Annotated in this window: 100 protein-coding genes and 2 tRNA genes (2 of these 102 only partly in view); 44 read left to right on the plus strand and 58 right to left on the minus strand. The window is 40.2% G+C overall.

Features of this window, described 5'->3' with window-relative positions; all coding sequences use genetic code 11:
- The 7 genes from lpdA to sdhC form a co-directional block, all read right to left on the minus strand.
- Positions 1-427, minus strand: the 5' portion of a protein-coding gene (gene lpdA, locus G0029_RS11465; RefSeq protein WP_180107575.1) for a dihydrolipoyl dehydrogenase. Its footprint begins 1,004 nt before the window's first position; the window shows 427 of its 1,431 coding nt (coding positions 1-427); the start codon lies at positions 425-427; the stop codon falls past the left edge of the window.
- Between the two features lie 60 nt (positions 428-487).
- Entirely contained in the window at positions 488-1,705 is a 1,218-nt protein-coding gene (gene odhB, locus G0029_RS11470) for a 2-oxoglutarate dehydrogenase complex dihydrolipoyllysine-residue succinyltransferase (RefSeq protein ID WP_111884404.1), read from the minus strand.
- 16 nt (positions 1,706-1,721) lie between these two features.
- Entirely contained in the window at positions 1,722-4,544 is a 2,823-nt protein-coding gene (locus G0029_RS11475; protein ID WP_111884450.1) for a 2-oxoglutarate dehydrogenase E1 component, read from the minus strand.
- 794 nt (positions 4,545-5,338) lie between these two features.
- On the minus strand, positions 5,339-6,046 hold the full coding sequence (locus G0029_RS11480; protein ID WP_078189905.1) for a succinate dehydrogenase iron-sulfur subunit: 708 nt from the start codon (positions 6,044-6,046) through the stop codon (positions 5,339-5,341).
- A 14-nt stretch (positions 6,047-6,060) separates the two neighbouring features.
- Positions 6,061-7,959 carry a succinate dehydrogenase flavoprotein subunit gene (gene sdhA, locus G0029_RS11485; RefSeq protein ID WP_180107574.1) on the minus strand — a complete coding sequence of 633 codons (1,899 nt, stop codon included), beginning with the start codon at positions 7,957-7,959 and terminating at the stop codon, positions 6,061-6,063.
- A gap of 12 nt (positions 7,960-7,971) precedes the next feature.
- The gene (sdhD, locus tag G0029_RS11490; protein WP_078189907.1) at positions 7,972-8,337 is read right to left on the minus strand and encodes a succinate dehydrogenase, hydrophobic membrane anchor protein; all 366 of its coding nucleotides are present in this window, start codon (positions 8,335-8,337) and stop codon (positions 7,972-7,974) included.
- The gene (gene sdhC / locus G0029_RS11495) at positions 8,337-8,735 is read right to left on the minus strand and encodes a succinate dehydrogenase, cytochrome b556 subunit (RefSeq protein WP_078192993.1); all 399 of its coding nucleotides are present in this window, start codon (positions 8,733-8,735) and stop codon (positions 8,337-8,339) included. The genes sdhD and sdhC overlap by 1 nt, the downstream gene beginning before the upstream one ends.
- Before the next feature lie 1,027 nt (positions 8,736-9,762).
- Between sdhC and gltA the strand changes: the two genes are divergently transcribed.
- The gene (gene gltA / locus G0029_RS11500; RefSeq protein WP_078189909.1) at positions 9,763-11,040 is read left to right on the plus strand and encodes a citrate synthase; all 1,278 of its coding nucleotides are present in this window, start codon (positions 9,763-9,765) and stop codon (positions 11,038-11,040) included.
- A gap of 320 nt (positions 11,041-11,360) precedes the next feature.
- Here gltA and G0029_RS11505 read toward each other — a convergent pair whose 3' ends face one another.
- The 5 genes from G0029_RS11505 to G0029_RS11525 form a co-directional block, all read right to left on the minus strand.
- On the minus strand, positions 11,361-13,001 hold the full coding sequence (locus G0029_RS11505) for a flavin-containing monooxygenase (protein WP_180107573.1): 1,641 nt from the start codon (positions 12,999-13,001) through the stop codon (positions 11,361-11,363).
- Positions 12,998-13,864 carry an SDR family NAD(P)-dependent oxidoreductase gene (locus G0029_RS11510; RefSeq protein WP_180107572.1) on the minus strand — a complete coding sequence of 289 codons (867 nt, stop codon included), beginning with the start codon at positions 13,862-13,864 and terminating at the stop codon, positions 12,998-13,000. The genes G0029_RS11505 and G0029_RS11510 overlap by 4 nt, the downstream gene beginning before the upstream one ends.
- A 12-nt stretch (positions 13,865-13,876) precedes the next feature.
- Positions 13,877-14,833 carry a metal-dependent hydrolase gene (locus tag G0029_RS11515; protein WP_078192996.1) on the minus strand — a complete coding sequence of 319 codons (957 nt, stop codon included), beginning with the start codon at positions 14,831-14,833 and terminating at the stop codon, positions 13,877-13,879.
- A gap of 236 nt (positions 14,834-15,069) precedes the next feature.
- Entirely contained in the window at positions 15,070-16,509 is a 1,440-nt protein-coding gene (locus G0029_RS11520; protein ID WP_180107571.1) for a VWA domain-containing protein, read from the minus strand.
- Complete coding sequence (locus G0029_RS11525; protein ID WP_180107627.1) at positions 16,497-17,999, minus strand: AAA family ATPase; 1,503 nt, start codon at positions 17,997-17,999, stop codon at positions 16,497-16,499. Before G0029_RS11525 ends, G0029_RS11520 begins: the two co-directional genes overlap by 13 nt.
- 165 nt (positions 18,000-18,164) lie before the next feature.
- Here G0029_RS11525 and G0029_RS11530 point away from each other — a divergent pair, with 165 nt between their 5' ends.
- Positions 18,165-18,677, plus strand: coding sequence for a hypothetical protein (locus G0029_RS11530; protein ID WP_180063458.1), 513 nt, complete (start codon positions 18,165-18,167; stop codon positions 18,675-18,677).
- Positions 18,678-19,051: 374 nt separating this feature from the next.
- Positions 19,052-20,677 (plus strand): NAD+ synthase, encoded by a 1,626-nt coding sequence (locus G0029_RS11535; RefSeq protein ID WP_180024107.1) that lies wholly within the window; start codon positions 19,052-19,054, stop codon positions 20,675-20,677.
- 267 nt (positions 20,678-20,944) lie between these two features.
- Here G0029_RS11535 and G0029_RS11540 read toward each other — a convergent pair.
- Positions 20,945-21,021: transfer RNA gene (locus G0029_RS11540), tRNA-Met, on the minus strand.
- Between the two features lie 167 nt (positions 21,022-21,188).
- On the opposite strand from G0029_RS11540, the gene G0029_RS11545 reads away from it, so the two are divergent.
- Together G0029_RS11545 and G0029_RS11550 are read left to right on the plus strand one after the other, a co-directional pair.
- Entirely contained in the window at positions 21,189-21,605 is a 417-nt protein-coding gene (locus G0029_RS11545) for a hypothetical protein (protein WP_180107570.1), read from the plus strand.
- Between the two features lie 294 nt (positions 21,606-21,899).
- The gene (locus G0029_RS11550) at positions 21,900-22,340 is read left to right on the plus strand and encodes a universal stress protein (protein ID WP_078189919.1); all 441 of its coding nucleotides are present in this window, start codon (positions 21,900-21,902) and stop codon (positions 22,338-22,340) included.
- Between the two features lie 105 nt (positions 22,341-22,445).
- Here the strand turns inward: G0029_RS11550 and G0029_RS11555 are convergent, their stop codons facing one another.
- The 6 genes from G0029_RS11555 to G0029_RS11580 form a co-directional block, all read right to left on the minus strand.
- Entirely contained in the window at positions 22,446-22,763 is a 318-nt protein-coding gene (locus G0029_RS11555) for an MGMT family protein (protein ID WP_078193003.1), read from the minus strand.
- 71 nt (positions 22,764-22,834) lie between these two features.
- Positions 22,835-23,194, minus strand: a complete 360-nt coding sequence (locus tag G0029_RS11560) for a type I secretion C-terminal target domain-containing protein (RefSeq protein WP_227591821.1) — start codon at positions 23,192-23,194, stop codon at positions 22,835-22,837.
- 30 nt (positions 23,195-23,224) lie between these two features.
- Positions 23,225-23,446, minus strand: a complete 222-nt coding sequence (locus tag G0029_RS11565) for an Ig-like domain-containing protein (protein WP_180107569.1) — start codon at positions 23,444-23,446, stop codon at positions 23,225-23,227.
- 27 nt (positions 23,447-23,473) lie between these two features.
- Complete coding sequence (locus G0029_RS11570; RefSeq protein ID WP_180107568.1) at positions 23,474-23,623, minus strand: hypothetical protein; 150 nt, start codon at positions 23,621-23,623, stop codon at positions 23,474-23,476.
- A gap of 22 nt (positions 23,624-23,645) precedes the next feature.
- The gene (locus tag G0029_RS18575) at positions 23,646-23,804 is read right to left on the minus strand and encodes a BapA/Bap/LapF family prefix-like domain-containing protein (RefSeq protein ID WP_180107567.1); all 159 of its coding nucleotides are present in this window, start codon (positions 23,802-23,804) and stop codon (positions 23,646-23,648) included.
- 420 nt (positions 23,805-24,224) lie between these two features.
- Positions 24,225-25,724: a cation:proton antiporter gene (locus G0029_RS11580; protein ID WP_111884425.1), complete on the minus strand. Its 1,500-nt coding sequence runs from the start codon at positions 25,722-25,724 to the stop codon at positions 24,225-24,227.
- Between the two features lie 219 nt (positions 25,725-25,943).
- On the opposite strand from G0029_RS11580, the gene G0029_RS11585 reads away from it, so the two are divergent.
- Entirely contained in the window at positions 25,944-26,501 is a 558-nt protein-coding gene (locus tag G0029_RS11585; RefSeq protein ID WP_180107566.1) for a hypothetical protein, read from the plus strand.
- A gap of 57 nt (positions 26,502-26,558) precedes the next feature.
- On the opposite strand, the gene G0029_RS11590 is transcribed toward G0029_RS11585, so the two are convergent.
- Positions 26,559-27,464: a neutral zinc metallopeptidase gene (locus tag G0029_RS11590; protein WP_078193008.1), complete on the minus strand. Its 906-nt coding sequence runs from the start codon at positions 27,462-27,464 to the stop codon at positions 26,559-26,561.
- A 46-nt stretch (positions 27,465-27,510) separates the two neighbouring features.
- Complete coding sequence (locus tag G0029_RS11595; protein WP_180007458.1) at positions 27,511-28,437, minus strand: DUF808 domain-containing protein; 927 nt, start codon at positions 28,435-28,437, stop codon at positions 27,511-27,513.
- 202 nt (positions 28,438-28,639) lie between these two features.
- On the opposite strand from G0029_RS11595, the gene trpS reads away from it, so the two are divergent.
- Positions 28,640-29,653 carry a tryptophan--tRNA ligase gene (trpS, locus tag G0029_RS11600; RefSeq protein WP_180035350.1) on the plus strand — a complete coding sequence of 338 codons (1,014 nt, stop codon included), beginning with the start codon at positions 28,640-28,642 and terminating at the stop codon, positions 29,651-29,653.
- 313 nt (positions 29,654-29,966) lie between these two features.
- Here the strand turns inward: trpS and G0029_RS11605 are convergent, their stop codons facing one another.
- Together G0029_RS11605 and lysS are read right to left on the minus strand one after the other, a co-directional pair.
- Positions 29,967-30,728 carry an IS5 family transposase gene (locus G0029_RS11605; protein ID WP_180107625.1) on the minus strand — a complete coding sequence of 254 codons (762 nt, stop codon included), beginning with the start codon at positions 30,726-30,728 and terminating at the stop codon, positions 29,967-29,969.
- Between the two features lie 155 nt (positions 30,729-30,883).
- The gene (gene lysS / locus G0029_RS11610; RefSeq protein ID WP_078193012.1) at positions 30,884-32,410 is read right to left on the minus strand and encodes a lysine--tRNA ligase; all 1,527 of its coding nucleotides are present in this window, start codon (positions 32,408-32,410) and stop codon (positions 30,884-30,886) included.
- A gap of 461 nt (positions 32,411-32,871) precedes the next feature.
- Here lysS and G0029_RS11615 point away from each other — a divergent pair, with 461 nt between their 5' ends.
- Complete coding sequence (locus tag G0029_RS11615) at positions 32,872-33,378, plus strand: YqiA/YcfP family alpha/beta fold hydrolase (RefSeq protein ID WP_078193013.1); 507 nt, start codon at positions 32,872-32,874, stop codon at positions 33,376-33,378.
- 99 nt (positions 33,379-33,477) lie between these two features.
- Here G0029_RS11615 and G0029_RS11620 read toward each other — a convergent pair whose 3' ends face one another.
- Complete coding sequence (locus G0029_RS11620; RefSeq protein ID WP_078189930.1) at positions 33,478-34,023, minus strand: adenine phosphoribosyltransferase; 546 nt, start codon at positions 34,021-34,023, stop codon at positions 33,478-33,480.
- Between the two features lie 527 nt (positions 34,024-34,550).
- On the opposite strand from G0029_RS11620, the gene rubA reads away from it, so the two are divergent.
- The 5 genes from rubA to G0029_RS11645 all read left to right on the plus strand — a co-directional run bounded on the left by rubA (position 34,551) and on the right by G0029_RS11645 (position 39,255).
- Complete coding sequence (rubA, locus tag G0029_RS11625) at positions 34,551-34,715, plus strand: rubredoxin RubA (RefSeq protein WP_180109782.1); 165 nt, start codon at positions 34,551-34,553, stop codon at positions 34,713-34,715.
- Between the two features lie 77 nt (positions 34,716-34,792).
- Positions 34,793-35,971: an NAD(P)/FAD-dependent oxidoreductase gene (locus G0029_RS11630; RefSeq protein WP_180107565.1), complete on the plus strand. Its 1,179-nt coding sequence runs from the start codon at positions 34,793-34,795 to the stop codon at positions 35,969-35,971.
- A gap of 58 nt (positions 35,972-36,029) precedes the next feature.
- Positions 36,030-36,968 carry an esterase EstB gene (gene estB / locus G0029_RS11635; protein ID WP_078189932.1) on the plus strand — a complete coding sequence of 313 codons (939 nt, stop codon included), beginning with the start codon at positions 36,030-36,032 and terminating at the stop codon, positions 36,966-36,968.
- An 11-nt stretch (positions 36,969-36,979) separates the two neighbouring features.
- Complete coding sequence (oxyR, locus tag G0029_RS11640) at positions 36,980-37,885, plus strand: LysR family transcriptional regulator OxyR (protein ID WP_180107564.1); 906 nt, start codon at positions 36,980-36,982, stop codon at positions 37,883-37,885.
- Positions 37,886-38,643: 758 nt separating this feature from the next.
- Positions 38,644-39,255 (plus strand): response regulator transcription factor, encoded by a 612-nt coding sequence (locus tag G0029_RS11645; protein ID WP_180107563.1) that lies wholly within the window; start codon positions 38,644-38,646, stop codon positions 39,253-39,255.
- Positions 39,256-39,339: 84 nt separating this feature from the next.
- On the opposite strand, the gene ppk1 is transcribed toward G0029_RS11645, so the two are convergent.
- Together ppk1 and mtgA are read right to left on the minus strand one after the other, a co-directional pair.
- The gene (gene ppk1 / locus G0029_RS11650) at positions 39,340-41,421 is read right to left on the minus strand and encodes a polyphosphate kinase 1 (RefSeq protein ID WP_111884435.1); all 2,082 of its coding nucleotides are present in this window, start codon (positions 41,419-41,421) and stop codon (positions 39,340-39,342) included.
- 145 nt (positions 41,422-41,566) lie between these two features.
- The gene (gene mtgA / locus G0029_RS11655; RefSeq protein WP_078193019.1) at positions 41,567-42,244 is read right to left on the minus strand and encodes a monofunctional biosynthetic peptidoglycan transglycosylase; all 678 of its coding nucleotides are present in this window, start codon (positions 42,242-42,244) and stop codon (positions 41,567-41,569) included.
- A 78-nt stretch (positions 42,245-42,322) separates the two neighbouring features.
- On the opposite strand from mtgA, the gene G0029_RS11660 reads away from it, so the two are divergent.
- Positions 42,323-43,147, plus strand: a complete 825-nt coding sequence (locus G0029_RS11660; RefSeq protein ID WP_180107562.1) for a rhomboid family intramembrane serine protease — start codon at positions 42,323-42,325, stop codon at positions 43,145-43,147.
- A gap of 127 nt (positions 43,148-43,274) precedes the next feature.
- Here G0029_RS11660 and G0029_RS11665 read toward each other — a convergent pair whose 3' ends face one another.
- Both G0029_RS11665 and G0029_RS11670 read right to left on the minus strand, forming a co-directional pair.
- Positions 43,275-45,776, minus strand: coding sequence for an ABC transporter permease (locus G0029_RS11665; protein ID WP_180107561.1), 2,502 nt, complete (start codon positions 45,774-45,776; stop codon positions 43,275-43,277).
- Positions 45,773-46,504 carry an ABC transporter ATP-binding protein gene (locus tag G0029_RS11670; RefSeq protein ID WP_180107560.1) on the minus strand — a complete coding sequence of 244 codons (732 nt, stop codon included), beginning with the start codon at positions 46,502-46,504 and terminating at the stop codon, positions 45,773-45,775. Before G0029_RS11670 ends, G0029_RS11665 begins: the two co-directional genes overlap by 4 nt.
- A gap of 11 nt (positions 46,505-46,515) precedes the next feature.
- Between G0029_RS11670 and G0029_RS11675 the strand changes: the two genes are divergently transcribed.
- Entirely contained in the window at positions 46,516-47,145 is a 630-nt protein-coding gene (locus G0029_RS11675; protein WP_078189940.1) for an arylesterase, read from the plus strand.
- An 83-nt stretch (positions 47,146-47,228) separates the two neighbouring features.
- Here G0029_RS11675 and G0029_RS11680 read toward each other — a convergent pair whose 3' ends face one another.
- Entirely contained in the window at positions 47,229-47,843 is a 615-nt protein-coding gene (locus G0029_RS11680) for a carbonic anhydrase (RefSeq protein WP_111884438.1), read from the minus strand.
- A gap of 335 nt (positions 47,844-48,178) precedes the next feature.
- Here G0029_RS11680 and G0029_RS11685 point away from each other — a divergent pair, with 335 nt between their 5' ends.
- Both G0029_RS11685 and G0029_RS11690 read left to right on the plus strand, forming a co-directional pair.
- Positions 48,179-49,219 (plus strand): alpha/beta fold hydrolase, encoded by a 1,041-nt coding sequence (locus tag G0029_RS11685; RefSeq protein WP_373685029.1) that lies wholly within the window; start codon positions 48,179-48,181, stop codon positions 49,217-49,219.
- Between the two features lie 46 nt (positions 49,220-49,265).
- Positions 49,266-50,273: a hypothetical protein gene (locus G0029_RS11690; RefSeq protein WP_180059517.1), complete on the plus strand. Its 1,008-nt coding sequence runs from the start codon at positions 49,266-49,268 to the stop codon at positions 50,271-50,273.
- A gap of 37 nt (positions 50,274-50,310) precedes the next feature.
- Here the strand turns inward: G0029_RS11690 and G0029_RS11695 are convergent, their stop codons facing one another.
- Both G0029_RS11695 and nfuA read right to left on the minus strand, forming a co-directional pair.
- Positions 50,311-52,506: a TonB-dependent siderophore receptor gene (locus G0029_RS11695; RefSeq protein ID WP_180109781.1), complete on the minus strand. Its 2,196-nt coding sequence runs from the start codon at positions 52,504-52,506 to the stop codon at positions 50,311-50,313.
- A 230-nt stretch (positions 52,507-52,736) separates the two neighbouring features.
- Entirely contained in the window at positions 52,737-53,375 is a 639-nt protein-coding gene (gene nfuA, locus G0029_RS11700; protein WP_078189947.1) for a Fe-S biogenesis protein NfuA, read from the minus strand.
- Positions 53,376-53,533: 158 nt separating this feature from the next.
- Here nfuA and G0029_RS11705 point away from each other — a divergent pair, with 158 nt between their 5' ends.
- The 3 genes from G0029_RS11705 (at position 53,534) to G0029_RS11715 (ending at position 56,344) form a co-directional block, all read left to right on the plus strand.
- The gene (locus G0029_RS11705; RefSeq protein WP_111884441.1) at positions 53,534-54,151 is read left to right on the plus strand and encodes a rhomboid family intramembrane serine protease; all 618 of its coding nucleotides are present in this window, start codon (positions 53,534-53,536) and stop codon (positions 54,149-54,151) included.
- A 243-nt stretch (positions 54,152-54,394) separates the two neighbouring features.
- Complete coding sequence (locus tag G0029_RS11710; protein WP_180005268.1) at positions 54,395-54,574, plus strand: hypothetical protein; 180 nt, start codon at positions 54,395-54,397, stop codon at positions 54,572-54,574.
- Between the two features lie 219 nt (positions 54,575-54,793).
- On the plus strand, positions 54,794-56,344 hold the full coding sequence (locus G0029_RS11715; RefSeq protein ID WP_180109780.1) for a hypothetical protein: 1,551 nt from the start codon (positions 54,794-54,796) through the stop codon (positions 56,342-56,344).
- 165 nt (positions 56,345-56,509) lie between these two features.
- On the opposite strand, the gene G0029_RS11720 is transcribed toward G0029_RS11715, so the two are convergent.
- Positions 56,510-58,129 carry an inorganic phosphate transporter gene (locus tag G0029_RS11720; RefSeq protein ID WP_180035527.1) on the minus strand — a complete coding sequence of 540 codons (1,620 nt, stop codon included), beginning with the start codon at positions 58,127-58,129 and terminating at the stop codon, positions 56,510-56,512.
- A 479-nt stretch (positions 58,130-58,608) separates the two neighbouring features.
- Here G0029_RS11720 and metH point away from each other — a divergent pair, with 479 nt between their 5' ends.
- From metH to G0029_RS11740, 4 genes are all read left to right on the plus strand, one after another.
- The gene (gene metH, locus G0029_RS11725) at positions 58,609-62,298 is read left to right on the plus strand and encodes a methionine synthase (RefSeq protein WP_180107555.1); all 3,690 of its coding nucleotides are present in this window, start codon (positions 58,609-58,611) and stop codon (positions 62,296-62,298) included.
- 913 nt (positions 62,299-63,211) lie between these two features.
- Entirely contained in the window at positions 63,212-64,942 is a 1,731-nt protein-coding gene (gene dhaK / locus G0029_RS11730; protein ID WP_180107554.1) for a dihydroxyacetone kinase subunit DhaK, read from the plus strand.
- A gap of 225 nt (positions 64,943-65,167) precedes the next feature.
- A complete protein-coding gene (locus G0029_RS11735) occupies positions 65,168-65,845 on the plus strand; it encodes a DUF421 domain-containing protein (protein ID WP_078189957.1) in 678 nt (225 codons plus the stop codon).
- A 600-nt stretch (positions 65,846-66,445) separates the two neighbouring features.
- Positions 66,446-67,633, plus strand: coding sequence for an ammonium transporter (locus tag G0029_RS11740; protein WP_180107553.1), 1,188 nt, complete (start codon positions 66,446-66,448; stop codon positions 67,631-67,633).
- A 75-nt stretch (positions 67,634-67,708) separates the two neighbouring features.
- Here the strand turns inward: G0029_RS11740 and G0029_RS11745 are convergent, their stop codons facing one another.
- A complete protein-coding gene (locus G0029_RS11745; RefSeq protein ID WP_180022306.1) occupies positions 67,709-68,407 on the minus strand; it encodes an HAD family hydrolase in 699 nt (232 codons plus the stop codon).
- 172 nt (positions 68,408-68,579) lie between these two features.
- Between G0029_RS11745 and G0029_RS11750 the strand changes: the two genes are divergently transcribed.
- Positions 68,580-69,287: a phosphatase PAP2 family protein gene (locus tag G0029_RS11750; RefSeq protein WP_180107552.1), complete on the plus strand. Its 708-nt coding sequence runs from the start codon at positions 68,580-68,582 to the stop codon at positions 69,285-69,287.
- Between the two features lie 43 nt (positions 69,288-69,330).
- Here G0029_RS11750 and G0029_RS11755 read toward each other — a convergent pair whose 3' ends face one another.
- From G0029_RS11755 to G0029_RS11775, 5 genes are all read right to left on the minus strand, one after another.
- Entirely contained in the window at positions 69,331-70,650 is a 1,320-nt protein-coding gene (locus tag G0029_RS11755; RefSeq protein WP_180107551.1) for an ATP-binding protein, read from the minus strand.
- A 19-nt stretch (positions 70,651-70,669) separates the two neighbouring features.
- Positions 70,670-71,338, minus strand: a complete 669-nt coding sequence (locus G0029_RS11760; RefSeq protein WP_180107550.1) for a response regulator transcription factor — start codon at positions 71,336-71,338, stop codon at positions 70,670-70,672.
- Positions 71,339-71,342: 4 nt separating this feature from the next.
- Complete coding sequence (locus G0029_RS11765; protein WP_180107549.1) at positions 71,343-73,013, minus strand: phosphoethanolamine transferase; 1,671 nt, start codon at positions 73,011-73,013, stop codon at positions 71,343-71,345.
- Positions 73,014-73,153: 140 nt separating this feature from the next.
- A complete protein-coding gene (locus G0029_RS11770) occupies positions 73,154-74,290 on the minus strand; it encodes a porin (protein ID WP_180107548.1) in 1,137 nt (378 codons plus the stop codon).
- A gap of 127 nt (positions 74,291-74,417) precedes the next feature.
- The gene (locus G0029_RS11775) at positions 74,418-75,704 is read right to left on the minus strand and encodes an MFS transporter (RefSeq protein ID WP_180107547.1); all 1,287 of its coding nucleotides are present in this window, start codon (positions 75,702-75,704) and stop codon (positions 74,418-74,420) included.
- Positions 75,705-75,872: 168 nt separating this feature from the next.
- Here G0029_RS11775 and G0029_RS11780 point away from each other — a divergent pair, with 168 nt between their 5' ends.
- The 5 genes from G0029_RS11780 to putP all read left to right on the plus strand — a co-directional run bounded on the left by G0029_RS11780 (position 75,873) and on the right by putP (position 80,645).
- The gene (locus G0029_RS11780; RefSeq protein WP_180092254.1) at positions 75,873-76,508 is read left to right on the plus strand and encodes a 1-acyl-sn-glycerol-3-phosphate acyltransferase; all 636 of its coding nucleotides are present in this window, start codon (positions 75,873-75,875) and stop codon (positions 76,506-76,508) included.
- Between the two features lie 61 nt (positions 76,509-76,569).
- Entirely contained in the window at positions 76,570-77,493 is a 924-nt protein-coding gene (locus G0029_RS11785; protein ID WP_180024072.1) for a patatin-like phospholipase family protein, read from the plus strand.
- Between the two features lie 99 nt (positions 77,494-77,592).
- Complete coding sequence (locus G0029_RS11790) at positions 77,593-78,072, plus strand: NfeD family protein (RefSeq protein ID WP_078189968.1); 480 nt, start codon at positions 77,593-77,595, stop codon at positions 78,070-78,072.
- 16 nt (positions 78,073-78,088) lie between these two features.
- On the plus strand, positions 78,089-78,943 hold the full coding sequence (locus G0029_RS11795; RefSeq protein WP_180109779.1) for an SPFH domain-containing protein: 855 nt from the start codon (positions 78,089-78,091) through the stop codon (positions 78,941-78,943).
- A gap of 211 nt (positions 78,944-79,154) precedes the next feature.
- On the plus strand, positions 79,155-80,645 hold the full coding sequence (putP, locus tag G0029_RS11800) for a sodium/proline symporter PutP (protein ID WP_078193047.1): 1,491 nt from the start codon (positions 79,155-79,157) through the stop codon (positions 80,643-80,645).
- Between the two features lie 198 nt (positions 80,646-80,843).
- Here putP and G0029_RS11805 read toward each other — a convergent pair whose 3' ends face one another.
- The 4 genes from G0029_RS11805 to prpF form a co-directional block, all read right to left on the minus strand.
- On the minus strand, positions 80,844-81,752 hold the full coding sequence (locus G0029_RS11805; RefSeq protein WP_180107545.1) for a polyprenyl synthetase family protein: 909 nt from the start codon (positions 81,750-81,752) through the stop codon (positions 80,844-80,846).
- A 130-nt stretch (positions 81,753-81,882) separates the two neighbouring features.
- Positions 81,883-82,338 (minus strand): GGDEF domain-containing protein, encoded by a 456-nt coding sequence (locus G0029_RS11810; RefSeq protein ID WP_180107544.1) that lies wholly within the window; start codon positions 82,336-82,338, stop codon positions 81,883-81,885.
- Positions 82,338-82,859 (minus strand): GGDEF domain-containing protein, encoded by a 522-nt coding sequence (locus tag G0029_RS11815; RefSeq protein WP_180107543.1) that lies wholly within the window; start codon positions 82,857-82,859, stop codon positions 82,338-82,340. Before G0029_RS11815 ends, G0029_RS11810 begins: the two co-directional genes overlap by 1 nt.
- 206 nt (positions 82,860-83,065) lie before the next feature.
- The gene (gene prpF / locus G0029_RS11820) at positions 83,066-84,256 is read right to left on the minus strand and encodes a 2-methylaconitate cis-trans isomerase PrpF (protein WP_180107542.1); all 1,191 of its coding nucleotides are present in this window, start codon (positions 84,254-84,256) and stop codon (positions 83,066-83,068) included.
- A 330-nt stretch (positions 84,257-84,586) separates the two neighbouring features.
- Between prpF and G0029_RS11825 the strand changes: the two genes are divergently transcribed.
- The 6 genes from G0029_RS11825 (at position 84,587) to G0029_RS11850 (ending at position 91,991) form a co-directional block, all read left to right on the plus strand.
- A complete protein-coding gene (locus G0029_RS11825; protein WP_078189974.1) occupies positions 84,587-85,975 on the plus strand; it encodes an amino acid permease in 1,389 nt (462 codons plus the stop codon).
- A gap of 73 nt (positions 85,976-86,048) precedes the next feature.
- Positions 86,049-86,121: transfer RNA gene (locus G0029_RS11830), tRNA-Arg, on the plus strand.
- Positions 86,122-86,664: 543 nt separating this feature from the next.
- The gene (locus G0029_RS11835) at positions 86,665-87,918 is read left to right on the plus strand and encodes an OmpP1/FadL family transporter (protein WP_180108053.1); all 1,254 of its coding nucleotides are present in this window, start codon (positions 86,665-86,667) and stop codon (positions 87,916-87,918) included.
- Between the two features lie 304 nt (positions 87,919-88,222).
- The gene (locus G0029_RS11840) at positions 88,223-89,395 is read left to right on the plus strand and encodes an OmpP1/FadL family transporter (RefSeq protein ID WP_180035514.1); all 1,173 of its coding nucleotides are present in this window, start codon (positions 88,223-88,225) and stop codon (positions 89,393-89,395) included.
- A gap of 207 nt (positions 89,396-89,602) precedes the next feature.
- Positions 89,603-90,349, plus strand: coding sequence for an IS5 family transposase (locus G0029_RS11845; protein ID WP_180168141.1), 747 nt, complete (start codon positions 89,603-89,605; stop codon positions 90,347-90,349).
- 265 nt (positions 90,350-90,614) lie between these two features.
- Entirely contained in the window at positions 90,615-91,991 is a 1,377-nt protein-coding gene (locus G0029_RS11850; protein ID WP_180110003.1) for an OmpP1/FadL family transporter, read from the plus strand.
- A 73-nt stretch (positions 91,992-92,064) separates the two neighbouring features.
- Here the strand turns inward: G0029_RS11850 and thrH are convergent, their stop codons facing one another.
- Positions 92,065-92,682 carry a bifunctional phosphoserine phosphatase/homoserine phosphotransferase ThrH gene (gene thrH, locus G0029_RS11855; RefSeq protein ID WP_180085216.1) on the minus strand — a complete coding sequence of 206 codons (618 nt, stop codon included), beginning with the start codon at positions 92,680-92,682 and terminating at the stop codon, positions 92,065-92,067.
- A 199-nt stretch (positions 92,683-92,881) separates the two neighbouring features.
- On the opposite strand from thrH, the gene G0029_RS11860 reads away from it, so the two are divergent.
- Both G0029_RS11860 and G0029_RS11865 read left to right on the plus strand, forming a co-directional pair.
- Complete coding sequence (locus G0029_RS11860; RefSeq protein WP_180108050.1) at positions 92,882-93,616, plus strand: phosphoadenylyl-sulfate reductase; 735 nt, start codon at positions 92,882-92,884, stop codon at positions 93,614-93,616.
- A 166-nt stretch (positions 93,617-93,782) separates the two neighbouring features.
- Positions 93,783-95,162, plus strand: coding sequence for a WS/DGAT/MGAT family O-acyltransferase (locus G0029_RS11865; RefSeq protein WP_180108049.1), 1,380 nt, complete (start codon positions 93,783-93,785; stop codon positions 95,160-95,162).
- 312 nt (positions 95,163-95,474) lie between these two features.
- On the opposite strand, the gene G0029_RS11870 is transcribed toward G0029_RS11865, so the two are convergent.
- From G0029_RS11870 to G0029_RS11895, 6 genes are all read right to left on the minus strand, one after another.
- Entirely contained in the window at positions 95,475-95,648 is a 174-nt protein-coding gene (locus G0029_RS11870) for a PA1571 family protein (protein ID WP_168379036.1), read from the minus strand.
- Between the two features lie 142 nt (positions 95,649-95,790).
- Entirely contained in the window at positions 95,791-97,245 is a 1,455-nt protein-coding gene (gene rng, locus G0029_RS11875; protein ID WP_180108048.1) for a ribonuclease G, read from the minus strand.
- Positions 97,246-97,287: 42 nt separating this feature from the next.
- Complete coding sequence (locus G0029_RS11880; RefSeq protein WP_180024201.1) at positions 97,288-97,854, minus strand: Maf family nucleotide pyrophosphatase; 567 nt, start codon at positions 97,852-97,854, stop codon at positions 97,288-97,290.
- Positions 97,842-98,333: a rod shape-determining protein MreD gene (gene mreD, locus G0029_RS11885; protein WP_168379038.1), complete on the minus strand. Its 492-nt coding sequence runs from the start codon at positions 98,331-98,333 to the stop codon at positions 97,842-97,844. The genes G0029_RS11880 and mreD overlap by 13 nt, the downstream gene beginning before the upstream one ends.
- Positions 98,320-99,177, minus strand: a complete 858-nt coding sequence (gene mreC / locus G0029_RS11890; RefSeq protein ID WP_180108047.1) for a rod shape-determining protein MreC — start codon at positions 99,175-99,177, stop codon at positions 98,320-98,322. The genes mreD and mreC overlap by 14 nt, the downstream gene beginning before the upstream one ends.
- A gap of 16 nt (positions 99,178-99,193) precedes the next feature.
- Entirely contained in the window at positions 99,194-100,240 is a 1,047-nt protein-coding gene (locus G0029_RS11895) for a rod shape-determining protein (protein WP_078193300.1), read from the minus strand.
- Between the two features lie 133 nt (positions 100,241-100,373).
- Between G0029_RS11895 and gatC the strand changes: the two genes are divergently transcribed.
- Genes gatC through gatB form a run of 3 tightly spaced genes read left to right on the plus strand, consistent with a single transcriptional unit; the run spans position 100,374 to position 103,693 of the window.
- Entirely contained in the window at positions 100,374-100,688 is a 315-nt protein-coding gene (gatC, locus tag G0029_RS11900; protein ID WP_078189985.1) for an Asp-tRNA(Asn)/Glu-tRNA(Gln) amidotransferase subunit GatC, read from the plus strand.
- Between the two features lie 51 nt (positions 100,689-100,739).
- The gene (gatA, locus tag G0029_RS11905) at positions 100,740-102,218 is read left to right on the plus strand and encodes an Asp-tRNA(Asn)/Glu-tRNA(Gln) amidotransferase subunit GatA (protein WP_180108046.1); all 1,479 of its coding nucleotides are present in this window, start codon (positions 100,740-100,742) and stop codon (positions 102,216-102,218) included.
- Positions 102,218-103,693, plus strand: a complete 1,476-nt coding sequence (gene gatB / locus G0029_RS11910) for an Asp-tRNA(Asn)/Glu-tRNA(Gln) amidotransferase subunit GatB (RefSeq protein WP_180077314.1) — start codon at positions 102,218-102,220, stop codon at positions 103,691-103,693. Before gatA ends, gatB begins: the two co-directional genes overlap by 1 nt.
- Positions 103,694-103,734: 41 nt before the next feature.
- Here the strand turns inward: gatB and G0029_RS11915 are convergent, their stop codons facing one another.
- The gene (locus G0029_RS11915; RefSeq protein ID WP_180108045.1) at positions 103,735-104,994 is read right to left on the minus strand and encodes a hypothetical protein; all 1,260 of its coding nucleotides are present in this window, start codon (positions 104,992-104,994) and stop codon (positions 103,735-103,737) included.
- An 84-nt stretch (positions 104,995-105,078) separates the two neighbouring features.
- On the opposite strand from G0029_RS11915, the gene G0029_RS11920 reads away from it, so the two are divergent.
- Complete coding sequence (locus G0029_RS11920) at positions 105,079-105,696, plus strand: hypothetical protein (protein WP_180110004.1); 618 nt, start codon at positions 105,079-105,081, stop codon at positions 105,694-105,696.
- A gap of 347 nt (positions 105,697-106,043) precedes the next feature.
- Positions 106,044-106,622: a DJ-1/PfpI family protein gene (locus tag G0029_RS11925; protein WP_180108043.1), complete on the plus strand. Its 579-nt coding sequence runs from the start codon at positions 106,044-106,046 to the stop codon at positions 106,620-106,622.
- A 108-nt stretch (positions 106,623-106,730) separates the two neighbouring features.
- Here the strand turns inward: G0029_RS11925 and G0029_RS11930 are convergent, their stop codons facing one another.
- From G0029_RS11930 to sbmA, 4 genes are all read right to left on the minus strand, one after another.
- On the minus strand, positions 106,731-107,177 hold the full coding sequence (locus G0029_RS11930) for a hypothetical protein (RefSeq protein WP_227591924.1): 447 nt from the start codon (positions 107,175-107,177) through the stop codon (positions 106,731-106,733).
- 147 nt (positions 107,178-107,324) lie between these two features.
- Positions 107,325-108,170, minus strand: a complete 846-nt coding sequence (locus G0029_RS11935; RefSeq protein ID WP_180110006.1) for a hypothetical protein — start codon at positions 108,168-108,170, stop codon at positions 107,325-107,327.
- Between the two features lie 94 nt (positions 108,171-108,264).
- The gene (locus G0029_RS11940; protein WP_180110007.1) at positions 108,265-109,242 is read right to left on the minus strand and encodes a hypothetical protein; all 978 of its coding nucleotides are present in this window, start codon (positions 109,240-109,242) and stop codon (positions 108,265-108,267) included.
- A gap of 465 nt (positions 109,243-109,707) precedes the next feature.
- Positions 109,708-110,904, minus strand: a complete 1,197-nt coding sequence (gene sbmA / locus G0029_RS11945; protein ID WP_180110008.1) for a peptide antibiotic transporter SbmA — start codon at positions 110,902-110,904, stop codon at positions 109,708-109,710.
- 459 nt (positions 110,905-111,363) lie between these two features.
- Here sbmA and G0029_RS11950 point away from each other — a divergent pair, with 459 nt between their 5' ends.
- Positions 111,364-111,558: a hypothetical protein gene (locus G0029_RS11950; protein WP_078189992.1), complete on the plus strand. Its 195-nt coding sequence runs from the start codon at positions 111,364-111,366 to the stop codon at positions 111,556-111,558.
- Between the two features lie 285 nt (positions 111,559-111,843).
- On the opposite strand, the gene G0029_RS11955 is transcribed toward G0029_RS11950, so the two are convergent.
- The 4 genes in view from G0029_RS11955 to G0029_RS11970 are tightly spaced (at most 54 nt apart) and all read right to left on the minus strand, a layout consistent with a single transcriptional unit that may run on beyond the window.
- Positions 111,844-112,896 (minus strand): AbrB family transcriptional regulator, encoded by a 1,053-nt coding sequence (locus tag G0029_RS11955; RefSeq protein ID WP_180092305.1) that lies wholly within the window; start codon positions 112,894-112,896, stop codon positions 111,844-111,846.
- A 46-nt stretch (positions 112,897-112,942) separates the two neighbouring features.
- Positions 112,943-114,442, minus strand: coding sequence for a tripartite tricarboxylate transporter permease (locus G0029_RS11960; RefSeq protein ID WP_180077338.1), 1,500 nt, complete (start codon positions 114,440-114,442; stop codon positions 112,943-112,945).
- 13 nt (positions 114,443-114,455) lie between these two features.
- Positions 114,456-114,902 (minus strand): tripartite tricarboxylate transporter TctB family protein, encoded by a 447-nt coding sequence (locus tag G0029_RS11965; RefSeq protein ID WP_180024036.1) that lies wholly within the window; start codon positions 114,900-114,902, stop codon positions 114,456-114,458.
- Between the two features lie 54 nt (positions 114,903-114,956).
- Positions 114,957-115,343, minus strand: partial view of a Bug family tripartite tricarboxylate transporter substrate binding protein gene (locus tag G0029_RS11970; protein WP_180108054.1) — the 3' portion only. Its footprint extends 669 nt past the window's final position; 387 of the gene's 1,056 nt are visible here — the last part of the coding sequence; its start codon lies off the right edge, out of view; the stop codon is at positions 114,957-114,959.

Genomic DNA, 115,343 nt, shown 5'->3' on the forward strand with positions numbered 1-115,343 from the left:
TAGGTTCTAAAATTTGAGTTTCACCTTCGTGAGATACAAACTCAACTTTCTTACCTGCAAGTAATTTACCTGTACCTTTTAACCATTCGATACCATTGCCTTTAAGTAGGCCATCAATACCCATCGTTAATTGGTTAACAATTTTGTCTTTACGATCAAGCAGTTTTGCAAGATCAAATTTCACTTCACCAGTCGTAATACCGTGGTCATCTAAGTGATGAACGGTATCTTCATAGCGGTGAGATGAATCAAGTAATGCTTTAGATGGGATACAACCCACGTTTAAGCAAGTACCACCTAAAGATGGTTTACCTTTATGAATACGTTTTTCAATACAAGCTACTTTAAAGCCTAATTGAGCAGCGCGGATAGCAGCTTCATAACCACCAGGACCGCCACCAATAACAACTAAATCAAATTGAGACATGTGTATCTCCAAAAATGGGCTTAGAGGATCGCTCTAAGCCCATTGCATTATTCTGAAGTATTAAAGATCAAGGATTAGCTTAGCTGGTTCTTCTAACAATTCTTTGATTGTTACAAGGAAGCCTACTGCTTCTTTACCATCGATTAGACGGTGGTCATAAGAAAGCGCTAAGTACATCATTGGCAAGATTTCAACTTGACCATTTACAGCCATAGGACGTTCTTGGATTTTATGCATACCCAAAATCGCAGTTTGTGGCGTATTTAAGATAGGTGTAGAAAGCAAAGAACCGAAAGTACCACCATTAGTAATAGTGAATGTACCGCCAGTCATATCTTCGATACCCAATTTACCATCACGCGCTTTACCAGCGTATGCACGGATACCGTTTTCAACTTCAGCATAGTTCATGCGGTCAGTATCACGAAGAACTGGAACTACTAGACCACGGTCACTTGATACAGCAACACCGATGTCGTAGAAACCGTGGTAAACGATGTCATTGCCATCAATCGAAGCGTTTACAGCTGGGTAGCGTTTAAGTGCTTCAGTTGCCGCTTTAACGAAGAATGACATGAAGCCAAGACGTGCACCATGACGCTTTTCAAAAGCATCTTTGTATTGCGCACGCATTTCCATGATTGGTTTCATGTTTACTTCGTTGAACGTAGTCAACATTGCAGTTTCTTGAGTTGCAGCAAGTAAACGTTCAGCAACACGCTTACGAAGACGAGTCATAGGAACACGTTTTTCGATACGTTCACCAACAGCAACGCTTAATGGCGCAGCAGCAGGAGCAGCTGGTTTAGCTTGATGGTTTGCAACATCTTCTTTAGTGATGCGACCGCCACGGCCAGTGCCAGCAACGTCAGCAGCAGCAATGCCAGACTCAGTCAATGCTTTACGCACTGCAGGAGCTTGATCAGCAACAGGTTGAGCACGTTCAACAACAGGAGCAGCGCCCGCTTGAGTTTGCGCAGCAGCTTGTTCTACTTTCTCTTCTGATTGAACAGCTTGAGTTTGAGCAGCGCCAGAAGCAGCACCTTCTTCAAAAGTCGCAATCACCTCAGCAGAAAGAACTGTATCGCCTTCGTTTTTAACGATTGCAGAAATCGTACCGTCAGCAGGAGCTACAACTTCTAAAACAACTTTATCTGTTTCAATATCACAAATCACTTCGTCACGTGATACTGCTTCACCTGGTTGTTTGTGCCAAGTTGCAACTGTACCGTCAGCAACTGACTCTGGGAATACCGGTGCTTTAATTTCGGTTGCCATTATTAAGAATCTCCTGTTATTCAGCTACGATAGCTAAAGCATCATTTACGAGCTGAGCTTGTTGTTTTGCGTGCAAATATGGTGAACCACAAGCCGGTGCAGCAGAAGCTTCACGACCTGCATAACTAATACGAACTTGTTTGCCCGCTTTCATCACGTCGTCATAAAGACGCGGAGCGATGAATAACCATGCACCTTGGTTCTTCGGTTCTTCTTGAGCCCAAACCAATTCTTTAACGTTTGGATATTGTGCCAGAACTTCAGCAAGACGTGCTTCTGGATACGGATACAATTGTTCAATACGAACGATTGCTGTGTTGTTCAATTCTTTTTCACGACGTTTTTCAAGTAAGTCGTAGTAAACCTTACCACCACAAAGCACTAGACGAGTTACGTCTGACTTGTTGATATTGTCAATTTCATCGATCACAGTTTGGAATGAACCATTTGCAAGTTCTTCTAAAGTAGACGTTGCAAGTTTGTGACGAAGAAGAGACTTCGGTGAAGTCACGATCATTGGTTTACGGATTGGACGAAGTGCTTGACGACGCATCGCATGGTAAATCTGCGCTGGTGTAGTCGGTGTGATCACTTGCATGTTTTCTTCAGCACATAGCTGTAAGAAACGCTCTAAACGAGCTGATGAATGCTCAGGACCTTGACCTTCAAAGCCGTGTGGAAGAAGCATAGTCAGACCGCATACACGTTCCCACTTAGTTTCGCCAGACGCGATGAACTGATCGATTACAACCTGTGCACAGTTTGCGAAGTCACCAAATTGCGCTTCCCAAATGACAAGGCTCTTCGGAAGAGTCGTTGCATAACCGTATTCGAATGCAAGAACCGCCATTTCTGACAATAATGAGTCATAAATAGCTGTACGTGGTTGGTTTTCTTTCAAGTTACATAATGGAATGTAAGTTGAACCATCTACTTGGTTATGAAGTTTTGCATGACGGTGTGAGAATGTACCACGACCTACGTCTTCACCTGTTAAACGAACAAGGAAACCTTCATCTAGAAGAGACGCGTAAGCTAATGTTTCAGCAGCACCCCAGTTCAATGGCATTTCACCAGTCTGCATTTTCAGACGGTCATCAATCACTTTAGCAACCTGACGTTGCATCACGAAGCCTTCTGGAAGCTCGCGCATTTTCGCACCAAGCTCTTTTAGACGTTCGATTGGGAAAGTGGTATCCCATTTGTCTGTGTATTCGTGGCCTAGGTAAGGTTTCCAGTCCACAAACATTTTTGTATTTGGCTCAAGTACCAACGCATTTGCAACGTGTTTACCTGCTTCAAGGTCAGAACGATACTGTTCAACCATTGCATCAGCAGAAGCACGATCAAGAACACCTTCTTGTACAAGCTTGTCAGCATAAAGCGTACGTGTAGTCGCTTTTTTATTGATGATTTGATACATCATTGGCTGAGTTGCAGCTGGCTCGTCGGCTTCGTTATGACCACGACGACGGTAGCAGAACATATCGATTACAACGTCTTTACGGAATGTATGACGAAAATCGTGTGCCAATTGAGAAACAAATAATACAGATTCAGGATCATCACCGTTCACATGGAAGATCGGTGCTTGGATCATTTTCGCGATGTCAGTACAATATTCTGTAGAACGCGCATCACGTGGGTCAGACGTTGTGAAACCAACTTGGTTGTTTACAACGATATGAACTGTACCACCCACGGTATAACCGCGAGTTTGTGACATTTGGAAGGTTTCTTGGTTTACACCTTGACCTGCAAATGCAGCATCACCGTGAACGATGATTGGTAATACATCATCACCACCGATATCTTTACGACGTACTTGACGTGCGCGTACAGAACCTTCAACTACAGGTCCAACGATTTCTAAGTGTGATGGGTTAAACGCTAATGCCAAGTGAACTTCGCCACCCGGAGTCATGACGTTTGAAGAGAAACCTTGGTGGTATTTAACGTCACCAGAGCCTTTTTTATGCAGAGATTTACCTTCGAACTCACCAAATAGATCAGCTGGGTTTTTACCCATGATGTTTACAAGAAGGTTTAAACGGCCACGGTGAGGCATACCGATAACCACTTCTTTACAGCCTACTGAACCTGCGCGTTGAATAAGTTCATTCACCATAGGAATGAAAGATTCACCACCCTCAACACCGAAACGTTTCGCACCAACGAATTTGTTACCAAGATATTTTTCTAGGCCTTCAGCTGCAGTTAGACGTTCAAGAATGTGTTTTTTCTGGTCTGCAGTGTAGCCAAATTGACCACGAGTACCTTCAAGGCGTTGTTGAATCCAACGTTTTTCTTTTGTATCAACAATGTGCATGTATTCAACACCAATCGAAGCAGTATAAGTTGCTTCCATTGCTTGAACCATTTCACCAAGTGTTGCTTCAGACTTACCGATTGCAAGGTTACCTGTATTAAATACAGTATCTAAGTCAGACTGAGTTAGACCGTGCGCAGCAAGATCTAGATCAGGCACGATTTCACGTTTTGCAAGACCAAGTGGATCTAATTTTGCGTTTTGATGACCACGGTTACGGTATGCAGCGATCAACTGTAATACACCGATTTGACGGCGTTCATGCTCAGAACTTACTGCACTTTGCACTACTGGCTGAACACGGCTTGAATTACGGCCTAATAATAGGAATTGCTCACGTACATTGCTGTGTGGTTGATCACCTTTCGGGAATTTATCGAAGTATTCACGCCAATCAGCCTCTACTGAGTCTGGAGCCGTTAAATACTGCTCATAAAGTTCTTCAATATACGCTGCACTGTCAGCGCTAAGTTCAGTGTCAAGACGCAGTGCGTCAGCAACTTCTTGCATTTGTGGACCCATTTCCTATTGCAAAACATTTCAGGATGCTTTTTAAGCGAACCCATGATTAGTAATGTCAAATTGGTAATATGACATTAGTCCCCATTAGGCTTAAGCCTTGAGGCGTTATCACTACATTAGGATTACCCAATGTGATTAATGAACAATAACGCCCTCAGCGGCATCATTACTCATTGAGAAATACCCGACATAAATCGGGCAATTTTTGCAAATCATCTTAGAAAAAATAAATTTTTCGCAATTATCTTTTCTAAAGCGACTTTATTAACATTTATATACCGTCTACAGCGCTTAAATTGTAGAAAAAATGTACCCAATTCAAAGTCATTTTTTACATATAGTGATACCTTAAATGCTAACACGTTCGAGCATTTCAATTGATTTTTTTGACACATACCTCTCATAAATTAGCGAAATACACTGTTTGTATTTTCATCTATGATATGGTGCTACATATAAAATGATCTTTCAATTAAGACAAAAGTCTACGTTCGATTTTTACCTCATCTCATATACAAAAACAAAAGAGAGCTGACATTCCTATCCTCTCTCTTTTTACTACGTTACATAATAACATCTTCTAATCCTTTTGACAGACTTGAACGAGCGTTTCATCAATAAATAACCATTTATCTATCACTTTATACTTTTAATTCACTACGTTTCTATGAAATCCATTTATAGCACTCTGCAATGACAGCGAATAACTTTCACTATCATCACTTTTATATATGACAAAAAAAGCGCACCCAATGGTGCGCTTCTTTTTACTGCCAAATCTATTAACCTAGATCTAAAAGCATATTACGGATGTGACCGATTGCTTTAGTTGGGTTAAGACCCTTAGGACATACAGATACACAGTTCATGATACCTTTACAACGGAACAATGAGAATGGGTCGTCAAGACGAGCCAAACGCTCTTGAGTTGCTGTATCACGAGAGTCAATGATGAAGCGATATGCGTTCAACAATGCTGAAGGACCCAAGAACTTGTCTGGGTTCCACCAGAATGATGGACATGAAGTTGAACAACATGCACAAAGAATACATTCGTACAAACCATCTAAATGTTCACGCTCTTCAGGAGACTGCAAACGCTCTTTAGGAGGCGCAGGCTGATTGTTGATTAGGAACGGATGGATTTTATTGTACTGATCGTAGAACTGATTCATATCTACAACCAAATCTTTAATTACTGGAAGACCTGGAAGTGGACGAATTGTGATCACTTCTGGTAAGTCGTTTAGGTTCCAAAGACACGCCAAACCATTTTTACCATTAATGTTTACACCATCAGAACCACAAATACCTTCACGACATGAACGACGGAATGTTAATGATTCGTCTTGAACTTTTAATGCTAGAAGTGCATCAAGCAACATACGATGCTTATCAGTCAACTCTAGTTTAAAAGTTTGCATGTACGGAGCTGCATCCTTATCAGGATCGTAGCGGTAGATATTAAATGTACGAGTACCTCTACTCATCTTACTTCTCCCAATTAGAATGTACGTGGTTTAGGCGGAATAGCATCTACAGATAAAGGCTTGTAACGTACTGGTTTGTACTCAAGACGGTTATCTACAGAGAACCATAAAGTGTGTTTCATCCACTCATCATCACGACGACCGTATGGGTAGTCAGCATGATCAGGTGGTAATTCAAAATCTACCACTGTATGCGCACCACGACATTCTTTACGTGCAGCCGCAGAAATCAGTGTCGCTTTCGCAACTTCATACAGGTTTTCAACTTCTAGAGCTTCAACACGCGCTGTGTTAAATACTTTAGATTTGTCTTTCAAGTGAATGTTACGTACACGTGGTTCGAGCGCAAGAATCTGTTTCACACCCTCTTCAAGAAGTGCAGATGTACGGAATACACCAGCGTGATCTTGAACGATGTCACGGATTGCATCTGCAACTTCTTGAGCATTTTCACCAGAAGTTGATTCATCAAGATGACGAACACGATTCAAAGTTTTTTCAAGAACAGTTGTAGGAAGCGGTGCATATTCATCACCGTGGTGTTTAGTTACATAGTCAACAATATGTTCACCAGCAGCTTTACCAAATACAACCAAGTCAAGCAATGAGTTTGTACCTAGACGGTTAGCACCGTGTACAGATACACATGAACATTCACCAATTGCATAGAAACCTTTCACTGGTTTAGTGAAATCACGGTCACCCGCATTGTGTGAGTACACACCAGTTTCTTTATTGTAGTTCGCAACCAAAGTTTCAGTTTCACGAGATACAGGAACAACCACTTGACCATGAATATTTGTAGGAATACCCCCCATTTGGTAATGGATTGTAGGTACTACAGGAATTGGCTCTTTAGTGATGTCAACGTTCGCGAATTTCTTACCAATCTCAAATACAGATGGAAGACGTTTCATGATTGTTTCAGCACCAAGATGCGTCATATCAAGCAAGATGTAGTCTTTCTTAGGACCACAGCCACGACCTTCTTTAATTTCTTGGTCCATTGAACGTGATACGAAGTCACGAGGTGCCAAGTCTTTCAATGTCGGAGCATAACGTTCCATGAACGGCTCACCAGCATCGTTACGAAGGATCGCACCTTCACCACGACAACCTTCTGTCAACAATACGCCTGCGCCCGCAACACCTGTTGGGTGGAATTGCCAGAATTCCATATCTTGTAATGGAATACCTGCACGAGCTGCCATACCAAGACCGTCACCAGTGTTGATATAAGCGTTAGTAGATGCACGGTAAACACGACCAGCACCACCAGTAGCGAACAATGTTGCTTTACCTTGGAATACTGCAATTTTACCTGTTTCTTGGTCAATTGCTGTCACACCAAGCACATCACCCTCTTCATTACGGATCAAATCAAGTGCGATCCATTCAACGAAGAATTGAGTACCCATTTTCACGTTGCTTTGATAAAGCGTATGAAGAAGAGCATGACCTGTACGGTCGGCAGCAGCACATGCACGTGGAACTGGTTTTTCACCATAGTTCGCAGCATGACCACCAAACGGACGTTGGTAAATTGTACCGTCAGCGTTACGGTCAAATGGCATACCTAGGTGTTCAAGCTCATATACAACTTGAGGCGCTTCACGAGTCATAAACTCAATTGCGTCTTGGTCACCTAACCAGTCAGAACCTTTAACTGTATCGTAGAAGTGGTAGTGCCAGTTATCTTCTTGCATGTTACCAAGAGATGCACCAATACCACCCTGCGCTGCAACAGTGTGTGAACGAGTTGGAAATACTTTAGTCAGTACAGCAACTTTCAAACCAGCTTGAGCAAGTTGGTAAGAAGCACGCATACCTGAACCACCACCACCAACGATGACTGCATCGAAAGTTAGGTGTGGAATATTTGTGTAATCTTCTTTAGGGGTTATAGCGCCCATGATATTTTCCTATCAATTTGCCCAAAAAATCTGGATCGCCCAGATCGCGTATGCAAATACTGCAACAATCACTGCAGAAGTCAGCACTAAACGCAGACCGTTTGCTGAAGGACCCATTTGACGAGTAGTCACATAGTCAGTGAATACTTGCCACATACCAATCCAAGCATGCGCAACAAGAGATAAGACAGACAATAAAGATAAAATCTTCATTGGTGTTGTCATCATAAAGCCATACCATTGCTCAAAAGTGAATCCGCTATTGCAAAGGATCCAGCCCAGTACAACAATAGTATAAACAGCCAATACAACGGCACTTACACGCTGGATAAACCAATCGCGAGAACCTGATCCTGTTAAACCTGTAGCACTTTTCATTAGAGAACAATCCATACAAATGCTGCAACAATACCGATTGCAGACAAGATCAATGAAATAGTAGCTGCGATACGACCACTTTGAAGTTCTTCAGCAACGCCAAGATCTGCAAATAGATGCTTGATACCACCGATAAGGTGATAAATTAAGCCGGCTACAAATACCCATACGACAAAACGCACAATAAAGCTATCAAACACAGCTTGAACTTGCGCAAAACCTTCAGGTGAAGATAAAGATTTGTCTAAAATCCAAAGAAGGACCGGTACGAGTAAAAATACGATAACACCTGATAGACGGTGTAAAATTGATGCAATAGCCACAGGGGATTTTAAGTTTACGTCTAAAACTTGACCCATGGACAAATTGACAGGTCTGTTGCTTTTCACAGCGGGCATCCTGTAAGTAAAAACTCCATCCGGAGTTTGTTGGAATTAATTCGTAGGAAAGCTAGCATAGTCAGACATTACAATATAATAAACTCTGCAGCTGTCTGATCTTATAAACGACAGGGAATTATAAAACGTGAACTTTCAAAACACAAACGAAGACAATTAGGAATTTCGCAAAATATCCTTAAATAAGAATCATTAACAATAAATTTTCTAAAAACAAATACCTTATTTATCTAAGAAAATCATACTATGTTGTTGGTTTTAATCAGTTAAATGTAAATTTCACTTATTGTTTTTGTGTGTATATGGCGATTTAAACTTTTAGACTAAAGATGAACAAATCTAAATCTTTCTTTTCCCACTACATTTTAAAATCTTCCAGCACATTCGCCAAGCCATAATCATAAAAATAAATGTGCAGCATTTTCTCAAATAATAAAACTCAAAGATCATGAAACGAAATAAGTACTTAGTCTGTGCATAAAAATCTTAGCAACAGCAAATCTGTTTAATAAAACGCCATTTTTTACCTTTCCAATGACAAAAATGCTCATTTATTGATCTTTTAAAGGCGTTTAATTAACTATTTTTTAACCAAACGAACTTTTTTTTAAGTACGATTAAGTCGTTTTAATTATGAATAAGAAAAAAGCAATTTAGAGCCAAAGATGTGTGTAAGTTACGAAAATTATAATAATTTAATGAAATAGCGGTCTTGTAATTCATAATTGTTTCAGAGTTTTTAAGAATTAAAAATTGCTTACAATTAAGGCAATAGGCTTTTTTTAATCTGCACCTCCCCTGCAAATTGACTTATTATACTGCGTCGGCACTGTGATTTTACTCATTTTTTAAGCGGATGAATTGTGTTTCATTTCAAGGAATGATCCTCAATTTATATCCATAAGTATAATTGACAAAATTTCAGTTCCCTCTAATCTTAGAGCAAATTTTTGATCTGTCTGATTCTCGCATTAAAAGATTAGTACTGAGTCAGATAAAACATTCACCAGGACAGGAGATCTATTGAATGTCTGAAGCAACTGGCAAAAAAGCCGTTTTACAGCTTGATGGCAAAGAAATTGACTTACCAATTTACAGTGGCACTCTAGGCCCAGATGTAATTGACGTTAAAGATGTGTTGGCCGCAGGTCACTTTACTTTTGATCCTGGTTTTGTCTCAACGGCTGCTTGTGAATCTAAAATCACTTTCATTGACGGCGGTAAAGGTGTTCTTCTACACCGTGGCTACCCAATCGACCAGCTTGCTACTAAAGCAGACTACTTAGAAACTTGCTACCTTCTTTTGAACGGCGAGCTTCCTACTGCTGAACAAAAACAAGAATTCGATGCTAAAGTTCGTAACCACACTATGGTTCACGATCAAGTTGGCCGTTTCTTCAATGGTTTCCGTCGTGACGCTCACCCTATGGCGATCATGTGTGGTGTTGTTGGTGCGCTTTCTGCGTTCTATCACAACGGTTTCGATGTTGAAAACATTGACCACCGCGAAATCACTGCTATTCGCTTAATCGCTAAAGTTCCTACTTTAGCTGCTTGGACTTACAAATATACTGTAGGCCAACCATTCGTTTACCCACGTAACGACTTAAGCTACGCAGAAAACTTCTTGTACATGATGTTTGCTACTCCTGCAGACCGTGATTACAAAGTTGACCCTATTCTTGCTAAAGCAATGGACCGTATCTTCACGCTTCATGCTGACCACGAACAAAACGCGTCTACTTCTACAGTACGTCTTGCTGGTTCTACTGGCGCTAACCCATACGCATGTATCGCTGCGGGTATCGCGGCTCTATGGGGACCTGCTCACGGCGGCGCGAACGAAGCTGTTCTTAAGATGCTTGACGAAATCGGCACTGTAGAAAACGTTGCTCCGTTCATGGAAAAAGTGAAAACTAAAGAAGTTAAACTTATGGGCTTCGGTCACCGAGTTTACAAAAACTTCGATCCACGTGCGAAAGTAATGAAAGAAACTTGTGACGAAGTGTTAACTGCACTTGGTATCAACGATCCACAACTTGCTTTGGCTATGGAACTTGAACGTATTGCGCTTTCTGACGAATACTTCATCAAACGTAACCTATACCCTAACGTAGACTTCTACTCAGGTATCATCCTTAAAGCGATTGGTATCCCAACAGAAATGTTTACCGTAATCTTCGCTCTTGCACGTACTGTTGGTTGGATCAGCCACTGGTTAGAAATGCACAGCGCACCTTACAAGATCGGTCGTCCTCGTCAGCTTTACACTGGCGAAACTCAACGCGATATCCAAGGTCGTTAATTCGAAAGAATTGTGCGAATCTAAAAACCGTCCCTTTGGGGCGGTTTTTTTATGCGGCTAGATTTATTTTGCACTTTAAAACAGACCCATCTGACTGAATTTTCCTGCTCAATCATTAGATAAAACGATGCATCACAAACTATAAAGTATGCTGTTTATTGCTGAGTGTATTTTAAATCGCCATTTTCTAGAAAGTCTCACACTGTTTCATCAGATAGCGTCATAAAAAAAGCCTAATTCCACGTAGAAATTAGGCTGTAAACAAAAGGCTTAAATATTGATGATGCTTTATTTTAGCTTATTAAGTTAAGTAACTTTTATTAAGCAACCGTCTCATAGTCTGTCAAGTCCACCTGTTTTAGACGCTGCTTTAACTGTTTCAGTGACCACGGCCAAGCTGCAAAATTACGTCCATTGGCATCTAAGTAATAGCTCTTACAGCCGCCACTATTAAAGACTGTGGTCTGTAAATGCGTCTGTACTTTTGCATTGTGATAGGCCAATACATTTGACTTAATTTCAAGCCGTTGTATCTTCTCTTGTTTCATTTTTACCAAAGCATCAACGATATATCCAACCTGTGCTTCTGCAATCCCAATAAATGAGTCATAAACCAAAATATTTGGCCCAAGCACCAAGAAGGCATTAGGTACTTGCGCGATACTGGTACCCAAAAATGCTTCAGGAGAACTGTTTTTCCAAAGTTCTGACAATAACTCCCCTTTGGCATTTTTTACACGCTGCCCAATCGGCGGATGAGAAACTTCAAAACCTGTACCCCAAATAATGACATCGACTTCATGACGTTCACCATTCGCAGCAATAACAGTATTATCTTCTATTTCAACTAAACCATGTGGTACAAGTTCGACATTGGCTTGCTGCAAAGCAGGATAATAGTTATTGGCAAATAAAAGACGCTTACAACCAATAGAAAAGTTTGGTGTAACTTTTTCACGTAATTCAGCATCTTGAATTTGTGTTTTCAACAACTGACGACCCAAATAATTCACAGGCTCTAGTAGTGAAGGATTACGCAGCCCTAAATTAATACCATTTAATATACCGGCCACACTTTTGCGCCAAGTTTCTTGTACAGTTGGAAAGCGGGTAATGATGCCTTTCGCACGGTCATTCAGTGGCAAATCTGCTTTTGGCAATACCCATGGTGCGGTACGTTGAAACACCACCACATTTTTGGCAATAGGTTGAATCTGAGGAATAAACTGAATCGCAGATGCCCCCGTACCAATCACCGCAATACGTTTATCTTTTAAGTCATAGGCATGGTTCCATCGCGCAGAATGGAACATTTCACCTTCAAAGCTTTCAATACCTTTAATTTTTGGAATTTGAGGTTCAGTAATCGGCCCAGTGGAAAAAATTACCGTTCTCGCCGCATACTTACCTTTGCTCGTCTCCAATTGCCATTGCTTTAATTCCTCATTCCATTCCGCTGCAATCAATTCACAATTGAACTGAATGTTACGATAAAGCCCATGCTGCTCTGCCACATCCTCTAAGTAGTTCAGAATCTCAGGTTGCTTGGCAAATAAATGACTCCATTTATGACTCGGCGCAAATGAAAAAGAATACAACGCCGAAGGAACATCACATCCACAACCTGGATAGGTGTTGTCGCGCCATGTACCTCCCACGCGATTGGCTTTTTCTAAAACCACATAATCTGTATAACCCCGTTCATTCATTTGATGAGCAGCAGCTAAACCTGATATCCCCGCACCAATCACGATGGTATCGTAGACACGCACTTGATTTTCTACACTTGGTTTTTCTAGGCTAGGCTCTGACTCTGATTGGTCTTGTACTGCTTTTTTTGCTTTGGCAGAAGACGTTACAGTAAGACGTGCATTAGTTTGCGTTGTTGCCTTTTTAGTTTGAGTTTCCTCTTGATCTAATGCTTTTACATCTTCGTCATGTAATTGTGTCGGCATGTTCATGCTTTTGCTCCCGACTTTTTAATATAGTTGTTAAATAAGGGATAACCCACCCCCAATAAGCGGGTATAGGTTTGCGGGGATAGACGCTTTAACCACCAAAATAATTTGGCATCAGGTTGCGGAATGGTATACAACTTCCCTGCATCTAAATTATTCAATGTCAATTTGACCACATCGTGGCTCGTCGTAAATGCATGATTCATCAGCAGTTGATCAGCCAAGCCTGAATATCGATTGGGCAAGCGTCCATTCTTCATGATATTGGTCGGCACCAAGGTTGGGCATAGTACATTCACACGGATATTTGCCGATCTGAGCTCTGCCGATAAAGTTTCAGACAATGCCAACACACTCGACTTCGTCACGTTATATGCTGTCATTTCTGGTGCAGCGGTATATGCCGCAGCAGAAGCAACATTAATAATCGCGCCCCCCTGCTTATTTTGTTTCAACTTGGGTACAAAATAATGGCAGCCATGCACCACACCCCACAAATTGACATGCATGCACCACTGCCAGTCGTCTAAACTCAGTTCATCAAATTTACCACCCAGCCCGACGCCTGCATTGTTGATCACCAAGGTCACAGCATGCCCCATCAACTGCTCAGCTTGCTGTGACAGTGCTTTAACTTCTTCAGCCTTACCTACATCACACTGCACTGCATAAGCATTTGATGAGGTCATAGAATGAATTTGATCAACCGTTTCTTGCGCTGCTTCTAGATGAATATCGGCACAGACCACTGTCCCACCACGACGTGCCAACTCCAAAGCAAAGCTTCTTCCTATACCACTGCCTGCACCAGTAACCACCGCGTAGGCGTTTTCACTTGGCTTATTCTTTTTTCCAAATAGACCCATGGTTTTGTCCTTTTATCGTTTTAATGCTGGTGTAAATTCTTTGACAAAATAAGGTGTTAACACGCCATCAACAGGGTTCAGCAAACGCTTTTTGTAATATTCAAGAAATGCAGAAGTGTCATGATCATTCGGGTGAAAACTTGGTCGTAGATAGTCAAAAATATGCCCGAGGCTGCTGCCATAAACACCATCTTTTAACCCAAAAATCAGTTGGAAACTGCGCGGAACATCTTTCCAGTAGCTTAGGCTAATCAAATTTGATGGCTTTCTGTAGAAAGGGACAATCGATGCACCAATTGAAATCAAACCCAAAATGGTAATTAATGCAGGGAAAAAGCCAGCAATACGTAAAGCATAATTACCTGATAATTCTTGATAAACATCATAGGCAATGTCTTTGTGTTCAGACTCTTCCAACATATGCCACATCCAAATGGCGCGCTGCTTTTCATCTATTGAATTAAAAAAGATTTCTTCATGATTCATCATGTATTCCGCAAGCACTGCGGTGAAATGCTCAATTGCTGCCATTAAGGATAACTTCATTGGCTGTGGCATACGTTCAAAACCATAGGCAAAGACGTAGTGTTCTAACTTTCTAAAAAATTGCACAGGCAGATTTCTTGCGCGATACGCTTCATTCATTTCTTCATGCATACGTGAATGAATAGCCTCTTGCCCAATCAACGACGTGACACGTTGTCTTAATACAGGATCTTGAATAAAGTCGCGATGATATCGAGCAGTATCAATCACCAAATCTTCGCCACGGGTTAAGAAAATAGATAAAGATGCAAAATAGGCACTGGCCAATTCTGCATTCATATAAAATTTTGGATCAATTTTTTCTGGTTCGAAATCAAATTTCATATGACGAATAGGAACAACGGCAGACTGTTTTGTTGGGTCAAAGACAGGGCCTGCAAATACGCGTGCTAACGTTTTTTTTATCGGTTGAAAAGCGCTCATGGTTTTGCTCTCAATTTGGGTGTTTACCGTTCATTGACTTCATGTCGATTAAAGTAAAAACACATAGATTGAGATCAAATTAAGTGAGATAGATCACTAGGCCATTAGCAAAACCGACCTCTAGATTTGCAAAAATGCTCAAATATTTCCTTTGTCAGACAATCTTTAAAACATCAATGCTGCATGGCTCAAAAGCTTGTCATTAAAGGTCATGGCGTATTTTGAGTGAGTGATGATTATTGGATTTTTTGCACTTCACCGGTCGCAGATTGATAGACCCATTGATGATCAAACAGGCTGTCATCTAAATGATCCAGTTTAAAATTACCGATAGCCACAGCATAGAATCCATTGCCCTGCTGCTTAAAATGTGTGATCTCTTGCATGAGTTCTTCAGTCAGTTGACCCATTATAAAGTCGGAAATCACCACCACATCGGCATGTACAAAATTCGGTTGTTTCAGCATGTCCACGGCATGATTCATCGCAGGGATAATATCGGTTCCCCCATGAAATGACTGCCCTAAAAAGTGAATGACATCATCCAAAGCGCTGTTACGCTGTAAATTCAGCGCGGTTAAATTGGTCGAGAAATTCACCAAATACATCGCTCGCTTTTCTTTTAACGCTCGAATAGATAAATACAAACAAATCGCTTTGGAAATCAGTTCAGGTTGCCCATTCATTGAGCCACTGGTATCTAAGCAGACAATCATCGGGCCTTTTTGTCCGACTCGATGCTGCGTATGGCGTTGGTCTTCGATCACCCGTCCCTGTTGCTGACCTTGTCGATTAAAACTCATCAGGTTAGATTCTAAATATTTTAAATCAAATAAAACCTGTAAGTCAGGATCGGCTAACAGCGCCAACTCGCTAGGTAAAGCCATACTGATTTCTTGTGCCAATTTAATTCCAGTAATTTCCTCTTGCGCCATCGGGGTGTGAATAAGCTGCTGTGGTTCTTGTTCTAACTGAGCAGAAATCCGCTTACGTGGCATATTCGGCTGTGCGCTTCCGATCATTTGACATAGACGTTTAAGCGCCCGATCTTGCTCGAGATAATTCGCCCATTGCTCAAAGTTCTGTACATCGTGCTCTGTTAATTGCCCTTTGGAATAGTCCAGAAAAATCCCTGTTTCAAACCCGACACTGTCATGGTGCTTGACCATTTTCGACAATGTCGCGAGAAAATCTTTGATTTCATCTAAAAAGGCATCTCGTTGTAGACGGAGTTGCTCAAACTCCCAATGTGCAATAGCTTCGGTCAATTTGCGCTGCCATTTGCCTTTGAATAGCTCAATGTGTAATTGACGCTGCTGCTCGGTCAGCAACGACTGTTGGCTCTGTTGCCACATTTCAGTGAATTCTGGAATCCCCAAGGTTTGCATGAAGGCGGCATATTCAGTGTGGAATTGAACAAAATCACCCTGCTCCCAATGCTTTAACGCAAGCCAATATTCCAATTGCTGCTGGGCCGTTGCATAAGGATGCTGCTGATCTAAACTCGACTTTGCCTGAAAGGCCCATTCCTGAATTTTTTGATCGAGCTTTTTTGCAACTTTATGATCTTTCAACCAATGTTTTAAACTGGATTGTTTTAATTCATCATAAAGCTGCGAACTTAATTCATCGAGCGCCGATTGGGTTTGTTGTCGTGTCGGTTTTAATTGCGACATAACTGTTCCAAACGCTCACAATCTTGCAATTGCAACTGATATCGTGCCAATTGCTGCTCAATAGATTGAATCAAATATTGAATATCCTGTTCAGTGACAAAGACCGATTTAAACTGATGTTCTTGACTGTTAAAGCGTTCCGTTAACAGTTCCAATTCTGTTTGAAAATATGATTTGAGCCGTTGAACTTCGTGTAACAGCTCATATTGGCTTTGTGCTGAAAGTGCGCTGCGTGGACTGCCTTTGGTATGTTTTATATACGGCGTCACCACTTCTTCTAAGCCGTAATAACCACCTTTTAACGTACATACTCTTGAACCATTAAAATTACATACGATGCCACGCACTTCTTCACCAGTATCATCTAAGGCAAAGAAGTCCTTTTTCGTATCCATTTTATCCAGTTCGAGATACAACACTTTATCTTTATAGTGTCGATCTAGATTGGTCACTGCACGTAAGTAGTCAGTGCCATGAATTAAATAACTCTCATAGACATCATCGGTATAATAAAAATGATTGAGCACCTGCTGTTCAAGTGCATCCTTCTCTGCCACATGCTGTTCGAACTGCAACCCATAATTTAAGCCATTTTCAGCCAATACTTCATCTATCTGCTGTGAAACAAAAGCAATGTCTTCAGGCTGATTCCATAAACAATGTTTTAAAATTAATAAATCACTCAAAATCACCGATGAACGATCATTTAAAAATGCACAAGCTTTGACTAAATAAGCCACACGTTGCCAACGACGGTCAGAGACATAGACCACGTGATCTTCAAAGTTATGATTGAGTCGATTTTTAAGTTGATCAAACAGATTTAAAATCGATTCGGATAATTCCACCTGATAAATCTGTTCCCGCCAATCTTGCAACTCTGCTTTTTTTATTTTTAAGGTCGCATCGACTTCAACACTGACTTGACTCGGCTTGGCCTGTAATAGTGCATGAAAGTTTTCTGCAACAGCAATCGGCGGCACTTCTAAGCGCAAAATAAAACGATCATACAAGGCATCTAGACCTTGATTTGGTTCGGGAATTTCATTCGATGCACTGACCAAAACATTCAATGGAACTTTTTGGACAATGTCACCATTTTTAAAACCCCGCTCATTCACCAAGGTCAGTAAAGTATTTAAAATCGCAGGGCTGGCTTTCCAAATTTCATCTAAAAAAGCAAAATCTGCCCGTGGTAAATAATGTTCTGTTTTACGAATATATTGATCTTCTTTTAAGGCTTTAATTGATACTGGGCCAAAAATTTCTTCCGGCGTACTGAAACGATTCATCAAATATTCAAAGTAGTCATGGACTTCAAAAGCTGAGGCAATTCGACGTGAAATCAAACTTTTTGCTGTGCCAGGCAAACCATATAAAAAGGTATTCATGCCCGCAACACCAGCCAACAAACTCAAAGCAATAATCTGCTCACGTTCATACATATTTTTGCTGATTTCAGAAATTAAAGTATTGATCCGTGCTTGCATCTGACTATCTGTTTGACCGAAAGCTAAATTGTAACGCCCTAACCGATTTTTCGCTGTAGCAGATGCAAAAATATCGCTCTTTAAATACAGCGCAACAGCGTGATATTGTATTTTCAGGTTATAGTAAAACTGCACATCCCTTTAGAGCTTTAGACACCTTTCATCATGTTGCCTTTCTTTCACACGCTCATCCGACTATTAAAACTTGAAGGTTTTAAATATCGATCTCTCACGGCAGGTGAAATATCCATGTGTCGGAGTGTGTTTGGGGATTTGATTCAATATGAGCAAGTGAAAGTGATGAATCACCCTTTTTTGCCTTGGCAATCGGCGCATGTGGTCATGGCGCCTCAGGGGTATATCCATGCACGAAATTTACTGTTTAAAGCGGACTATGCCAAAGCGTCTTTAGGATATCGTGCCCTGTTTATTCATGAGATGGCCCATGTTTATCAATACCAGCAGCAAATCAATGTTTTGGGTCGAGGCGCTGTGTTACAGATGGCGTATTTCTTCAGTTTTAAAAAATATAATCCTTACCGCTATACCCTCAAACCACACAAGGCATTTTTTGACTACAACATTGAGCAACAAGGTGACATTGCTCGTGACATCTATTTAAAGCGAATTAAAAATATTATTTTATATCCAGAACTTGTTCATCAAATTGAGCTGTAAAGCGTCAATGCTCTTTGACGAATATTTATAGATAAATTGAATATCGCCAGATCATTCTATTTCACGCTATTGCTCGACCATTGACGCTATTTTAAGTACAAAAAAACAGCATTAATATTTACTTTATGGCACATAAGCTCAGCTAGGCTTTTAAAAGCTATGAATACCTCTAGTATCTCGCTTAAATTCAGATAAAATAGGTTTACCTTATTTTTTTGCTTTGCATCAAAACAAGTGAATTATCATACGATGATGGTGTTTTGTTTTCGCCTTTCGGCAGTATTTTTCGTATCTAAATACACTCGCTGAATAATCACAATAATACAAATCAGTGTGTTAAGTGTATTCACCTATAGGAATAGGATTTAGTTGGAATGAATAGTTTTAAAATTGCACTTGCTCAGTTCTCTCCGCATATTGGTAATCTAGAATCAAACGCAGCAAAAATGCTTCAACAAGCCAATGCTGCAAAAGAACAGAACGCAGATATTATTGTTTTTCCTGAACTTTCTACAGTTGGTTATCCTGCTGAAGATTTATTATTACGTCCAAGTTTAAATAAACGTACACAGCAAGCTTTTGAACAATTGGCGAACGTTAAGGACATCGTTTTAGTCTTTGGTTTTGTGAATCAAACTGAAGATGGTCAGCGCTATAACTCTGCTGCTGTCATGAAAAATGGTCAAGTTCTCGGGATTTACAATAAACAAAATCTTCCAAACTATAGCGTTTTTGATGAAAAACGTTATTTCAGTGAGGGTCATCAACACCTTGTCTTTGAATATTTAGGTCATAAGTTTGGTGTGTTGATTTGCGAAGATGTTTGGGCTTTACCAACTGTTCAACAGCTTGCTCAGTTAAATGTTGAAACCGCTTTGGTGTTGAATGCTTCACCTTATGAAGTTGGTAAACCACAGCATCGCATTGAAACCATGGGTGCATTGACCAAACAATTGAACATCAATCTGGTTTACTGCAACCAAGTGGGCGGTCAAGATGACCTTGTCTTTGATGGCACAAGCTTTGTGATGAACAATTCAGGTGAAGTTGCGTTGCAAGCACCAAGTTTTGTTGAAGATCTATATATCGCAGAATACGATGCTGAACAAAAAGCCTTTAAAACAGGTGCAATCACGCCTGTATTAAATACCATGGCTGAAATCTACCAAAGCCTTGTGATCGCAACACGTGACTACGTACAACGTTCAGGCTTCCCTGGCGTGATTTTAGGTCTATCTGGTGGTATTGACTCAGCATTAACTTTAGCGATTGCTGCCGATGCGATTGGCGCCGATAAAGTTCAAGCGGTCATGATGCCATATACCTATACCGCGCAAATCAGCGTTGAAGATGCTGCTGAACAAGCCAAGAATATGGGCGTAACTTTTGGTATTGCCGAAATCAATCCAATTGTGAATGGCTTTATGCAAACCTTATTCCCTTTCTTTGGCGCTGCACCGACTGATGCGACTGAAGAAAACCTACAAGCGCGTTCTCGTGGTACGTTGCTAATGGCCTTATCGAACAAGTTCGGCAATTTAGTCCTTTCTACAGGGAACAAGTCTGAATTATCTGTTGGCTACTGTACATTGTACGGTGACATGGTCGGTGGCTTTGCAGTTCTTAAAGACGTATATAAAACGATTGTATTTGAACTAGCAAAATACCGTAACAGCATTTCAGAAACACCAGTGATCCCTGAACGTGTAATTACTCGTCCACCTTCTGCGGAACTTCGTCCAGATCAGAAAGACCAAGACTCATTACCTGAATATGAAGTATTGGATGCCATCTTGTATGCGTATATCGAAGAAGACATGAGCCAAGATGACATCATTGCCAAAGGTTTTGATGCTGAAGTGGTGAAAAAAGTCATCCGTTTGGTTGATCTAAACGAATACAAACGTCGCCAAGGCGCGATTGGTCCACGTATCAGCTCACGTGCATTTAGCCGTGAACGACGCTACCCAATCGTGAATGGTTGGAAACCGGGTATCTAATTACTCGATTCAAATTAAAAAAAGCCCAGTTATAGAACTGGGCTTTTTTATAGGCGCAAAATACGCAGCAGTAAGAATAAAAAATAATTGAGATGTGTATTTCAAAAGTTAGGACATCAATTCATAACATCAAAGATTTGAGTTCTCTTTTATTTCTACATTAACATCGTAAATAGATTATTTTATTAGTGCTGTAATTATTTCAATCTATTTGACTTTTTCTAGGCACAAAAAAAGAGACCAAGCTGAGAGCTTGGTCTATAAAAATGGTGGCTATGACGAGACTTGAACTTGTGACCCCCGCATTATGAGTGCGGTGCTCTAACCAACTGAGCTACATAGCCGTAAACTGTGGTGGCATTATCTAGATTTCATACATTATCGTCAAGCATTTTTGTTTGCAATTGTTCAGAGTTTAAACAAGCAAAGTTCAAGATGTTACTATTTAAGCAAATCATGCTATTTTTAGCCCTAATTACTATATTTTTTGATTAAAAATTAGAGTTTTATCATGCAATTCAATTCGATAAAAAAAATCTGTCTGACCCTCAGCCTTGCCGTTATGACACTGACGGGCTGCCAAATCGTCTCCCCAATTTTTGTTGACTATAATGGTGTGCGACGTGATGTGGCGACTTGGATTAATAAACAGCCTTTATTGAGCATGCAACAAAAGCGCAGCATGGCTCAACTTAGCCGAGCACAGCAGCCTATCATTCGTCTCGACTTCAATGATCAGGAGAAATTAGTCAGTGTTGCGCGCGCTAATGAAGCTGCGATGTATTGTGCCAATCAGCATTTATCAGCGCGACAAATTCAACGCCTGCAAAAACAGATTTTCCCTGAAGATGCGTTGCATAAATTAAGCTTGCTTGAGCAACAAGCGTTGCATATTACCCTGACAGAGCAAGAGAAACGGTGTGATTGAAACCATGTCCACTGATGGATGAATTCATCTAGGCTCAATTTTTTCAGCACCAAATTGTCTTACAATCTAGACATAGCTGCTTACATTATTGAGCATTTTTGCTATCGCTAAGCGAGGTGAAAACAAGTCTATATTTTTGCAATATTTTTATTGCTAATTTCGCAATATCCCTATGAATTTACTTGGTTTTATTCCTAAATAAAAAAGCGTATGATGAAACTATGATCAATGTAAATAGCGCTTTTTTTCAGGTTTTTCCATCCAAATTCAATTGATCAGATAAGGAGAAATAAGATGGCTTTAAATAATATTTTAGTTCCAGTGGACGGTTCAGAAACTTCTTATGCTGCGGTGGCTAAAGCTGTCGAGTTTGCAAAAACTTTTGGCAGTAAAATTACTGTGGTTCAAGTACTGACGCTCGATCCATATATTGCTGCAGAGTATATTTCAGCAGCGCAAACCAATGATTTAATTGAACGTGCTCGTGCATCGATTTTAAATACACTTGAAGAAGCAAAAGCGAAATTTTCAACTGAAGGTGTCACTGTTGAAACTCGCTTACTTGAAGGTCAAGTGGTGCATACTGAACTGGTTAAAGCTGCAGAAGAAACACATGCGGACTTGATTATCATTGGTTCACATGGCCGTACAGGGATCAAAAAATTCTTCTTGGGCAGCGTAGCTCAAAGTGTACTGGGTGCTTCAGACATTCCTGTTTTGGTTGTGCGCAAATAAGCCATTAGATTTATAGCGTGAAATAAAAAGCCTTCTGATCCTAGAGGGCTTTTTTATTGACTGCGTCATCAATATAAAAAACGCTAAGTTTAAGGCAAGGATTTTTTAGGGTAACCATTGATATTGTTTCAATGAGATGCGTCCATTCACCACAAAGACATTTTCAGCTGCCAATTTCAATTGCTGGATATTTTCACCTTTTTCATTGCAACGCTGCGTGCTGATTTTTCCTTGCGCATTGACCACCCGATGCCATGGGATCGTTGATGTTGCATCTAGATGCTTGAGTACATAGCCAACCAGTCGTGCATGCTTCGGTAAACCCGCTAATTTGGCAATTTGTCCGTAAGTGGCAATCTTCGCCTGCGGTATCAATTGAATGACCGACAAAATTTGCGTTGCCAATTCATCACTCTGCTTCATCTGATCTCCTTTGAGCCGCATAAAAAAGAGAACCCGAAGGTTCTCTTTGATTAATACTTAATTTTGACAGATTAGTACAGTAATTGGTTGTGATCGATTAGATCTTGTAAAGTCACATCGGTATTTTTCAAAGTGAGTAATTCAACTTTATCACCAAATTTAGATCCTGTTCCATCACGATCAATGCTGATCACAGTGTTGCCCTTGCCATCAGATTTAACCGAAACAAACTGATCAATATTCGACTGATTGACATTTTGACCTTGTAACAAGGCTTTGATATTCACTTTATCGCCTACAGACGAATTAAAGTCATTCCAAGTATCATGTCCATTACCGCCCGTTGCATCGGCTTGATCCAATACTTTATAAATAACCGTATCAATGCCCGCTTTGGTGTTGAATTGATCATTGCCTACTTTATCTGTCACAGTGGCTTCAATGGTTTCACCATTGGTTAATTAATTTTTAAATTCAACATCAAAATTCCCTGATAAATCCACTGTGCCTGCGCCAATGACTTTGCCATCTTGATCTTTTACTTCTACCGTTGTACTCGGCTCACCTTCACCTGTGACGTGCTCACCATCATCGGTGATCACCACATCTTTAGGCGCGTCAGGTTTAGTCGTATTCTTAGAACCACCAGAATAATCAGATTCACCAACAATAGCTGCACCCAATAAACCAGCACCATCTGCTCCCGCAATTCAGGGTAAAATTACATCCGTCAATGAATCGTTATAAAGCAACAGTTTAATTTCTTCTAAAAGTTGATACTGAATAACATCCGCAATATCACCATTGGCTGTTGTAAATTTTGCCCAATACCATGTACCGTCTTCACCCTCAAATACCAAACTATTGTCTGGTGTCGCCTCACTAAAATAGTTTTGTACAGTAATTACTTCCCCATTTTTTTAAGGTGATTATTACGTCAGCACCATTCTTTGTAATTGAAGTAACATCCTCTTTCCGGATTTTGAGTACGATGACAGAATTTTTGATAAGCCCAACTTGATTGGATTCAACTTGATACAAAACTTTATGACTTTCTTTAGAAATGACAGAAATTTACGACATAGGTAAAACCTCATTTATTTACATTAGGGCCGTTTTTATGTTTTTTTGGTTTTGTAATGAGTTATTGGTGATTAATAATTTCTTTAATTACAAATCATTAAAACCAATTTTTTTAATTGTGTGCGTTATATCATGCTTTGTGGATTTTTTTTGCATAATTGTTTGAATATTTTAATATTTTTATCAATACATTTAGATTTTAGATCCATCTTTATGCAAGTAATAACAAACACTTATTTATGTGATGTAAGTCACAATAACGCCAATGAATGACCAGTCATAATTTCCCCCCATTTTGATGTACCATGATGAAACATAACTATAAATAAAAAAAGGAAATGCTCAAGCATTTCCTTTTTTAAGTCAAACAAAACAGTTTTAGAAGTTTTCAGGGTTCTCCAAACGACGAACTTCTTGCACTTTTTCTGGGTTATGTACAGCAGCAACACCATCATCCGCTTTGGTATCTATTAACGCTTCTGGGTTATAAACCGTAATGGTTTCATTACCATGGATATCTTCACCCACAATATATTGGAAGCCCTTTTTATTCATTTTATGGCACATTCTTTGGTACCAACCTTTAAAGCCTTTGGTTTCTTCATTCGGATTGTAATAAAAAGCATTCATCACAGCAGGTAAACCTAGACCACACACGAGCCCCGACATTAATACCGCAATAAATGTATATCCAATCAAAATACTACTGTATTCACTGAGTTCAGGAATATTGGCAACAGCGAGGATCAAAGCCAATGAAATGCCTCCACGAACCCCACCCCAGGATAAAATCGCAAGACTACCGTTATAGCTTTTTTTACGGAAACTCGGGAAAAATGCGAAAGATAAATAGTTTGCTGCAAAGCGCGATGCATGCAAAATAATAAACGCCACCATGCCGCCTAAAATCAAGCTAAGACTTAAATCTAAGATAAATAACTCAAGACCGATCAGGGTAAATAAAAAGGAATTGATGATTCCTTCCACGGTATGCCAGAAATGATTCACTTCCCTGATTTCTCGCTCTTGAAGAATTTCTTTCCATTTATTCCCAACGATCAAACCACCAATAACACATGCGATTGGTGCAGATGCATGTGCGAATAAAGCGACTAGATAAGAACCACTTGCCAATAAAGCTGTGGTTAAAATCAAGGATTCCATTTCATGTTTACCGCGGAGTAAACGTAAAATCCCTAAGCCAAATGCCCAACCAATAATGACTGCGACAACAATTTCATATAACAGCGTTTCAAGCGTACCAATGACGGTAAAATGCTCACCTTGCAAGACATTGAGTAAGGTCATAAACACGGCAATACACATGGCATCATTAAAGAGCGATTCGCCTTCTAATTTCACCATCAAATGATGTGGGGCACGTACAGAACTTAATACACCTTTAACCCCAATTGGGTCAGTCGCACCTAAAGCAGCGCCTAATAATAACAACACCAATAAATCAACATGATGACCAATTAAGAACTGATAACCATATAAAGCAACACCAAAAAACACCGCACAAAGCACCAAGGCAATACTGGCCAAAATACTGATCGGCTTCCAATGCAAACGTAAATCGGAAACTTTAAATTTCAAGGCAGATGAGGTCAAAATAAAACAAATCACGCCATTAATTAAAAAGTCATAAAAGTCGATATGACGAACGGCCTCTTCAATGTTGTGCAAATTAATCGTCACAAATTGATTGCCATTGAGTAGGCTTGCGCCCCATTGCAAAATAAAGACAAAAATTGCAGAAACAATGGGAACACCTATGGCTTGTGGAAAGCCCAAGATACGTTTATTAAAAATCGTGGTTGCAATCGAAAGTGCAAAAATAACGGTAAAAACCTGTAGAAAAAAATAATTTCCCATTTTGTTCCCAATTTTGGTGCTGTGTCGCCTACAGAGTGAGATATAGGTATTTTGAAAATAAATACCAAATTATTTAGTATTTAAAAATAAAATATTCTAACGAATTTTATCTAAATTCCGTGTATCAATTCAGTTTTTTTCACATCTTTTATCAAGATCATTTAACATAGCAAGCCTGCATAGATTTTATGCATTTTCATCATCTACATGATTTCTCCTATGCATCAGACTATTAAAACTGTTTTTCGACTCTTTTTTGCTGCGGTGATCTTTATCATTACGGCGGCCCTGATCCTCACTTGCTATAGTAAGACACAGGAAATTTTACGTGCTGAGCACTATTTTAGTCAGGCAAAAACGATCTCACTGGATTCAACACCCAAAGAACAATTGGTTTTGGTCTCCAATAATGAATCACCCGATCGTGCGATATTTATCATGCTGGCGAATAATGGTTATCTTGCCAAAATGAATTGTGAAAACTATGCACAAGATATTTGTCTCGATGAATTTAATCAGCAACACACCCGACAAATTCAACACCTCGATTTACTGAAAATCGGACAATTTCAATATATCCAAAATGTGAGTTTCACCAATAGCCGCACTGGACAAAAAAAACAATTACGCTATAGCGATGCCCAATTAAAACAGTTCTATCAAAACGATATTTCAAGCCTTAAATATACTGTTTTTGGCGTGGCTTTATTTGCATTTGCCGCATTGTATGTCAGCTATCGTATTGTTCGAAACTTCAAATCATTTCTCAACAAATAAGCTTCAATCTATTTTTCAATGAAAAAAAGAGGATGTTTGCATCCCCTTTTTTTTGTTTTAAATGGCTTGATTAAAGGTATCGCAGCTATTGATATTGCCTGATTTCAACCCTGTCTGGAACCATTTCATACGTTGTTCGCTGGTGCCGTGCGTGAAACTGTCTGGGACCACTTGCCCTGTTGCACTTTTCTGTAAATAGTCATCACCAATCTTATGTGCAGCGTCCATCGCTTCTTCTACATCACCCTGCTCTAAAAATTGGGTACGCTGTTGATTATGATGCGCCCAAATACCCGCAAAACAGTCTGCTTGCAGTTCTTGCATAACCGAATAACGATTACCCTCAGCTTTAGATGCTTGCGCACGGGCCTGCTGGACTTGCTCAGAAATGCCTAAAATCGTTTGGATATGATGTCCAACTTCATGGGCAACCACATAGGCTTGCGCAAAATCACCCGCCTGATCTTGGCGACTCAATTCTGTTTGATTTTGTTCACCCGTGATGCCCATTTGCGTACGCATATCTTTAAAGAATGCAGTATCAATATAAACCTTCTGATCTGCTGGGCAATAAAACGGCCCCATTGCCGCTTGTGCTGTACCACAACCTGAATTGACCACACCATTAAACATAACCAATTTAGGCGCTTTATACTGAGCATTTAACTGTTCTTGAAAGACTTTATTCCACGTATCTTCCGTATCGGCCAAAACAGTGCCAACAAAATCCATCGCTTCTTGTTGTTCAGGTGTTGGATTATCCAAACCTTTGACTTCAGCCGTTTGACCCTGTGAAGTCACTTGTTTAGTCGCCTGATAAGCTTGCTGCGGATCTACACCAAAAAACTTCCACGCAACAAATGCTACAACCAAACCTAGAATACTGATACCACCCGCTTTTGCACCGCCACCACCGCGACGGTCTTCTACGTTTGAACTAACTCTTCGACCTTTCCAGCGCATAGTGATCTTCCTTATATAAAATAGTTGATATCCGTGCGTTTACAGATTAATCCTTTTGCGACTTTGGCCATACTTTTTGAACTAAAGACACGACGCACAGCACGATTAAACCTGCAATAAAACCTGTCACTAAATTGATTAAAGTCGGTGTTAATGCACCCACAATACTGCCAACTGTAGGAATATGTTCTGCATAATCCACAGAGCCTTCAATAAAATGGTGTAGCAGAGGCACACCATGGGTAATGATGCCACCACCCACTAAAAACATGGCAATCGTACCTACAATGGTTAATGTCTTCATCAACTTAGGTGCAAATGCTAACAAACCTTGTCCAACGGTCTTTTTAAATTGTGATGCTTGTTGCGTGAGATAAAGTCCTAAGTCATCAATTTTGACAATCATCGCGACAAAACCATAAACACCAACGGTCATTATAATTGCAATCACCGAAAGCACCATGACCTTAGTCCCAAATGCCGCAGTTGCAACCGTACCCAATGAAATCACCACAATTTCAGCAGATAAAATAAAATCGGTCCGGATGGCACCTTTGACTTTTTCTTTTTCAAAAGTCACCAAATCCGTTTCAATATGGGTCATCTCTTCACGAGCAACTTCTTCTGTTTTGGCTTTTTTATGATGCAAACTATGCAGGACTTTTTCCACACCCTCATAGCACAAAAACAAACCACCAATCATCAAAAGCGGTGTAATCAGCCAAGGTGCAACCACACTGATCAATAAAGCAGCCGGAACCAAAATTAATTTATTAACAAAAGATCCTTTGGCGACAGACCAAACGACAGGAAGTTCACGATCGGAACGGACACCACTGACTTGTTGTGCATTCAGTGCTAAATCATCTCCAAGGACACCCGCTGTTTTTTTGGCTGCCATCTTACTCATCACAGCAACGTCATCCAACACAGTTGCAATATCATCAAGTAAGATTAATAAGCTACTCGCCATTATTTTTATCCTTTAGGCATTTTTTAATATTCTAATTCTATTTAACGCTAAAATTGTATTTAGTTTTTTAATAATTAACAAAATATTCACCCATTTTTCAGTCAATTGTGCTGTGTCAGTAACAATCAAAAATAGAATGCCGTACAATGGGGACATTCTTTGAAAATCAGCCGTAGCTTTGACTACCACTTTGGAACAGATAATGAGTATTCAAGATAATCGTCCAGTGATTTTGACTGGCGACCGTCCGACTGGACAATTACATTTAGGTCATTTTGTAGGTTCTTTACGTTCACGTGTAGGTTTACAAGATTCGCATCATCAACATCTTCTTTTAGCTGATGCTCAAGCCTTAACTGATAATGCTGATAACTTCGAAAAAGTTCGTCGCAATATTATTGAAGTCGCAACCGATTATCTTGCTGTAGGAATTGACCCAACCAAAACCACGATTTGCGTTCAATCATGCTTACCAGCATTGAATGAATTGACCATGTTATATTTGAACTTTGTGACGGTTTCTCGCTTAGAGCGTAATCCAACCATCAAATCTGAGATTCAAATGCGTGGATTTGAGCGTGACATTCCTGCAGGTTTCTTATGCTATCCAGTGGCTCAAGCTGCCGATATTACAGCGTTTAAAGCATCTGTCGTTCCGGTGGGCGAAGACCAAATTCCAATGATTGAACAAACCAATGAAATTGTTCGTCGTTTAAACCGTCAAATTGGTCGTGACGTACTTCCTGAATGTAAAGCTTTACTCTCTAATGTAGGTCGCTTGCCAGGTTTTGATGGTAAAGCAAAAATGTCTAAATCTTTGGGCAATACTATTGTGCTTGACGCAACTGATAAAGATATCAAGAAAGCTGTTAATGCAATGTATACCGATCCAAATCATTTACGTATTGAAGATCCAGGTCAAGTTGAAGGTAACGTCGTATTTACTTACCTCGATGCATTTGACCCTGATAAAGAAGCTGTTGCAGAGCTGAAAGAACACTATCGCCGCGGTGGCTTAGGCGACGGTACTGTGAAAAAGCGTCTTGAAGGCGTGCTAAAAGAGCTGATTGGCCCGATCCGTGAACGCCGTTTAGAATTGCAAAAAGACCCTGACTACATCATGGATATTTTAAAAACCGGTACTGATAAATGCCGTGATATTACCCAACAAACGTTAGACGAAATTAAATCTGGACTGGGTGTATTCCACTTCTAAATTTAAAAAAATTCCATAAAATTAAGCCTTTCCAATGTGAAAGGCTTTTTTACAGGCACTTTTGGTGAAGGTATTCACAAAATCTCCTTAGTTTTAACGTTAGGTAACATCACTTAACGTGAACACCAATGAAATGACTGACCGTTCACTCTATTATCTATTTATGTTTTAGGAATACCTAAATTCATAACATTTCTCCTTTACCGAACCTGTGAAAGCAGATTCGTTGTTATACGCAGTGAACACCCCAATCATTGCGTATTTTTTTGTCTGAAAATTAGGGTGTGTTGACATTTACAGCCGATAAATTGAGCTAAAGAGGCAACCATATAAATATACAAGCTAAAGCAACAGCGCTTTGATAGTTACGTTTTAGCTTATCGTATCTTGTGGCAATTCCTCTAAATTGTTTTAATCTACAAAATGCATGTTCAACTAAATGTCTGATTTTATACATATACCAGTCCATATCATCATTGCTAGATTTGGCATTTGATCTTCGAGGAATGTTTGCTTTCGTATTACTTTCTCTAACTTTCTTTCTGAAACTTTCTGAATCATAGCCTTTATCTGCACATAAGATTTTCGTTTCTTTTAATTCCAAAGCATCTATTAAAGCAGGTGCAACTTTCACATCATGAGTCGTGCCATCAACAATAATAAACTCGATAGGATTTCCATTCGCATCAACAGCTAAATGGATTTTAGAACTATTTCCACCGATACTTTTAGAATTAGCTTGATAATTAATACCTGTCGCATGCTGATGCGCTCTGACATGGCTGGCATCAATAAAGATCCACTCTAAATCTGCATGACTAGACAATAATTTAAATATTCTGAGTAACTTACTGTCTTTACTCCATCGACTAAACTTCTTAAAAATAGAGTTTGGCTTGCCGAAAGTATCGGGTAAATCACGCCAAGCACATCCGGTTCGAATCCGATAAAGGATTACTTCGATAAACAATCTTAAATTATGTTTGAGATAAATACCGAATTTGGAGATGAGGAGCACTGCTCCGTAAGATTTCAGCCTAGACCAGTGTTGATCATTCAGTATTATATGAGGCATAGCGAGAAGTGAATTTAGTTTGGCGATTGAATTCCACTTTCTCGCTATTTTTTTGAACAGCAAATGTCAACAGACCCTAATGTAAATATTTTAAATTTTACTATTGAAACAATAAAAAACCCGCATTAAGCGGGTTTTTTATTTCAAAAACTAAATTAGTTTTTATGACGCATATGAGGGAATAAGATCACTTCACGAATACTTGCAGCATTCGCAAATAACATCACCAAACGGTCAATACCAATCCCCTCACCCGCTGTAGGAGGTAAGCCGTATTCCAATGCTTCAATGAAGTCTGCATCGTAGTGCATTGCTTCATCATCACCTGCATCTTTTTCGGCAACTTGAGCTTGGAAACGTTCAGCTTGATCAATCGGATCATTTAACTCTGAGAAACCATTTGCCAACTCACGACCACCGATGAAGAATTCAAAACGGTCCGTAATATGTGGATTTTCATCATTACGACGTGCCAATGGTGAAGTTTCCGCTGGGTATTCTGTGATGAATGTCGGTTGACGAAGTTCTGTTTCAACAGTTTCTTCAAATACGATGGTTTGAAGTTTGCCTAAACCAAAACCAGGTTTTACTTGCTCTTTCAGTTCATTTTTAACGAAGTTTGCAAGGAACTCACGATCAGATACATTTTCAGCAGTAAACGTTGGGTTATGTTCAAGAATCGCATCAAACATCGAAATTTTCTTGAATGGACCTTTGAAACTATACACTTCATCACCATAAGGCACATCAGTCGAACCTAATATGTCAATGGCCAATTTTTCAAGCATATTTTCTGTCAAAGCCATCAGGTCTTTGTAGTCTGCATATGCTTGGTAGAATTCAATCATGGTGAATTCTGGGTTATGACGTGTTGATACACCTTCGTTACGGAAGTTACGGTTAATTTCGAACACACGCTCAAAACCACCAACAACCAAACGTTTTAAGTAAAGCTCAGGCGCAATACGTAAAAATAAAGGCATATCTAATGCGTTGTGGTGAGTTTCGAATGGACGCGCAGATGCACCACCCGGAATCACATGCATCATTGGTGTTTCAACTTCCATGAAACGCTCATTGCTCAAATATGAACGAATACCTGACACCACTTTTGCACGAATTTCAAAAGTTTTACGTGTTTCTTCGTTCATGATGAGGTCTAAATAACGCTTACGGTATTTAACTTCAGTATCAGTCAAACCATGGAATTTGTCTGGAAGTGGACGGAGTGATTTGGTTAAAAGCTCAAAATGTTCAATATGAACATAAAGGTCTCCTTTACCAGAACGACCAATATAACCTTCAATGGCAATAATATCGCCCAAATCGAGTGCTTTAATTGTTGCAAGAACATCAGCATCCAACTCTTTACGTGGTACATAAAGCTGGATACGACCAGTCATATCTTGGATTACGATGAATGAACCACGGTTCAACATCACACGACCAGCAACTTTTACATAAACCTTTTCGCCTGCTTCAATTTCTTCTTTTGATTTTTCAGCGAATTGATCTTGTAGGTCTTGTGCATAGTGTTCACGCTTAAATGTGTTAGGCCACGGGCTAACACCTGTTTCCTTGGCGTGCTCTTTGATGTGCTCTAACTTGGCATGACGCTGTGCAATTAAATCGTTTTCGGAAATGGCTTGTTCAGAAGTCGATTGAGCGTTATGTTGCGTCATCTCTGTCTCAAATAGTTAAAAAACGGAAGTTGCATAGCATAGCAGATTTCCTTTGAATTGAGCAGTAAGCAATGCGCGCATTTTTTTAATAAGTAGAAATTTATCGAAGTAAGATGTTTTAATCGTTATACCTTCAGGTAGACATAGAACATACCTTACAGATGTGCAGTAGATAAAAATTAAATACTCAAGCTCGAAAACCTACATTTTAATGATATCAGATGATAACTAAAAGCTTTAAAAATACTTATAATTATCAATACATTAAAATATATATCAATAACTTAATTCAACCTTTTAATCTATTTTCTTTAAGACTAAAGTCTTTTAAATGCCTATAAATTAGACCAAAAGCTAAATTCTCTTTTTGACAATTCTCTCTACAATGAAGTCATAAAATTGTTGAAAAATAAAATATTCAACACATCCAAAAATGTTTGAAAACAGTGTGTAGAAAAACAATGACTTCCTGCTTATCGAAAATTCTGTTTTTACATGGATTGGATTCTTCCCGTGAATCTACGAAGTTCCATGCCATCAATGCAAAACAAAAATTCTGCATTGAAGTGGACTATCGCAACTTAAATTTTCAAACTGTTGCGGACTTTTACCACGAGAGTATTGAAACCATTAAGCCCGATATCATCGTCGGTCATAGTCTCGGGGCATACTGGGCTTTGAAAATGTCGCTGTTTCATCGCATTCCTTGTGTGATTGCTAACCCGAGTCTGCATCCAGACTTTCGTGACGACTACCCTGCAATTAATGAAATGGATTTGGATCACGATATTCCACAAATTGCATATATCGAACGTGGCGATGAAATCTTAGATATGTATGAAGCAGAACAACAACTCGAAGACTATATGCAAGTTCAAGTGATGGATGGCGGACACCATCGCCTTCAATGCCCTGAAAATATTAATGATTTAATCCAACATCTCGAATTAAATTACTTAAAAAAATAAATCATAATATTAATATTAACCTTAAGCAGCAACGTCGCTTTTATCAGACATAAAAAAGCCTTGTCATAGACAAGGCTTTTTACATTTTAAAACTGACGCTTAAGCTGCATCTGCTTCAGGACGTGTTTTATCATCTAAAACAGACCAAATATTTAGTCCTAAATCTTTATGCAAGTCAGGCAAATCTAAGAAAATGCTTGCGCCTAAAACTTGGTGTTTACATTTTTCAGCCAATTGTTTCACTGCACGAAGCGTACCGCCCGTCGCCAATACGTCATCCACAATAATTACTTTTTGTGATTCGATTTCAGCTGACATTTCAAGACGATCTAAACCGTATTCAAGGCTATAACCAACACCGACAACAGGTGGTGGTAATTTTCCGGCTTTACGTACCAACACCAAACCTTTACCCGTACGCTGGGCAAGTAAGCTTGCCAAAACAAAACCACGCGCTTCAACTGCAATAAAGCTATCTACTTCTGCCAATTGCTCAGCTGGAATACTTGCAATTAGGGCATCAGTTAACGATTCGATGTTATTCATAAATAACGGCGTAAGGTCAAAGAAGCAAATTCCTGGTTTTGGGAAATCTTGGACAGTACGAATGTTAGACCACAATGCCGCAGCAGTAGAATTACTCATAATAGGAGAAAATAAATTAAGAAAGGAATGTGTGAATTTTAACGCGATTTGAGAGAAAAGAACAGCTAACCCCCGACTAAAATGCATATTTAAGATACAGCAAATTTACATAAGTTATTGATTATTAATATTGTATTTATTTAAAAAATATCAAATATATATTTTCCTAATCATAAAATAAAAGATTTTAGAGTTTTTTTCTGCAAGACTTTAGTCTATGAAGATAGAAAAAGCGGTATTTAGAACCCAATTCACGGAAATGAATTCCAATATAGCTTTCAATAGGCATAAATATTGTCAGACAATTTTTCCCAGATCTGGGGTTTTGATGATATTTATTGTCCCTCACTGCCATTCTGCTTTTAATTTCACTCATTAAACTCTTAGCCACTTTACTTTATAGTCAGAACTGCGTAAAAATTTAACATAAGAGTCTACTGTATAAGGCTAATTAACCTTAAGGTATAAACTTATACAGTTATGAAGTATTTACTGACTTAATTTTGTGTCAGTTTTTGGAGAATGGAATGAAAAAGTATCAGTGCATCGTTTGTGGATGGATTTATGACGAAGCAGAAGGCTGGCCACAAGACGGTATCGTGGCAGGAACGAAATGGGAAGATATCCCAGATGATTGGACTTGCCCAGACTGTGGCATCTCAAAAGTAGATTTTGAAATGGTTGAAATCTAATAAATAGAATCTAAGGCCATCATCGTTATGGTCTTTTTTTTGTCTTTAAAAAATATGAAATGTGTTTGGAGTTGAGTATGCACCCTATTGTCATTATTGGTTCTGGTATGGCGGGATATGCCGTTGCACGTGAATTTCGAAAGTTAAATACTGAACTAGAACTTATTATGATCTGTGCGGATGATGCCATTAACTACGCTAAACCGACATTATCCAATGCGCTCGTTGGTAATAAAACTCCTGAGCAAATCCCTCTAGGGGATGCCGAAAAAATGTCGGCTCAACTCAATATGCAAATCATCAATAAGAGTTGGGTTAAATCCATTGATGCAGCAAAACATGAGCTTACTATTGAAAGCCAAAATGGAACTCAAACACAACTATATTCAAAACTCGTTTTAGCCGTCGGTGCAAATCCAATTCGCTTAGCTATTTCGGGTGATGGTAGTGAAGACATTCACGTCGTCAACAATTTAGATCACTACAAAGCTTTCCGTAAACAGCTTGCAGCACGTGAAGATAAACGTGTCGTGATTTTAGGGGCAGGCTTGATTGGCTGTGAATTTGCCAACGACCTCCAAAATACAGGGGCGAAAGTATCGGTGGTCGATTTAGCTCCGCAACCTTTGGGTCGCCTACTGCCGTCTCATGTTGCAGCTAAATTCCAAAGCAATTTAGAAGAAACGGGTATTAAATTCGTTTTAGGTACGACAGTCGACAAAGTGTCACGTATTGAAAATGGTGACTATCAAGTGAGCCTTGCCAATGGTCAAAGCTTAGTGGCAGATGTTGTGTTGTCTGCGATTGGTCTACAGCCTGAGATTAACTTAGCAAAACAAGCAGGCATTCACACCAGTCGTGGTGTATTAACCAATAAAGGCTTAGAAACCAACTTGGCAGATATCTATGCTGTCGGTGACTGTGCTGAAGTTAATGGTACCCTTCTGCCATACGTGATGCCAATCATGCAACAAGCGCGTGCTTTGGCAAAAACCCTCAATGGCGAACATACCGCAGTGCATTATCCTGCCATGCCTGTAGCTGTTAAAACACCTGCTGCACCTTTAACTGTCCTTCCTGCGCCAATTGATGTAGAAACCCAATGGGAAACAGAAGAGCTTGAAGATGGCATGATTGCCCGTGCGATCGATCAAGATGGCGTATTACGTGGATTTGTACTGCTCGGTGCAACTGCTGGGAAGCAACGCTTAACTTTGACTAAGCAGGTTCCGGACTTGATTCCTGCTTCAGTTTAAGGTTTAAATACAAGGACGTCCTGATAATAATAGACGTCCTTTTTAAAGGAAAATAACAATGAATAGTGCCCTTCAGTTTAATATTTCACCTTATGCCTCTTTTATGCATGAAACTCGCGTAGAGTTAGGCAATGGCATTGAACTTCATGTCGAGGTGGGTGGTCATCCTGAAGATCCTGCAATCTTATTGATTATGGGACTCGGCGCACAAATGTTGTATTGGCCTGATTTCTTTTGTAAGTCCCTAATAGACCAAGGTTACCGAGTTATTCGCTTTGATAATCGCGATATTGGTCTGTCGAGTAAAATTCGTAACCCAGGCCCACGTCTTAACACCTTTAAACTGATGGGACGTTTTGCCTTAGGTCTAGAGAATCAAGGTGCGCCTTATGATCTATATGATATGGCAGACGATGTTGCACTGTTAATTGATCGTATGGGACTTGATAAAGTCCATATTTTAGGCGCTTCGATGGGCGGCATGATTGCTCAAATCGTGGCGGCACGCTATCCAGATAAAGTGCACAACTTAAGCTTACTTTTTACCAGTAACATCCAACCCTTACTTCCACCGCCATTTCCAAAGCAATTATTTAGTCTAATTGAAAAACCTGAATCTAACGATGAAGATGGAATTATTAACCATAGCCTGAAAGTTTTTAATATTATAGGCTCTCCAGGCTATATTAATCAGCTTGAAGCGATACAAACTGCACGTAAACTCTATAAGCGGAGTTATTACCCAGCGGGTGTACTTCAACAGTTTTTAGCAATATTATGTACAGGTTCCCTGCTGCAGTTGGATAAACAAATTCAGCATAAAACCATTGTGGTTCATGGAGCTCGTGACCGTTTGTTGCCGCCAAGCCATGGTAAGGCCGTTGCAAAGGCTATTTCAGGTGCTAAATTTGAATTAATTGATGGAATGGGGCATGATATCCCACCGCATTTTATTCCATATCTTAGCGGTTTGTTTGCTGATCACTTTAAATCATAAATTAGGACACTATGGCTGCATTACCATCCTTAAGACAGCTGTCATATCTAGTAACACTGTCAGAAACGCTACACTTTACTGAAGCTGCGCGTCGTTCTTTTGTCACCCAGTCTACTTTGTCTGGCGGGATCATGGAACTTGAGCGTTTACTAGGTGGCGTATTGGTAGAACGCGACCGTCAAAACGTGCGTTTAACTCCTCTTGGCGAACAGGTTGTCGGACGAGCCCGAGTTCTATTGGCAGATGCGCAAGACCTAATGCGTTTAAGTCGTGAAATGAGCGAACCTCTAACGGGTGATTTACATCTAGGGGTCATTCCTACTATTGCGCCATTCTTACTTGCGCCATTATTAGAAGAAGTGCATAAGCAATTACCAAAAATTCAATTGCATTTACATGAAGCACAAAGTGAAAAAATTGTTGAGAAACTCGAGCACGGTAATCTAGATATTGTATTACTTGCTCTTCCTTTCGATACACGTAGCTTGAAAGTTGCAGAAGTAAACAAAGAAAAATTGTTCTTGGTGTACAACAAAGCTGACCCAAATGCAGCTCAAGCGAAATCTTTAGACGACCTAGATTTATCTCGTTTAATGTTGCTTGAAGAAGGCCATTGCTTACGTGATCATGCTTTGAGTGCTTGTCCGATTGGTGAACGTAAAAATGACCATCGTTTAAAAGCAAGCTCATTGCCAACTTTGGTTGAAATGGTTTCCGCAGATTTAGGCTTTACCTTATTGCCTGAAATTGCAGTTTATACCAATATGATCAAAGCCAATGAAGATTTGGCTGTGAAAGAAATTGAAGCAAGTCCTACACGCACATTGGCATTGGTAACACGTAAGAGTACACCGCTTCAAAGTGAATTTGATGTATTGCTTCAAATCTTGCAGAAAATCACTAACAATCTGCACTAATTAATCAGTTTGAAAATTAAAGAGAGCCCTGTGCTCTCTTTTTTATTTGGCAGAAATGAATAATGCAGAAGTAATAACATTGAGATGAGTTTAAAATTGAAAATGAAAAATACATTCTCTAGAAAAAAGAAAAGGCTAACCCAAATAGGTAGCCTGATAAGGTAATATATGACTTGATGTATATCTCAATTCATCGCCTCAACAATATCTTCACACTAGCCAGATAAGTAAGAAGATAAATACATCTTAGTAAAATATAACTTTCGTTAAAATCACTAGTTTCAGGTATTTTAGATAAAGTATTTCTGATTCATTTTATAAAGGGCTTTTTTTATAGTTGTGTTTTGTGCTATAAAATAAACATAGATGAGAAATAAATCACATTATTTTAAATAATTACTAATATTTATGTTTAAAATAACTAATCAATTAGTCAATATTAACTCATCTCAGAAACAGTTCAATTTATCGGTTGTCAAAATACTGCTTTCACATTTCAATTATTATTTTCAATTCGAATCTAAATCTGATGATTATTTAATCAATATTCTAAAAATAAAAACGAAAAAACTATAAATCTTTGCATTCAACATAATGAAAAACACAAAAAACCATACATTAATTAAATTCTATTATATCACAATAACTTAATTATACTTTGATATATAAATCACTACTTCTAGGTATATTTTTCTAATTCACTTTCATGCACATTATGGAAATGCAATTTGATTAAAAATAATAAATGAGCGAAATGTATGATGAGTGAATTTTTATTACCAGTACCCGTTTTGATCATTGATCATCAAGCAATGACTTCAAAAACAGTGCTGTTTAACATCTTAGGAAACCTCGGTTATCCTGAAGAGCTCATTACATTTTCAGAAAACTTAGCAGATGCAGAACAACAAATTTTCAATCAATTACCCAATTTAATTTTTTTAGTGATCACTCAGCAGTCTGATATCTCTTTCATCCATAAAATCAAAAAGATTTATCCTTCGAGTAATCTCATCATTTTAGTCAATGAACAATCTACAGATTTAACCTTACATGCCATTCAGTTAGGTGCAACCGCCTATATGTTGATTCAACAACCGTTGGAAGACACCTACAACCAACTGAAAACTATTTTAAGAGGTGGCGCTGCATTGCATCCAAGTTTTGCTAAATTTTTATTGAGTGAAACTTTTAGTCCGCAAAATGCAGCACCTAAACAGCTCAGTCTGAATCCAGCTGAATACCAAATTTTAGATATGGTCAGCCATAGCGCGACTCAAGATCAGATGGTCCGTGAGTTAAAACTTTCAACGTATCAAATTGATGGTTTTGTTAAAAATATCTACCGAAAAATTAGTAGCTACAGCTAAATTTAGTTCAGATAAATGATTCAAAAAAACTTATAAATTAAAAAAATAAAGGGAGCATTGCTCCCTTTTACTTTTCTAACGCATTTATTTAAATGCTTCTATAAGCACATGCTGTGAATTGTGTGCTTCCTCACCCTCTTGAACATGCGTACGAATCCAACGCCCATCACTTTGGAGCAACCAAGCTTGCTGATTATCTTTTAAGTAATTCACTAAACCTAATTGATAAATACGCTTTTTCAACGCTGGATCTTCAATTGGAAAACAGGCTTCCACGCGATTAAATAAATTACGATCCATCCAGTCTGCACTTGAACAGAAAATACGTGAATCACCATTATTACTGAAATAATACACTCGAGTATGCTCTAAAAAACGCCCAACAATAGAGCGCACGCGAATATTTTCAGACAGCCCCGGTAAACCTGGACGCAAACAACAAATAGAACGAATAATTAAATCAATCTGTACACCTGCTTGTGAGGCTTCGTACAGTTTATTGATCAACTGAACTTCTGTTAATGCATTAACCTTGACTATAATTTGCGCAGACTTACCCGCTTTAGCATTAGTAATTTCATTATCAATATAATTGATGAGTTGAGTATGTAAGGTAAATGGCGCATGCAGCAGTTTTTTTAGCTTCGCCATTTTACCCATACCAGTCAATTCTTGGAAAATACGATGTACATCTTCACAGAGTTCTTTATCTGTGGTTAATAGACCGTAATCCGTGTAGATACGCGCATTTCCCGCATGATAGTTGCCCGTACCTAAATGCACATATCGCACCAATTTATTGTTTTCGCGGCGTACCACCAAAATCATTTTGGCATGAGTTTTATAGCCCACGATGCCATACACGACAACTGCGCCTGCTTCTTGTAATACATTAGCCACAGCAATGTTTGATTCTTCATCAAATCGTGCTCGAAGCTCAATTACAGCGGTGACTTCTTTGCCATTACGTGCTGCTTCCGCTAAAACTTGCACAATCTCCGAATCTGCGCCACTTCGATAAAGCGTTTGTTTAATGGCCAAAACTTGTGGATCACGTGCAGCTTCACGCAGTAAATTAATTACCGGTGCGAATGATTCAAAGGGATGATGCAGCAAAATATCTTGCTTTTGCATCGCACTAAAAATGTTTTCAGATTTTTTGAGTACTTTCGGTATAACAGGAATATGCGCGTCATAACGTAGATGTGGACGTTTAAAGTTTGACAGTAAACGTGCAAGGTTAACTGGTCCATCTACTTTATAGAGTTGCTCTTCTTCTAAATCGAACTCATCAAGCAAATATTCATAAATATGCTGCGGACAATTTTCTGTCACTTCCAAGCGAACGGCGCGACCAAATCGACGTGAATTCAACTCACCTTTGAGGGCTTTAGCCAAATCTTCAACATCTTCATTCAAAGCCAAATCGGCATTACGCGTCACGCGGAATTGGTAGCAACCCGTCGCCGTCATGCCGGGGAACAAATCAGAGACATGTTCATGAATAATTGCCGATAGCATCACATGATGCTCTTTGCCACCGGTTAATTCATCAGGAAGCCGAACGACGCGTGGCAGCGAACGTGGTGCAGGTACAACGGCTAAGTCAATCTGACGGCCAAACGCATCCTTCCCTTCTAAAGTCACAATAAAATTCAGCGACTTATTCACCAAGCGAGGGAATGGATGTGCAGGATCTAAACTAATTGGGGTTAAAACTGGTGCAACTTGTTCTTGGAAATACTTTTTTACCCAAGCCGATTGTGCAGGGGTTAATTCACCACGACGTAAGAAGCAAATGTCTTCTTCACGCAGTTTGGGTAAAATTTCTTGATTTAAAATACGATACTGGCGCTCAATTGCCGCATGCGCTGTCGCAGAAATTTCATCTAATACTTGTTTTGGTGTTAAGCCATCTGGACTGCGGCTTTCATTGCCTAAGTCTAGCTGTTCCATCATTCCCGCAACACGAATTTCAAAAAATTCGTCTAAATTGCGCGAAAAGATTAGCAAGAAATTCATGCGTTCAAGTAATGGATGTATCGGATCAACCGCTTGTTCGAGCACACGCAGATGAAAGTCGAGAATCGATAACTCTCGATTAATATAACGATCATTATAAGTATATTCAGTAGGTACTTGCGCGACTTCAGCTGCGGTATTCATTTCAAACCCATATTAAAAAATGTGTGCTGTACTCAGTTTAGTATGCTTCAAATTTGTGACAATTTCATAAAAAAAGCCCATAAAGATGAGCTTTTTGTTGTAATTCAAATCGCTACCATGCCATTGACGGGTGTGTCGATTGTTATTAATCCGGGATATGGCTATAACGCATATATTTTTGGATCATGCGCTTACGATAATTTAGCTTACGATCTTGTCGATTTTCATCATAATATTTTGGATTGGGTAAAATAGCCGCAATAAACGCTGCTTGTTCTCGACTCAAACTCCGTGAACTTTTACCAAAGTAGTGCTGTGTTGCAGCTTCTACGCCATAGATGTTGTCCCCAAACTCAACCGAGTTGAGATATACCTCTAAAATACGTTGCTTCGTCCACATGCGTTCCATCATCCATGTTGCAACGGCTTCCTGTCCTTTGCGGATAAATGACCGCTTATTATATAAAAATAAGTTTTTTGCCAATTGCTGAGAAATGGTAGACCCACCTGCAACCACTTTGCCTTTATCTTTATTGCGCTCCAAGGCATTTTGCATGCCTTCCCAATCAAAACCTTTGTGTTGTAAAAATTTACCATCTTCTGCGGCAACAACAGCATGTTTGACATAATCACTGATTTGGTCGTAATCACGCCATTCGTGTTTAATCGGTTTTGATGGCTCAGACCAATAATCTAAACGCATCATCATTGTCGATTCCACAGGATGTGTACGCCACCACACCAAACTACCAAAGATCCAAAGCTGCACCAAAAGCACAAGACTGACAAGAATTAACAATGTACGAACAATAAAGGCTTTCATGTCAGTGTGTTACTCCAGAAATTCTGTTTTTTCATGTTAAGCTTATTTTTAAATATTTTGACACAGTACAAGAATAGCATGTCTGAACTCAGCCCTCCTGCTGTATCAACCCGTAAGCTGCAAATCCAACTGTGGTGGATCACGGCACTCTTAATTACCATCAATGTTGGACTCTTTGGCTGGCAAGTGCTGCATGGAATGAACGTTAGCCAACCCGACACACTGGATGCTTTGCGTTGGGGTGCTGATTATGCACCTTTAACCTTTTTAGAGGAACCCATCCGCTTATTCAGCAGTATGTTTTTTCATTTTGGCCTGATTCACCTGATGTTGAATATGTGGGCTTTGTATATTTTTGGCAGTGTTGCCGAGCAAATGTTAGGTCGTTTCTATTTCCTCGGCCTGTATGTTTTAGCCGGACTGATGGGAAGTTTATTGAGTGGGTATTTAACCATTCAAAACAGTTATACATTATTGGCCGAAGGTGCAGCCAATCAGCAGCTTTTCCCAAGTATTGGTGCAGGTGCATCGGGTGCAGTGATGGGACTGGGTGCAGCGTTGACGATTATTTCGCTGCTTCCGATGTTACCTAAACAACAATTTTATCTGGATAAAAAAACCTTATTGATGGTGATGGGCATTAACCTCGCGATGGGCTTTATGATTAGTGGAATTAATAATGCCGCGCATATTGGCGGCATGTTGATGGGCGCTGCCTTGGCTTTCATTTGGTATATAGGACAAAAATTACATCAATCCCTGCTCATTCAAATGATCGGTCTTATAGCCGCAGCTGTCGGATGCTACCTGTTTTATCTGCATTGCCAACAATTAATCCAACCGATTTTACCGCTTTGGGAACACTTTATCCTGCTGATGAAGCAATCGCTCACAGCACGTTAAACTGTGGAATGAACCCTGTGGCTATACACACACATGTTGAAAACACATCAAATCTTGTCTAAATCCAAACTACGCACTAGGTTCTTGCTCCACTCTTAACTTGCTCGGCTGTTAACCATCTCCACCCTTAACTATTCAGTTCACGCAAACTTTCTAAGGGTGGAATATCGCAAAGATAACTTAAGCGATAACGTCCGATCAATGTACAGACTAAGGTCATTACCAGTGGGAGGATCAACCAAATCTCGGCATGTAGCTGGATGACCAATTCCATTTTATAACTGACAATCGCGCTGATCACTTCAGCAAAAATACATGCCACAACACCCGAAATTAGCCCCATCAAACCGACTTCCAAACTGAGCATCGACTTTAACTTTTGCTTGGAACTGCCGAAGGAACGCAGTAATGCCACTTCTTTTTTGCGTTCATCCATAAATAAGTTCAAACATGCAACCAACACCAAAATACCTGAAATACTGACCAACAGCGCCAAGATGGTAATAATCTGAACCAATACGCTGACGATGCGTTTGATCTCATCCAAAATCAGACTAACATCAATAAACACGGTATTCGAAAACTGCTGAATCAGACCAATTAACTGATTTTTATCTTGCGGTGGAACATAGAAACTCCCCAAATAGCTGCCTGCATTTTCATCCATGGTTTTGGGAGAAAAAATAAAGAAGAAGTTTGGACTAAAGCTTTCCCACTCCACACTGCGAAGGTTGATCACCTTGGCTTGTAAAATCCCTTCAGGAAGGCTAAAACTCAATCGATCTCCAATTTGAATACCCAGTTCTTGTGCGGTTTTCACTTCTACCGATACTTCATTGACCTGTTGAAACTGCTGATTGCCCGCGATGATTTGATTATCTTTTGGAAAAGTTGCAGCCTGTGTGAGATTCAATTCACGGCGTAATGAATTATTGCTTTTAATTAAGGCATCCGAAAAAGGGAGATCATTTTTGGCAACTAATCGTCCACGAATATTCGGGTACATCGGCGTCCCTTGCCAACCATGCTGCTTGAGTTGTTGATTAAAATCCTGCAACTCAAATGGCGGTAATCCATAGACAAATTGGTTAGGTGTCCCTTGTGGTAATTGTTGTTGCCAACGTTCCAGCAAATCTGTACGTAATACCGCTAAAACCGTAATCAGACTTAGACCCAATGCTAATGCGGTAATTTGAAATGCCGTTTGATACGGTGTGCGTATATACGCTGAGATTTTCGTGCCCCAACTTTTCAAAGCCTTTAAACTGAGCCAGACCATCATATATAGGCCAACACACAGGAAGATGATGGCGCAAATCAGCCACAGGGTGAGTTGAAAATTTTCAGTTAAAACCACACAAAACACCACCAAACTGAGTGTTCCGAAACTGAGCATCCAAAGCATGGAACGTACAGAACGCTCTTGTTGTCGTATCACCCGTGCTGGCGGCGTCCCTAATAATTGCCAAAGACTCGGAAGAACAAATCCTAATAGCACAATCGCACTGGTGAATATTGCAATTGGAAGTGGGCCAAGCAGCATAGACAGGGCTGAAAACTCTAATTGTAAATTTGGAATCAGCTGTAGCATCAGTTGCAATAAGCCATAACCCAATCCCAGACCAATCAAACTTCCAAACAGGATTGAAAGCCCGAGTACAACCAACAGTAAAGCCAAATAAGCACTTAATATTTGCTGTTTGGTCGACCCAATACAGCGCATCATTGCAATGGCATCCTGATTTTGTTGGACATAGCGCTGACTGGTTAATGCGATGGCGATACCACAAAGTAGAATGGTTAAAATATTCGCCAGTTGTAAAAACGTTTCTAGGTTTGCAATCGGCTTCATTAAGCGAGTATTGCCTTCACTGGCATTTCTCAGTTTTAAACTACTTTGAGCTGCATCCTGAACCTGCGTATGATCTGAGTTAGCGGAACGGTCTTCGCTTTGATCACCAAATTTCTGCTTATAGAGTTTTTCAAAGCGCTGGGTATTTTGTGCATCTCCTGCCATTAACAGGCGATATTCAATCCGACTCCCGACTTGGATGGCATTGGTTCTCGCCACCTCAGACTGCGCAATCATAACTGTCGGTGAAAAACCACTGAAACCGAGTTCCTGATTGGTGTCATGGATGATTTTGGCACTGACTTGAAAAGCAGCATCAGCAATATTGATCTGATCTCCAACCTTTACACCCAATAAATCCATGGCACGAGGACTTAACCAGACCTCACCTGCTTGTATAGACCGGTTTAGTTTTGGTTCTGTTTCGAGTTCACCTCTTAGTGGAAATGCAGCATCAACGGTTTTGACATTGACCATGACAAATTGCTGATCAGTGTGCGCCATGCTGCTAAATAGCGTGACATTCGATTGTTTTAATTGCAGTGCTTTGGCTTGTTGTTGCCACTCTTGTGGAATTGGTTCATTGGCTGTCAGCGCCAAATCTGCTGCCAACATTTCAGCAGCTTGTAGCGCTACTGCATTTTGAATTTGTACATTGCTAAACTTTAAAGCCGTGGTGGCACTGATCGCCAAGGTCAGTGCGATCAATAATAAATACACACCCGTGGTTTTAAAACTCAGCTGTAAAAGTGGTCGAAACAATGCCAAAAGATTCATGCAGCCTCTCCTGTTCGATGCTCAATCAATTGACCATTGACCAATTCAAAGTGGCGCTGACATTGACGGGCCAAATCGGCATCATGCGTCACCAATACCAAAGTGGTTCCCATTTCACGATTTAACTGAAATAACAGTTGTTCAATTTCCTGTGCCGTTGCACTGTCTAAATTACCTGTCGGTTCATCTGCAAAGATCAGATCGGGTTCACTCACCAAAGCACGGGCAATCGCAACCCGTTGCTGCTCACCACCCGATAAAACTTTAGGGGCTTGATGCGCTTGGCGTTCTAGTCCGACCTTTGCTAACAGTTTTAATGCTTTTTCTTCGGCAGCTTTGACCTGAAAATTTGCTTGTAACCGTAGCGGTAGCATGACATTTTCCAGTGCCGTTAAATGTGGCAACAACTGGAAAGACTGAAAGACAAAACCAATATGGGCCAAACGGACTTGAGCACGCTGTTCTTCATTTAATAGATGAATGTCCTGACCACAGACCCGTAATTGTCCCGAACTGGCCTGATCTAAGGTCGCCAAAATCCCCAACAAGGTGGATTTACCTGAACCAGAACGACCAGTGATCGCAACTTGTTCCCCTGCAAATATTTCAAGATCGAGTTGTTCAAAGATCGATAACTGTTTTTGTGGAAGTTGTATCTTTTGTGTCAATTGCTGTGCAGAAATAATCGCCTGTGGCATGATATCAACATCTGTCGTGAGTTGGGTCATATCTTCCCTATATGCAAAATCGCATTCAAAATAATCGTCTATTGAGTTACTTGCTGGCTATTGCACTGATGTTCTGCCCGATGCTGCTCTCTGCCAAAACCATTATGATTTTGGGCGATAGCTTAAGTGCAGGTTATGGTGTTTCAGTGCAGCAAGGTTGGGTCCACTTATTACAAAAACGTCTAGACCAACAGTATCCGAAACAACATAAAGTGGTCAATGCAAGTGTCAGCGGTGAAACCACCAGTGGAGCTTTGGCACGACTGCCTAAACTGTTGCAAACTCATCGTCCAGACCTTGTGGTGATTGAATTAGGTGGTAATGATGGTTTACGCGGACAGCCCCCTGCACAAATTCAAAAAAACTTAGCGCAGCTGATTCAAAAAAGCCAACAGGCCAAATCGAAAGTGATTTTATTTGGAATGAAAATTCCACCGAATTATGGCAAGGCATATAGCCAAGCTTTTGAAAATAACTATCAAGTGTTGAGCCAACAGTACAAAGTCAAATTATTACCTTTCTTTATGCAAGGGGTTGCGGGGCATAAAAATTTGATGCAACAAGATCAAATTCACCCAAATGCCAAAGCGCAACCAATTTTGCTGAATAATGCTTATCCATTGATTAAAGCCAGCTTATAAATTTAATTGGTGAAAATGGATTCGTTAAAAAAGGCGCTTCATTTGAGCGCCTTTTTTTAAATCTTGTATTTACTGTAGTTTGCTTAGAAATCGTAGAAGCTTACTTCACCCGTTTCGAGTGAATACTCAGCGCCCACCACTTTTAATTTGCCTTGCGCAATTAAGTTTTCGAGGACTGCTGAACCATGACGAAGTTGATTTACTGATGCAAAAACGTTTGAACGTACTGCATGCATTGAAAGTTTTTCAAGGTCATCTTTCAATTCAGTTTGCATAAGTATTTCTACAGATGGACGAACGCGATTCACAATCGACATCAAGTTAGCTGATGGTGGTGTCGCAGGGTTAGTTAAAGCTTCAATCGTAGAATGAATCGCGCCACAGTGTGTATGGCCCAATACAATGACCACAGGACAACCGAAGCTTTCTGCTGCAAATTCCACGCTACCGACTTGAGACGGTGCCACAATATTACCTGCAACACGAATCACGAATAAATCGCCTAAGCCTTGGTCAAATACCATTTCAGCAGGAACACGTGAGTCTGAACACCCTAAAATAATCGCAAAAGGTTCTTGGCTTTCGGCCATTTCAGCGCGTTGTTGATGCGTCAAAAGCTTTGGGTGATTCGTTTCACCGTCTACAAAACGTTGATTCCCTTTTTTTAAACGATCTAAAGCTTCTGCTGCTGTTAGCATGTTCTAATTACCCTTATCCGAAGTTGCAATATTTTAATCCCAGTCGAATCGATTGTCACTTGCAAAAACAATTGCTGTGAATTTTTTCTACGACGATGCAACTTGATAGAAAATGCTACTCCACATTCATCAAAAAAAAATATTTTTTCTGTAATGGTTCACATTATTAAAACGCAAGTTTAACCACGTCAAAAAAGCAATGGATGACAAAGGTCATTTTTAATTTACAATATATTTCATAAATATACGCTTTTACTATTTCAGCCCATTCTGATAATAGTCATATAAATGATCTAAAAAAATATATCGATTCGATTTAACTGGGGTAAACGTCAATGAAAGGACATCATTCACGCGTTTTTGGCTTTTTCAAGCTAGCAACAATTTGCTGTATGACGTTTACTGCCAACCACACTTTGGCTGCAAATCCGTCTCCCATTAGCAAAAATCTGGCCGTACCTTCTATCGTGCAAAACTATTTGAACCAAGAACGTAAAGCGGCTGGTTTAGTCACACACAGTGTTCAAGTCGGGAATGTGAATTGGAGTTATAGCGAAGGCGGTCAACGCTCTAAACCCACCATCTTGCTGATTCATGGTTTAGGCGGCACACGTGATAATTGGAACCGTGTTGCGCATTATTTAACACCGAACTATCACGTGATCATCCCTGACCTTCCGGCCAATGGCGATACCCATGTCCCTGTCGATTTTGATGTCTCAGTGCCGAATGTCACGGAACAACTACGCCAGTTTGTCCTTAAAATAGATATTGAAGATAAACTGAATGTTGCAGGTCACTCATTGGGTGGTTCCATTGCCACGGTATATGCCTCTCAATATCCTTTTGATACCCAAAGTTTATTTTTACTCAACAGCGCGGGCATTTATAAACAGGCCAATACTAGTTACACCCGCGACCCGTATAAACTTAAAAATTTAATCGTTTCAAAACCGGGGGATTTAGATGATGTTATGCATAAACTCATGCAAAATCCGCCTAATGTTCCGACAAAGCTTAAAGAAGCACAGGAAAATATCTTAATTGCGCGTGCGCCCTTCACCAGTAAAATGATCGATCAAGTCGTCACGCTTAATCGAATCTACACCCCTGAAACTTTTGCTCGTTTAACACGAACAGTAGAAGCCCCAACCCTGATCCTTTGGGGCAAACAAGATAAAATCTTTAATGTGGAAGTGGCTGGCGAACTCAAGTCTTTACTGAAACGTGCAGAAACCCCAGTGATTTTAAATAACGTCGGTCATATGCCAATCTTAGAAGCCGAACAACAAGTTGCAGACCATTACTTGCCTTTCCTTGCGAAAAGTCAAAAGTTTAAAAACCCTTTGGTAGATAAACTGATTCAGTTAAACTGAGCATTCGCCATTTTTAGATCCCCATGACTGGGACTTCAGGGAAAGTATGCAGAAAAACCCGATGATTGAGCAGTTGATTGACGCTCAACTGAACTTTTTAGATCAGAGCTTTTCACACAATGATACCGTAGCCACTGAATTCACCCATTTTTATCAATGGTTTCGTAAACAATCTTTGCAGCAGATTTGGAGCTTTGATCAAATCAATGCCTTGTTGCAGAAACAAATTTTAAATACCCCTGCAAGTCAATTTCTGATTGAGCAAATTGCTGAACATATCAAATTTGCACTGATTCACCCTGCAAATGACAGCACCACAATTGCCGAAATCATTCCTGTATTGACCATCGATAAAATTGCACAGTATGTGGCCAGTAAACAAGGACATCGTCAGCGTTTAATTCATACCATGGTCAACAATCCTGCATTTTCAGCCATGATCAGTCAATTGATTCAACATGCGATACAAGATTATTTAGATAATTCGGTGATTGCAAAATCGGTACCCGGTGTTTCACGATTTATGAAAATGGGGAAATCGGTACTGGAAAACGTCACAGATACCAATTTAGATAATGCAGTCAGTAAATATTTGCAAAAGAATATTTTAAAGCTCAGTCAAATGAGTGAAACCGTGTTAAATCAGCACTTTGATGATCATAAGCTGTACCATTTTCAAGCCAATTTGTGGCATAAAATAAAAGCGCTGCCAGTTTCGGTATTAAAGAACTATGTTGAAGTTCAGGACTTGCCGCAAACAGTTGCCATGGGCCATGAAATTTGGGACTTTATGCGACAGTCTGAGTATATGAAACAGCAAGTGCATGATGGCGTATACGCTTGGTACGTGCGTAATGCAGAACGCCCTTTTGATTTATTGCTGCGTGATTTAAATATTGATGAAGCACTGATTCAGCATGAACTTCAAAACTTACTCAATCCAATCGTACAACAGATGATAGAGTCGGGTTATATACGTGAGCGTTCCCGTCTGTATTTAGAACAGTTTTACTACTCAAGTGAAGCACTGAAAATTTTAAATATCCAAGCATAAAAAAAGCCGCGTTAAGCGGCTTTTCTTTTGGAACTACTTAGAACTGGTATTTCAAACTTGCATAGTAAGCACGACCCGGCTCGTTATATGTTTGATTGACCGTTTTATCACGCAGTTTTTGCTCATCAAATAGGTTATTCACACCGATACGAGCACTCAAATCCGCATTAAATTTATAACCAAAGTTAATGCCTGCAATGCCATAACTTTTCACGCTATCCATCGCCAAGCCATCTTTGCTTTCAAGACTGGTTTCTGCATATTGACGTGGCTTTTGACGACCATATTGGGTATAGACAAAGTTACTGTCTAATCGATCCGTGATGTTGTAGTTCAAAATAGAGTTCAGTGTGTAATTCGGAATCACTGAAAGCGGATTGCCAGTACGTTTATCTTCAGAGTTGATCATATAGGTAACGTTATTGGTCCACGCGATATCACCCCAGTCCAAAGAAATACTTCCTTCAACACCTTCCACCAAGGCTTCTGGCGTATTCATCCAACGCAGTACATTATATGTTGTTCCATTTACTTCTAGTTCTTCTAGACGTGTATCCCCTGCAACGATCTTATTTTTATAATCATTACGGAACCATGCAAAGCTTGCATTTACGATGTCTTTTTCAAACTGTACACCTAATTCTTTATTCACTGAAGTTTCAGGTTTGAGATCGCCATTACCTTGTAATAGACATTGGCTCAGCCCAATCGGACAGCCATTACCGCGAGTGCTTAACAGATAACCTTCCGCATTTTGGTACATATTGGGTGCTTTATACGCCTTAGCCACACCACCTTTTAATGTCCAATAGTCGCCAAGCTTTTGCGTAATATTGAGACTTGGACTCCAGCTATCACCCGATTTACTATGATTATCATAGCGTAGTGCCAAAACGACATCGGTGCTCTCGCCCAAATTCATATTGTTTTCAATATAGGCCGACGCAATCCGTGAATCCATGTGTGAACGGTCACCTGAAGTCAGCACATCACCAAAACCGCCTGCGCCAGCTTGTGTATTAACCGTATCGGTAAAGTCATCTTCAACCCATTCAGCGCCTAAAGTTAATACCTGTGGAACATACCATTGGAACGGCAGATTGGTTTCTGCATTAAGACGAACGGTTTCTAGATGTGACGTTTGTTTATTTTCAAGATTATTAATCTGTCCCTCTGTACTACCGCCTGTACCTTCAGGTAAGCGCTTATTTTTGGTTTTGTCATATTGCGCTATGATTTTACTGTCACCCCAACCCCACGTACCTTCATGGGTTAATGCAAAACTATCACGATAAATGGTATTGGTTTCTTCACCGATTAAAGCCGATAAGATTGGCGCTTTATTTGGATCCGCTGGATCAAATACACTGTTTTGACTGTCACCTGCAAAACGGTTACCTTGGCGGCCAACACTTGCGTCAAACATCAAGACTTGTTGATCGTTCAACTGCCAAGCCAAGCGCCCTGCGATATCTTTATTTTCAACGCCTTCTCGACCCGCCATACGCGCACCATTATCCATTAGAGCATTAATATCCGCAGCATCTGAATCGGTTTTGTTATAACTACCGTATAAACGATATGAAAGGACATCTTTGAGAATTGGCCCGCTTAAGTTAAAGCTCTCACGGTGACTTGCGCCCTCTTTAGCATCTTCAGGCTGATTGGTAAAAACCTCGGCAGAACCATGAACATCGTTGGTCACTTTCTTGGTTTTAATATTGACCACACCACCCATCGCACCTGAACCATAACGCGCTGCTGCTGGACCTCGCAGTACTTCAATCGATTCAATGGCATCTGCAGGTACCCAGTTCGAATCGCCACGTGTATCACGCTCACCGCGCCAGCCATAACGTACTGAGTTTCTCGAATTTACAGGCTTGCCATCAATTAAGATCAACGTGTTTTCAGGCCCCATACCACGGATATCAATCTGACGGTTATTACCACGTTGGCCTGTGGCACTGTTACCAGTCAAATTCACACCCGGCATACGGCGCACATACTCTGAAATATCATTCACAACCGGCATTTTTTCTAAATCTTCTGCCGTAATTTTTGAAGCACCTAATGATTGTTTAACCTGTTCTGCTGCGGTAACAACAATGGTTTCCATCTTCGTTACGGATTCGTCTGTTGCTTCAGTTTGCACATTTTCTGCATGCGACAAACTTACCAATGCACAGAGTATTGAAAGTGTAAGCGTTGATTTTAATAGTTGTTTGGTCATTGAGTGCTTCCAAATAAACGTATTTATGGAGAAATATAGAATAATGTGTTGCACATTGTAACCAACACAAACAATATTGCAATTAATTTTAATAATCATTCTCATTTATATTTGTGATATCGCTTATCATCTCGATGTTAAAACTTCAGAAATCATTTAAAAATCTTCGTTTTTTTGATTTAGACAATAAAAAAGCCGCAAGGTTGCGGCTTTTTATAAAAATACTGAACTTATTTGAAATAAGCACCTTCAGTATTACTGTGATCCGTTTGGTCAACAACACGCATTAACTCAGGTACATGCTGCTTCAATGTTGTTTCAACACCTTGTTTCAAGGTTAAATCGATTGAAGAACAACCTTGACAACCACCACCGAATTTAAGCACTGCAGTTAAACCATGTTCTGCATCTTCAACCACCTCTACCAATGCACAGTTACCACCATGACCTGCAAGTCCAGGGTTAATTTCTGACTGTAGAACATAAGTGATTCGCTCTTCTACAGAGGCATCTGGACCCACACGTGGCACTTTTGAGTTTGGCGCACGGAAAGTTAACTGACCACCAAAACGGTCTTTGTTATAGTCAATCACCGCATCCAAAAGATATGGAATAGACGGTGTGTCAATAAATGCAGGGAAATCTGGATAGTCTTGTTTATAGTCTGTAGGCACAACTTCTTCTGGTGCACTGTAAGCCATACAACATTCAGCACGTGGCGTACCCGGATTTTCCACAAAAACACGTACACCAATGCCCGGTGTATTTTGTTTATCCAAAAGATCTTTCAAATACTCTTGGGCATTTGGAGTGATCAATAGGTTTGGAATTTCTTCAGCAACTGCTGTGCTGTTGTTCTCAGTCGACATTACAATATTTCCTCAAGCTGAAGTCGCTATTTTAACTTAAGATGCGGGGCATTAGAAAAAAATCAACTAAAATTGTCGGAATTATTCTGAAAGTTCACGCTTTAAGCCGTTTTAATGGCATTATTGAGCATAAATTTTAACAAGTAGAATAGTCATATATGTTGGGCCTACCCTTTAACCACACCGTGACCATTATCCTGATTACGGTGGTGATTTCACTGATTGCATTTTCAAATCAGAAAGTGATGAATCGTTTGTTATTTTGGCCGCCAGCCCTCAGTCGTGGCGAGTATGACCGATTTATTAGCCATGGCTTTATTCATGCTGATGGTGCGCACCTATTGTTCAACATGATTACCTTATTTTTCTTTGGTAGTGTGATTGAAAGTTTTTATCGCCAATATTTCTTCGACATGGGCTTTGTATTGTTTTATTTAGGCGGTTTGATCGCTGCGATTATTCCGAGTTATTTAAAACATAAGCATGATACCCATTGGGCAAGTTTAGGGGCTTCTGGGGCAGTATCTGCAGTACTCTTTGCGTATATCTTGTTTGAACCGTGGAAACTGATTTTTGTATTCTTTATTCCTGTTCCTGCGATTATTTTTGCCGTGCTGTACGTGGCTTATAGTATTTGGTCAGGTAAACGTGGCAACAGTAACATTAACCACAGCGCGCACTTATGGGGCGCAGCTTATGGTGTGATCATGACGATCATTCTTGAACCGAAGCTTATTCCGCATTTCTTAAGTCAGTTACTAAATGTTCCTTTCTAACGTTAAGTATAAAAAATCAGCTGGATTTAACCTGAAAATGACAGCCTAAACCGTTTCAGTTTAGGCTTTTTTATTGTGCTGAGTTAAACCGCATGTCCATTGATCTTTTCTTTAGCCAATTTTCCACATCTACAACACCGCACTTTGAATATCGAGCTATACAATTTCACAGCAGATTGAAACGCTATCTATCCTTGCCCTGATTTAAACTGAAATGACACAGAATAAAAAGGGAAAATTCCTATGAAAATAGTCCTGATGTTCTCAAGTTTGCTGTTGACCTGCGTGTTGAGTGCTTGTGCCGTTCACACTCGTGAAGGCAGTATCGTGGTCGACCCAGATCGTAATCACTATCCTTATAATTACCCAGATCGCCATGGCGACTTTTGCCCGCCCGGACAGGCTAAAAAAGGTCGTTGTTGATTTGCCGTTGCTGATTTCATACCCTCTTCTTTTAAGCCTTCAAAACGAAGGCTTTTTCAATTCCGACAATAAAAATTGACGCTGTATATTCTACGAAAGTTCACAAAAGCACATGACAAATCATATAAATCTGGCACTTTATGCCACCCTATTTTTTAATTTGGCATAGATAATGTATACATCTGTATATTAATGACAAAATTAGCTGAGATATTTTGCATGTCGAGTTCAACTGAAGGTCTTCAATTTCCCATTTCGGCTTCAAACCAAAAGCCGAGTACATCTAAAACTGGTCGTGAAATTATTGCTGAAGCCTTAGCTGCAGTTGACCATCAGTCTTCTGTACGTGCAAAACAAGAAAAAAACTGGCGTAAAAAATATCCTGAATATTTTAAAGCCTTGGTTGAACAAGGAATTCAATCATCTGAAGCTGCGATCAACATTGCTGAGCAAGGTTTAAATAAAGCGCATCACGTCTTTGAGTTTTATCGTAATCAAGAAAAGTATACGCTCAAAGATGCAGTAGCTTTGACTGCACATCCGCTGCATACCGTGAAATTAAAAGGTGAAAGTGTCGCAGCGCCTGAGTGGTATGTGCCCTATCATGGTCAAAAACTTCAAGGTGAGGCTTTACTGGCTCAGATTCAAAAATGGCAAGATGCTGGCATCATTGAAGCCAGTCATGCCGACGCATTACGTGAAGCCATTGCACACCCAGAATGGTTCGATTTGTCAGATCGGACTATGGTGCTCTTTGGTGCTGCCTCCGAAGCAGGCCCTCTGACGTGGTTAGCAAAATGGAAAGCCAATATTGTAGCTATCGACCTCAATAATGAACGTGTTTGGGATCGAATCTTAAGCACGGTTCAGGCCGGTAATGCCACTTTATATGCACCAAGTCTCGACGCTGTGCATGAAGACACACCCATTCAAGAACTAAAACACAAATTGGGCGCCAATTTACTGACACACATTCCTGAGATTGCACAGTGGCTTGCACAAAGTGAACATCAGCTTGATCTGGCTGCAATTGCTTATTTAGATGGTGAAAAGCATGTTCGTGTTGCAATGGCAATGGACAGCATCATGGCTTATGTCAGTCAACAAAAAGCTGACACCAGCTTGATGTTTATGTGTACTCCAACCGATGTCTATGCTGTTCCAGAAGAGATTGTTACGGCAGCGCAAGCCAAATTCCAAAACCGTGCTTCTGCACAAAAACTATTGACACAAAGTATTGCCAAAGTCACAGGTCAGCATTTCTTTAAGCAAAATAATGAGCAAACCACCAAAGCAGACAATGGAAAATCCTATGGTATTGCTGACTGTCTGGTGGTGGAACAAGGTCCAAACTACGCACTCGCAAAACGTATCCAACAATGGCGCGCAACTGTCGCACGTCAAAATGGTCAGCGGGTTAGTATCAATATTGCGCCATCCACCACGACCCGCTCAGTGACGAAGAATCCATTATTAAAAGCCGCATTTAATGGTGCGAGTTTATTTGACGTGGAATCGTTTCAACCTGAAACCACTAATGCACTCATGGCGGCTTTATGGATTCACGACTTGAGAAACCCTCAATCGGTTGCTAACCCTGAAACAGCGCTAGACCATCCATTAGAACTCATGATGCATGGTGCCAACCATGGTGGCTTATGGCGTGTGGCTTATTTGGCGCGTACTGCCTTACCTTTTGCAGCGCTGTATGGTTTTGCTGAAGAGAAATTGCCCGTGAAAAAAGTATTGGGACTGTTTAAAAAAGCGTAACTGCATTGGTTCAAATAAGTGTTGAACTTTGCAAAGCTTCAACTCGCTAGTTTGATTGTTCTAATTCAACTCTCAGTCATCCCATTAAAATCGGTGATGTCTGAGATACAGCCATAAAAAAACGCTGCCGAAGCAGCGTTTTTTTATATCTGGAATTTGAGTTGCTTAGAACACTTTCAAGAATAACCAGTACAAGCAGCCTGATAGACATATCGTTGCAGGTAAAGTGAAGACCCAAGCCGATAGAATGGTTTTCACTGTTGCAAAGTTTAGACCCGATTTATTCGCGACCATAGTACCTGCAACCGCAGAGTTAAGTACGTGTGTCGTCGATACTGGCATACCAAAACCATCTGCAGCAGCAATCGTTGACATTGCAACAAGCTCGGCAGACATACCCTGACCATAAGTCATGTGGTTTTTACCAATACGTTCACCGACAGTCACGACAATACGTTTCCAACCCACCATGGTTCCAAGACCCAGTGCTAATGCAACAGCGACTTTCACCCATGTTGGAATGTACTGTAAGAACGAATCTAAGTGACTACGATATTCCTTCACTGTCTTTTGTTCAGCTTCTGCCATTGCTGGTAGTTGTTCAGCTTTATCTAGACGTTTAAAAGCAGTGGTACTGAGGTACATATCATTACGAATCGAAGATACTTCTTGTTCAGGAATATCTTTTAAGTCGCCATACTGTGCAACACGCTCACCTAAATGATCGGTCAAACTTGCTAAAGCTGGCACAACTTCTGGGCTGACCTCTTTGGTTTGAATGTATTTGGTGAGTACATCACGCGCTTGTGCATCAGGAATATCCTTATGCTCTGCGTAGATCGCAGTCGCAGTTTGAGCAGATAACTGATGGAAAGATTGAATATGTTGATTATCTAAGTTCTTATTCAATGAATAAGCCAATGGCACACATCCGATCAAAATCAGCATGATCAGCCCCATACCTTTTTGACCATCATTTGAACCGTGCGCAAAACTTACACCTGTACAGGTAAAGATCAAAATTGCACGAATCAGTGGTGGTGGCGGCTTATTGCCTTCTGGTGGCTGAAACAATTCTAGCTGTTTGCGGAAAATACGCTTCACCAACAAGAAAACTAGGGCTGCAAATGCGAAACCAATCAGTGGAGAGAACAATAACGCCTTACCGACTTTAAGCACCTGCTCCATATCTACACCGCTCGCACCACCGCCTGCATTTAACAGGTAGTTCATGATGCCAACGCCAAGAATAGAACCAATCAAAGTATGCGAACTAGACGCTGGGATGCCTAAGAACCAAGTCCCTAAATTCCACAAAATCGCTGCGATCAGCATTGCGAAAACCATGGCAAAACCTGCACCTGAACCAACGTTCATAATCAATTCAACAGGTAATAAAGCAATAATGCCGTAAGCGACTGCACCACTGGCAACCATTACGCCTAGGAAGTTACAGAAACCCGCCCACATTACCGCAACCGGTGCTGACAAGGCGTTGGTATAAATCACTGTTGCTACTGCATTTGCAGTGTCATGGAAACCATTTACAAATTCAAAGCCAAGTGCGATGAATAAGGCTGTGCCCAATAAAATCATTGAATAAAGACTTAAAGGCGGAACATGCGCTAAATCGGCAGTCACCTGAAAACCAATATAAATCAACGTTGAAATAATCACCGTTAAAAATACCGGCATAAAGAATTTCGGTGTAGGCACATGAACATTCGTGGACTTTTGAGGAGTCGACGTGTGCGCTGAATCTACGGGAGTTTGTTTAGAATTCATGCAGGCAGGAATAGAGGATTTTAAAATCCCCATATTGTTCAATTTAATTATGACAATTATATGACAAAGCGGTGTCATATAAAGCAATTTTTCATGCTTTATTTGTTTTTTTTAGGTGTTTAAAACCGACTCCTATACTCTACTTTCATAAAGTAAATCAGTTATTTAATCTGCGTATTTAAACTCTATTTTCTTTAAAACCCAATGTTTCAACTTATATTTCATCTGTCATGTTTTTTTGTCATATTGCATAGCCCTACTGGATGTTTTTTAATCTTGCCTGAGCAATATGACAAATTCATGAAGCTTTCCATACATTTATATGAAATTGGAATATGAAATTATCAAGTTGCAATATTGCTCATTAATTCAACAAGCTAATAATTGCGCACTGTGAAGATGATTGAATATCAATAAAACTGCAATGAATTCTGTTAATATATTTGCCGATTTTATATTCCATCGGATTGGGGTTATTTATGTCCACGCTTGCCACCCTAAAAGAGCTGCTCGCTCAACGGATTCTGATTATCGACGGTGCAATGGGCACCATGATTCAGCGTCATAAACTCGAAGAAGCTGACTACCGTGGTGAGCGTTTTGCAGATTGGGCATCTGACCTCAAAGGCAATAATGACCTATTGGTGTTGACTCAGCCGCAAATCATTCAAGGCATTCATGAAGCCTACCTCGATGCTGGCGCAGACATCATTGAAACCAACAGCTTTAACGGCACTAAAGTTTCAATGTCTGACTACCACATGGAAGATTTGGTATCAGAGATCAACCGTGAAGCAGCGCGTATTGCCAAAGCCGCTTGTGAAAAATACTCAACACCTGAAAAACCACGTTTTGTGGCTGGTGTGCTTGGGCCAACTTCACGTACTTGCTCAATCTCGCCAAATGTAAATGACCCAGCATTTCGTAATATTACTTTTGATGAGCTTAAAGAAAACTATATTGAAGCTGCGCATGCCCTGATTGAAGGCGGTGCGGATATTCTACTCATTGAAACTGTATTCGATACCTTAAACTGTAAAGCTGCCATTTTTGCAGTGAAAGAAGTCTTCAACCAAATTGGCTACGAATTGCCATTGATGATTTCAGGCACGATTACCGATGCCTCTGGCCGAACTTTAACTGGCCAAACTGCTGAAGCGTTCTGGAACTCTGTGCGTCATGGTGATTTATTGTCGATTGGCTTTAACTGTGCCCTAGGTGCAGATGCCATGCGTCCGCATGTAAAAACCATTGCTGACGTTGCCGATACTTTTGTTTCGGCGCATCCGAACGCTGGCTTACCAAATGCCTTCGGCGGTTATGATGAAACCCCTGAAGAAACAGCTGCCTTTATTAAAGAATTTGCAGAAAGTGGCTTGATTAACATCACTGGCGGCTGCTGCGGTACAACGCCGGATCACATCCGTGCTATTGCCAATGCCGTAAAAGACATTGCGCCGCGCCAAGTGCCAGAAACCAAACCCGCTTGCCGTTTAAGCGGTTTAGAGCCGTTCAACATTACAGAAGATTCGCTGTTTGTAAACGTCGGTGAACGTACCAACGTGACAGGTTCTAAAAAATTCCTACGTTTAATCCGTGAAGAAAACTTTGCCGAAGCTTTAGAAGTTGCACAGCAGCAAGTTGAAGCCGGTGCTCAGATTATCGACATCAACATGGATGAAGGCATGCTGGATTCAGAAGGCGCAATGGTGCACTTCCTGAATCTTGTAGCCTCTGAACCTGAAATTTCACGTGTGCCGATCATGATTGACTCATCTAAATGGGAAATCATTGAAGCGGGCTTAAAATGTGTACAAGGTAAAGCGGTTGTTAACTCGATTTCCTTAAAAGAAGGCTATGACGAGTTCGTTGTAAAAGCGCGTTTGTGCCGTCAGTATGGCGCTGCCGTAATTGTGATGGCCTTTGACGAAAATGGTCAGGCCGACACTGCTGCACGTAAAAAAGAAATCTGTAAGCGCTCTTATGACGTGTTAGTGAATGAAGTTGGCTTCCCTGCTGAAGACATCATTTTTGACCCGAACGTGTTTGCAGTGGCAACAGGTATCGAAGAACACAACAACTATGCTGTGGACTTCATTGAAGCGACAGGTTGGATCAAGCAAAACTTACCACATGCGATGATTTCAGGCGGTGTGTCTAACGTATCGTTCTCTTTCCGCGGTAACGAGCCTGTACGTGAAGCGATTCACTCAGTGTTCTTATACCATGCCATTCAGCAAGGCATGACTATGGGTATCGTCAACGCAGGTCAAATGGCGATTTATGATGATATTGATGCTGAACTGAAAGCTGCGGTTGAAGATGTGATCTTGAACCAAAACCAAGGTGAAAGCCATCAAGAAGCTACAGAAAAGCTGCTTGAAGTTGCTGAAAAATACCGTGGTCAAGGCGCTGCGCAAAAACAAGTTGAAAACTTGGAATGGCGTGAACTTCCAGTTGAAAAACGTCTTGAACACGCTTTGGTTAAAGGCATCACCACCTTTATTGATGAAGATACTGAAGAAGCACGCCTGAAAGCTAAACGTCCACTCGATGTGATTGAAGGTCCGCTTATGGACGGCATGAACGTGGTAGGTGATTTGTTCGGTTCAGGCAAAATGTTCCTGCCGCAAGTGGTGAAATCTGCACGTGTCATGAAGCAAGCCGTAGCTTGGCTCAACCCATTCATTGAAGCGGAAAAAACAGCTGGCCAATCTAAGGGTAAAGTCCTGATGGCGACTGTTAAGGGCGATGTGCATGACATCGGTAAAAATATCGTGGGCGTAGTACTTGGGTGTAATGGTTATGACATCATCGACCTTGGCGTGATGGTACCTTGCGAGAAGATTCTGCAAACTGCCATTGATGAGAAAGTCGACATTATTGGTCTATCTGGGCTAATCACTCCGTCTTTGGATGAAATGGTTTTTGTTGCGAAAGAAATGCAGCGCAAAGGCTTTAATGTTCCATTGATGATTGGCGGTGCAACCACTTCTAAAGCGCATACGGCAGTGAAAATTGATCCACAATATTCAAACGATGCAGTCATTTATGTTGCCGATGCATCTCGTGCGGTGGGTGTAGCAACAACTTTACTTTCTAAGGAAATGAAGCCAAAGTTTGTAGCAGAAACCCGTGCTGAATATGAAAAAGTCCGTGAGCGTATTGCTAACAAACAGCCGAAAGCAGCGAAACTGACGTATGCTGAATCGGTTGAAAATGGTTTAAAAATTGACTTTGCAGCCAATGCGCCTGTGAAGCCAAACTTTATTGGTACGCAAACGCTGACCAATTATCCATTGGAAACATTAGTTGAATACTTTGACTGGACACCGTTCTTCATTTCTTGGAGTTTGGCAGGTAAATTCCCTGCTATCTTAACTGATGAAGTTGTAGGTGAAGCAGCAACTGACTTGTATGAACAAGCACAGACCATGCTAAAAGACATCATCGACAACAAACGTTTTGATGCTCGTGCTGTGTTTGGTATTTACCCTGCAAACCGTTCAGCAGCGGATTCGGTTGAAGTGTATAGCGAAGATGGTCAATCGGTTACGCATACCTTCCATCACATTCGTCAACAGTCTGATAAAGTGACAGGTAAACCAAACTTGTCATTAGCGGACTTTATTGCGCCTAAAGGTGTCGCAGAAGACTACTTGGGCGGTTTCACTGTATCGATCTTTGGTGCAGAAGAAATGGCCAATGAGTACAAAGCTAAAGGCGATGACTACTCTGCAATTCTTGCGCAATCTTTAGGTGACCGTTTTGCGGAAGCGTTTGCGGAGCATTTGCATGAGCGCATCCGTAAAGAGTTCTGGGGTAACCAAGCGTCTGAAACCTTAAGCAATGAAGAATTGATTAAAGAGAAGTATGTGGGCATCCGTCCTGCACCGGGCTACCCTGCTTGTCCTGAGCATTCTGAAAAAGCGCCATTGTTTGACTGGTTAGGTTCTACCGACAAGATTGGTACGCAATTGACTTCTAGTTTTGCAATGTGGCCGCCTTCATCTGTCAGCGGTTTCTACTATGCAAACCCTGAAAGCCAGTACTTTAACGTGGGTAAAATCGCAGGCGACCAGCTTGAGGATTATGCGAAGCGTAAAGGTTGGACACTGGATGAAGCGAAACGTTGGTTAGCGCCAAATTTGGATGATTCAGTGAATTAACCCCCTTGATTTGCCTTTCTTATGTAAGATTTAAAGCAATGCTTTAAATCTTACTGAGGGGGAAACTTGGTATATGTCTAGTTTTATAAAATCTTTAAGTGAACATACTAAATCATACAATTTTAGTAAATTTACTAAATTTATCGATTAAAACTTCCATAATGATCAAGCTAGGAATTGCAATAGCCAGCAATAAAATTATTTGTAATCTTAAATTAGGTTCTGGATAAGATAACAAAATTTGGAATAGTGCCGAACATAAAAAAATGTAAATGATTGGCATTGAACAAAGAAACTTAAAGGATATCAATTTTAACAGTTCATTTCTCCTACCTTTTTTAAATAAGTAACAATAGGTTGCACCTAGTAAACCGATTATTGTTACTATGATAGGATTAATAATCCCACCTTCATTTATATATTCAAGTACAGCAAGAGAGAATTTTAAATTTGGATTTACTAGATCAATAAACAAAATAGTAATAAAAAAGATAAAGCTTAATTTATAATTAATCGTAGTTTAATACTAATATAAATATAAATTCTACACTCCATAAAACAACAAAAAGACAGTAAAAACAACTATGAAATTTAAAATTGGCTTTTACCTATAAAATTGCAAACCTAGTATTTACTTATTACTTTTACCCTCACCCCCTTGCGAAGCAGTGCTTCTCATCCCAATGGGAGAGGGAGCTTTCATTACGAATTCAATAATGGATGTTCCCTCTCCTGAGCAAATTTTAAAGCACTGCTTTAAAACGAAGCGCAAGTGAGGGTTAGGGAGAGGTTTATTAATTTAAAGAGATACTTCTTAAATGCCCTTTTTACACTTTTATGTCAGACACCACACCAATTTCCTTATAATAATCACCTTTAGATCTCCCCAAATTCATAACCCATTGGTGCATTAATGAAAAAACTCATGAACGGTGCAGAAAACATCGTAATTGAAATGTGCAAAGGCTTTGTTCTTGCCCATCCAGAACTCGCATTTAACGAGTCGCACAAAATCATTTCACGCAAAGAAAAGCACAATAACGTGGCATTGATCAGTGGTGGTGGTAGCGGTCACGAACCTGCCCATGCAGGCTTTGTAGGCACAGGCATGTTAGACGCTGCCGTATGTGGTGATGTATTTGCATCTCCATCGCAAATTCAGGTCTATAAAGCCTTACAGCAAGTCGCAACTGACAAAGGCGTGCTGATGATCATCAAAAACTATTCTGGCGATATGATGAATTTCCAGAATGGCGCAGCCCTTGCAACTGAAGACGGCATTAAAGTTGACTATGTAAAAGTGGCAGATGACATTGCGGTTAAAGACAGCCTATATACAGTAGGTCGTCGTGGTGTTGCAGGCACAGTATTTGTACATAAGATTGCAGGCGCAGCAGCATCAAAAGGCTTAGAACTTGCAGACGTAAAAGCGATTGCTCAAAAAGCTGTGGACAACGTCATTAGCCTTGGTTTTGCTTATAGCTCATGTACTGTTCCAGCCAAAGGCACGCCAACGTTTATTTTGGCTGATGACGAAATGGAATATGGCGTCGGCATTCACGGTGAACCCGGCATCCGTCGTGAAAAAATCTTGCCATCCAAAAAAATGGCACAGCGCATCGTGGATGACCTGTTCCTTGACCGCCCAGACATGAAAGAAGTTGCAGTTTTGGTCAATGGTTTTGGTACGACACCATTACAAGAACTGTATGTGTTTAATAACGATGTCTGCCAACACCTTGCCAATAAAGGCATTAAAATTTACCGTACATTTGTTGGCAACTATATGACCAGTATCGACATGAATGGTGCATCTGTGTCATTACTTGCTGTCGATGATCAATTGAAAACTTACCTCGATGCAGCAGCCAATACCCCTGCATTTAAAATGGATGGTTCAGCAGCACAGCCTTTAACTTTTGTATCCAAAGATGCTTCAGCCGAAGCTGTAGTAAACACCCAAGTTGAAACACAGCCTGAACATGCGGTGATTAGCAATGAGCAATTCACCATCGAAAACATGCGTTATGTGGTGGATGTGATGTCTGCCTGTATCATTAGAAATGAAGTGCCATTCTGTGAGCTGGACGCGTATGCTGGTGACGGCGACTTCGGTATGAGCGTGGCGAAAGGCTTTAAGCAATTAAAACGTGAATGGCAAAGTCTGATTCAAGCGCAGCAGATGGATGAATTCATGCTGAACTGCTCAATGATCATTATGGAACACTGTGGCGGTGCATCTGGCCCAATCTGGGGTTCAGCATTCCGTGCAGCAGCTAAATCAATTCAAGGCAAAACTGCTTTGAGCGTTTCAGACTTTACCGAGATGCTGCAAGCAGCGGTCAAAGGCATTCAAACTACAGGTGAGCGTTCATTTGGACGCGGCGCAGTGGTGGGTGATAAAACCCTGATTGATGCAATTGTGCCATGCGCAGATTCTTGGTCTGCCCATACAGATAAAACCTTTAAAGAAAACTTTGTACTTGGTGCAAAAGCGGCGGTTCAAGGCGCTGAAAATACCAAAGAGATTGTAGCACGTATGGGACGTGCGGGAACTGTAGGCGACCGTAGTCTTGGCTATCCAGATGCTGGCGCACATGGTTTAGGTGTAATCTTTACGAATATTGCAGAACATATTAAATAACTGAACATCTTTAAAAATTGCCAGACCACATCAAAAGCATCGATTCGTCGGTGCTTTTTTTATGGCTATTTTAAAGCACTTTTTTTCATCAAATATCTCATTCATACAATACCTTTAGTATGAAATCCTTTTTCGAATAGTGCTTAAAAATTAACACAATTGAGCTGCTTTATCGCCCAGCGCTTTGCTAAGTTAAAAACACATAACGATAAAAAAGGATGAGACATGGATTTCACTCAAATTTTCATCCATGACACTACATGGACTTTTGCTGCCGAAGTGATTTTGCGTAGCGTCATTATGTTCGTTTTAATCATCGTATTCTTACGCCTAACAGGTAAACGCGGCGTGCGTCAGTTATCTATCTTTGAAGTTGCCATCCTCCTTGCTTTGGGTTCAATTGCAGGAGACCCGATGTTTGAAGAGGAACTCCCCCTCTTACAAGCGCTCATTGTGATGACGGTAGTGATTGGTTTATACCGCGTAATCACTTGGCTAATGATGAAATACCAACCCTTTGAAGATTTAATTGAAGGCAAAGCCCTCTACATTGTTGAAGATGGTGAATTGGTCTTAGAAAAGATTAAACAAGGTAAAATGTCACATGATGAATTCTTCTCTGAAATGCGTCAGCAAAATGTGGAGCATCTTGGACAAGTTCGAGTTGGTTTATTAGAAAGTGATGGAAAATTTAGTATTTTGTTTTATCCACCTGAACAAGTGCGTTATGGACTGCCACTATTTCCGAAACCCTATAAAGCGGTTCGCGATATCAAAATGCATCATTTGTACGCCTGTACGCATTGTGGCAAAACCATGTACATTCACGGTGCACAGGATGCCTGCCCGCGTTGCGGATGTTGTGACTGGGCTGAAGCGATAAATACACAGCGTTTAGCTTAAGCATTCAACGCTTAACCCTAAAATCCTGTACCGTTTAAATTTAACACTTCATCTAATACAGTCAGACCCAACGACCATCACCACAGACCCACCCTTCAATGTTTTATTCGCCATCTAAAAGTGCAGCAGCAGAGATTTCACTGGTTAATATCTGGGCATTATTTCAGTTCAGGTAAGACATCCAGCTTTCATCTTTTGAAGACCACAAGATGCTCAGACAGACTCCCAAAAATGTATCATTCGTCAATTTTCAGTTTCATTCTCGCACTAACATCTATCAATCAGATAAAAATACAAAATAATGAATTGCCCTGAATTAACTCAGAAATGGCGCTATTTGTTTTTCATTTTTTAAACAAATTCTAAAAACATAGTTTTTCACTTAATAATCATTCATTTAATTTTGTCATTGCAAATCACCATTGCACTATTTTAGTGCATTATTATCATGCTCAAGCAAGTCTTTGCTTTATATCGAGTCTTCTACATTTTTTAGTTTTTTTAATCAAAATTTCCCTCTCTCACTCCTCTTTTCGAAATTATTCCGCTCGATATACTGAACTTCTTTTCGTGAACTAGCGCACTAAACTGGAACACCTTATGCAAAATATAGATCTCCTCTTTCTCCTTCTTGGTGCAGTCTTGGTTCTTGCCATGCATGCTGGCTTTGCATTTTTAGAATTGGGTACAGTACGACATAAAAATCAGGTCAATGCGCTGAGTAAAATTTTGACTGACTTTTCTATTTCCGCAATTGCATACTTTTTTGTGGGTTATTACATCTCTTATGGTCAGCACTTTTTTCATATTGGGGACACTTTAGCAGCCGATCATGGCTACAACTTAATGCGTTGTTTCTTCCTGCTGACTTTTGCCGCAGCCATTCCAGCGATTATTTCAGGTGGTATTGCTGAACGTGCAAAAATGCGGACTCAAGCGATTGCCACATTATTATTGGTCGCTTTGGTCTATCCATTCTTTGAAGGCATGGCATGGAATGGTAATTTTGGGCTACAAGTATGGTTAGAACGCACATTTGGCGCAGCATTTCATGATTTTGCAGGTTCGGTCGTGGTACATGCCATGGGCGGTTGGATCGCTTTGGCTGCGGTGCTTTTACTTGGCGCACGTCATGGACGCTATAAAAAAGACGGTCGTATCAGCGCGCACCCGCCTTCAAGTATTCCATTTCTTGCCTTAGGTTCTTGGATTTTAATCGTCGGTTGGTTTGGCTTTAACGTGATGAGTGCGCAACGTTTGGATGCCATTTCAGGACTGGTTGCGATTAACTCTCTCATGGCAATGGTGGGCGGCACGCTTGCAGCAAACTTTATGGGTAAAAATGACCCCGGTTTCTTACACAATGGTCCCTTAGCAGGTTTGGTTGCAATCTGTGCAGGTTCAGATGTGGTTCATCCTGTCGGTGCGTTGATTATCGGCGCTATCGCAGGTCTGATCTTTGTCAAACTATTTACATACACTCAAAACAAACTCAAAGTCGATGATGTACTTGGCGTTTGGCCACTACATGGTGTCTGTGGAGCTTTTGGTGGCCTAGCTGTAGGCTTATTTGGGCAAAAATGGTTAGGTGGCTTAGGTGGTATTTCAATGATGTCGCAAATTATTGGTACATTCTTAGCCATTGCGATCGCACTAATTGGTGGATTTATCGTTTACGGTACATTAAAAGCTGTAATGGGTATCCGCCTAGATCAAGAAGAAGAATTCCGTGGTGCAGACTTAAGTATTCACCGTATTTCGGCAAACTCTGAAGAAAACATGTTCTAAACAACACAATCTAAAGCGGCATTTATGCCGCTTTTTTTACCCTAAACTTCGCTTAAAGCTTGAGTTTAAATCACCTTATTTTAGAAAATCTAAGACCTGATCCAAATGCTGAATTTTATTCGGAATGCTGTGCTGTTGTTCAGCACTTAAAGTATGAAAGCCTTCAAGCAATACAGCAGACATCCCTGCTTGGCTCGCACCGTAAATATCATTGACAGGATGATCACCAATAAATAAACACTCGGTTTCCGTCACGCCCAACTCACGACAACTGTACTGAAATATTTCAACTTTGGGCTTACTGATGCCTGCACTTTCCGAGCTGATGATCTGATCAAAATACGATGCAAAACCTAGTCCATTCAAAATATTCAGGCGTGTGGCATGTCCACCATTCGACACCACCGCCAGTTTATACTGCTGCTGTTTTAGTTGCTGCAGCAAGGTCAATGCTCCCGGCATCGCCACGGCGAACTGACCAAAGTGCTGAAACCAAAATTGTGTGAGCTCATCAAAATCGGGTTGATGTATCCAATCCAGCTCCGTTTGTAGAGCATAAGCGACAGATGCCCCAATACTCGGATGAGTAAGGAGTTCTTTTTTCGGATATCCCCCATTATCTATACGATTAATAATACGTTTAATCTGTACAAGGTCTACCTCCACCAGCGTCGACTGATAAGACTCGGCTAAATACTGCGTATAGGCCTGAACGCTGTGATCTCGATGAGTCAAAGTATTATCTAAATCAAAAAGGACTGCACGTATGCTCATAAATCTTTATTACTGAGTTTTCAAAAACTTTAACACAATGCCCGTTTTGCTTTATGCACCTTCTTCGCTATCGATATCGATACAGTTCACATAGCCGATTAAGTCTGATTTAAGCTTCGTGGTTTCAAATAGCAGCATTCAAACAAAATAATTTCAGCACATCACACGACTTATGCTCTCGAACCGTTCCTTTTTATTACGACAAGCGCTGCTGCTCACACTCAGTTTGGTTGGCCTCCTTTATGTTTTCCCCGTCGGTGGTTCGCTCGACCAAGCTTTTATTCAGCCTTGGGTCGACCTACATGGTGGTTTTCCTCATCGTAATGATTGGGCACTTGCTGTGCTGAACCATCGCTATATCAAGAATATCGTTATAGGCGTTTATGTTCTCTATATCGCAGCGTGGATATGCAGTTTTAAATATCCGCATCTGAAAGCACGTAAGTTTGAATTTGGCTATTTTATCGTGGTGGCTCTACTCAGCACGGCAATGATTGGTTTACTCAAATCACAATCTGCACATGCCTGCCCTTGGAATATGACCGTCGCCACAGCCCAAGGCTTTTCTTGGGATTTTTCAGCACGCCAAGGACACTGCTTCCCGGGTGGCCATGCTGCGACTGGTTTTGCCCTAATCACCGGATATTTTGTTTATCGAATACATCGACCTGCCCGTGCCTATTTCTTTTTATGTGCAGGGCTGATTTTAGGCTTTGCTTTTGGCTGGGCGCAAATGATGCGGGGTGCGCATTTTCTGAGTCATAACCTTTGGACCGTATGGATCATTTGGGCATTTAATTGTGTCATGTATGTGCTGTTTTCTCGCCATTTCACTGCATCGACTACGCAGCAAAACAGCAAACCTTTTACATGGATCTAATTAAGTCCCTGAATTGAGCTTGATCTGAAAATGATTGAGTCACTCATGATTCACTAAATGGGATCTGTAAACTCACTTTCAGACCACCCAATGTTTCACTTTTAGAAAACTCCAATTCCGCACCGATATGTTTTGCGGCTTTATCCACGATTGCCAGCCCTAAACCACTTCCAATTTCTTCATGATTATAAATTCGATAAAAGCGTTTTCGAATTTGCTCATATAAAGCTGGGTCGATGCCAGGCCCACTATCTTCAACCTGTACAACCGCCTGCCCCGCATGTTCAAAGACGGAGACATTAATCATGCCCTGTGCAGGGGTATATTTAATGGCATTATCAATCAAATTAAAAATGATTGAATGTACCGTTGGCTCAAGACTATATAAGGCAATGCTTTGTTGTTGCTCCATGCCAAGGTCAATATCTTTTTGCATAGCCAAATGTACCAGTTGCTCCACGCAATTGGTTGCGACTTGCTTAAGATCAAAATGTTGTTTGCGCTCAAGTTCAAAGACCGAGGCGTCTTGTTTTGCCAAACTCAATAATTGACTGACCAAATGCTGAATACGAATTAAACCTTTACTCAAATTTTGTAGAGCGTCATCTTGTGGAAATTTTTGTAGCAAAATCTGCATTTGCAAATTCAGTGCGGTAATCGGGGTCCGTAACTCATGCGCTGCGTCAGCAATAAACTGGCGCTGTTCCTGCTGCGACAACGAAATTCGTTCAAACAACTGGTTCATTTCAATAATGGTTGGTGCAATTTCCTCTGGATACTGCATTTGAGAGATTGGAGAAAGTTCAAAGGCATCCCTTTTTGCCAGTTCTTTTTTAAATTTTTCCAGTGGGTTTAAGCTGCGTTGAATCAACCATCCCAAAGCGATTAATGCAAAAGGTATAAAAACCAAATAGGGAATAAACATGCTACTGGCCAATTCTGCTGCAAGATGCTGCCGAACCGACTCTTGCTGACTGACCTGAATTTGCCGATCTGTGAGTGGCAAAATATAGGTATGCCACTCATCCTGTTGGGTACTGTGGGTATAAAAACCGGCTTTGGGCTGAGGCGCGACCAATAATTTTAATTGATGGGTTTGATGTGCATTGGATTGATAGGTCCACACATCAACAAATAAATCTTCTTCGTGATAATGCTTATGTTGATCAAATTCACTGCGAATGGGCTGCGGATCATGCTCTGCAACACGTTCCGCCAAATTTTGCATTTGTGCATCTAAAATTTCATTAATTTCTTCAAGCGCAATTCGATATGCTGAAAACACCAAAAGACAGCCCAAAAGCATACTGAAAACAGACACATAAATAATTAGTCTCTTTTTCAGAGAATAAGGCTGCTGCATGGTTGATAATTCCTTTGCCTTAACCGAGTCGATAACCTAAACCACGAATGGTGCGAATAAAATCTTTGTCTAATTTTGTTCTGAGATGATGCACATACACTTCAATAGTATTACTGCTGATATCACTATCAAAATCATAAAGCTTATCTTCTAAATTAGCTTTCGAAAAAATCTTATTCGGATGCGTCACCAATGGAATCAATATGGCCCATTCACGGTTAGATAAATCGACATATTGACCCTTATAGCGTGCAAGATGCTGCTCAATATCTAAAATCAATTCACCATGTTTTAAAATTTTCTGTGGTGCTTCGACTGAACTCTGCCCTGTGCGTCGAAGGAGCGCATGAATCCGTGCAAGTAATTCATCAAACTCATAAGGTTTAATTAGATAGTCATCTGCCCCATGGTTTAATCCATCTACACGATTTTGTAATTGATCACGTGCCGAGATGATTAATACCGGCAATTTGGGCTGCATTTGACGAATTTGTTTCAGGACTTGCATACCATCCATCATCGGCAAACCAAGATCTAGCAAGACGATATCAATCCCCCCTTGCATTATGAGCTTTAAGCCATCGATACCATTATTCACCCACTCGACTTCAAACTGTTGATAGTTCAACAAGGTTTTTGTCGATTCGGCAATCATGAAATCATCTTCAATAATAAGGATTTTGTGCATGGGCTTAAGTCCTGCGCTGTACTGAAGTACATTGTTGCAACATATTGCTTTTTTCATCAATCACTTGAGTCTGCACATCGAGCAAACTCAATAGCGATGGAAATAAATTATCCTGACTTAATTTTTGGCTTTTTTGTGCAATTAAACAAGTATATTGCGCTGAATTATTTTTTTGCCAAGCCGGTGAAAACCACATCAACATCGGTACATGGGTTTGCTGTGACGGTGCAATTGCGTATGGAGAACCGTGTAAATATAAGCCATGCTCACCTGTCGACTCGCCATGATCGGACAAATACCACAGTCCTGTTTGATAGTGGTCAGTCACTTTTAAGGTGTTAATCAATTCACTCAGCACATGGTCGGTATAGATAATACTGTTGTCATAACTATTTATTAATTCTGTAGAGCTACATCCCTGTATGGCATTGCTATTACAGGTTGGCTTAAATTTTTGAAACGCTGCGGTACTTCGTTTGAAATAAGCAGGGCCATGACTGCCCATTTGGTGTAACACAACTAAACGGGGAGTTGGATCTGCTTTGGGGATCGAAGCCAAATATGCCTTCAAACCATCCACTAAGATTTCATCATGACATTCGCCATCGGCATCACACCACTTTTTCTTCAGCGCTTCAGGAAATTCATATTTTTCAACACGTGTGCATGTACCCTTACAGCCTGAATTATTATCTAGCCACGTCACCTTATAGCCTGCACGCTGTGCAATATCGAGTAAACCTTCGCGATGACTTGCAAGCTGTTCGTCATATTCGGTTCTCGGCATTCCCGAGAACATACAAGGAACAGACACAGCGGTTGCGGTGCCACATGAACTGACTTGGCTAAAATTGATAATATTTTGCTGACTGAGTTCAGGATTGGTATTTTTAGCATAGCCATTCAGTGAAAAACTTTCCGCGCGCGCAGTTTCACCAACCACTAAGACCATCAATTTTGGTAAGCTTTTGGCGCTTACGTTTTCAACCATATGTGCATCTTCACCATAGATCAACAATGGCAAATTCTGTTTCGGTGCTTTTTTGTGATAATAGGAAAATGTCGAAGCGATACTGTTTTGTGGTGAGAGCATGCCTTTTAAGTCACGATGCTCACGAAAGATCGCAGCATAATCGACAAAATAAACAAACAGCAAAGCACCCAAAAGGATGAGCGATAGCACTATATGTAGACCCTTTTTGGCTACGACCGTGCTTAGGGCTTCTTTATGCAGTGGCAAAAGCCAGATCAATAGCACTGGCAAAATAACCAGTCCAAAGACCCAGATAAAAAATTGTGGCGAGATTAAATCCTGCACTTCCTTTACATCTGTTTGCATCATGTTCTGCACTTGGTCAGATGTAATGGTCACGCCTAAACTATTGACAAAATAGGCACTCAAGCCACCAATGATAAGCAAAACACTCGCCAAAAGTTTTGAATTCCATCGCCATTGCAGGAGTTGCATCAGCACATTATAAAGTGCCACCACCACCAGTACGGTTGCAGCTAAAAATAGTCCGGCCTTCAATCCCGTATAAGGTGTGAGCTGCTGGATTTGCTGATAAAACGCGAGGTTCAAAACCACCCCAAGCCATAAGGCAAGCACGAGGTTAAATTGACTTAAACTAAGTCTTGGAATTTTTTGCTGTATTTTAGCTATGACCTGAAGCATATTGGCATCAATTATTGATCTTTGATGCCCCAATCTAAAAATTCAAACTTAAAAATCACTTAAAACTGATCAAAACCAAGCAAGAAAAATCAAAAAAGGCGATGTAAAACATCGCCTTTTGAACAACTTAAATCAAAGTTTTAGAATTTAAATTCTAGACCTGTACCTAGAACAGGTTGTTCACTTTCATTCGAACCTTTTTCAAGTGCCAAGTAACCCGCATAGCCATATGCTTTCACTTGTTTGCTAAATGCATAATCCGCACCTGCTATGAATTGCTGAGCTTCGTAATCCTCACCTGCTTTATAAGTCGTGGTATTTTGACTATATTGTGCTTTGACTGTCCAAGCTTTTGCAGAAGGTAGATTGTATTCTGCGCCGACTAACCAACCTTGAGCATCATCAATATTTGCTGCTGCAACATCATTACCTTTAGCAGCCTCAACCTCTGATGTTTGATACAGTGCTTTGAGCGCCAAACCACCCTCAAGATTTACACGACCGATCGCACGAATTGTATTTGCTGCTGCAAATACTTTAGTTCCGGTTATTTCAGAATTAGAAACAACTTTATCATTCACGGTATATGAACCACTATTTAGCATCCCTACGCCACCAAAGTTCGATGGAATGGCTTTGTCATACGCTAAACCTGCGACAACAACGGGGCTGTCATAGACAACAGACGCCGACCAAGCATCGCCAAGACCACGACCTGCAGTTTTTACTACACCTTTATCACTCTTGATTCCTGAAGACTCACCTGTTGCAAGCAATGCATTAACTTTAATTGCACCTTCAGCAATTTTAAAAGCTGGTGATTCATAGACAACAACGTTATCTACACGGTTTTCACCCGTCATGATACCTGTAACATCAGCACGGTTACCCACGTAGTTGTTGAATGTATCAACCGGACTAGACAATTGTTTTAATGGTGTATCGTGTGCACCGACTTTCAATGTACCAAGTTTCGCATCTTTCAAACCAACGAAGCGGTTACGCTTAGACCAGTCATCGCCTTCGCCGTCTGAGTTAAATGCCCATTCAATTGCATAAACTGCGCTTAAACGGTCAGTCAGTTTTTCATCGCCCTTTAAACCCAAGAAAGAACTGTTTGAACTGATTTCAACGACATCTTTGTCTGAAACACCCGTTTTATTATCTTCAGGTAAATAATCAACAGACGCATCAATTTCACCGTAGAAGGTTGGTGCTGCAAAGGTTGAGCCAGCCAAAAGGCTCAATGCGATAGCCGCTGCTAACTTAGTTTTCATCAAAAATTTTCCTTAAATTATTTTGTAACAGATATTACACACGGGAAACATATTACAAAATTATTAAAATAATATTTGCATTGCTCTTTTAGTGCTTTAGCTGATAAAAAACAACCAAAATCATGATTTAGAAGTGATTTTGGTCATTTTTTGATGCTTTTCCCCAAAATAGAATCGGGACTAAGCTCAATGCAGCCAAACCTGTGATCCAAAATAAATAAGTGCTATAACCCAACTGATCGGCCACTATGCCACTGATGCTATACAGCCCCCCACTCACCGTCGCCATAATGGCAACCTGAAATGTAAAGTCCGTTGCTGCAAATGCTTTACGACTATATTGCATCACCAAAGTCAGCATGATCACAAGCAGCATGGCTGAAATCATGTCTTCGGCAGCATTGATCCCATAGATCAGCCATTCATGGACGGGCCGTTTTGCCTCGAACTGCAAAGCCAGCCATGCATAGGCCAATAAACTGAATATTTTCAATACCGAATAGAAAACCAAGGCTTGCGCCCGAGAAATATACTTCAAGCTAAGACCAGCAAGCCCTGCCCCAATTAAAGCAGCCACTGCACCTAGCATGGTGACATACAGACCGATTTGACTAAAACTCAATCCTAAATCGACCATCAGTGGCTTAAGTAGTGGACCTGCTAGACCATCTGCAAGCTTAAAACTCAATAAGATCATGAGCCACAGTGTGAGGGTTTTAGTTTGGGTAAAATAAGCCAAATACTGGCGAATAGCATAGAACAAGCCTGAAGTATGCTTATGGTTGTTATCATTCTCTTGAGAGGAAATTATGTTGAGCTGTGGCTTTAAAGGTTCTCGATATAGAAAAATAGGAATCGTATTGATGAACACCAATGCCGCTAAAAACAGAAATGTGGCTTGCCAATCCAACCAATCCAAGGCCCAAAGCACAGCACCGCCACCCACGATAAAGCCGAGTCTTGAACCAATCACCTGAAAGGTATTGCCCCAGTGCTGTTGGTCAGTTTTTAAAATATTGACGGCCAAGCCATCGGTTGCGACATCTTGAGTCGCACCAACCAAATTCATACTGAGTAAAGCCACAAAAAACAGCAGCAGATACATCGGTTCATTCAAACTTTGGATCGGCAAAAATGACAGGAAGACCAAGACCACCACGGACAACAACTGCATTGGAATAATCCAACTCCGATAGTGCCCTTTGGACCTTGAACCATGTCGATCAATCCACGGTGCCCAAAAAACTTTGATCGACCATGGCAGCATGAGTAATCCAAAGCCACCTATATGTGCCAAAGACACACCTTGCGCTCTTAAAATCACTGGTAAAGCATGCGTCATAAAACCGACAGGTAACCCTTGCGCCCAATATAAAGAAAACAGTAAAAGATTGAGCTGACGAAGCTGGATCATAAGTTCCTAAATGTTGAGTGCGCTGAAGTTACATTTAGAGTAGTCAAAATACGGCTATTTTGCCAATGATCTAAAAAAATCATAAACCTAAGATAAAGGTCAATGCTGATGCCGTATTTTTAAAGTGCATCACGTCGAAAATGGATTTCACTTATATAAGAATATGCAATGAATCAAAAGACTCAATTATTTCCAGTTTTGCCCGATCAAGTTCCATCACGCGGTTCCATCCTGAGCCGAACAATTTTTAAAAAACTTTTCTTGGCACAAGGATGGAAATTTGACGGCGAATTTCCCAACCTTGCCAAAGCTGTGGCAATCATTTCTCCGCATACTTCTAATATAGATGCATGGCATGGTTTTCTCGCCTTGCTTGGAATCGGGATAAAAATAACCATTTTTGGTAAAAACACCCTTTTTGATACTCCCTTAAAACCACTTTTGGATTGGGTCGGCGTGATCCCTGTGCAACGTGAAAATCCACATGGACTGACACGTGAAATTGCTGAGATTGTCCAAGCGACAGATCAAATTTGGATTGGAATGGCACCTGAGGGAACACGAAAAAAAGCCGATAAAATCCGCAGTGGTTTTTACTATATTGCCTATGAAGCACAGATACCTATTGTGATGTTTAGCTTTGATTATGCAAAGAAAACCATTCATTGCTTGGGTGTTTTTGAACCCAGTGGAGATTTTGAAACTGATCTCGAAAAAATTTTGAAGATTTATGATGGCAAATTTTCCCCGAAAAATCCCGAATGGTTGGCCTTGCCGTTACAAAAGCACTGGAAAAAGCCCTAGTCAAATGGCTATTTTTTTGATGTGATGTGCACTTTGTATATTTAACCATCAGATTTCACCCATGAAACTTTTGCAATACCTGATTCCTAGCCTCTTTGTATTGGCACTCACTGGCTGTGATTCTGCAACCAAAACACCTGCGACCACGACACCTACACCAGCCAAAGCACGTGAACCGGTGATCGCGATTGCGCTCGGTGGTGGCGGTGCCAAAGGTTTTGCTCATATTGGTGTGCTTAAAGTGCTCGAATCACACGGTATTAAACCTAAGATTGTGACTGGGACCAGTGCGGGTAGTTTTGTCGGTAGCTTGTACGCCAGCGGTAAAACACCATATCAAATGCAGCAATTGGCCTTGAACTTTAAAGAGTCCGATATTCGTGATTTAACCTTAAATAGCCAAGGCATTATTCAAGGGCAAAAACTGCAAGACTTTGTTAATAAAAACGTCGGCAATAAATCAATTGAACAATTTCCAAAGCGCTTTGCTGCTGTAGCCACCCGTTTGGATAATGGCAGTAAAACTGAATTTAACCGAGGTAATGCAGGCCAAGCGGTACGTGCATCGTGCAGCATTCCGAATGTATTTGTACCTGCAACCATTGCAGGGGTGAAATATGTCGATGGTGGCTTAGTCAGCCCAATTCCAGTGAAAACCGCACGTGATATGGGTGCAGATATCGTGATTGCAGTTGATATCTCTGCGCGTCCTGATGGTAGCAAAGCCGTAAGCATGTTTGGTTTACTCGATCAAACCATTAACATCATGGGACAACAAAGTATTAATGAAGAACTGAAAAATGCCAATTTCGTGATTCAACCTAAAGTGGGACATATCGGCACACTCGATTTGAAGTCGAGCAATGCGACGATTTTAGAAGGTGAAAAAGCCGCACAGCTCAAAGTGAATAGCATTATTAAGGCGATCGATAACTTTAAACAGTCCCCTGCGGCCTTTAAACCAGCACCAAAAGCGAAAATATAATTCAACGATTTTTTTTATATTCATTGAGTTATACATCTGCTACATTGATATAGATACTGGTTCATCTATATCAATTCACCCTTATATAAGAGTAGATGTATGGAATTTATTTTAGAACCTTGGCACTGGTTTGTATTGGGCGTCGCTTTGATGCTTTTTGAACTAATTTTGCCGTCTTTTGCTGCGCTCTGGTTTGGCGTCTCTGCAATTTTGGTTGGGATCTTATATTGGATCTTTCCATCCATGGACTTTAATGTCCAAATTGTGGTTTGGATTATTTTTGCCGTGCTCTGCACATTTTTGTGGTTCAAATTTATTAAGCCTTTATCCATTGATAAAACCAAAGCAGGTCTGTCCCGTGAAGCGACGATTGGCCAAGTGGGTATGGTGATTCAAACCCAGCTCAATCATGGCAGCGTTAAAGTTCGCTTCCCAATGCCTGTTTTAGGTTCAGACGAATGGCATTGCCGTACCCAAGATGCACTTCAAGTCGGCGACCGTGTTCGCGTGACCGATATTTTAGGCAATGATTTAGTCGTCCAACTGCACAGCAGCAACCACCCCACTGACAATCCATAAATAAGTGAGAAATGACATGTCTGGTGTTTCTATTGTTTTTTTAGCGCTCTTAGTTTTTGTAGCCGTCACCATTTTTAAAGGTGTCCGTATTGTTCCCCAAGGTTATAAATGGATTGTTCAGCGTTTAGGTAAATACCATACCACGCTCAATCCGGGGCTGAACTTTGTGATTCCGTATGTCGATGAAGTGGCTTATAAAGTGACAACCAAAGATATCGTGTTAGATATTCCCTCTCAGGAAGTGATCACTCGTGACAACGCGGTACTGCTGATGAATGCTGTGGCTTATATCAATTTAACCACGCCTGAAAAAGCAGTTTACGGTATTGAAAACTACACATGGGCGATTCAAAACTTAGTTCAAACCTCTTTACGTTCTATTGTCGGTGAAATGGACCTCGATGATGCACTTTCATCGCGTGATCATATTAAGGCTAAACTTAAAGCTTCTATTTCTGATGATATCTCTGACTGGGGTATTACGCTTAAAACTGTAGAAATTCAAGATATTAAACCGTCTCATACCATGCAAGCTGCGATGGAAGAGCAAGCGGCCGCTGAACGTCAACGTCGTGCAACCGTGACCAAGGCAGACGGTGAAAAACAAGCGGCTATTTTAGAAGCAGATGGTCGTTTAGAAGCCTCTCGTCGTGATGCAGAAGCTCAAGTGGTACTGGCAGAGTCTTCTCAACGTGCAATTGAAATGGTGAGTTCAGCCGTCGGCGATAAAGAAATTCCAGTTGCTTACTTACTGGGTGAACAATACGTTAAAGCCATGCAAGATATGGCTAAATCTAATAATGCCAAAACTGTGGTATTACCTGCGGATGTACTGAATACGATTCGTGGTGTTATGGGTCGTAATAACTAAATCTTCACATTAATTAAAATGGGTCGTGATATACGGCCCATTTTTATGCCCAAAACAAAAAAGAAGGCAAAGTTTGTCAATTTATGTTTAAATTTCACGTTATTTTTTTGACGTTTTAGGACTTATCGTTCGATTTCACCTACTTGGCTTAGGCAAATCCCATTGAGTCCCCTAATTAAACGCAATTGTCCAACGCCAAAGCGGATACCGTATGAGCTCCCTGAATCCCACCCTAATTACCTTTCTCTTCTATATTGTCGCCATGGTCGTGATCGGTTTACTTGCATACCGTGCGACCAGTAACTTTTCTGACTACATTTTAGGTGGCCGCCGATTAGGGAGCTTTGTCACTGCCCTTTCTGCAGGTGCATCGGATATGAGTGGTTGGTTGCTCATGGGTCTTCCGGGGGCGATTTACCTTTCAGGTTTATCTGAAATGTGGATTGCAATTGGTCTGATCATTGGTGCTTGGCTCAACTGGTTACTTGTGGCAGGTCGTCTTCGTGTACATACCGAAGTTCAAAATAATGCCCTGACCCTACCTGACTATTTCTCAAATCGTTTTAACGATCAAAAGAAAATCTTACGTATCGTGTCTGCTGTGATTATTTTGATTTTCTTCGCAATTTACTGTGCTTCAGGCATGGTTGCAGGCGCTCGATTATTTGAAAGTATGTTTGGTATGTCGTATAGCACTGCGCTTTGGATCAGTGCCATTGCAACGGTGAGCTATGTGTTTATTGGTGGCTTCCTTGCTGTCAGTTGGACCGATACCATTCAAGCGGGCTTTATGATTTTTGCCTTGCTACTTACCCCTATCGTGGTCATGTTGTCATTCTCTGATTTAAGCCAGTTCACTCTGGCACTAGAAGCGGCACGCCCTCAAGCGATGAATGTATTTGCTGACTTAAGTTTTGTCGCAATCATGTCTTTATTGGCATGGGGCTTAGGCTATTTTGGTCAACCGCATATCTTAGTCCGCTTCATGGCAGCAGATTCAGTTAAATCGATTCCCAATGCACGCCGTATTGGTATGACATGGATGACGCTCTGCCTCGGTGGCGCAGTTGCAGCAGGCTTCTTCGGTATTGCTTATTTCCAACAGCATCCAGAACTAGCAGGTGTCGTTACAGCAAACCCTGAAACGGTCTTTATGGAATTGACTAAAATTCTATTTAACCCATGGGTTGCAGGTATCGTATTGGCTGCGATTTTAGCTGCGATCATGAGTACCCTCAGCTGTCAGCTTTTAGTCTGCTCAAGTACATTAACTGAAGACTTTTATAAATCATTCTTACGCAAAAATGCTTCACAAAAAGAATTGGTTTGGGTCGGCCGTATTATGGTGTTAATGATTGCGTTGCTTGCGATCTATATGGCGGGTAATCCTGACTCTAAAGTCCTTGGTCTCGTCGCATATGCATGGGCAGGCTTTGGTGCTGCATTTGGCCCACTGATTATCATGTCATTGTTCTGGAAACGCATGACACTCAATGGTGCTTTAGCAGGTATGGTGGTTGGTGCTGTTATGGTTATTCTATGGAAAAACCTCTGGGGCGATACAGGCGTTTATGAAATTATACCAGGCTTCATCTGCTCACTCATTGCAATCATCATTGTAAGCTTAATGGGCAAAGCACCATCTGCTGAAGTCACTGAAAAATTTGAAGAAGCAGATCGTATCTATAAAGAAAGTATTTAAGACCAATAGCACTTAAATATAAGCTCTAATTTTTAATATCTGCAAAAAAAGGACGCTAGGCGTCCTTTTTTGTTTTTTATCATGTCATCCATTTAGCTATTCAGTAGATGGTTTATTGACTTCTGTTCCAAATATACAAAATATAAAAAAGCCCACAACATATTACATGTGTGGGCTGAGGTCTTTTACTGCGTCATATTAACTTTGACGTTTTAATAAAAACTGCGTGATCTTGTGCAATTCTGCCGCATCTTCTGCAAAATAATCCAAAGCTTGAAGCGCTTGAGCATGTAATTCTTCTGCATAAGCTTGCGCTTGCTCGAGACCCATTAACGCAGGATATGTCGATTTATCCACTAGTTGATCTTTACCTGCTGTTTTACCCAATGCTTCAGTGTCAGCAATAATATCTAAAATATCATCTTGCACCTGAAAGGCTAAACCAATCGCTAGACCAAATTCGCGGAGTTTAGGAATAGCTTGGTCTGTACCATTAAATATCGTCACTGCCGCCATCATGATTGCAGCAGAAATTAAAGCACCAGTTTTATTTCGATGAATGTTTTCTAGTTCATCCTGACTGACATGCTTGCCTTCCGCTTGTAAGTCTAGGACTTGTCCATTGACCATTTTTGAAGTTGCAGTCGCTAAAATTTGCATTTGCTTCAAGATGATCGGCGCTTCAACGGCTGGGCCTTGATCAAAGAGACGGCTGCCTAAAACTTCAAAAGCCATCGATTGTAAAATATCGCCAGCAAGTAAAGCCGTATCTTCACCAAAAGCCACATGACAGGTTGGTTGACCACGACGGAGTAAATCGTTGTCCATACACGGCAAATCATCGTGTGCCAATGAATAACAATGAATAAATTCAATCGCCACAGCAGCACGGCGTACGGCTGCAAAATTGGTATTGGGTTTTAACGCTGCTGTTGCATAACAAAGTGCCGGTCGAACGCGTTTTCCACCCAACATCACAGCATGATACACCGCCCCTTTTAAGGGTTCTGGAATTGAAAATGCATCAAGCGCTGTCAGTAAATCCTGCTGAATACGCTGCTGCGCTTCTGTCAGGGCATGTGTGGAAACGTCTGTTAAAGAAGACACATTCACCTCAAATACTTTAAATATTTAACTGCTTCGTTCATTAGCAAATTGACTGCCAATGTTTTCTGTCAATTTTGACCTGTTGCATCATACTGCTTTCTCAGATCTTTCTCTATGTTACGGCCTAAATCTATGTATTTTTCCCACAGTCTGATGGTTTTTTAAATGTCGTTTCCTCAAATAGCGCCACATTTTGTCCATCATTAAAACAGGTACAATTTTTCGAGTCTTTTTTGGCTTGATACAAAGCCTGATCGGCACGTGCCAATGTTTCAAAAAATGACTCTGTTCCATCCCACAAGGCCACTCCGCATGAGATACTCAGTTGTAGAGCTTTATCTGCATAATTCATCGAAGAAGCATAGATTTGCTCACAACATTGTTGTGCAATCGAACATGCAGTCGATATAGCCGTGCGTGGCAAAATCATTGCAAACTCTTCCCCACCCATGCGATATATTTGTGCATCTGCATGTTGACTAATTTGCATCCTTAAAAGCTGCGCACTTTTTCCTAAAACTTCATCGCCAAACGCATGACCGTAGATATCATTGATTTGCTTAAAATTGTCTAAGTCGAGCATCATCAAAAAATTTCATTGGCTTGTTCAACCGCGAAGCTTTTTTGCCACTGAGAAAGGTCTAAATCAAATCCACGTCGATTTTTTATCCCTGTCAGATAATCAAAATAAACTTGTTGTTCGAGTTGTTGGTTATGTTTCAACAGCGATAATTCGAATTGCTTTAAATTTGTAATGTCCGCACAGCACAACAACACATGTTCCAAATCGCCACTTTGTTTAAACTTAGGTTTGAGCGTGAACCAATAATGCCGTTCATTTTCACTATACATAAAGGGTTCAATGCTATCGTTCTCTAAACAGCGTAAATCAAACTCAGAACTTGTGGCTTTGGTTTTTTGCTGCATCACGGACACATGATTCAATACAATCTCTTGTAAGTCTGACTGAAATCGATGTTTAAATATTTGATTGGCGCATATCAGCTCAGCTGTCGCAGAAAATAACGCAGCAGGCATTGGCAACGCTTCTAATACAGCCAATTGTTCAGTAGGTAGGTCCGATTTTATTAAGTCTTTTTTAAGCATGGTTTCGCTACTTTTTTCAAGGTAAAGCTACGCAAAATGCTAACAAAATTAATCTGACATAAATCACAGAAACTTTATAATATTAAATGCAGTTCATATTATATAAAAATATATACCAATTCATGATTTGCTTATTCATATAAAAGATAAAGGCAAAAAAAAGCCCCTGCAAAGCAGAGGCTGATTTCAAATGAGATGTTAAATACTTAATCTAAACTATCCGCAGGAATACGCACCCAGCCTTCCATTAAGACACGCGCACTTCGGCTCATCACGGCTTTTTTAACGACCCACTGACCATTTTCATAAATTGCTTGCGCACCTACACGTAGCGTCCCAGATGGATGTCCAAAACGCACAGCTTCTCGCTCCCCACCACCCGCGGCTAAGTTCACAAGCGTTCCCGGTATCGCAGCTGCTGTACCAATGGCAACTGCCGCTGTGCCCATCATGGCATGATGCAGTTTCCCCATCGATAAGGCACGAACCAATAAGTCCGTATCTTGTTCTGAAATATATTTAGAACTCGAAGATGTATAGGCTTTCGGCTTTGAAACAAATGCAATCTTTGGGGTATGTTGACGCTGTTCTGCTTCAGCAATATCTGAAATCAAACCCATTTGCTGCGCACCATAAGCACGGATTTTTTCAAAACGGGCCAATGCCTTGGCATCACCATTGATCGCATCTTGCAGTTCAGTGCCGACATAACCAATATCTTCTGCATTTAAGAAAATGGTTGGAATGCCTGCATTAATAAATGTTGCAGGGAAACTGCCTTCATCGGGTACGGTTAAGGTATCGACCAAATTCCCTGTAGGGAACATAGCGCCGCCATCTTCACCATCATCTGCGGGGTCTAAAAATTCAATTTGAACTTCGGCTGCTGGGAAGGTCACACCATCTAGTTCAAAATCACCAGTTTCTTGTACTGCACCATCAGTAATAGGTACATGCGCAATAATGGTTTTTTGAATATTGGCTTGCCAAATACGAACCGTACATAAACCATTTTCAGGAATACGTGATGCCTCAACCAAACCATTTGAAATGGCAAATGCACCAACTGCTGCTGTTAGGTTTCCGCAGTTACCACTCCAGTCGACAAATGCTTTATCAATCGACACTTGTCCAAATAGATAGTCTACATCATGCTCAGGCTGTGAACTTTTTGCCAAAATCACGGTTTTACTGGTACTTGATGTCGCTCCACCCATCCCATCAATTTGTTTACCATAAGGATCTGGACTGCCAATCACACGCAATAAAAGTTGGTCGCGAACTTTTCCAGCTTGTTGTGCTGCAAGCGGTAAATCATCTAGCTTGAAAAATACACCTTTACTAGTACCACCACGCATATAAGTCGCTGCAATCTTAATTTGGGGAGCAAAACTCATTTTTATTGAATCCTTAATCTTTATCATTGTGTTTTGGCAGAGCGTTCTTTTCTGCGCTTTTGCATCATACAATGTTTAATTGAATTTTTAACAATCACATGACTTAAGTATAAAAAAACAACATTTGATACCTTTTCCATATAAAGCCAAGCATCAGAATTTCAATTAAAATAAAATTAATCTATTGATTCATAAATTTTTAATTCAGTATTTAAAACCAAAAACAGGTTATTAAACTTATAAATATTTTTCATAAATTTTGAGCTACTAGGCTATTCATTCTCTATACATTACAATTACCAAAATTAAACCATTCTCGGGAAGAGTAACTTGACTACCAATTCCTCCGAACTCAAGCGTGGCTTAAAGAATCGTCATATTCAATTGATTGCCATGGGTGGTGCAATTGGTACAGGCTTATTCTTGGGCTCAGCGCATGTGATTCAATCTGCTGGACCATCCATTATTCTCGGCTACGCCATTGGCGGTCTGATCGCCTTTCTAATTATGCGTCAGTTGGGTGAAATGATCGTCCATGAACCTGTAGCAGGTTCATTTAGCCATTTTGCATATAAATATTGGGGGAAATTTCCAGGTTTCTTAACAGGTTGGAACTACTGGATTCTCTATATTTTAGTGGCAATGACAGAACTCACCGCTGTTGCGAAATACATCAATTACTGGTGGCCTCATATTCCAGCGTGGGCATCTGTACTATTCTTCTTCGTGATCATTACTTTAGTAAACTTAGGTAATGTGAAGTTTTATGGTGAATCTGAGTTTTGGCTGTCGATTATTAAAGTCACTGCAGTTATTTCTATGATCGTATTTGGTTTGTATTTGCTACTGACGGCAGATGCCAACTCAACAGCATCATTTACCAACTTATGGAGTCAGGGCGGTTTCTTCCCAAATGGTTTTGAAGGCTTATTCTTCATGCTGGCTTTCTTGATGTTCGCCTTCGGTGGTATTGAACTGATCGGTATGGCTGCGGCCGAAGCTGAAAATCCCAAAGAAACTATTCCTAAAGCGATTAACCAAGTTGTATTTCGTATTTTGATTTTCTACGTGGGTTCTTTGACTATTCTATTGTCACTTGTGCCATGGAATCAGCTTGAACTAGGTGGTCTAGACAAAAGTCCATTTGTGATGATCTTTAGCCAACTGGGTATTGATTGGGCTGCACATTTACTGAACTTCATTATCCTAACTGCAGCACTGTCTGTTTATAACAGCGGTATGTATGCCAATAGCCGTATGCTTTACAGCTTGGCGAAGCAAGGTAATGCACCAAAAGTTTTCGCAAAAACCAACAAAAGTGGCGTGCCAATTCCAGCAGTATTACTTTCTGCAGTGCTGATTTTCGGTTGTGTACTCTTAAACTACTTCGTACCCGAAGATGCACTTGGTCACTTAATGTATGTAGTTGTTGGTGCGCTTGTCCTGAACTGGGCGATGATTACCATGACTCACTTACAGTTCCGTCGTGCAAAACGTATTTTGAATTTTACAACGTCATATCCCGCACTTTGGGCACCAGTCAGCAACTACATCGTTCTGATCTTTATTGCTTTAGTTCTATTTATTATGTGGACTCAGGGCTTTATGGAATCTGTTCTGATGATCCCTGTTTGGATTACAGTCATGTTATTAATGTTTAACTATCTTAATCCTAAAGATTTGAGCGACATTGACCCCAATGAAGTTCATAAAGACTAAGTAATTTAAAAAGTTATTGTTTCGGCAATAACTTTTTTTTTAGCTAAAATAGGAGTACATTAGCCTCCGTCTTGCGCTCTTAGCTTAACTGGATAGAGCAGTTGCCTCCTAAGCGACCGACGTGGGTTCGAGTCCCGCAGAGCGCACAATTTTTTGGACACCTCACCTCTCTGATTTTTTCAACTCACATTTATCAATAAAACTAAATTCAGAATTCTTAAATCTAAATTCAAAATTCATATCTAATTTTTTTTAACTTAATCTTTGTTTTTACTGATATTACTCTTGAGATTTTGTTTTTAAGAAGAATTGAATAGCACCTTTAGATTCCCTAACCATCTATTTGTCAATGCAAAAAACGACACATGGCGTGGTCTATAAGGCCAAAAAATCAATTTATGACTGCCCATATGAAAATATTTTTCAATTATTTTTAGGTTTAGAAAATAATGCAGTAACTAAAAATATTAAATAATAATCAAAATGTTATATGTATTAATTAGTACATTTACTCTAAATAGTTCGTTTTTCAATCATATTTTTTAATCTAGAGCATTTACTCTTATTTTAATTGTGCTATTTTTGTCACATGGAGTAACAATTAAGCCCAAGAGTATTAAAAAGTTTTCCATAACGAATATTTGCAGTAACCATAAAAATCAAATTCGTATCTCAAGGAATGACGAAGAATGAAATTAAAAACTTTAACTACAGCCATGATTCTTGCTTCAGTTCCAATGACAGGGGCTTTTGCAGCTGCACTAGATCGTTCAGGACAATCTATGTCTGCATTTTTACAACCAGGGAACTATTTTGAAGCAGGTATTTCGGTTTTAGATCCAACAGTAGAAGGTAAAGCTAAAGCTGCATATGGTGGTGGGAATCTATCCGATATGGCGGGTGATTATTATTTCCCAACAGCAGCAATTAAAGTTCAACCTACAAAAAACTTCTCATTCGGTTTGCTTTATGACCAACCTTTTGGAGCTGACGCAGCATATTCAGCAAATGACCCATTAGTAGCTGCTGGAACGGGCTTATTTCATTTAAATGGTGAAAATACTGAAGTTGAAGTAACTACTCAAAACCTTTCTTTCGTTGTTGGCTATCAGCCTGTTGAAAGTATCAATATTTATGGTGGTGCAGTTTATCAAACTGTGAAAGGTGATGTGCAACTTCGTGGTGCAGCTTATGGTTCAGCAAATGGTTTGGGTAAATATAATGCAACAATGAAGGAAGATTCAGCTGTAGGTTGGTTAGCTGGTTTTGCTTATCAAATTCCTGAAATTGCTTTAAAAGCATCGGTTACATACCGTTCTGAAATTGAACATGAAGCATCAACTCGTGAATTTGGCCAAAGTAACATAATGGCGTTAGTTACAAGCAATCCAGCAAACGCCATTTTCGATGAAAATACAACAACAAACATTACTACACCTCAATCCGTAAACCTTGATTTCCAAACAGGTATCATGGCGGATACAGTTGCATTTGCAAATGTGCGTTGGGTAAATTGGAAAGATTTTAGCATCCGCCCAGAAAAATTTGATCAAATTGGCCGCACTTTAGGCGCAGTAGGTCAAACACCAGATAACCCGAATGGTTTTGATTTAGTGTCTTATACTGATGATCAAATTTCAGCAACTGTAGGTGTTGGTCGTAAGTTAAGTGAAAAATGGGCTGGTAATGTCTCTGTAGGTTACGACACAGGTGCAGGCGACCCAGTTTCTACCCTTGGCCCAACTGAAGGTTATTGGAACGTCGGTTTAGGTTTACAATTTAGCCCTGCACCGAACTACTTCATTGCTGGTGGTGTGAAATACTTAATGCTAGGTGATGCTGATGCACAACCTGCGTCAATGTTTGGCACTAACAACTCAATTGCATCATTTGAAGATAACGATGCATGGGCTTACGGTCTAAAAATCGGTTACCGCTTCTAATTCTCGGTATTAGTAGATTGGAAATATATCCAATCTACTATTGTAAAAATAATTTAATTCAAATGTTCATAGATTGAGCATTTGAATTTCTTAAGTTCAAAGATAAACATTAAGTTAAATACTCTATTTTTTTATTTATAAATCATAAACATAAATAACACCTTCTAGAATAATTACTCTAGCATTGCTTATTTTTTAACTTATACAGTTCATTTTTAGAGTAGCAACTCTTATTTACTGTTTTTCTATTTATGTTACTTTCCACACATTGAAATAACATCAAAAGTTACAAACAGGGAAAAGTATGCGCTTAAATCACCTTAGCTACGCAATTTTACTTACCGCTTTACCAACAGCATCATTATTTGCAGCGGGTCTAGATCGTTCAGGTCAGTCTATTTCAGCATTCTTACAACCTGGTAACTACGCAGAAGCTGGCATTTCTATTTTAGACCCAAAAGTAGAAGGTCAAGATTTACTGAAAAATAAAGTTGATGACATGGGTGAAGACTACTACTTCCCTTCAGCAGCAATTAAAGTACAAGCGACAGATAAAATTTCTTTAGGTTTGATCTATGATCAACCGTATGGTGCAGATGCAGCTTACGACAGCAATTCACTTTTCTTCGGTTCAAACGGCACGGGTACAAGTGTTGAAGTTGATACACAAAACCTAACAGCGTTAATTGGTTACCAACCAACAGAGAACTGGAACTTCTATGCAGGTCCAGTATGGCAAACTGTTGAAGCAGATATCAAACTCCGTGGTTTAGCTTACCAAGGCCTTTCTGGTTATAACATCAAGATTGCTGAAGAAGAAGCATATGGTTGGTTAGCAGGTTTCGCCTACTCTATTCCAGAAATTGCTTTAAAAGCTTCTGTAACGTATCGTTCAGAAATCAAGCACAAAGCAACTGGTGAAGAAACTTATACGCTTTCATCTCCTATGACTGTTGCTCCTGATGTTACTCTACCTACAGGTACTACGATCGGTTTAGCTGACGCTCGTGTTGATGCAATTACACCGCAATCTGTAAACGTAGATTTACAAACTGGTATTGCTGCAAACACTTTAGCTTTTGCTAACCTTCGTTGGGTTCATTGGGATCAATTTGTAGTAACACCGCAAGCATTATTCCAACGTTCAGGCGGCAACAATTTAATTGATTATTCTGACGATCAGTACTCAATCACTACAGGTATTTCTCGTAAGTTCAATGATAAATGGGCAGGTACTGCAGCTGTCGGTTATGACTCTGGTGCAGGTAACCCTGTAACAACACTTGGCCCAACTGAAGGCTACTGGAGTGTTGGTTTAGGCGGTCAATACAGCCCTGCTGAGAACTATTTCATTCAAGCTGGTGTGAAATACTTCTGGTTAGGAGATGCGAAAGCGCAAACTGGCGGTACAGTTGTTGGCGAATTCAAAGACAATACTGCGCTTGGTTATGGCATGAAAATTGGCTATCGCTTCTAAGAATTAAAAAACTAAAAGCTCCTATATGGGGCTTTTTTTATTTTTGCATGTGACCCATTTCACACAATACATTTAGAATTTTATACAAGTTGCTTATTTTTCAAACAATTGATTTTATATCAATAATTTAGGGTCTGTTGACATTTGTTGATTAAAAAAATAGCGAGATAGTAAAATTAAATCGCCAAACCCAATTTTACACTCGCTATGCCTCGAACAATGCTAAATGATCAACACTGGTCCAAGTTACTTGCTATTTTCCGTCACTTTAATATTTATCTCAAATTAAATTTACGGAATTTTATTGAAGCGATTTTATTTCGAATTAGAACAGGCTGTCCTTGGCGTGATTTACCTCAAGAGTTTGGTAAATCAAATTCTATTTTTAAGAAATATAATCGATGGTCTAAAAATAGTAAGTTTATGAATATTTTTAAATTATTCAGCCAGCATGCTGATAAAGAGTGGATTTTTATCGATGGGAGCCATGTACGAGCGCATCAACATTCAGCCGGTATTAAGAATCAAAGTATTTCCAAAAGTATTGGTGGTAATAGTTCAAAAATACATTTAGCAATCGATTCAAATGGTAATCCTATTGAATTTATTATTTCAGATGGAACTTCACATGATATTAAGGTTGCACCTGATCTTGTATCAAAATTAGATTTAACAGAGTCAGAAATGCTATGTGCAGATAAAGGCTATGATTCAGAAAGTTTCAAAAAGAAAATTAGAGAAAGTAATACGAAAGCAAACATTCCTCGAAGATCAAATGCCAAATCTAGCAATGATGATATGGACTGGTATATGTATAAAATCAGACATTTAGTTGAAAATGCGTTTTGTAGATTAAAACAATTTAGAGGAATTGCCACAAGATACGATAAGCTAAAACGTAACTATCAAAGCGCTGTTGCTTTAGCTTGTATATTTATATGGTTGCCTCTTTAGCTCAATTTATCGGCTGTAAATGTCAACACACCCTAATGGATATTTATTTTATATATTTAATAACAATAGTTTATCTAAAAATTATTAAAGTATTTATTCTAATTATTTAAAATCAACAGCTTTTTTTTACCCTAAGTTCAAATTTAGAGTCTTTACTCTTTTTTTTATTATGCTATTTTTTGGTGCAAGATATGATTAAAAAAATTACATATCTTTAAATTTTATTAACGCATTGACGCGTTTTTTATACTAGGAAAGTAGAAAAATGAACTTAAAAGCATTAACAAGTGCCATTTTATTTGCCAGCGTACCTACGACCGCGGTGTTTGCCGCAGCAATGGATCGCTCTGGGCAGTCAATTTCTGCATTTTTACAACCGGGTAATTATTTTGAAGCAGGGATTTCAGTTTTAGATGCCGATGTTTCTGGCAAATTAAAAGATAATTATACAGTTACAGGTGGTGGTGCAAATACAGCAAAATCAATTCAAGGTACTGAACTTGGTGATATGGCAGAGAGCTATCATTTCTACAATGCTGCATTAAAAGTACAAATGACAGATAATGTTTCATTTGGATTAATTTACGACCAGCCTTTTGGTGCTAAAGCAAAATATTCAACAAATGATAAACGTCAAACCGATAGTGTTTCACTCAAAACCAATGAAGTTGGCGCATTTACTGTCGGAGATGAAGCAACATCCGTTGATGTAAATACACAAAATTTATCATTTATTTTTGGATACCAACCAAATGAAAATTGGAATATTTATGCAGGTCCAGTTTATCAGACAGTTAAAGGTGATGTGACTTTACGTGGTTCTGCTTATGGTCCATTTGGAGGAGTTAACTGTCCGATTAGCGCTTGCAGTTTGAACTCCACAATTCAAGGTACTAAAGATAAATTTAATGGTTATGAAGCTCGTATAGCAGAAGATTCTTCTGTTGGTTGGCTTGCTGGCTTTGCTTTTCAAATACCGGAAATTGCACTTAAAGCATCTGTTACTTACCGCTCGGAGATTGAGCATAGTGTAACTCCTGATGAAGTTATGCCAGCTAACTCCCTGATGGGCGGCTTAGGTGGTATTAAACCTATGGTAGATGGTTATGAATTTAAAGAGGGTAAAACTGATGTAACCACACCACAGTCTGTAAATTTAGATTTTCAAACGGGGATTATGGCCAATACAGTAGCATTTGCTCAATTGCGTTGGGTAGATTGGTCGGAATTTAAAATACGCCCAAATAAATTTGGTCAATTAGCATCTGCTCTAACAAACAAAGTAATTGGTGACCCACGTGGCTTTGATTTAGTTGCCTACGAGAAGGATCAAATTTCGGCGAATGTGGGTGTCGGACGTAAGTTTAATGAACAATGGGCTGGCACAGTCATGGTTGGTTGGGACTCTGGGGCTGGTAACCCTGTATCGACTCTTGGCCCAACAGAGGGTTATTGGAGCCTCGGTTTAGGTGGACAATTTAGTCCAACTCCACAAACATTTGTACAAGCCGGTGTTAAGTACTTCTGGCTAGGTGATGCAAAATCACAAGTTGCAAGTCATTTCGGTACAGATGAATATGCTGCAAACTTTGAAGATAACGATGCAATTGGTTATAGCTTGAAAATTGGTTACCGTTTCTAAGTTGCTTTAAAAACTTTGGATTAAACAAGAAAGGGCGCTATAAGCGCCCTTTTCTATAACTTACTATTCAGAATTAAGCTGGAATATCCCGAATAGAAGCATTACGAATCGCTTCTTTCAGTGCTGCATAACCATGAATTGGTGGGAACTGTGGAAACTCCGCAATCACATTGTCAGGCGCATCAAATAAGAAACCCGCATCTGCTTCACCAAGCATCGTCGTATCGTTATAAGAATCACCTGCTGCAATCACACGGAAGTTTAACCCATGTAATGCTTGAACGGCTTTACGCTTTTGATCAGGTTGACGAAGCTTATAAGCTGAGATCATACCATTTTCATCAGTTTCTAATTTGTGACAGAAAATCGTTGGCCAACCAAGTTGCTGCATTAATGGATGTGCAAACTCATAGAAAGTATCTGAAAGAATAATTAATTGAAAATGAGTACGCACCCACTCTACAAACTCTTTTGCACCTTCAAATGGCCCCATATCTGCGATTACGTCCTGAATATCGTTCAAACCCAAACCATGTTGTTTTAGTATATTTAGACGTTGAGTCATCAACACATCGTAATCTGGAATGTCACGAGTCGTTGCTTCAAGTTCTTTAATGCCTGTTTTTTTCGCAAAATTAATCCAAATTTCAGGTACTAAAACCCCTTCTAGATCTAAACAAACGACTTCCATGCACTCTACCCTCTGTTAAGTGAAAAAAATTTTCAATATCATAGCGGAAGAATAAAAAAATGCATTGTTCTTTTTTAAATCTATTTTTTTCATAAGTATCTATTTTTTAGTGATAAGTGTGTTTTAGCATTTCCATTAAAATAGTTCTGAAATAAATTAATATAGGTTTTAACGTTCCAAGCCTATAGCCAGGACATTCATGACTACCATCCCTACTATTGACCTTGTCGATGCACTTGCATCTGAATATGCAGATAAATCACCTTCTGAGATTATGAAACTTGCGCTAAGCCAGCAAGGTGAAGTTGCGATTTCCTTTTCTGGTGCAGAAGATGTTGTACTAATAGATCTTGCATCGAACTTAGGGATTCCATTTCGTGTATTTAGTTTAGATACCGGTCGCTTACACCCTGAAACTTACCAATTTTTAGATACTGTCCGTAAACATTATAAAATTGATATCGAAATCTGTTTCCCAGAAAGTGATGCTGTACAAAAACTAGTAACAGAAAAGGGCTTTTTTAGCTTCTATCAAGATGAACATAAAGAATGCTGTGGTATCCGCAAAGTACAACCTTTGCGTAAAAAACTAGCCACTTTAGATGGCTGGATCACTGGTCAACGTAAGGACCAAAGCCCAGGCACACGTAATGAAATTCCTGTAGTACAAGCTGACCCAGGTTTTTCAGGTGCGGGCAAACAATTAATTAAATACAATCCTTTGGCAAACTGGTCTAGTGCTGATGTATGGAACTATATCCGTCTAATGGAAATTCCATATAATCCACTACACGAACGTGGCTTTATTTCGATAGGCTGTGAACCATGTACTCGACCTGTTTTACCGAATCAACACGAACGTGAAGGTCGCTGGTGGTGGGAAGATGCAACCCATAAAGAATGCGGCTTACACGCAGGCAACATGAAAAAATAAAGAGCACAAAACCACTGCACAGCAGTGGTTTTTTCAACGCATCGATACACATAATTCCGTATCATTTCAACGTAAAAACGCTATACTGCAAATGACAATTTAATAATTCTAACAATGCTACTCATACATGAGCAGCTGTAGAAATTGCAGTGAGGCAATCAACGCTATGCGTCCATTACATCCTATTGATTTCATATTCTTAAATTTAGAGAAACGGCAACAACCAATGCACGTAGGTGGTCTATTTTTATTTCAGATCCCTGACAATGCACCTGATACTTTTATTCAAGATTTAGTCGCAGATATTCGTAATTCAAAATCCATTCCTATTCCTCCTTTTAACAATAAACTCAATGGCTTCTTTTGGGATGAAGACGAAGAGTTTGATTTAGATCATCACTTCCGCCATATCGCACTGCCGCATCCCGGTCGTATCCGTGAACTTCTGACTTATATTTCACAGGAACACAGTGCGTTGATTGACCGCGCAAAACCACTTTGGACTTGCCATATTATTGAAGGCATTGAAGGCAATCGTTTTGCCATGTACTTCAAAATCCACCACGCGATGGTCGATGGCATTGCAGGTATGCGTTTAGTTGAAAAATCACTTTCACATGACCCAAATGCTAAAAGTATTGTGCCACCCTGGTGTGTTGAGGGCCCTCGTGCAAAACGCCTGAAGCAGCCTAAAGTCAGTCGCATGAAAGGTCTCCTATCGACCATTAAGGGACAACTTGACTCAACACCACGAGTTTTATATGAACTGTCACAAACTGTAATGAAAGATATGGGCCGTAACCCAGATTATGTGTCTAGTTTCCAAGCGCCGAGTTCAATATTAAACCAACGGGTTAGTTCTTCACGTCGTTTCGCTGCACAATCTTTTGAATTTTCACGTTTGTCACATATTGCCAAGTCACTCGGCGTAACAATTAACGATATTGTGCTCGCAATTTGTTCAGGTGCATTACGTGAGTATTTAATTACACAAAATGCTTTACCTAAAAAGCCATTGATTGCCATGGTTCCTGCATCGGTTCGTACAGACGATTCAGATATGTCAAACCGTATTACCATGATTTTGGCAAACCTTGGTACCCATAAAGAAGATCCGCTAGAGCGCTTGAAGATTGTGCGTCGTAGTGTGCTCAATGCCAAAGAACGCTTTAAGCGGATGAACTCGAATCAAATTTTAAACTACAGTGCTTTTGTCTACAGTGCAGCAGGTTTAAATATTGCATCAGGCTTTATGCCAAAACGTCAGGCCTTTAACTTGGTGATTTCAAATGTTCCCGGCCCACAAGAGCCGTTATATTGGAATGGTGCACGTTTAGAAGCACTCTACCCTGCGTCCATTGTTTTGGATGGTCAAGCGCTTAATATCACCATGACCAGCTATTTAGATAAGCTTGAAGTTGGTTTAACGGCATGTCGTAATGCACTGCCAAAAATGCAAAATTTACTAACGCATTTGGAAGAAGAAATTCAACGATTTGAAGCTATTGTGAACCAAGATTCCCCAAAGTTTCAGGCGGTTAGCTAACCGCCTGCTTCACAACTTAGTATCAGTTCATCAGCAGATTGAACCATCAAAAATTAAAAACCCGTCTAAATTAAACAATGTAGACGGGTTTTTAGTATTTGAACTTTGATTAATTTTTTGGAGTAATTTATGTGTATAAGCTAAAATTTAGGTGAACAAATCCGTTGTTATTGTTTAATTATGACTTGTAGATACGCACTGATAATTAAGTTTATTTTCCATTCTTTATAAAATTTTAGCGCATTAATAAATTTAGAATCGCGCGTTAGCACTTTAACCCTCTGGATTACATTATTATTTATATTTCAATATTTAAGCTTTAATTGCTCGGCACTGTTTAAGTAACTGATGACAAGCAGAGCGAATCATAGACGCTGTAATTTGAACTTCATTACCACGCTCATCCACGATATAACCTGAATGGATCGCTTTTGCTTCAACGACAGTTTTAAGACCACTTTTCATTACTGTTTTACTAACACCCATAATACACCTCTTTTTGCTAAGCCATTTTCAAGTTCATTACGGGAAAACGGCTTTGGCTATTTGATGTGTCTAGTATTCAAAATAACAGTTCAAAAGTAAAATCTCAGTTGTAACAAGTGTTTAACGATATTCTGTTACAATTTCAACTCAGAATGATATCGTATTGCTCTTGCGTATATAAATTTTCCACTTGGAACTTGATCACACGACTAATAAAGTGCTCTAAATCAGCTACCGCAGGTGCTTCAGCAGTTAACAATCGGTCAATCACCGACGGATGTGCCACCACAGTGAAACCACTTTGTGATTCATAGGCACGTGCATATCTCAAAATTTCACGGAAAATTTCATAGCAAACTGTTTCAGCCGTTTTCACATAACCGCGCCCCTGACAAGTCGGGCAAGAATCACAAAGGAGATGCTCCAAAGATTCACGGGTGCGTTTACGCGTCATTTCCACCAAACCCAGCTCAGACACTTGAGTGATCTTTGTTTTTGCATGATCGCGCTCAAGCATTTTCTCAAACTGGCTCATCACTTCTTCTCGATGATGTGCTTCTTGCATATCAATGAAGTCAATAATGATAATCCCGCCCAAGTTACGTAGACGGAGCTGACGTGCAATGACCTGTGTGGCTTCCATATTGGTTTTAAACACAGTGTCTTCAAGTGAACGACCACCGACGTAGGAGCCAGTATTGACATCAATCGTGGTCATCGCTTCAGTTTGATCGATCATCAGATAGCCGCCAGACTTAAGTGCGACACGTGTCTGTAAGGCTTTCTGAATATCTTCTTCAACATTGTACAAGTCAAAAATTGGACGCTCACCCGGATAATGCAGTAAGCGATTTTGCATACTCGGTACAAATTCTTGAACAAACTCTTGCAATTTGCCATGCACTTCACGTGAGTCGACCTGAATTTTAGACGTATCTTCATTGGCCAAATCACGGATGACGCGTTGCGGTAAAGGTAGCTCTTCAAAAATCAATGAAGGCACAACAATACTGCGTTGTTTACGTTGAATGTATTCCCACAGTTTTGCTAAATAAGCCATGTCCTGCGCAATTTCACATTCAGGAATACCTTCGGCGGCAGTACGAACGATGACGGAACCCGGTAAGTTGTGTTCCTTTTGAATGTGTTCAATCATGCTACGCAAGCGATCACGCTCTTCTTCAGACTCAATGCGCTGTGAAACACCGGTATGACTGCCATATGGCATTAAAACGAGGTAACGGGAAGGAATTGAAAGATCAGTCGATAGTCGTGCACCTTTGGTACCCAACATATCTTTCATGACTTGTACGGTGAGTACTTGCCCCGGTTGTAACAGCTCAAAAACGTTCGGGGTCGGTTGATTGCGCTGCCAAACCATATCATTGATATGTAAAAAAGCCGTTCTCGACAATCCAATATCAATAAAAGCAGCCTGCATACCCGGAAGCACACGAACAACTTTCCCTTTATAAATATTGCCCACTAACCCACGCTTCACGGTGCGTTCAACAAATAATTCATTGACCGTACCGTTTTGAATCAACGCCACACGACATTCCATCGGTGTGACGTTAATCAACAACTCGTCAGACATATCAAAACTCAAAACATTATAAAAATTCTTGTGTTGCAGCAGTTAATTTAATGCCTTAACTGTCTGTAATAACTGTACGGTTTCATGCAAAGGCAGCCCAACGACATTGCTGTAGCTCCCTTCAATACAAGGAATATAGCGCGCAGCAATTCCTTGAATAGCATAGGCTCCCGCCTTGCCGATTGGTTCACCTGTTGCCCAGTAGCTTTCCATGTCAGCTAGACTCAGCGTTTGAAATTCAACCTGTGTACGCACTACTATACTGTATATTTGATCTTTTGTACTGACACAAACACCTGAAAACACATCATGTTTTCGTCCAGAGATCATTTCCCACATAGAAAAAGCATGTGCTTTCGACGCTGGTTTTCCTAAAATGTGCTCATCTACGCCTAAACTGGTATCGGCGGCAATAACGATAGCATTAGGGAATTGTTGTTGTACTGCGCAAGCTTTGGCACGTGCTAAACGCTCTACATAATCCGCTACAGGTTCTCCTTCCAACACGGACTCATCAATATCTGGACTGAAAATGTCAAATTCCAGACCTAATTGTTGCAATAGTTCGCGTCGTCGAGGAGAACTCGAAGCTAAAATTATATGCGCCATTTTCTCAGGAAGTAATACATGATTGGCCAAATGAGTAAGCTAGTTACAATTGGCTGCCAATGGCGAGCAAACGAAAACTGTGCCCCACCCATCACTTGAACAATCCACACAAACAGTAAATGCGCGAAAATTGCCATTGCAGCAATAATCCATAAATTACCAAATGTGAGGATACGACGTTCACGGGTTAAAAAGCGTGTCACAAATGCAATGACCACAAAACTCAGTGCGTTCATACCAAAAGGCGCATCAGTCAATAAGTCGGTAAATAGACCTGTGGCAAATGCAAACCAAACACCGCACCATGTCGGCTGACAGAGTACCCAAAATAACATGATCATCATCATGAATAATGGGCGCCAACCCGATAGGTCATAAGAAAGCGGATACACCATCAGCACGGATGCCAAAATGATGGAAAAGATAATCGGAAATAATGGGTCGCGCTCTGTATGACGACTAAGCTTAGCGAGTGACATGCGGTTGCTCCATCGCTAAAGAATCGGAAAATAGCACAACCACATGATGACCACCTGCCAATTGGGCAGCAGGATTGATATCAATTTGGGCAAATTCACCGCTATTGTGACGACTGACTTTCGACACTGTCCCCACCAAATATCCTGCTGGGAAATGTGCCCCTAGCCCTGAGCTATAGACTTTTTCACCGACTTTGATATTGGCACTGGTTGGCACGTAGTCCATCTTAAGTCGACCTAAGTCACCTGTACCCGTAACGATTGCGCGCATACCGGTATGCTCCATCCGCACGGATAAAGAGTGCTCTTTGTCTGAGAGCAACATGACACGGCTACTATGCTGGTAAACATTGATAATTTGCCCCATAATGCCCTTGTCATCGAGTACAGTTTGTCCCACTTTAAGCTGACTGCTGGCTCCACGGTTAATCACAATAATATGACGTAAGGGATCAGCATCGGTACCAATGACTTCGGCAATCTCCATACGACCATCAATGATGAGTGGTGTATCGAGTAGTCCACGCAGTCGAGTATTTTCAGCAGAAAGTTCAGAAAGTTTCTGTAAACGGACTTGAGCCTGAATTAACTCTGCTTGCATCGCGGTATTTTCACGACGTAATTGAGCTTCAGACTTGGTTTGTTGATTCAGCCATTCTCGCGATAACACTGGATAGCTTGCAAGTGCATAAATTGGATTATATGCCGCATACAAGACGTCTCTGGCCGGTTGAATTACATGTGGCATGCGCCAATCAAAGAAAAGCACCACCAAGCATGTAATCACCGCAATGATAAATGAGCGAAAAGATGGCGGTTGTCTTGAAAACAGTTGCGTTTGCACCCGCCGAGTCCTTTTCTTAGCCTACAAATAACATGTCATGATTTGGGTTATCGAAGAATTCGAGAACCTTACCGCCACCACGTGTAACACATGATAGTGGATCTTCTGCAACTACGACAGGAAGACCTGTTTCTTTTGCAAGAAGCTTATCAAGATTGCGAAGTAATGCACCGCCACCAGTCAACACAATACCGCGTTCTGCGATGTCTGAAGACAACTCAGGTGGCGTTTGCTCTAGTGCAGATTTAACCGCAGACACAATGTTTTGTAGTGGATCAGAAATCGCTTGAGTCACTTCATCAGAAGTGACAGTAATCGCACGAGGTACACCTTCTGCCAAGTTACGACCACGGACTTCGATTTCCAAAGGTTTTGCACCTTCTTCTGGAAGCGCCATACCAACTTCTTTTTTGATGTTTTCTGCAGTGGTTTCACCAATCACACAACCATGTGCTTTACGCACGTAATTAATGATTTGTTCATCAAATACATCACCACCGATACGTAGTGAGTCTGCATAGACACAACCTTGAAGTGAAATGATCGCGATTTCAGTTGTACCACCACCAACATCGACAACCATCGAACCACAAGCTTGCTCAACAGGCATACCTGCACCAATTGCAGCAGCCATTGGCTCTTCAATTAAGCGAACTTCACGTGCACCTGCATTGTATACAGCTTCACGGATTGCACGGCGTTCCACCAACGTCGATTTACATGGCACACACACCACGACACGCGGTGCAGGTGGGAACAAACGTTTTTCGTGCACTTTGCCAATGAATTGATTCAACATCGTTTCAGTGACTTCAAAATCTGCAATCACACCATCTTTCATTGGGCGAATCGCAGAAATATTTGCAGGTGTACGACCTAGCATTTGCTTCGCGTCAAGACCTACTGCGGCAACGATTTTTTGTGAACCACTGTGGCGAATTGCCACCACCGTCGGTTCATTTAATATAATGCCTCGTCCTGGCGCATAAATAAGTGTATTTGCAGTGCCTAAATCAATGGCAAGATCCGGCGAAAACAAGCCAATTAGTCGTTTTAGAATCACGGGGACGTTCTCAGTTAAACTTTTATATGGACGCAAGGTGGCAACTTTAACTAAATGTGATGATTTGAACAAGTCAATCGCTTATTATAAGCCACGATATTTTGAATTTTTTTAATACTGATTAGGTAATGTTATGTCTACATCGGATGCACAGCATTCTGCAGATCTAAATGCACAAACAGTTTCAGCGATTGCCCATCTGGCTCGATTGTCGCTAGATGAAGCGCAATCTGCTGACTATGCTCAAAGTTTAAATAAAATTTTAGGCATGATGGAAACCCTGAAAGGCATCGATACTGACGGTGTTGAACCACTAAAAAGTCCATTCGACAATCCGCAGCCCTTACGTGAAGACGTGGTATCTGAGACCAATCATCGCGAAGCATATCAAGCAGTTGCTCCTGCAGTACAGGATGGCTTGTACCTTGTTCCGCGTGTGATTGAATAATTTTTATTCAGATCAACATTTTTTCAAATTAAACGTAAAGAAATATTTCTCATGACAGATTTACATCGCTTATCAATTCGTGAATTGTCTGAAGGTTTGGCTGGCGCTAAATTTTCTTCACGCGAATTGACTGAACACTATTTAAAACGCATTGAAAAAATCGATGCTCAAGTCAAGTCATACGTGACCGTGACAGCTGAACAAGCACTTGCGCAAGCAGATGCGGCTGATGCTGCAATTAAATCAGGCAATGCAACTGCGTTGACTGGTGTACCAATTGCACATAAAGATATTTTCTGTACCCAAGGCATTAAAACCACTGCTGGTTCTAAAATGCTGGACAATTTTATCTCTCCTTACGACGCGACCGTTGTAGCGAAAGGTAAAGCTGCGGGCCTTGTCACTTTAGGTAAAGTGAACATGGATGAATTCGCCATGGGTTCGACCTCTGAAAATTCATTTTATGGCGCAACAGCAAACCCTTGGAACTTAAACCATGTTCCGGGTGGTTCTTCAGGCGGTTCTGCTGCTGCGGTAGCGGCTGATCTTGCTCCTTTCGCAACAGGTACAGATACAGGCGGTTCAATCCGTCAACCTGCATCTTTCTGTGGTTTGACGGGTCTTAAACCAACTTACGGTCGTGTATCACGCTTCGGTATGATCGCGTATGCATCATCTTTAGACCAAGGCGGCCCAATGGCGCGTTCGGCTGAAGACTGTGCTTACCTTATGAACGTGATGGCAGGTCATGATGCGAAAGATTCAACTTCGGTTGAAAAAGACGTCGATAACTACGTGGCGAACCTCAACGGCACATCGGTAAAAGGATTACGCATTGGTATTCCGAAACAGTACTTTAATGTTGCTGGTTTAGATGCAGACGTGAAAGCACGCGTTGAAGAATCACTGAAAAAGTTAGAAGAAATGGGCGCAATCTTGGTTGAGATTGATTTGACCATGACTGATGCCTATGTTCCAACGTATTACCTGATTGCTCCTGCTGAAGCATCTTCAAACTTACAGCGTTTTGATGGTGTACGTTATGGTTACCGCTGTGAAAATCCTGTGGACTTAATGGACTTGTACAAACGTTCACGTTCTGAAGGTTTTGGTAAAGAAGTTCAGCAACGTATCCTGATTGGTACATACGCGCTTTCTGCGGGTTACTACGATGCTTATTATGTGAAAGCACAAAAAGTACGTCGTTTAATTCAACAAGACTTCTTAAAAGCATTTGAATCTGTAGACGTGATTGCTGCCCCTGCTGCACCGACAACTGCATATAAGATTGGTGCAAACCTGTCTCCTGTAGAAATGTACTTAGGTGACATCTACACCATCGCAGTGAACTTGGCAGGTCTGCCTGCGATTAACGCGCCTGTTGGTTTTGACAAAGACAATTTGCCTGTTGGCTTACAGCTGATTGGTAATTACTGGTCAGAGTCTCAATTGTTGTCTGTGGTGCATCAGTACCAACAAGCAACGGATTGGCATACACAACGCGCTGCAATTGCTGAGGAGAATGCATAATGGCTAAAAACGCTGCTAAACCAAAATCTAACCTGATTGATGGTTGGGAAGTGGTGATTGGTATTGAGATTCACACTCAGCTTGCGACCAATACTAAAATTTTCTCAGGCTCATCTACCACATTTGGTCAAGACCCAAATACACAAGCGAGCCTAGTTGACCTTGCAATGCCGGGCGTATTGCCTGTACTCAACAAAGAAGTGGTTGATCTTGCAATTCGCTTTGGTTTGGGTATCGATGCTTACATCGACCAAGCTTCTGTATTTGCACGTAAAAACTATTTCTACCCTGACTCTCCAAAAGGCTACCAAATCAGCCAAATGGACAACCCGATTGTGGGCTTGGGTCATATCGACATTCAACTTGAAGATGGTACGGTTAAGCGCATTGGCGTAACCCGTGCTCACCTTGAGGAAGATGCAGGTAAATCGATCCATGACCAATTCGAAGGTCAATCGGGTATCGATTTAAACCGTGCAGGTACGCCACTGCTTGAAATCGTATCTGAACCCGATATGCGTTCGGTTGAAGAAGCGGTTGCCTACATTAAAGCGATTCACACGCTAGTTCGCTGGTTAGGTATTTCTGACGGTAACATGGCAGAAGGTTCATTCCGCGCTGACTGTAACGTGTCTTTACGTCGTCCGGGTCAACCGTTTGGTACACGTTGCGAGCTTAAAAACCTCAACTCATTCCGTTTCATTGAGCAAGCGATTAACGTAGAAATTGAACGTCAAATGGAAATCCTAGAATGGGATGGCACCATTGATCAAGAAACACGTTTATTCGACCCTGTGAAGATGGAAACGCGTTCAATGCGTTCTAAAGAAGAAGCGAACGATTACCGCTACTTCCCAGACCCTGACTTGTTACCTGTGATCATTGCAGATGCGCAAATTGAAGCGGCACGTGCTGCATTGCCTGAGTTGCCTGCTGCACGCCGTGCGCGTTTTGTAGCTGACTTTGGCGTGACTGAGTACGATGCTCACGTGCTTACGCTTACTCGTGAAATGTCAGAGTTTTATGAAGACGTGGTGAAAGCTGCTGGCGGTGCTGCTCAAGGTAAAGTGGCTGCAAACTGGGTGATGGGCGAATTCTCAGGTGCTTTAAACAAAGCGGGCTTCGAGCTTCATGACTCTCCTGTATCTGCAGAACAGCTTGGTGGTATGATCGCGCGTATTGTGGACAATACCATTAACGGTAAGATTGCAAAGCAAGTGTTCGGCTTTATGTGGGAAGAAGGCAAAACTGCGGACGAGATTATTGCTGAAAAAGGTTTGAAACAGGAAACTGATACAGGCGCGATTGAAGCGATTATTAAAGACGTACTTGCTGCTAACGAGAAGATGGTTGAAGAGTATAAATCTGGTAAAGAGAAAGCTTTCAACGGTTTAGTTGGTCAAGTAATGAAAGCAGCGAAAGGTAAAGCCAACCCTGCACAAGTAAATGAATTGATGAAGAAATTGATTGGTTGATCTGATCTGTTTTGAAAAAACCCGCTTTAGAGCGGGTTTTCTTATAGTTCTTTTAGAATAGGAACATACATAAATGCCTCATTATTAGCTTGAATATCCATAAGATAAGAGGAGTTTTCCTTTATAGGAGGTTGTGTTAACTGCTCATTTTTAATCCAATATCTTATTTCAGATAATTCGAATTGATTTTCTTCTAGTTTAGTTAAAAGTCTTGTACTTAGATATTCACCGATTATATTAGTGTGACGCCAATATTGAGATGCTAGCGGTTTCTCTCTCACGTAATACTCATCAGAAAAAATTAGATATTTAGGTTTTAAAATACTAACCAATACACCTAAGTTTCTCCAAAAAATATATTTACTGACTTGATTTGGAAGTAAATAGGGTAAAAATTTTATACAATTAAATTTTTCATCAAAAAACAAAGCAACATGCAAGATTGAACCATCACACTTAAAGTTTAACAATGCAGTTTCAGTGTAAACCTCAAGTAATTCTTGCTTGTTTTTTATAGAATTTGAACGGCGCTTTAAATCAAGAAAATTTAATTTCAACTCCTCACTTAATCTACCATTTCTAAAAGGTCTTTCTTCTAGAAATTTAGCAGTATCTACTTTTCCATCAGATGGATAAGTTTTCTTTTTAAAAGAAAGAGTATTAAATGTATTTAAATCGATATATTCAAATGTGTAAGTAATATTAAAGTCTGAAATTATTTTGTCTGGTGTTTTTAATTGGAAACTATGTCCTACCTTGCCATTTAAATCCATACAACATTCATAAAGACGTGAATATACATATTGCATTGCGGTTACTAAATCAATTTTCTCAAGCTGGGGGTCTTTCCAGCTTCTACCTACCCATATTGCCCCATCATTATAGTGGCTTAAATTTTTCTTAGCCCAACCTACCAGTTGCTTAATCCCCAGAAATACCAACTCTTCTTGATCAATATCTAACTCTATATCTTCTTGAGACAAATATCCTATAGCTAATTTAATTTCAATCTTTGAGTACATGGGAATATCAGATTGTTTTTCTATAATATTTCTAGTATCAATAGACCATCTCATTATTGAGTCGGATCTCCACTGGCTTTGGTAATCTTGATACCAAATATCAAAATCAAATTTCTTCTGTAATTCATTTTTTTCTTTTTGAATTAGAAAAGTTACTGTTCGAGCTGTTTGCATAAAATTATTAAAATTAATGCGAAAAAGATCTGGCTCTAAATAGTTGCTAATAGCATTTTCTAAGTGTATAGCACAATCACGTAGTCTTTTATTCCAGTTTCCCATTCAAGCCCCTAAAACTTATGAAATTATTTAAAATTCAAAACATTATAAGATATATTAAATCTTAAATATTAAATCAATTTCGAAATGACCATCAAAAAAGTATCCTCTATCGCCAAACTCGAAGACTTAGGTCGCGTTCAACTTTCAAAGTCTTTCTTTTTGCGTGACTTTCTCTACAGCGAAATTGCCAATTGGTACGGCGTACCCAACTTCCCCGACCATCCTGACATTGCCATTCGCACAGGAAAAGAACTCTGCCAACAACTGCTCGAACCTCTACAAGAAAAGTTTGGACGTATCGCTATTCGTTCAGCCTATCGCTCACCAAGCGTCAACCAAATCGGCAATGAAAAAGGACACAACTGCGCGAGCAATGAGAAAAACTTTGCAAGCCATATTTGGGACTATCCTGACGCAAAAGGCTACGGTGCAACGGCGTGTATTATCATTCCCTCACTCATCGATTTAATTGAAAAAGACCCCAATAATTGGAAACAGATTGCATATTGGATTCACAATCACTTGCCATACAGTCATCTAGAATTTTTTAAAAAAGAAAATACGTTTTGTGCATTCAATATCGGTTGGCATGAGAAATCACTTAAAGAGATCAATAGCTATGTCACAGGATCTAAAGGCAAGCTGAAAGTAACGCATGAACCAAATCTAGACTATGAAAAATTTTATCCTGATTTGCTGTGATTTATCCCTCTCCCAATGGGAGAGGGAGCTTTCAAAGTGAATAAATACTTAAACGATTTTTTGGATATCCCCCCCTCTCCTTTTAGGAGATAAGCCGCAGTGCTGCGCAAGGGAGAGGTAAATATTTAACTTTTTAAAACTTTGTGAAAAACACTAAAGTCATTAATAATTGATAACAGCTAGCCTACTAGACTCATCATAATTTGAACTATAACATCCATAACTTTTTATAAATCTAAATAAAAATATACAACTAAAGAATTTACAGCCTGCTTAAAACTGTCATTTCAATATGCTAAGGTAAATGAAAAATTGATATAAATCATATTTCAACAGAGGGTTACATCATGTCAAAACAAATTCTTATGCTTGTAGGTGACTATGCTGAAGACTACGAAACCATGGTACCTTTTCAGTTTTTAGTTGGTCTTGGTTATACCGTTCATGCCGTTTGCCCTGACAAAAAAGCCGGTGACAACATTGCCACAGCGATTCATGATTTTGAAGGTGAACAAACCTATAGCGAAAAACGCGGTCATAACTTTGCCATTAACTATGACTTTGATGCAGTTAACTCAGATAACTATGTCGGCTTAGTGATTCCGGGTGGTCGTGCACCTGAATATTTACGTATGAATGCACGTGTGATTGAAATCGTACGCGAATTTGACGCAGCGAAAAAACCGATTGCAGCGGTTTGTCATGGTGCGCAAATTTTGGCAGCAGCCAATGTACTGAAAGGCCGTACATGTTCCGCTTATCCTGCATGTGCCGCCGAAGTTAAACTGGCTGGCGGTCAGTATGCAGATATTGCAGTCACGGATGCAGTGACCGACGGTCATTTAGTTACTGCTCCTGCTTGGCCTGCTCACCCTGCGTGGATGGCGCAATTTATTAAAGCATTAGGCGCGACGATTACCATTTAATGCTTGAGTCAGCAAACTAAAACGCATTGGATCATCATCCATTTAGGGTGAATCCATAAAAAATGCTCCTTGTATAAAAGGAGCATTTTTTATTTACTCAAAATAAAATTAACGAACCACACCTAACTTATTCCAAATTTCTGGGGTTAAAAATTTGGTCACCAATTTATTCAAATCGACATAACGCAGTACGCCTTGTAATTGTTGTTTAATTTCAGGCGTCTTTAATATTTCATCCCCCGTGATACTACCAAGCTCTTGAAAACTTTCGCCTACAGCCTGTAGACCGTCGGCTTTAATTACGGCCTGCGTTTGCGTAGAACATTGTTCAACCAAGATTCGTTGCATCACTTGAGCTAGATTTTTATCGAGTTGCGTTTTTTGCGCATCACTGACATTACTGTATTGTTTTAAATCTGGATGTGCTGCCAAAGCAGAAAAGGTCCATTGTAGAACTGCCGTTTTATCCGCCGCAGTAGTCGATTTCACTAAACATTGACTGAGCTGATCGACCGTCGGACTCGCCAAACTCACCTGAGTCGTTCCGAGCATCATGAGTGTCAATAAAGCCAAACCTGTTGGTCGTGAAAAACGTAGATGTAATTTTTTAGATAAACCGTAAGCCATAGACCAAACTCCCAAAACTTGAGTCACCTTTGTATCATGAAGTGCTGTATTTGCTGTTTGGTCTATGTAACTCAACTATTCATTTTTGCGAGTCGGTGCATAGATAAGAGGGTGAATCGTTGGCCTTCTATTCCAATACCAGTGAAAATATCCATGGGGAGCAAGCAAACTATGGGTAGTCAACGTCGATTTATTACTGTCACCTCGCCAACATGCAAGTGCTGCGTTACGATTATTATGGAGGTCAATAAACTCAGGATTCGAATATTTTGGCTTCGCAGGAATGTAGAGAACATCTCCCGGATTGACCCATAAATCTGCCAAGTAAATCTTGCCTAGATTTGGAAAATAGCGTCCTACTGAGATGACCAGTGGCAATTGATCCTGATCGGTCGCGCTAAAAATATGCGGAAAGTCGTGATGTTCTAAATCAGTAGCCACAAAAGGAAATAAGGTTTTTCCACTACAGTCAGGCTTACTGCCATCTAGATAGGCAAAACAATGACCTGCCATCATGCCGTATTCATAATGAATCTCTGACAGTCGTTTTTGATTTGAATGAATCTGAATCGCTTCACCTGCCTGAACTAAGGTGATACCAAAAGCTGCCGCGGTTTCTTTGCTTGCCACCAATGGCATAAACTCGAAGTGTTGCCCTTCAAATTCAAGCTCCGTTTGCTCCCCCCAATTGGTAATTTTAGTCGAAATTTCAGAAGGAACCGCGTAGGCATTTCCCATCGTCATTTTCGCATTGGTGGGTGACTCGATAATTAAATCAATCCCCGCCCCAAGCGACGCTAAATATGTTGGATGCCCTCGATCATTCAAAAAGAAGGGTGTTTGCTCGATATTGACTGTAATTTCTGTCAATTCACGGTCAAATAATGGTGCATTAAAATAAGTTTCATTTACTGAACTCATGGTTTTTCCTTATTATTTTTAAAACTTTATCTGAGTACATCATTGGATCAGGATAAAGGCTTATTTCCCCAAATGGCTTTTATCCTGTTGAAGTTTATTTCATACGATTCAACATATTTTTTGCCCCTGCATGGTTATAGTTGGTCGCTAAGTTTTGTAAGATGCCTTTTGCTCTTGCATTGGCGTTTGGATAACTTTTGCTATATGCAGGCACTGAGGTTAAGCATTTTGCAACGAGCATACCTGATTCAGCATAGGCTCTATTGGCATTTGCACCATTTAATTTGCCATAGCTATAAGCGCGCTGTGCATTATTACAAGCGGTGACTTGGTTTTTTCCGGCATTCAGATCGCGTCGTGCATTGACATATAAGCGCATTTGTATCTGCTGAGATGTTTCAGCAACTGGTTTCACTATAGGTTTGTTTTCAGGCTCTTTGGCTTTGGTTTCTTTTTTAGTCTCTACTTCTTTTTTTGCTTCATCTTTCGCATTGCTTTTTGTTGTCGTTGCTTTTGCTTTTGCTTTGCTTGGTGTGGCTTTTTTAGCTACAGTTTCTTCTTGTTTATTATAGTTTTTGCGACGTTCTTCGGGTCCAATAATTGCTGTATACAAACTCACTAAGCGGGTTTCAGAACGGTCATTTGATTTACGCTCTGAAACGGGTTCAATAGCAACCATCCAACGTTGTCCATCTGCCTGACTACACTGAAACACACCTGTGCTCTGTTTTATACTGCTATAGGTCGCTAATAATTTACGACTCCATGCATTTTTGACTTGGTTCAAATTGCTTTTATTCAGTTGAATAAATTTGCCATTTTTGGCTTGGCAGTAACTGCTCATATTTTGCTTGGGTATGAGCGATTCTGCTTCCATATTTTTGTTTTGTGGTCCCCAATCATAGACGTATTCTTTCGCCTTGCCATTTGAGCTATTTAGCCCTTTTTGATTGATCACTTCTTGTGGTGATGCATAATGATTAAATGAATTTGGGTTTAAACTCTGCATGGTGGTACAACCATGTAATGCAAATCCAATACTCCCCACCCATAAAATTGCCTTTAAATTCACAGCAAAAATCTCAAAAAATTCACCCTTAAAAAATAGCGTAATTTAGTGCCTTTCACAATTTTATAATCTTGATTTTATTTATTATTTTTATAAATTTAATCACTAAAATCGTACACGTTTGAGATGTGTGCATATGTTGTTCATTTTAATTTGATGAATTTCACATTTTATTTAAGTGTATTTGTTTATCCTTGGTGAACGGTCATCATCGTTCCCTTTTAGGTTATTTCGCAAGCATTTATGTATCGCTATGTGCTTATCAAATCTGCCATCAGAACAAGCCTCTATTATTAATAATAATATAAAGCTGGGCCTATCCATGATTCGAGCGACAATATGGAATCGAGTAAAAAAACAGCTCATCTAAAAATATTAATCTATTGATTTTATTGAAATATATTAACTTAAAATTAAAGTCATAAAAAAACCTGCATTTTAGTGCAGGTCTATTTTAAACTTATAAAATCAATTATTAATTTTTTCTTCAAACGCTCTTAAACGCTTATAAATAGAAATCAGTTCGATAATGGTTGTCCATGAGGAAATCAGGTATTGGAAGGAATCACGTACACGCCCAAAGACATTTAAAATTTGCATTAATATACCGAGCGTGATTGTTCCCGCTGCAATACTTGGGAACAATATAAAGAACCCATAAATATTATCAAGCTGCATATACCAAATACGAACTAGGTTGAAATAAGCATAGTGAAAATACAGTCTAAAATAATTAAATCGGACTTTACCAAATAATTCTTTTAATGTGAGAAGGTCTGCTCGATCTGCATAATCTTCACCATAAACTAATTCTTTACGATATGCTGCTTCGACTTTTTGATTATTAAACTCCAAACCCGGTAGTTTATAACCCACCAGCATTAAAATAACTGTCCCTAATACTGCCCAAAGAACTGCAGCCCAAACCAATGCATAGGCGATTTCCCCCACGACAGGTAATTTCTTTACATGTGTTGATAAAGTTAACAGCACAGGTAGAAATGCAATTAAGGTCATCACCGATTCAACTAAGCTAACCCCAAGTCCTTCTGTGGTTTTTGCAAAGCGCATCGTGTCTTCTTGAATACGCTGTGAGGCACCTTCGATGGTTCTCAGTTTTTTCCAATGCGCTGTATAAAAGTCATTCATTGCGGTACGCCAACGAAAAACATAATGACTGACGAAAAACAGGTTCAATACCGCCAGTGTGACATACACCATGGCCACATAGAGAAAAGTCAGCGTCTCTGAATATAGCGTCGCCACTTCGCCCCCACCACCTGAAAGCATCTTCTGGATCAGATCATAGAATGGGTTATACCAAGCATTGATCACGACATTACATTCCACACTAAACCAAACATTAAATAGGATAAATGCGGTTCCCCACACCGACCATCGCTGCCAAGGATTATCTGATTTAATCTTCCAAAAGGCTGCAAAAAGCGCCGTTGCTACAAAAAACCAAGCATAGAACCATAAAAATTGGGGGCTCCAAAATCGGCTAATACCAATAGGCAGTTCTGCTTGATGATAATTTGCAGGTAAACCGAACATCGTACCCCAACTATTGCCACCGCTATACCACAAGGCAATATTGATCACGAACCATATAAGGAATGATCCAAAAAACCATTTTGGATTTGGAAAAAAAGATTTAAACATTGGTCCTACATTTCCCTGAATCTTTGTTTTTAGTTTGAGTTGCTGATGATAAGTTTTATTTCATTAATTTTCTTGTTCAGATTGAAGATTTAACGCTGTTTAATCTGAAATTTAACAATCAAATACAAGACGACACATCATTCTGTTAGCTTAAGCATGAAAACTGAAGTTCACCTTAAATTCAATATTGATCATGCCCTTTTGATGATCTGGTCATTGTTTGTGGAACAAAAGACACATCTTAGGACATATAATTACAGTTAAAAAGTTTGTCATATTTTAAAATTATTTTTGATATCAATATATTAAAAACCCATAATTTATTTAACCATTATTTAAACTTAAGTTATGGAATTCTCTAAAATATTTTCTGCGATGTAGCTCACGTCATTTACAAAACATGTTTCTTCACCAATAATATGCTAAGTTCAATTAACAACCTATGCTTGGGGAAGTAAAATGGAAAGCGCAATTGTTGAATTACTCAAACCAATTACATTAAATAAAGAAAATTGCAGTCCTTTGGTTTTTGAAACTGGTACCGTTCTAAAAGTGATTATGCAAACGCCAGAAGGCCTTTTGGTAAGTAATGATGACAAATTTAACTTTATGATTTCATTGAAAGATAAGAATGAAGTTTGGCGCGAAATTTAATTTTGACGTTAAATCTTTAAATCTTCGAATTTGCATAATAATGAAATTTAAAATTTACTGATCTAAAACGGCATTAAAATAATAAGGGACTGACGAGAGCAGTCCTGAATCAAATTGATCCCTCTTGCTCATCTTCACTTTCAAACCATCATTTAAGACCCTTTTCTCAACTATCTTTCATTAATCTCATTTTTTTCTAACTTCTACTCCCCTTTATTTCAAATGCAATCTATAGAAAGTGTTCTATTTAATTCATCTGAATCAAAGATCGAATTGAGTGGACGATTAAGGCTTATCTGTTGTTTTAAAAAATATTTTTTTGCTCAATTGATAGAAATAATTGGTGGTCAATATCACAAAAATCAGCCGTGATAGTTGAAACGCAACCACGATAGGCACAGCTAATCCAAGGGCTTTTGCCATTAAAGACATTTCTGCAATGCCGCCGGGAGATAAGCCTAAAACTAAAATCTTCCCATTAGCATGACTGATATACATCAAGAACAATGCAAACAGGATGGATAATCCTAATGCCAACAAATTCAAAATGGTCGTGATGGCGATGAATTTTTTATGGCTTTTTAAAAAGCCAAAAGGAAACTTTGTGCCTAATGACCAACCTATACATATTTGTCCAAAGGCCGTAAACCACGTCGGAAATTTTAATTCCAATGCTCCGAAAAATGAAAGAAATCCCACCATAACTAATGGTCCGAGAACCCACGCATTTAATACATTGAATTTTTGAAATATTTGCGCAATCAAGCAGGCTAGAGCAAATAAAAGAAGAATTTGCACAATTCCAAAGTGATCAATGATGTGTGGGTCTAGACTCACCCAATGAATATCAAATAATGCTGCTAAAACGATTGGTACAAGCACCACAAGTGCCACAATTCTTAAACTATGTGCAGCAACGACTTTATCTACTTGCGCATGGTGATGTTCTGCGATATTCACCATTTCACTGGCACTGCCGATTGCAGAAGAAAACCACGCCGTTGCCCAATCTAAACCATTGATACGATATTGTAATCCTGCGATAAGTGTTCCCAAAATCAATGACCATAAGATGCCGAGTACGATAAATATCCAATAGGCAGAAATAGCATGGACTAGCGCTGGGGTAAAATATAGTCCCAAAACCATACCAATAATGACTTGTCCCACTTTACGCCAATGCGGTGAACATGTGAGTGGTTGGCCTATACAACCAAACAATAAAGCCGCGAGTAATGGCCCGAGCAACCACGGTAAAGGGAGATGAAGTAAATTTGCGATGAGCGCACCGATCAGTGCGCATACCAATCCTTTGGCATTTAATTTTATTATTTCCATATGATCTAACAGCAATGGTCAGACTCGCTGACCATTGCTTCTCCATTTAAGCTTTTTGCTTCTTAATGAATAGATATTTACGGACGATTGGCAAGATCAACAACAGTGCTGACATGACCCATAGTCCCATACTGATGTTACTGCTCCACAGAATACTGAGCTCACCTTGAGAAATGGAGAGTGCACGTCGTAGATTTGACTCCATCAATTCACCCAGTACAAAACCAAGAATCAGAGGTGCCAATGGAAAATCAAATTTTCGAAGGATATATCCAACAATACCGAGCCCCATACAAAGCACAAGATCGAAAACAGTGCTATGAATTGCAAATACCCCAACAAAGCTGACGGTTGCAATAATAGGAATCAAAATATAGCTTGGAATCGAAAGTAAACGCGCAAAGAAGCCAACTAAAGGTAAGTTCAATACCAATAAGATAATATTCCCCACCATTAAGGATGCAATCAATGCCCAAACCAATACAGGCTGCTCTGTAAATAACTGCGGACCTGGAGTAATGTTATACATGGTCAAAGCCCCCATCATGACCGCAGTTGTTCCAGAACCCGGCACACCTAAAGTCAACATTGGGACAAAAGAACCACATGCTGCCGCGTTATTAGCACTTTCTGGCGCGGCCAAACCACGTAGATCACCTTTACCAAATTTACTACTGTCACCCGCCATTTTCCGTTCAGTGGTATACGCCATGGCACTCGCCACACTGGCACCCGCACCCGGTAAAATCCCTGAGAAAAACCCAATCAAGGATCCACGAATCATGGTGGCTAAAGCACTCAGAAACTCTTTGACATTAAATAATGAGCGTTTTCCTTGTTCTAAAACCACTTTGCCCATCGTGGTCCGTTCAAGCAGCAGTAAAATTTCACTGATACTAAATAAACCAATCACCACAGTTGTAAAGGCAATGCCGTCACTTAAACCCACACTATCAAATGTAAAACGATAAACACCAGTAATCGCATCCATACCCACGGTCGAAATTGCCAGACCGATCAGCGCCATGATTAACGTTTTAAATGGTTGCGTGCTGACTAAACCGGTCAAGCACACAATTGCAAAAACCATCAAGGCAAAGTATTCCGCTGGTCCAAAGGAAACCGCCCATCGTGCCAAAATCGGAGCAAATAAAACAATCCCAATAAAGGCAATCGTACTACCTATAAATGAGCTAACAGATGAAAGGGATAAAGCAATACCTGCCTTACCTTGCTGAGCCAAAGGATAACCATCTAAAGTGGTCATAATTGCACCCGCATCGCCCGGCACATTCAGCAAAATTGCGGAAATTCGTCCACCATACTCACAACCGAGATAAACAGCTGCCAATAAAATTAAGGCACTATCAACGGGTAATCCTAAGGCATAGGCAAAAGGTAATAAGATGGCAACACCATTGATTGGACCCAATCCCGGCAACAGTCCGACAATCGTTCCAATAAATGCACCAATAAAAGCAATGAGTAAGTTTTGTGGTTGTAAGGCAACTTCAAAACCTGTCATTAAGAAATTAAATATGTCCATGTCGTTGTCATCCCTAACCCAAGAAGCCTAGTGGCAATGGCACATCCAAAACACGGTCAAACAGATAGTAGGTACTCATACTCAGCACCAAACCCGTAATAACAACTGGTACTGTTTTCCCGTTAAAAAGTTTCCCAACCGCGATGGTCATCAGTAGCGTTGCTGCAATAAATCCCAACCATTCGAAGCAAAGCGCATACAGTGACAATGCCAATGTACATAGAACAAGTTTGCCGATTAAATGCTTAGTCCAACCTAGTTCAACAGGTTCAAACATCATGGCTGGGCGCACAGTCAAATAAATGGCACTCACTGTAATTAAACCCATCAGTAAAATTGGAAAGGCTTTCGGTCCTACAGGGTCGTAGGAAATCGGCGCTTCAAAATTGCATGCGTAAATTAATAAGAAAAAACCGCAGACCGCAATGATGGCCGTAAGAATCCGTTCAGATTTCATCATCTATCCTCGAAAACAAAAAACTGAGTTGAAAAGGCATTCAACTCAGCGTATTTGTTATTTTGATAATTTATATTCTTCTGATAATTGACGCATTTCAGCCGTTTGCTTATAGACATAAGCACTAATTTCTTCACCTGTTAATTCAAATGGCAACAGATCCTGATTTTCTCGAACGGCATCAAATTTCTGATTGGTCATCATTTTATCAAAGGCATTTTTCCACCATGCATATGCCTCATCACTGACCTTTGGCCCCATGTAGAAACCACGAATCACAGGCCATTCCAAGTCATAACCTTGTTCCTTCGCGGTTAATAAGTTAGAAAATTTACCCGCTAAACGTTTATCTGAAAACACTGCTAGAACGCGGATATTGCCCGCTTCGAGATGTGAGCCAATTTCACTCACATTCCCCACACCCACTTGAATATGTTGACCTAA

The sequence above is a fragment of the Acinetobacter sp. YH12138 genome (genome assembly GCF_015218525.1).
In the GTDB taxonomy this organism is placed as follows: Bacteria; Pseudomonadota; Gammaproteobacteria; order Pseudomonadales; family Moraxellaceae; genus Acinetobacter; species Acinetobacter amyesii.

Bases quoted from the DNA above. Each gene is read 5' to 3' on its own strand.
- odhB (WP_111884404.1), bottom strand. From the start codon at position 1,705: ATGGCAACCGAAATTAAAGCACCGGTATTCCCAGAGTCAGTTGCTGAC.
- G0029_RS11475 (WP_111884450.1), bottom strand. From the start codon at position 4,544: ATGCAAGAAGTTGCTGACGCACTGCGTCTTGACACTGAACTTAGCGCT.
- G0029_RS11480 (WP_078189905.1), bottom strand. From the start codon at position 6,046: ATGAGTAGAGGTACTCGTACATTTAATATCTACCGCTACGATCCTGAT.
- sdhA (WP_180107574.1), bottom strand. From the start codon at position 7,959: ATGGGCGCTATAACCCCTAAAGAAGATTACACAAATATTCCACACCTA.
- sdhD (WP_078189907.1), bottom strand. From the start codon at position 8,337: ATGAAAAGTGCTACAGGTTTAACAGGATCAGGTTCTCGCGATTGGTTT.
- sdhC (WP_078192993.1), bottom strand. From the start codon at position 8,735: ATGCCCGCTGTGAAAAGCAACAGACCTGTCAATTTGTCCATGGGTCAA.
- gltA (WP_078189909.1), top strand. From the start codon at position 9,763: ATGTCTGAAGCAACTGGCAAAAAAGCCGTTTTACAGCTTGATGGCAAA.
- G0029_RS11505 (WP_180107573.1), bottom strand. From the start codon at position 13,001: ATGAACATGCCGACACAATTACATGACGAAGATGTAAAAGCATTAGAT.
- G0029_RS11510 (WP_180107572.1), bottom strand. From the start codon at position 13,864: ATGGGTCTATTTGGAAAAAAGAATAAGCCAAGTGAAAACGCCTACGCG.
- G0029_RS11515 (WP_078192996.1), bottom strand. From the start codon at position 14,833: ATGAGCGCTTTTCAACCGATAAAAAAAACGTTAGCACGCGTATTTGCA.
- G0029_RS11520 (WP_180107571.1), bottom strand. From the start codon at position 16,509: ATGTCGCAATTAAAACCGACACGACAACAAACCCAATCGGCGCTCGAT.
- G0029_RS11525 (WP_180107627.1), bottom strand. From the start codon at position 17,999: ATGCAAGCACGGATCAATACTTTAATTTCTGAAATCAGCAAAAATATG.
- G0029_RS11530 (WP_180063458.1), top strand. From the start codon at position 18,165: ATGTTGCCTTTCTTTCACACGCTCATCCGACTATTAAAACTTGAAGGT.
- G0029_RS11535 (WP_180024107.1), top strand. From the start codon at position 19,052: ATGAATAGTTTTAAAATTGCACTTGCTCAGTTCTCTCCGCATATTGGT.
- G0029_RS11545 (WP_180107570.1), top strand. From the start codon at position 21,189: ATGCAATTCAATTCGATAAAAAAAATCTGTCTGACCCTCAGCCTTGCC.
- G0029_RS11550 (WP_078189919.1), top strand. From the start codon at position 21,900: ATGGCTTTAAATAATATTTTAGTTCCAGTGGACGGTTCAGAAACTTCT.
- G0029_RS11555 (WP_078193003.1), bottom strand. From the start codon at position 22,763: ATGAAGCAGAGTGATGAATTGGCAACGCAAATTTTGTCGGTCATTCAA.
- G0029_RS11580 (WP_111884425.1), bottom strand. From the start codon at position 25,724: ATGGGAAATTATTTTTTTCTACAGGTTTTTACCGTTATTTTTGCACTT.
- G0029_RS11585 (WP_180107566.1), top strand. From the start codon at position 25,944: ATGCATCAGACTATTAAAACTGTTTTTCGACTCTTTTTTGCTGCGGTG.
- G0029_RS11590 (WP_078193008.1), bottom strand. From the start codon at position 27,464: ATGCGCTGGAAAGGTCGAAGAGTTAGTTCAAACGTAGAAGACCGTCGC.
- G0029_RS11595 (WP_180007458.1), bottom strand. From the start codon at position 28,437: ATGGCGAGTAGCTTATTAATCTTACTTGATGATATTGCAACTGTGTTG.
- trpS (WP_180035350.1), top strand. From the start codon at position 28,640: ATGAGTATTCAAGATAATCGTCCAGTGATTTTGACTGGCGACCGTCCG.
- G0029_RS11605 (WP_180107625.1), bottom strand. From the start codon at position 30,728: ATGCCTCATATAATACTGAATGATCAACACTGGTCTAGGCTGAAATCT.
- lysS (WP_078193012.1), bottom strand. From the start codon at position 32,410: ATGACGCAACATAACGCTCAATCGACTTCTGAACAAGCCATTTCCGAA.
- G0029_RS11615 (WP_078193013.1), top strand. From the start codon at position 32,872: ATGACTTCCTGCTTATCGAAAATTCTGTTTTTACATGGATTGGATTCT.
- G0029_RS11620 (WP_078189930.1), bottom strand. From the start codon at position 34,023: ATGAGTAATTCTACTGCTGCGGCATTGTGGTCTAACATTCGTACTGTC.
- rubA (WP_180109782.1), top strand. From the start codon at position 34,551: ATGAAAAAGTATCAGTGCATCGTTTGTGGATGGATTTATGACGAAGCA.
- G0029_RS11630 (WP_180107565.1), top strand. From the start codon at position 34,793: ATGCACCCTATTGTCATTATTGGTTCTGGTATGGCGGGATATGCCGTT.
- estB (WP_078189932.1), top strand. From the start codon at position 36,030: ATGAATAGTGCCCTTCAGTTTAATATTTCACCTTATGCCTCTTTTATG.
- oxyR (WP_180107564.1), top strand. From the start codon at position 36,980: ATGGCTGCATTACCATCCTTAAGACAGCTGTCATATCTAGTAACACTG.
- G0029_RS11645 (WP_180107563.1), top strand. From the start codon at position 38,644: ATGATGAGTGAATTTTTATTACCAGTACCCGTTTTGATCATTGATCAT.
- ppk1 (WP_111884435.1), bottom strand. From the start codon at position 41,421: ATGAATACCGCAGCTGAAGTCGCGCAAGTACCTACTGAATATACTTAT.
- mtgA (WP_078193019.1), bottom strand. From the start codon at position 42,244: ATGAAAGCCTTTATTGTTCGTACATTGTTAATTCTTGTCAGTCTTGTG.
- G0029_RS11660 (WP_180107562.1), top strand. From the start codon at position 42,323: ATGTCTGAACTCAGCCCTCCTGCTGTATCAACCCGTAAGCTGCAAATC.
- G0029_RS11665 (WP_180107561.1), bottom strand. From the start codon at position 45,776: ATGAATCTTTTGGCATTGTTTCGACCACTTTTACAGCTGAGTTTTAAA.
- G0029_RS11670 (WP_180107560.1), bottom strand. From the start codon at position 46,504: ATGACCCAACTCACGACAGATGTTGATATCATGCCACAGGCGATTATT.
- G0029_RS11675 (WP_078189940.1), top strand. From the start codon at position 46,516: ATGCAAAATCGCATTCAAAATAATCGTCTATTGAGTTACTTGCTGGCT.
- G0029_RS11680 (WP_111884438.1), bottom strand. From the start codon at position 47,843: ATGCTAACAGCAGCAGAAGCTTTAGATCGTTTAAAAAAAGGGAATCAA.
- G0029_RS11685 (WP_373685029.1), top strand. From the start codon at position 48,179: ATGAAAGGACATCATTCACGCGTTTTTGGCTTTTTCAAGCTAGCAACA.
- G0029_RS11690 (WP_180059517.1), top strand. From the start codon at position 49,266: ATGCAGAAAAACCCGATGATTGAGCAGTTGATTGACGCTCAACTGAAC.
- G0029_RS11695 (WP_180109781.1), bottom strand. From the start codon at position 52,506: ATGACCAAACAACTATTAAAATCAACGCTTACACTTTCAATACTCTGT.
- nfuA (WP_078189947.1), bottom strand. From the start codon at position 53,375: ATGTCGACTGAGAACAACAGCACAGCAGTTGCTGAAGAAATTCCAAAC.
- G0029_RS11705 (WP_111884441.1), top strand. From the start codon at position 53,534: ATGTTGGGCCTACCCTTTAACCACACCGTGACCATTATCCTGATTACG.
- G0029_RS11710 (WP_180005268.1), top strand. From the start codon at position 54,395: ATGAAAATAGTCCTGATGTTCTCAAGTTTGCTGTTGACCTGCGTGTTG.
- G0029_RS11715 (WP_180109780.1), top strand. From the start codon at position 54,794: ATGTCGAGTTCAACTGAAGGTCTTCAATTTCCCATTTCGGCTTCAAAC.
- G0029_RS11720 (WP_180035527.1), bottom strand. From the start codon at position 58,129: ATGAATTCTAAACAAACTCCCGTAGATTCAGCGCACACGTCGACTCCT.
- metH (WP_180107555.1), top strand. From the start codon at position 58,609: ATGTCCACGCTTGCCACCCTAAAAGAGCTGCTCGCTCAACGGATTCTG.
- dhaK (WP_180107554.1), top strand. From the start codon at position 63,212: ATGAAAAAACTCATGAACGGTGCAGAAAACATCGTAATTGAAATGTGC.
- G0029_RS11735 (WP_078189957.1), top strand. From the start codon at position 65,168: ATGGATTTCACTCAAATTTTCATCCATGACACTACATGGACTTTTGCT.
- G0029_RS11740 (WP_180107553.1), top strand. From the start codon at position 66,446: ATGCAAAATATAGATCTCCTCTTTCTCCTTCTTGGTGCAGTCTTGGTT.
- G0029_RS11745 (WP_180022306.1), bottom strand. From the start codon at position 68,407: ATGAGCATACGTGCAGTCCTTTTTGATTTAGATAATACTTTGACTCAT.
- G0029_RS11750 (WP_180107552.1), top strand. From the start codon at position 68,580: ATGCTCTCGAACCGTTCCTTTTTATTACGACAAGCGCTGCTGCTCACA.
- G0029_RS11755 (WP_180107551.1), bottom strand. From the start codon at position 70,650: ATGCAGCAGCCTTATTCTCTGAAAAAGAGACTAATTATTTATGTGTCT.
- G0029_RS11760 (WP_180107550.1), bottom strand. From the start codon at position 71,338: ATGCACAAAATCCTTATTATTGAAGATGATTTCATGATTGCCGAATCG.
- G0029_RS11765 (WP_180107549.1), bottom strand. From the start codon at position 73,013: ATGCTTCAGGTCATAGCTAAAATACAGCAAAAAATTCCAAGACTTAGT.
- G0029_RS11770 (WP_180107548.1), bottom strand. From the start codon at position 74,290: ATGAAAACTAAGTTAGCAGCGGCTATCGCATTGAGCCTTTTGGCTGGC.
- G0029_RS11775 (WP_180107547.1), bottom strand. From the start codon at position 75,704: ATGATCCAGCTTCGTCAGCTCAATCTTTTACTGTTTTCTTTATATTGG.
- G0029_RS11780 (WP_180092254.1), top strand. From the start codon at position 75,873: ATGAATCAAAAGACTCAATTATTTCCAGTTTTGCCCGATCAAGTTCCA.
- G0029_RS11785 (WP_180024072.1), top strand. From the start codon at position 76,570: ATGAAACTTTTGCAATACCTGATTCCTAGCCTCTTTGTATTGGCACTC.
- G0029_RS11790 (WP_078189968.1), top strand. From the start codon at position 77,593: ATGGAATTTATTTTAGAACCTTGGCACTGGTTTGTATTGGGCGTCGCT.
- G0029_RS11795 (WP_180109779.1), top strand. From the start codon at position 78,089: ATGTCTGGTGTTTCTATTGTTTTTTTAGCGCTCTTAGTTTTTGTAGCC.
- putP (WP_078193047.1), top strand. From the start codon at position 79,155: ATGAGCTCCCTGAATCCCACCCTAATTACCTTTCTCTTCTATATTGTC.
- G0029_RS11810 (WP_180107544.1), bottom strand. From the start codon at position 82,338: ATGATGCTCGACTTAGACAATTTTAAGCAAATCAATGATATCTACGGT.
- G0029_RS11815 (WP_180107543.1), bottom strand. From the start codon at position 82,859: ATGCTTAAAAAAGACTTAATAAAATCGGACCTACCTACTGAACAATTG.
- prpF (WP_180107542.1), bottom strand. From the start codon at position 84,256: ATGAGTTTTGCTCCCCAAATTAAGATTGCAGCGACTTATATGCGTGGT.
- G0029_RS11835 (WP_180108053.1), top strand. From the start codon at position 86,665: ATGAAATTAAAAACTTTAACTACAGCCATGATTCTTGCTTCAGTTCCA.
- G0029_RS11840 (WP_180035514.1), top strand. From the start codon at position 88,223: ATGCGCTTAAATCACCTTAGCTACGCAATTTTACTTACCGCTTTACCA.
- G0029_RS11845 (WP_180168141.1), top strand. From the start codon at position 89,603: ATGCCTCGAACAATGCTAAATGATCAACACTGGTCCAAGTTACTTGCT.
- G0029_RS11850 (WP_180110003.1), top strand. From the start codon at position 90,615: ATGAACTTAAAAGCATTAACAAGTGCCATTTTATTTGCCAGCGTACCT.
- thrH (WP_180085216.1), bottom strand. From the start codon at position 92,682: ATGGAAGTCGTTTGTTTAGATCTAGAAGGGGTTTTAGTACCTGAAATT.
- G0029_RS11860 (WP_180108050.1), top strand. From the start codon at position 92,882: ATGACTACCATCCCTACTATTGACCTTGTCGATGCACTTGCATCTGAA.
- G0029_RS11865 (WP_180108049.1), top strand. From the start codon at position 93,783: ATGCGTCCATTACATCCTATTGATTTCATATTCTTAAATTTAGAGAAA.
- G0029_RS11870 (WP_168379036.1), bottom strand. From the start codon at position 95,648: ATGGGTGTTAGTAAAACAGTAATGAAAAGTGGTCTTAAAACTGTCGTT.
- rng (WP_180108048.1), bottom strand. From the start codon at position 97,245: ATGTCTGACGAGTTGTTGATTAACGTCACACCGATGGAATGTCGTGTG.
- G0029_RS11880 (WP_180024201.1), bottom strand. From the start codon at position 97,854: ATGGCGCATATAATTTTAGCTTCGAGTTCTCCTCGACGACGCGAACTA.
- mreD (WP_168379038.1), bottom strand. From the start codon at position 98,333: ATGTCACTCGCTAAGCTTAGTCGTCATACAGAGCGCGACCCATTATTT.
- gatC (WP_078189985.1), top strand. From the start codon at position 100,374: ATGTCTACATCGGATGCACAGCATTCTGCAGATCTAAATGCACAAACA.
- gatA (WP_180108046.1), top strand. From the start codon at position 100,740: ATGACAGATTTACATCGCTTATCAATTCGTGAATTGTCTGAAGGTTTG.
- gatB (WP_180077314.1), top strand. From the start codon at position 102,218: ATGGCTAAAAACGCTGCTAAACCAAAATCTAACCTGATTGATGGTTGG.
- G0029_RS11915 (WP_180108045.1), bottom strand. From the start codon at position 104,994: ATGGGAAACTGGAATAAAAGACTACGTGATTGTGCTATACACTTAGAA.
- G0029_RS11920 (WP_180110004.1), top strand. From the start codon at position 105,079: ATGACCATCAAAAAAGTATCCTCTATCGCCAAACTCGAAGACTTAGGT.
- G0029_RS11925 (WP_180108043.1), top strand. From the start codon at position 106,044: ATGTCAAAACAAATTCTTATGCTTGTAGGTGACTATGCTGAAGACTAC.
- G0029_RS11930 (WP_227591924.1), bottom strand. From the start codon at position 107,177: ATGATGCTCGGAACGACTCAGGTGAGTTTGGCGAGTCCGACGGTCGAT.
- G0029_RS11935 (WP_180110006.1), bottom strand. From the start codon at position 108,170: ATGAGTTCAGTAAATGAAACTTATTTTAATGCACCATTATTTGACCGT.
- sbmA (WP_180110008.1), bottom strand. From the start codon at position 110,904: ATGTTTAAATCTTTTTTTCCAAATCCAAAATGGTTTTTTGGATCATTC.
- G0029_RS11950 (WP_078189992.1), top strand. From the start codon at position 111,364: ATGGAAAGCGCAATTGTTGAATTACTCAAACCAATTACATTAAATAAA.
- G0029_RS11955 (WP_180092305.1), bottom strand. From the start codon at position 112,896: ATGGAAATAATAAAATTAAATGCCAAAGGATTGGTATGCGCACTGATC.
- G0029_RS11960 (WP_180077338.1), bottom strand. From the start codon at position 114,442: ATGGACATATTTAATTTCTTAATGACAGGTTTTGAAGTTGCCTTACAA.
- G0029_RS11965 (WP_180024036.1), bottom strand. From the start codon at position 114,902: ATGATGAAATCTGAACGGATTCTTACGGCCATCATTGCGGTCTGCGGT.